Annotated in this window: 99 protein-coding genes and 1 pseudogene; 24 read left to right on the top strand and 76 right to left on the bottom strand. The window is 35.5% G+C overall.

Going from position 1 to position 93041, the window contains the following annotated elements; genetic code table 11:
* Window positions 1–213: 213 nt before the first annotated feature.
* The 17 genes from sigE to panE all read right to left on the bottom strand — a co-directional run bounded on the left by sigE (window position 214) and on the right by panE (window position 21738).
* The gene (gene sigE / locus U860_RS0106165) at window positions 214–933 is read right to left on the bottom strand and encodes an RNA polymerase sporulation sigma factor SigE (RefSeq protein ID WP_000976947.1); all 720 of its coding nucleotides are present in this window, start codon (window positions 931–933) and stop codon (window positions 214–216) included.
* A gap of 19 nt (window positions 934–952) precedes the next feature.
* Window positions 953–1870, bottom strand: a complete 918-nt coding sequence (spoIIGA, locus tag U860_RS0106160) for a sigma-E processing peptidase SpoIIGA (RefSeq protein WP_025147789.1) — start codon at window positions 1868–1870, stop codon at window positions 953–955.
* 295 nt (window positions 1871–2165) lie between these two features.
* The gene (gene ftsZ, locus U860_RS0106155; RefSeq protein WP_025147788.1) at window positions 2166–3320 is read right to left on the bottom strand and encodes a cell division protein FtsZ; all 1155 of its coding nucleotides are present in this window, start codon (window positions 3318–3320) and stop codon (window positions 2166–2168) included.
* Between the two features lie 39 nt (window positions 3321–3359).
* Window positions 3360–4661, bottom strand: a complete 1302-nt coding sequence (gene ftsA, locus U860_RS0106150) for a cell division protein FtsA (protein ID WP_025147787.1) — start codon at window positions 4659–4661, stop codon at window positions 3360–3362.
* Window positions 4662–5062: 401 nt separating this feature from the next.
* Entirely contained in the window at window positions 5063–5833 is a 771-nt protein-coding gene (gene divIB, locus U860_RS0106140; protein WP_002173155.1) for a cell division protein DivIB, read from the bottom strand.
* A 98-nt stretch (window positions 5834–5931) separates the two neighbouring features.
* On the bottom strand, window positions 5932–6837 hold the full coding sequence (gene murB / locus U860_RS0106135; protein ID WP_025147786.1) for a UDP-N-acetylmuramate dehydrogenase: 906 nt from the start codon (window positions 6835–6837) through the stop codon (window positions 5932–5934).
* 60 nt (window positions 6838–6897) lie between these two features.
* Window positions 6898–7992 (bottom strand): undecaprenyldiphospho-muramoylpentapeptide beta-N-acetylglucosaminyltransferase, encoded by a 1095-nt coding sequence (gene murG / locus U860_RS0106130; protein ID WP_025147785.1) that lies wholly within the window; start codon window positions 7990–7992, stop codon window positions 6898–6900.
* A gap of 102 nt (window positions 7993–8094) precedes the next feature.
* Window positions 8095–9186 (bottom strand): stage V sporulation protein E, encoded by a 1092-nt coding sequence (gene spoVE, locus U860_RS0106125; protein WP_025147784.1) that lies wholly within the window; start codon window positions 9184–9186, stop codon window positions 8095–8097.
* A gap of 90 nt (window positions 9187–9276) precedes the next feature.
* Window positions 9277–10629 carry a UDP-N-acetylmuramoyl-L-alanine--D-glutamate ligase gene (gene murD, locus U860_RS0106120; protein ID WP_025147783.1) on the bottom strand — a complete coding sequence of 451 codons (1353 nt, stop codon included), beginning with the start codon at window positions 10627–10629 and terminating at the stop codon, window positions 9277–9279.
* On the bottom strand, window positions 10630–11604 hold the full coding sequence (gene mraY / locus U860_RS0106115) for a phospho-N-acetylmuramoyl-pentapeptide-transferase (protein ID WP_025147782.1): 975 nt from the start codon (window positions 11602–11604) through the stop codon (window positions 10630–10632).
* Between the two features lie 22 nt (window positions 11605–11626).
* The gene (locus U860_RS0106110) at window positions 11627–13102 is read right to left on the bottom strand and encodes a UDP-N-acetylmuramoyl-L-alanyl-D-glutamate--2,6-diaminopimelate ligase (protein ID WP_025147781.1); all 1476 of its coding nucleotides are present in this window, start codon (window positions 13100–13102) and stop codon (window positions 11627–11629) included.
* A 211-nt stretch (window positions 13103–13313) separates the two neighbouring features.
* Window positions 13314–15230, bottom strand: coding sequence for a stage V sporulation protein D (locus U860_RS0106105; RefSeq protein WP_025147780.1), 1917 nt, complete (start codon window positions 15228–15230; stop codon window positions 13314–13316).
* A gap of 81 nt (window positions 15231–15311) precedes the next feature.
* On the bottom strand, window positions 15312–17408 hold the full coding sequence (locus tag U860_RS0106100) for a PASTA domain-containing penicillin-binding protein (protein WP_025147779.1): 2097 nt from the start codon (window positions 17406–17408) through the stop codon (window positions 15312–15314).
* 73 nt (window positions 17409–17481) lie between these two features.
* On the bottom strand, window positions 17482–17844 hold the full coding sequence (ftsL, locus tag U860_RS0106095) for a cell division protein FtsL (RefSeq protein WP_002173164.1): 363 nt from the start codon (window positions 17842–17844) through the stop codon (window positions 17482–17484).
* 15 nt (window positions 17845–17859) lie between these two features.
* The gene (gene rsmH / locus U860_RS0106090) at window positions 17860–18792 is read right to left on the bottom strand and encodes a 16S rRNA (cytosine(1402)-N(4))-methyltransferase RsmH (RefSeq protein WP_002173165.1); all 933 of its coding nucleotides are present in this window, start codon (window positions 18790–18792) and stop codon (window positions 17860–17862) included.
* Between the two features lie 368 nt (window positions 18793–19160).
* Window positions 19161–20777, bottom strand: a complete 1617-nt coding sequence (bshC, locus tag U860_RS0106085) for a bacillithiol biosynthesis cysteine-adding enzyme BshC (RefSeq protein WP_025147778.1) — start codon at window positions 20775–20777, stop codon at window positions 19161–19163.
* A gap of 79 nt (window positions 20778–20856) precedes the next feature.
* Window positions 20857–21738 carry a 2-dehydropantoate 2-reductase gene (panE, locus tag U860_RS0106080; RefSeq protein WP_025147777.1) on the bottom strand — a complete coding sequence of 294 codons (882 nt, stop codon included), beginning with the start codon at window positions 21736–21738 and terminating at the stop codon, window positions 20857–20859.
* A gap of 301 nt (window positions 21739–22039) precedes the next feature.
* Here panE and U860_RS0106075 point away from each other — a divergent pair, with 301 nt between their 5' ends.
* On the top strand, window positions 22040–22513 hold the full coding sequence (locus tag U860_RS0106075; RefSeq protein WP_025147776.1) for an N-acetyltransferase: 474 nt from the start codon (window positions 22040–22042) through the stop codon (window positions 22511–22513).
* A gap of 34 nt (window positions 22514–22547) precedes the next feature.
* Here the strand turns inward: U860_RS0106075 and U860_RS0106070 are convergent, their stop codons facing one another.
* From U860_RS0106070 to U860_RS0106060, 3 genes are all read right to left on the bottom strand, one after another.
* Complete coding sequence (locus U860_RS0106070) at window positions 22548–23066, bottom strand: RsfA family transcriptional regulator (RefSeq protein ID WP_025147775.1); 519 nt, start codon at window positions 23064–23066, stop codon at window positions 22548–22550.
* Window positions 23067–23194: 128 nt separating this feature from the next.
* The gene (gene rpmF / locus U860_RS0106065; RefSeq protein WP_001984764.1) at window positions 23195–23368 is read right to left on the bottom strand and encodes a 50S ribosomal protein L32; all 174 of its coding nucleotides are present in this window, start codon (window positions 23366–23368) and stop codon (window positions 23195–23197) included.
* Window positions 23369–23429: 61 nt separating this feature from the next.
* A complete protein-coding gene (locus U860_RS0106060) occupies window positions 23430–23930 on the bottom strand; it encodes a DUF177 domain-containing protein (RefSeq protein ID WP_025147774.1) in 501 nt (166 codons plus the stop codon).
* Window positions 23931–24143: 213 nt separating this feature from the next.
* Here U860_RS0106060 and U860_RS0106055 point away from each other — a divergent pair, with 213 nt between their 5' ends.
* On the top strand, window positions 24144–25325 hold the full coding sequence (locus U860_RS0106055) for a nucleotidyltransferase (RefSeq protein ID WP_025147773.1): 1182 nt from the start codon (window positions 24144–24146) through the stop codon (window positions 25323–25325).
* Window positions 25326–25350: 25 nt separating this feature from the next.
* Here U860_RS0106055 and U860_RS0106050 read toward each other — a convergent pair whose 3' ends face one another.
* Both U860_RS0106050 and U860_RS0106045 read right to left on the bottom strand, forming a co-directional pair.
* Entirely contained in the window at window positions 25351–26376 is a 1026-nt protein-coding gene (locus tag U860_RS0106050) for a SepM family pheromone-processing serine protease (RefSeq protein ID WP_025147772.1), read from the bottom strand.
* Window positions 26369–27160: a patatin-like phospholipase family protein gene (locus U860_RS0106045; RefSeq protein ID WP_025147771.1), complete on the bottom strand. Its 792-nt coding sequence runs from the start codon at window positions 27158–27160 to the stop codon at window positions 26369–26371. The genes U860_RS0106050 and U860_RS0106045 overlap by 8 nt, the downstream gene beginning before the upstream one ends.
* 112 nt (window positions 27161–27272) lie before the next feature.
* On the opposite strand from U860_RS0106045, the gene ylbJ reads away from it, so the two are divergent.
* The gene (gene ylbJ / locus U860_RS0106040) at window positions 27273–28493 is read left to right on the top strand and encodes a sporulation integral membrane protein YlbJ (RefSeq protein ID WP_025147770.1); all 1221 of its coding nucleotides are present in this window, start codon (window positions 27273–27275) and stop codon (window positions 28491–28493) included.
* Between the two features lie 156 nt (window positions 28494–28649).
* Here the strand turns inward: ylbJ and coaD are convergent, their stop codons facing one another.
* Together coaD and rsmD are read right to left on the bottom strand one after the other, a co-directional pair.
* Window positions 28650–29141, bottom strand: a complete 492-nt coding sequence (coaD, locus tag U860_RS0106035; RefSeq protein WP_025147769.1) for a pantetheine-phosphate adenylyltransferase — start codon at window positions 29139–29141, stop codon at window positions 28650–28652.
* Window positions 29138–29704: a 16S rRNA (guanine(966)-N(2))-methyltransferase RsmD gene (gene rsmD, locus U860_RS0106030; protein ID WP_025147768.1), complete on the bottom strand. Its 567-nt coding sequence runs from the start codon at window positions 29702–29704 to the stop codon at window positions 29138–29140. Before rsmD ends, coaD begins: the two co-directional genes overlap by 4 nt.
* A gap of 515 nt (window positions 29705–30219) precedes the next feature.
* On the opposite strand from rsmD, the gene U860_RS0106020 reads away from it, so the two are divergent.
* A complete protein-coding gene (locus tag U860_RS0106020) occupies window positions 30220–30609 on the top strand; it encodes a hypothetical protein (protein WP_025147767.1) in 390 nt (129 codons plus the stop codon).
* 55 nt (window positions 30610–30664) lie between these two features.
* Here U860_RS0106020 and U860_RS0106015 read toward each other — a convergent pair whose 3' ends face one another.
* The 6 genes from U860_RS0106015 to U860_RS0105990 form a co-directional block, all read right to left on the bottom strand.
* Window positions 30665–30931, bottom strand: coding sequence for a YlbG family protein (locus tag U860_RS0106015; protein WP_002088292.1), 267 nt, complete (start codon window positions 30929–30931; stop codon window positions 30665–30667).
* A 128-nt stretch (window positions 30932–31059) separates the two neighbouring features.
* The gene (locus U860_RS0106010) at window positions 31060–31512 is read right to left on the bottom strand and encodes a YlbF family regulator (protein WP_025147766.1); all 453 of its coding nucleotides are present in this window, start codon (window positions 31510–31512) and stop codon (window positions 31060–31062) included.
* A gap of 116 nt (window positions 31513–31628) precedes the next feature.
* Window positions 31629–32201 carry a histidine phosphatase family protein gene (locus U860_RS0106005; protein WP_025147765.1) on the bottom strand — a complete coding sequence of 191 codons (573 nt, stop codon included), beginning with the start codon at window positions 32199–32201 and terminating at the stop codon, window positions 31629–31631.
* 78 nt (window positions 32202–32279) lie between these two features.
* Window positions 32280–32525, bottom strand: coding sequence for a YlbE-like family protein (locus U860_RS0106000; protein WP_002173180.1), 246 nt, complete (start codon window positions 32523–32525; stop codon window positions 32280–32282).
* Between the two features lie 11 nt (window positions 32526–32536).
* Window positions 32537–32983, bottom strand: a complete 447-nt coding sequence (locus U860_RS0105995; protein WP_025147764.1) for a YlbD family protein — start codon at window positions 32981–32983, stop codon at window positions 32537–32539.
* 87 nt (window positions 32984–33070) lie between these two features.
* On the bottom strand, window positions 33071–34105 hold the full coding sequence (locus tag U860_RS0105990; RefSeq protein ID WP_025147763.1) for a CAP domain-containing protein: 1035 nt from the start codon (window positions 34103–34105) through the stop codon (window positions 33071–33073).
* A gap of 209 nt (window positions 34106–34314) precedes the next feature.
* Here U860_RS0105990 and U860_RS0105985 point away from each other — a divergent pair, with 209 nt between their 5' ends.
* Complete coding sequence (locus tag U860_RS0105985; RefSeq protein WP_025147762.1) at window positions 34315–34680, top strand: YugN family protein; 366 nt, start codon at window positions 34315–34317, stop codon at window positions 34678–34680.
* A 46-nt stretch (window positions 34681–34726) separates the two neighbouring features.
* Here the strand turns inward: U860_RS0105985 and U860_RS0105980 are convergent, their stop codons facing one another.
* From U860_RS0105980 to ctaB, 7 genes are all read right to left on the bottom strand, one after another.
* The gene (locus U860_RS0105980; protein ID WP_025147761.1) at window positions 34727–35725 is read right to left on the bottom strand and encodes a formamidase; all 999 of its coding nucleotides are present in this window, start codon (window positions 35723–35725) and stop codon (window positions 34727–34729) included.
* Window positions 35726–35958: 233 nt separating this feature from the next.
* Complete coding sequence (ctaG, locus tag U860_RS0105975) at window positions 35959–36864, bottom strand: cytochrome c oxidase assembly factor CtaG (protein WP_002173184.1); 906 nt, start codon at window positions 36862–36864, stop codon at window positions 35959–35961.
* Between the two features lie 82 nt (window positions 36865–36946).
* Complete coding sequence (gene ctaF, locus U860_RS0105970; RefSeq protein ID WP_002173185.1) at window positions 36947–37279, bottom strand: cytochrome c oxidase subunit IVB; 333 nt, start codon at window positions 37277–37279, stop codon at window positions 36947–36949.
* Window positions 37280–37282: 3 nt separating this feature from the next.
* Entirely contained in the window at window positions 37283–37906 is a 624-nt protein-coding gene (gene ctaE / locus U860_RS0105965; protein ID WP_025147760.1) for a cytochrome c oxidase subunit III, read from the bottom strand.
* Window positions 37906–39741, bottom strand: coding sequence for a cytochrome c oxidase subunit I (gene ctaD, locus U860_RS0105960; protein WP_176547739.1), 1836 nt, complete (start codon window positions 39739–39741; stop codon window positions 37906–37908). The genes ctaE and ctaD overlap by 1 nt, the downstream gene beginning before the upstream one ends.
* Before the next feature lie 60 nt (window positions 39742–39801).
* Window positions 39802–40851 carry a cytochrome c oxidase subunit II gene (gene coxB, locus U860_RS0105955; RefSeq protein WP_025147758.1) on the bottom strand — a complete coding sequence of 350 codons (1050 nt, stop codon included), beginning with the start codon at window positions 40849–40851 and terminating at the stop codon, window positions 39802–39804.
* A gap of 93 nt (window positions 40852–40944) precedes the next feature.
* Window positions 40945–41868, bottom strand: coding sequence for a protoheme IX farnesyltransferase (gene ctaB, locus U860_RS0105950; protein WP_002173189.1), 924 nt, complete (start codon window positions 41866–41868; stop codon window positions 40945–40947).
* Window positions 41869–42352: 484 nt separating this feature from the next.
* Here ctaB and ctaA point away from each other — a divergent pair, with 484 nt between their 5' ends.
* Entirely contained in the window at window positions 42353–43294 is a 942-nt protein-coding gene (gene ctaA, locus U860_RS0105945; RefSeq protein ID WP_025147757.1) for a heme A synthase, read from the top strand.
* Between the two features lie 116 nt (window positions 43295–43410).
* On the opposite strand, the gene pyc is transcribed toward ctaA, so the two are convergent.
* From pyc to U860_RS0105930, 3 genes are all read right to left on the bottom strand, one after another.
* A complete protein-coding gene (pyc, locus tag U860_RS0105940; protein ID WP_025147756.1) occupies window positions 43411–46857 on the bottom strand; it encodes a pyruvate carboxylase in 3447 nt (1148 codons plus the stop codon).
* A 330-nt stretch (window positions 46858–47187) separates the two neighbouring features.
* Window positions 47188–48366 (bottom strand): FtsW/RodA/SpoVE family cell cycle protein, encoded by a 1179-nt coding sequence (locus U860_RS0105935; protein ID WP_025147755.1) that lies wholly within the window; start codon window positions 48364–48366, stop codon window positions 47188–47190.
* Window positions 48367–48491: 125 nt separating this feature from the next.
* Complete coding sequence (locus U860_RS0105930; RefSeq protein ID WP_000135695.1) at window positions 48492–48779, bottom strand: YlaN family protein; 288 nt, start codon at window positions 48777–48779, stop codon at window positions 48492–48494.
* 150 nt (window positions 48780–48929) lie between these two features.
* Between U860_RS0105930 and U860_RS0105925 the strand changes: the two genes are divergently transcribed.
* On the top strand, window positions 48930–49427 hold the full coding sequence (locus U860_RS0105925) for a hypothetical protein (RefSeq protein ID WP_025147754.1): 498 nt from the start codon (window positions 48930–48932) through the stop codon (window positions 49425–49427).
* Between the two features lie 48 nt (window positions 49428–49475).
* On the opposite strand, the gene U860_RS0105920 is transcribed toward U860_RS0105925, so the two are convergent.
* Together U860_RS0105920 and U860_RS0105915 are read right to left on the bottom strand one after the other, a co-directional pair.
* Window positions 49476–50804 carry a PhoH family protein gene (locus U860_RS0105920; RefSeq protein WP_002173195.1) on the bottom strand — a complete coding sequence of 443 codons (1329 nt, stop codon included), beginning with the start codon at window positions 50802–50804 and terminating at the stop codon, window positions 49476–49478.
* Window positions 50805–51050: 246 nt separating this feature from the next.
* On the bottom strand, window positions 51051–51506 hold the full coding sequence (locus U860_RS0105915) for a pyridoxamine 5'-phosphate oxidase family protein (protein ID WP_025147753.1): 456 nt from the start codon (window positions 51504–51506) through the stop codon (window positions 51051–51053).
* 145 nt (window positions 51507–51651) lie between these two features.
* Here U860_RS0105915 and U860_RS0105910 point away from each other — a divergent pair, with 145 nt between their 5' ends.
* Complete coding sequence (locus U860_RS0105910) at window positions 51652–51852, top strand: YlaI family protein (protein ID WP_025147752.1); 201 nt, start codon at window positions 51652–51654, stop codon at window positions 51850–51852.
* Window positions 51853–51887: 35 nt separating this feature from the next.
* Here the strand turns inward: U860_RS0105910 and U860_RS0105905 are convergent, their stop codons facing one another.
* The 3 genes from U860_RS0105905 to typA form a co-directional block, all read right to left on the bottom strand.
* Entirely contained in the window at window positions 51888–52163 is a 276-nt protein-coding gene (locus U860_RS0105905; protein WP_025147751.1) for a hypothetical protein, read from the bottom strand.
* A gap of 14 nt (window positions 52164–52177) precedes the next feature.
* On the bottom strand, window positions 52178–52480 hold the full coding sequence (locus tag U860_RS0105900; protein ID WP_025147750.1) for a YlaH-like family protein: 303 nt from the start codon (window positions 52478–52480) through the stop codon (window positions 52178–52180).
* A 156-nt stretch (window positions 52481–52636) separates the two neighbouring features.
* Window positions 52637–54481, bottom strand: a complete 1845-nt coding sequence (typA, locus tag U860_RS0105895; protein ID WP_025147749.1) for a translational GTPase TypA — start codon at window positions 54479–54481, stop codon at window positions 52637–52639.
* 140 nt (window positions 54482–54621) lie between these two features.
* Here typA and U860_RS0105890 point away from each other — a divergent pair, with 140 nt between their 5' ends.
* Window positions 54622–54801 (top strand): DUF5325 family protein, encoded by a 180-nt coding sequence (locus U860_RS0105890; RefSeq protein WP_000400127.1) that lies wholly within the window; start codon window positions 54622–54624, stop codon window positions 54799–54801.
* Between the two features lie 43 nt (window positions 54802–54844).
* On the opposite strand, the gene U860_RS0105885 is transcribed toward U860_RS0105890, so the two are convergent.
* Both U860_RS0105885 and U860_RS0105880 read right to left on the bottom strand, forming a co-directional pair.
* Window positions 54845–55636, bottom strand: a complete 792-nt coding sequence (locus tag U860_RS0105885; protein ID WP_025147748.1) for an inositol monophosphatase family protein — start codon at window positions 55634–55636, stop codon at window positions 54845–54847.
* 88 nt (window positions 55637–55724) lie between these two features.
* On the bottom strand, window positions 55725–55913 hold the full coding sequence (locus U860_RS0105880) for a hypothetical protein (protein ID WP_001250168.1): 189 nt from the start codon (window positions 55911–55913) through the stop codon (window positions 55725–55727).
* A gap of 205 nt (window positions 55914–56118) precedes the next feature.
* On the opposite strand from U860_RS0105880, the gene U860_RS0105875 reads away from it, so the two are divergent.
* Window positions 56119–56745 carry a DUF1054 domain-containing protein gene (locus U860_RS0105875; RefSeq protein WP_002173202.1) on the top strand — a complete coding sequence of 209 codons (627 nt, stop codon included), beginning with the start codon at window positions 56119–56121 and terminating at the stop codon, window positions 56743–56745.
* Window positions 56746–56825: 80 nt separating this feature from the next.
* Here U860_RS0105875 and U860_RS0105870 read toward each other — a convergent pair whose 3' ends face one another.
* A complete protein-coding gene (locus U860_RS0105870) occupies window positions 56826–57095 on the bottom strand; it encodes a UPF0223 family protein (RefSeq protein ID WP_025147747.1) in 270 nt (89 codons plus the stop codon).
* Window positions 57096–57478: 383 nt separating this feature from the next.
* On the opposite strand from U860_RS0105870, the gene speA reads away from it, so the two are divergent.
* Both speA and U860_RS0105860 read left to right on the top strand, forming a co-directional pair.
* Window positions 57479–58951, top strand: a complete 1473-nt coding sequence (speA, locus tag U860_RS0105865) for an arginine decarboxylase (RefSeq protein ID WP_025147746.1) — start codon at window positions 57479–57481, stop codon at window positions 58949–58951.
* A 75-nt stretch (window positions 58952–59026) separates the two neighbouring features.
* On the top strand, window positions 59027–59857 hold the full coding sequence (locus U860_RS0105860; protein ID WP_025147745.1) for a protein-glutamine gamma-glutamyltransferase: 831 nt from the start codon (window positions 59027–59029) through the stop codon (window positions 59855–59857).
* A gap of 36 nt (window positions 59858–59893) precedes the next feature.
* Here the strand turns inward: U860_RS0105860 and U860_RS0105855 are convergent, their stop codons facing one another.
* From U860_RS0105855 to U860_RS0105840, 4 genes are all read right to left on the bottom strand, one after another.
* Complete coding sequence (locus U860_RS0105855; RefSeq protein WP_000536785.1) at window positions 59894–60022, bottom strand: GapA-binding peptide SR1P; 129 nt, start codon at window positions 60020–60022, stop codon at window positions 59894–59896.
* Window positions 60023–60066: 44 nt separating this feature from the next.
* Window positions 60067–60195 carry a GapA-binding peptide SR1P gene (locus U860_RS0105850; RefSeq protein WP_002173207.1) on the bottom strand — a complete coding sequence of 43 codons (129 nt, stop codon included), beginning with the start codon at window positions 60193–60195 and terminating at the stop codon, window positions 60067–60069.
* A gap of 59 nt (window positions 60196–60254) precedes the next feature.
* Complete coding sequence (locus U860_RS0105845) at window positions 60255–60383, bottom strand: GapA-binding peptide SR1P (protein ID WP_000536778.1); 129 nt, start codon at window positions 60381–60383, stop codon at window positions 60255–60257.
* A gap of 194 nt (window positions 60384–60577) precedes the next feature.
* Complete coding sequence (locus U860_RS0105840) at window positions 60578–60874, bottom strand: DUF3055 domain-containing protein (protein ID WP_025147744.1); 297 nt, start codon at window positions 60872–60874, stop codon at window positions 60578–60580.
* Window positions 60875–61007: 133 nt separating this feature from the next.
* Here U860_RS0105840 and U860_RS0105835 point away from each other — a divergent pair, with 133 nt between their 5' ends.
* Entirely contained in the window at window positions 61008–61400 is a 393-nt protein-coding gene (locus U860_RS0105835) for a DUF1885 family protein (protein WP_025147743.1), read from the top strand.
* A 1-nt stretch (window position 61401) separates the two neighbouring features.
* Here U860_RS0105835 and U860_RS32830 read toward each other — a convergent pair whose 3' ends face one another.
* The 5 genes from U860_RS32830 to pdhA all read right to left on the bottom strand — a co-directional run bounded on the left by U860_RS32830 (window position 61402) and on the right by pdhA (window position 66764).
* Window positions 61402–61629 (bottom strand): hypothetical protein, encoded by a 228-nt coding sequence (locus U860_RS32830; protein WP_081806621.1) that lies wholly within the window; start codon window positions 61627–61629, stop codon window positions 61402–61404.
* A 234-nt stretch (window positions 61630–61863) separates the two neighbouring features.
* Entirely contained in the window at window positions 61864–63276 is a 1413-nt protein-coding gene (gene lpdA, locus U860_RS0105830) for a dihydrolipoyl dehydrogenase (protein ID WP_025147742.1), read from the bottom strand.
* 5 nt (window positions 63277–63281) lie between these two features.
* Window positions 63282–64574 carry a pyruvate dehydrogenase complex dihydrolipoyllysine-residue acetyltransferase gene (gene pdhC, locus U860_RS0105825; protein ID WP_025147741.1) on the bottom strand — a complete coding sequence of 431 codons (1293 nt, stop codon included), beginning with the start codon at window positions 64572–64574 and terminating at the stop codon, window positions 63282–63284.
* A gap of 93 nt (window positions 64575–64667) precedes the next feature.
* Complete coding sequence (pdhB, locus tag U860_RS0105820) at window positions 64668–65645, bottom strand: pyruvate dehydrogenase complex E1 component subunit beta (protein WP_025147740.1); 978 nt, start codon at window positions 65643–65645, stop codon at window positions 64668–64670.
* 3 nt (window positions 65646–65648) lie between these two features.
* Entirely contained in the window at window positions 65649–66764 is a 1116-nt protein-coding gene (gene pdhA / locus U860_RS0105815; RefSeq protein ID WP_000536893.1) for a pyruvate dehydrogenase E1 component subunit alpha, read from the bottom strand.
* Window positions 66765–67277: 513 nt separating this feature from the next.
* Between pdhA and U860_RS0105810 the strand changes: the two genes are divergently transcribed.
* A complete protein-coding gene (locus tag U860_RS0105810) occupies window positions 67278–67427 on the top strand; it encodes a YjcZ family sporulation protein (RefSeq protein ID WP_025147739.1) in 150 nt (49 codons plus the stop codon).
* A gap of 167 nt (window positions 67428–67594) precedes the next feature.
* A complete protein-coding gene (gene def, locus U860_RS0105805) occupies window positions 67595–68149 on the top strand; it encodes a peptide deformylase (RefSeq protein WP_025147738.1) in 555 nt (184 codons plus the stop codon).
* 62 nt (window positions 68150–68211) lie between these two features.
* Here def and U860_RS0105800 read toward each other — a convergent pair whose 3' ends face one another.
* A complete protein-coding gene (locus tag U860_RS0105800; protein ID WP_025147737.1) occupies window positions 68212–68985 on the bottom strand; it encodes a Cof-type HAD-IIB family hydrolase in 774 nt (257 codons plus the stop codon).
* Window positions 68986–69532: 547 nt separating this feature from the next.
* On the opposite strand from U860_RS0105800, the gene U860_RS0105795 reads away from it, so the two are divergent.
* Both U860_RS0105795 and rnjA read left to right on the top strand, forming a co-directional pair.
* Window positions 69533–69745, top strand: coding sequence for a DNA-dependent RNA polymerase subunit epsilon (locus U860_RS0105795; RefSeq protein ID WP_025147736.1), 213 nt, complete (start codon window positions 69533–69535; stop codon window positions 69743–69745).
* 4 nt (window positions 69746–69749) lie between these two features.
* On the top strand, window positions 69750–71417 hold the full coding sequence (rnjA, locus tag U860_RS0105790; RefSeq protein WP_025147735.1) for a ribonuclease J1: 1668 nt from the start codon (window positions 69750–69752) through the stop codon (window positions 71415–71417).
* Window positions 71418–71455: 38 nt separating this feature from the next.
* Here rnjA and U860_RS0105785 read toward each other — a convergent pair whose 3' ends face one another.
* From U860_RS0105785 to U860_RS0105740, 10 genes are all read right to left on the bottom strand, one after another.
* Window positions 71456–72121, bottom strand: coding sequence for a TrkA family potassium uptake protein (locus U860_RS0105785; RefSeq protein ID WP_001290442.1), 666 nt, complete (start codon window positions 72119–72121; stop codon window positions 71456–71458).
* 83 nt (window positions 72122–72204) lie between these two features.
* Window positions 72205–73071 carry a hypothetical protein gene (locus U860_RS0105780; RefSeq protein WP_025147734.1) on the bottom strand — a complete coding sequence of 289 codons (867 nt, stop codon included), beginning with the start codon at window positions 73069–73071 and terminating at the stop codon, window positions 72205–72207.
* A gap of 269 nt (window positions 73072–73340) precedes the next feature.
* Window positions 73341–74471 carry an N-acetyldiaminopimelate deacetylase gene (locus tag U860_RS0105775; RefSeq protein WP_025147733.1) on the bottom strand — a complete coding sequence of 377 codons (1131 nt, stop codon included), beginning with the start codon at window positions 74469–74471 and terminating at the stop codon, window positions 73341–73343.
* A 61-nt stretch (window positions 74472–74532) separates the two neighbouring features.
* Window positions 74533–75255 (bottom strand): 2,3,4,5-tetrahydropyridine-2,6-dicarboxylate N-acetyltransferase, encoded by a 723-nt coding sequence (dapD, locus tag U860_RS0105770; protein WP_025147732.1) that lies wholly within the window; start codon window positions 75253–75255, stop codon window positions 74533–74535.
* Between the two features lie 71 nt (window positions 75256–75326).
* Window positions 75327–76211, bottom strand: a complete 885-nt coding sequence (locus tag U860_RS0105765) for a LysR family transcriptional regulator (RefSeq protein WP_025147731.1) — start codon at window positions 76209–76211, stop codon at window positions 75327–75329.
* Window positions 76212–76388: 177 nt separating this feature from the next.
* On the bottom strand, window positions 76389–76832 hold the full coding sequence (gene cbpB / locus U860_RS0105760) for a cyclic-di-AMP-binding protein CbpB (RefSeq protein WP_002173221.1): 444 nt from the start codon (window positions 76830–76832) through the stop codon (window positions 76389–76391).
* Window positions 76833–77000: 168 nt separating this feature from the next.
* The gene (gene abbA / locus U860_RS0105755) at window positions 77001–77192 is read right to left on the bottom strand and encodes an antirepressor AbbA (protein ID WP_002173222.1); all 192 of its coding nucleotides are present in this window, start codon (window positions 77190–77192) and stop codon (window positions 77001–77003) included.
* A gap of 127 nt (window positions 77193–77319) precedes the next feature.
* Window positions 77320–77838, bottom strand: coding sequence for a ribonuclease H-like YkuK family protein (locus tag U860_RS0105750; RefSeq protein WP_025147730.1), 519 nt, complete (start codon window positions 77836–77838; stop codon window positions 77320–77322).
* 73 nt (window positions 77839–77911) lie between these two features.
* A complete protein-coding gene (locus U860_RS35775; protein WP_033795377.1) occupies window positions 77912–78061 on the bottom strand; it encodes a hypothetical protein in 150 nt (49 codons plus the stop codon).
* A gap of 186 nt (window positions 78062–78247) precedes the next feature.
* Window positions 78248–78484, bottom strand: coding sequence for a YkuJ family protein (locus U860_RS0105740; protein WP_000055151.1), 237 nt, complete (start codon window positions 78482–78484; stop codon window positions 78248–78250).
* A 232-nt stretch (window positions 78485–78716) separates the two neighbouring features.
* Between U860_RS0105740 and U860_RS0105735 the strand changes: the two genes are divergently transcribed.
* A complete protein-coding gene (locus U860_RS0105735) occupies window positions 78717–78953 on the top strand; it encodes a glutaredoxin family protein (protein WP_025147729.1) in 237 nt (78 codons plus the stop codon).
* Window positions 78954–78979: 26 nt separating this feature from the next.
* Here the strand turns inward: U860_RS0105735 and U860_RS0105730 are convergent, their stop codons facing one another.
* The 3 genes from U860_RS0105730 to fadH all read right to left on the bottom strand — a co-directional run bounded on the left by U860_RS0105730 (window position 78980) and on the right by fadH (window position 81886).
* Entirely contained in the window at window positions 78980–79468 is a 489-nt protein-coding gene (locus tag U860_RS0105730) for a DUF3993 domain-containing protein (RefSeq protein WP_002173226.1), read from the bottom strand.
* 182 nt (window positions 79469–79650) lie between these two features.
* Window positions 79651–80868, bottom strand: coding sequence for an EAL-associated domain-containing protein (locus tag U860_RS0105725; RefSeq protein WP_025147728.1), 1218 nt, complete (start codon window positions 80866–80868; stop codon window positions 79651–79653).
* A gap of 253 nt (window positions 80869–81121) precedes the next feature.
* Window positions 81122–81886, bottom strand: a complete 765-nt coding sequence (gene fadH, locus U860_RS0105720) for a 2,4-dienoyl-CoA reductase (protein ID WP_025147727.1) — start codon at window positions 81884–81886, stop codon at window positions 81122–81124.
* A gap of 246 nt (window positions 81887–82132) precedes the next feature.
* Here fadH and U860_RS0105715 point away from each other — a divergent pair, with 246 nt between their 5' ends.
* Window positions 82133–82990 carry a metallophosphoesterase gene (locus U860_RS0105715; protein WP_025147726.1) on the top strand — a complete coding sequence of 286 codons (858 nt, stop codon included), beginning with the start codon at window positions 82133–82135 and terminating at the stop codon, window positions 82988–82990.
* A gap of 100 nt (window positions 82991–83090) precedes the next feature.
* A complete protein-coding gene (locus U860_RS0105710; RefSeq protein ID WP_002173230.1) occupies window positions 83091–83327 on the top strand; it encodes a hypothetical protein in 237 nt (78 codons plus the stop codon).
* A 138-nt stretch (window positions 83328–83465) separates the two neighbouring features.
* Here U860_RS0105710 and U860_RS0105705 read toward each other — a convergent pair whose 3' ends face one another.
* Window positions 83466–85574: a polyphosphate kinase gene (locus U860_RS0105705; RefSeq protein WP_025147725.1), complete on the bottom strand. Its 2109-nt coding sequence runs from the start codon at window positions 85572–85574 to the stop codon at window positions 83466–83468.
* Window positions 85575–85682: 108 nt separating this feature from the next.
* Complete coding sequence (locus U860_RS0105700) at window positions 85683–87221, bottom strand: Ppx/GppA family phosphatase (protein WP_025147724.1); 1539 nt, start codon at window positions 87219–87221, stop codon at window positions 85683–85685.
* A 177-nt stretch (window positions 87222–87398) separates the two neighbouring features.
* Here U860_RS0105700 and U860_RS0105695 point away from each other — a divergent pair, with 177 nt between their 5' ends.
* Complete coding sequence (locus tag U860_RS0105695; protein ID WP_025147723.1) at window positions 87399–87857, top strand: YkyB family protein; 459 nt, start codon at window positions 87399–87401, stop codon at window positions 87855–87857.
* A 31-nt stretch (window positions 87858–87888) separates the two neighbouring features.
* Here the strand turns inward: U860_RS0105695 and U860_RS0105690 are convergent, their stop codons facing one another.
* Complete coding sequence (locus tag U860_RS0105690) at window positions 87889–88551, bottom strand: YkyA family protein (protein WP_025147722.1); 663 nt, start codon at window positions 88549–88551, stop codon at window positions 87889–87891.
* A 637-nt stretch (window positions 88552–89188) separates the two neighbouring features.
* A pseudogene (locus U860_RS32820) lies at window positions 89189–89445 on the bottom strand (hypothetical protein).
* Window positions 89446–89609: 164 nt separating this feature from the next.
* Between U860_RS32820 and U860_RS0105670 the strand changes: the two are divergent.
* On the top strand, window positions 89610–89843 hold the full coding sequence (locus tag U860_RS0105670; protein ID WP_025147721.1) for a phage holin: 234 nt from the start codon (window positions 89610–89612) through the stop codon (window positions 89841–89843).
* Window positions 89844–89874: 31 nt separating this feature from the next.
* On the opposite strand, the gene U860_RS0105665 is transcribed toward U860_RS0105670, so the two are convergent.
* Complete coding sequence (locus tag U860_RS0105665) at window positions 89875–90375, bottom strand: hypothetical protein (RefSeq protein WP_025147720.1); 501 nt, start codon at window positions 90373–90375, stop codon at window positions 89875–89877.
* Window positions 90376–90835: 460 nt separating this feature from the next.
* Here U860_RS0105665 and U860_RS0105660 point away from each other — a divergent pair, with 460 nt between their 5' ends.
* Both U860_RS0105660 and U860_RS0105655 read left to right on the top strand, forming a co-directional pair.
* Window positions 90836–92377 (top strand): MDR family MFS transporter, encoded by a 1542-nt coding sequence (locus tag U860_RS0105660; RefSeq protein WP_025147719.1) that lies wholly within the window; start codon window positions 90836–90838, stop codon window positions 92375–92377.
* A gap of 91 nt (window positions 92378–92468) precedes the next feature.
* A complete protein-coding gene (locus tag U860_RS0105655) occupies window positions 92469–93026 on the top strand; it encodes a PadR family transcriptional regulator (protein ID WP_025147718.1) in 558 nt (185 codons plus the stop codon).
* The last annotated feature ends 15 nt before the right edge of the window (window positions 93027–93041 follow it).

The raw sequence follows: 93041 nt of genomic DNA, 5'->3' as shown, positions 1-93041 counted from the left end.
CCATTTTAAATCGGAGATGTTGTATTTGAATCATTTTAAAACAGAAGAAGATTTAATACAAGCAATTGAAGAATATATTTACTTTTATAACTATAAACGGTTCCAAAAACGACTCAACCATCGAGCTCCGATAGAATATCGAATCTCGATGGCTGCTTAGTCTTTTTCATACTGTCTACTTGACAGGGATAAGACCAAAGCTGGTCTTATTCTTTACACCATTTTATTAAATTCTTTTCGTAATCTTTTTATAATTCTTTTTTCCAAACGAGAAATATAAGACTGCGAAATTCCGAGCATATCCGCCACGTCTTTTTGTGTCTTTTCTTCTTCACCAGCGAGCCCAAATCGAAGCTCCATAATTTGTTTTTCACGATCATTTAATTGATGCAATGCTTTCATCAAAAGATGACGATCTACAGTAGCTTCTAAATCTTTTGTAATAATGTCATCATCTGTACCTAAAACATCTGATAACAACAATTCATTGCCATCCCAATCTATGTTAAGTGGTTCATCAAAAGAAACTTCCGAACGATTTTTATTATTTCGACGCAAATGCATTAAAATCTCATTTTCTATACAACGAGATGCATATGTTGCTAATTTTATTTTCTTTTCTGGATTAAATGTATTCACTGCTTTAATAAGGCCGATTGTTCCTATACTTATCAAATCCTCAATATTTATCCCTGTATTTTCAAACTTTCTCGCTATATATACAACAAGACGTAAATTACGTTCAATAAGCAGTGACCTCGCCGCTTGATCTCCTTTTGGCAATTTATTCAAAAGAACTTCCTCTTCTTCTTTCGTTAAAGGAGGTGGCAGTGCTTCACTTCCACCTATGTAATAAATTTCATCGGTCTTAATTCCTAGTTTCAATAATACTTTATACCAAAGGTATACTAAATAAAATTTCAATTTCATCATATTATCCCGCCTCTCATAATTAAGCGATTACCACTTTTTGTGAAATCAACATTTTCGGATGTACAATACATTGATACTCTCCATTCGTGGACAGTTGCTGTGTGTTTAGCCCAATCAGAACCTTATTTACAACCACAGCATTTCCTTCGTGATAAACTTGAACACTATCTGGCTTAATCGCCCATAAAAATTGATGTTCTATCCCTACTGCCCGAAAAGGAACTAAACGCAACCTTGTCGCCCATCCAGAATCATTTTCTGGTATTTGAGGGATTTCTGTTTTGGAATAGATCTGCGCTGTCAACCAAGTTGGTAAACAATGCTCTAATGATGAAATATGCATAATCATAACAGGTGTTTTGGTTAAAGGATCGTGAAGTTGGTTCCCACTATCAATTAGACCGTCTAATTCCAATTCATACTCTGCTAATTGGATCTTTACCTTTACAATTTGATCATAATGTATTTTTGTAACTTCTACACTTTCAATACGTTTCTTGGAGAAATAATAAATAATCGGAAAACCAAGAAAAACGAATAACCAACTGACAGGATCTCCATAAGAAATCGATTTCACTTGAACTAATCCATTTACCATTTCATTTGTTTGCAAAAAGAAATGAGTTCCAATTAATCCTCCGCCAACCATAAAAGTTACAAAGTAAAAAGTAAGAACAGTTTGTGCATAATTTCTAAACGTTGAAAACCCAAATGCTGTATACACAATAAGTAACGAGTACAGTAGTTTCATAATTGGATGTGTCATCATAGAAGCAAAGGGAGTAAAGGCGAAAATAACAATGGTCGAACCTATAAATGCCCCTAACACTAGCCTCCATCTTTTGATCCTCTTTTTCAACACGGTAGCTGTTAATAAAAGTAAAAGAAAATCAATGCAGGCGTTTAACAACCAAACAACGTCGGCGTAAACAACCAAACAATTCACCTCTTTTTTTAAGTTGAGACTAGTATAATGCATATCCACTAGGAAAGTGTGTCAATTTGCGGAGGGGTTTTTTTGTTATTTTGTGATTTCTAGACATAATCTGTCGGTAATAAATAAAAATATTTTTTTCATAGAATAATATAGATTTCTTACTTGTATACATATGAAGTGAACTATATGTACACAAAAATATAAAGGTCTCCATTGACAAGTAATAAAAAAAGACCTGCTTAGCAGGTCTTTTGCATTTAGACAACAAAAAAAGGAGCATGAAAGCTCCTTTTCTTTATCGTCTACGACGGTTACGTAAAAATGCTGGAATATCGATATCATCTGAATCTGTATGACGCTCATGTACAATCGGCTCTTCACGTTTCATTTCACGTTTTACTTCACGCTGTTTTGAAGGTTGAGCTACTGGTTGTTGCTGTTGTTGTGCATGATTCACATTCGGACGGATAATTGGTTTTGGTGGTTGAGTCGCAATGCTATCATCAAAACCAGTTGCAATTACAGTTACAACGATATCATCTTTTAACCCTTCATTAATTACAGAACCGAAGATCATATTTACTTCTGGATCCGAAGCTGAAGCTACAATATCTGCCGCTTCTTGCACTTCATATAAACTTAAGTTTGCTCCACCCGTAATGTTCATAATAACACCTTGAGCTCCATCAATAGATGTTTCTAGTAATGGACTAGAGATTGCTTTTTTCGCAGCTTCAGCAGCACGATTTTCACCATTACCAGAACCGATACCCATTAAAGCAGAACCTCTATTAGACATAATTGTCTTTACGTCTGCAAAGTCTAAGTTAATAAGACCTGGTGTAGCAATTAAATCAGAAATACCTTGAACACCTTGGCGTAACACGTTATCTGCTTCACGGAACGCTTCTAACATTGGCGTATTTTTATCAACAATTTCTAATAGGCGGTCGTTTGGAATTACAATAAGTGTATCTACATTTTCTTTAAATGCTGCAATACCAGATGCCGCTTGCGTTGCACGCTTACGTCCTTCAAAAGTAAATGGACGTGTTACAACACCAACTGTTAACGCACCTAGTTCTTTTGCAACTTGAGCAACAACTGGAGCTGCACCAGTTCCAGTTCCACCGCCCATACCAGCAGTTACGAATACCATATCTGCACCACGAAGTGCTTCTTGGATCTGTTCTTTACTTTCTTCCGCAGCTTTTTTCCCTACTTCAGGGTTCGCGCCTGCACCAAGTCCACGCGTTAATTTTCCACCAATTTGCATTTTCGTTTCAGCTTTTGATAGATTTAATGCTTGTGCATCAGTATTCACAGCGATAAAGTCTACACCTTGTACACCGTGTTCAATCATACGGTTTACAGCGTTGTTTCCGCCACCGCCGACACCGATAACTTTTATATTCGCTAATTGATCTTGAGTAGTATCAAACTCTAACATGTCGAAATCCCCCTAGAACCTCATTTTTCGTGTCCAATTTTAATCCCATAAATAACGGAATACACGTTTTACTTTTGACATCATACGGTCATCATTTTGATTATTATTGTTTTGATTACGAGTTTTTTGCTTTGCAGGTTGCTGTTGTACCGGCGTTGGCGCTGGTACTGGTTCAAAATGCTCTTGCTTTTCCTGCACATTTTTCCCACGTAATTTAGCTTTTTGATAAGAGTGTTTAATTAATCCAACTCCAATTGTATATTGAGGCTCACGAACACCAATATAATCAGGAGTTGCTATACGAACATTTTCATGTAAAATATCATACGCAAGATCAAGAACACCTGGCATAGAAGCAATTCCACCAGTTAGTACATATCCAGAAGCTACTTGTTTCACTCCTAACTTACGCACTTCATCTTGAACAAACATTAAAATCTCCTCTACACGAGCCTCGATGATATCCGATAATTCCAATTGAGAATATTGTTCTGTTTGATCGCTTCCCATAATAGGAACCGTAAACATCTCTTCTTCAGATGCTGTATCATAAAAAGCATGTCCATATTTCAGCTTAATTTGATCTGCATTTTCTGTCGAAGTTTTCAGCCCAATCGCTATATCCTTCGTTATATGATCTCCACCTAATGGCAATACGCTCGTTGCTTGCAGCTCTCCATCTTTAAAAATAGATAACGTAGTAGATCCTCCACCAATATCAACAAGGGCTACTCCTCTATTTCTTTCATCCGAAGATAAGGCAACTGTCGCAGCAGCTAAAGGTTGCAGACAAATATCAACAATTTCAAGACCTGCTTTTTCTACACAACGAAGTAGGTTATGTAGTAAAGTTCTCGAGCCTGTAATAAGTGTACCTTCCATTTCTAATCTTACACCGATCATCCCGCGTGGATCGTTAATCTCGTCAAGACCGTCTACAATGAACTGTCGAGGTACCACATCAATAAATTCACGTTCAGGAGCAATCGACACAACTTGTGCTGCATCTAGAACGCGTAAGACATCTTCATTCCCGATTTCACGATCTTCATTTGATACGGCGACTACTCCGTGACAAGGGAGCAACTGTACCTGGTTTGCATTGACACCTACTACAACTTGCTCAATGTGGATCCCCACCATGCGCTCAGCTTGTTCAATTGCTTTTTTAATTGATCGAACAGTCTCGTCTATATCAACTATCGATCCCTTCTTCAAACCATTTGATTTTACGTTTCCAACACCAATAATGTTTAAGCTGTCATTAACCATTTCACCAATGATGACTTTAACATTGGATGTACCGATGTCAAGACTAACATATATTTCATTGCTGTTCATTCTTTGGCACCTCCTTCTTTATTTATACCATACAACTCAATATATGGAACAACAATCGCAACTTTGCTATTTATAAGAAAAATATTCAACGTCTTTATACGTTTCCCTTTTTTAACCCTATATTTTTCTTATTTTTATTTAACATTCATTTAAGAATATCGCAGTAAACTGTGGATAACTGCTTTATCTTGAAATAATTCCATTTCAAGCGTAAAGTTTACCGCCAAGTATAAGTCTACACTAAGATGTACTTGTAGAAAAGTGAAACTTGTACCAATCCTAGTAGGAATCTAAGAAAATTTACATATTTTTCATCAAATGAAGCATTCTCGTAAATTAGTATGCATATAAAAGAACATTCGTTTCATTTCATCCGTAATAACGTCGTGAAAACGACCATTCTATTCTTTTTTTTCTCCAGCACCTAAATCCTTCGTATATGCGCCTACTTCTAAGTCAATTAAAACCTTCTTACCAGGTTCAATTGTTTTTATAATAAGTGGATAGGCTTCCATTCGCTTTGCGAAATTTTGAATAGTGGTGCTTACTTCATATCCTTCATTCATATATAAAGTAAGATGGTCTTCATTTGCACTCGTTGGTGTATAACGAATTTCAGAAATAGACCTTAAAATAGCCGGCGTTAATTTTTCTAGTTCTGCAATTAACTCCTTCATTTTCTCCTCTTTAAAAGGTTCAAAAATTGGTGCTGCAACAGGAAGTTTGCCATTCGGAAGTACATCGAGTGTTTTCCCATTTTCTAACAACGGTTGTAATTTTCCATCTTTATTTATATAACCAATCGTTAAATATTCTTCAATATGAACATCAATCTTGTTAGGAAAACGTTTTTTTACATTTACCGCTTTAATTTCTTTTCGTTTCGTTAAGTTTTCTTCTGCTTTATGTGCTGTTACTCGGAAATAACTTGTATCATAGGTCACACCAGATTCCTTCATAACTTGTTCATCTGTCATATAATGATTTCCAAACACACTTATCTTTTTTATATTACTAAGCGGAGACCGAAAATAAATTAAAAAGAGTACTAATAAAAATAAAATTGATATGTATAAAATTAAACGATGATTAACAGGTTTTTTATTCTTTTTCTTTTGATTCTTTAATTTTGGTACACGATCTTGTAGTTTAATCACTTTACTATTTTTCATGTGCGATCCCCCTACGTAACATAAAGAACGGCATGTTCTTCATGCCGTTCTTATCTTCTTATTATAACATAAATGATAATGAGCGGAACGAATAACCGTTATCTTCCAATGATTTCTACTTCTGTATGCATATCTACACCAAATTTATCTTTAATTGTATGCTTTATCAATGTAATCAAATCTAATACATCTTGCGCTGATGCAGCCCCAGTATTAATAATAAAATTTCCATGCATTTCAGAAATTTGAGCCCCACCTATTTTATAACCACGAAGCCCTGCTTTTTCTATTAAATTTCCTGCAAAATACGGGATTGGGTTTCGAAATATACTTCCTGCACAAGGATGATTCCACGGCTGCGTTTCACGGCGGTAATCTTTATTCTTTTGCATGCTACTTATAATTTCCTCACGCTCTCCTGCCTGTAATTGAAACTCAGCTTCCAAAACAATACCAGGACGTTTCCTTTGTAATACTGATGTACGATAGGAAAATTCCATTTCATTATTCGTCAGCCAGTCAATTGTACCATTTTCAAACAAAATACGAGTCTTCGTTAATATATTCGATATCTCTGAGTTATGAGCCCCTGCATTCATATACACTGCACCACCAACACTTCCTGGAATACCACTTGCAAATTCCAATCCAGCTAATCCTTGGCGACTAAGTAAAGTTGACAATTTAATAAGGGGATATCCGCCACCAACTCTTACTCTATTTTTTTCGACCTCTAAGTGGTCTAATCCTTCTCCTAAACGAATAACGACACCTTCTATACCTTGATCAGATATGAGAAGGTTTGAACCGCGACCAATTGCAGTCCACTCTTTCTTATATTTCTTTACTAACTCTAGCGTTTTCTCAATACCGGCAACATGCTTTGGCACAATTAAAATATCAGCTGGTCCACCTATTTTCATAGTCGTGTAACGCGCTAACGGTTCGTTAACTAACACGCGACCAACATTTGCTTCTAAAAGCTCTTTTACTAATTGTTCCATAACAATCTCCCCCATATTAAGTCTCCTTATTACAGTAATATGCAGGGCGTTCACCTAATGTTATTTTTTAATAAGCTTGTTCATTACTTCATACAGCTTATTTGCTGCATCTGGAATACCTAGTTGCTTAGCAGCCAGTTTCATGTTTTGTAATGTTTGTGCATCTAATAAAATTTCATCAATATCACGAATAAGCGTTTCAGATGTTAAATCTTTTTCAAGTAGCATTTTAGCTGCTCCTTTATCAACAACTGAACGTGCATTTTTTTCTTGATGGTTATTTGTTACGTACGGACTTGGAATTAATACACTCGGCTTTCCTAACGCTGTTAATTCCGCAAGCGTTGTAGCTCCTGCTCTTGAAACAACAAGATCTACACCAGTCAGTACCTCCGGCATATTATGAATGAAAGGTTTAATAATAACATTATTCGGATTCCCTTTTTGTTTCACGGCTTCCATAACTTTATCATAATGTACTTCACCGGTTACATATAATACTTCGTAACTTTTATTCCCAAATTGTTCAATCGCTTCTACAAAAGCATCATTAATCGGTCTAGCTCCGCGACTCCCACCAAAAATAAGTACGGATTTTTTAGGAAGAGATAGTCCTACTGAACGTTTCCCTTTCATTCCATTTTGATCCATTACTTCTGATGCACGTGGATTACCTGTCATAACCACTTTTGACTCAGGAAAATGCTCTGCAGCTGCTTCAAAACAAACAGCAACTTTATCAACATAACGACTTAAAAATTTATTCGTTACACCAGGTACACTATTTTGTTCGTGTACAATAGTTGGAATACCTAATTTGGCCGCAGCATAAACAACTGGACCACATACATATCCACCAGTGCCAATAACAATATCAGGATTAAAACGACGAATATATCGTTTACTATCTTGAACACCTTTTAAGAAACGCATCACTGTTTTTACATTATCGAGAGATATTTTTCGTTTAAATCCACTGATAACAATAGATTGAAACGGTATACCTGCTTTCGGTACGATAGTACTCTCTAACCCATTTTCCGTACCAATGTATAAAAACCTTGCTTCCGGATTTAATTTTTTTATTTCTCTAATTAAAGCAAGAGCTGGATAAATATGTCCTCCAGTTCCCCCACCACTAACTAATACTCGCACTACAAATTCCTCCACTTCCCTGTTCTTATTCAATCGTATTTATTTCTATATACATATTGTATTTTCACAAACATACGAAAAACCCTGTCTTATAAACAGGGTTTAATAGCGAGAATGGCGACTTATATTCAATAATACACCTACTGCCATTAACATTAAGGTCAAACTTGATCCACCATAACTTAAAAACGGCAAAGTAATACCCGTAACAGGCATTAGTCCTGTTACAACACCAACATTAATCATTACTTGAATCGCAATCATCGCCACAATACCTACTGCTAAAAACGTACCATATAAATCTGGCGCTCCTAATGCTATACGAATCCCGCGCCATAGTAATAGACTAAATAATAATAACACAAATGAACCGCCAATAAAACCTAATTCCTCGGATAAGATTGCAAATATAAAATCTGTTTGTGGTTCAGGCAAATAAAGAAATTTTTGTCTACTTTGTCCAAGTCCAAGCCCAAATAAACCACCAGGTCCAATTGCGAGTAACGATTGGATAATTTGAAATCCGCTTCCAAGCGGATCTGACCATGGATCTAAATAAGATGTAATCCGCTTCATTCGATATGGTGCCGATGCAATTAACCCTACAAATCCTGCTACACCAAGCAAACCAAACATTGCAAAGTGAAAGACCCTCGCTCCCGAAACAAAAATCATAATAATACATGTCCCAACCATTACTGTTCCCGTACCAAGGTCTGGTTGTAACATAATCATCCCGAAAGCAAGAAATACAAAACTAAGAGCTGGTAGTAAACCACGTTTAAAAGATGTAATTAATTTTTGTCGTTCCGCTAAAAATTTTGCTAGGAAAATAATCATCGCGAACTTCATAAATTCTGACGGCTGAATGGAAAATGCCCCGATTCCAATCCAACTTCGCGCCCCACCACGAACAAGACCTACTCCAGGAATAAGAACGAGAATAAGTAGAATGAAGCAAACTAGCAAAATTACTTTTGAATAAGTACGCCACACCCAATAATCAATTTTCATGATAAAAAACATAGCCACTACACCAAGACCTGCAAACAGCAATTGTCTTTTTGCAAAAAAGAATGAATCCCCCATTTTATAAGAGGCCCAAACCGCACTCGCACTATAAACCATAATCATTCCGATTGTTAACAACGCAAGTGTAACGATGATGAGAATAAAATCAGGCGTTTTCTTCATTACCCATGAACACCACCTCTTTGGGCAGAAACTTTTGCCCTATGTAACAAAACATCAGTAGGTGTTAGCCTACTGATGTTTTGATTTACTTTATATAAGTTTATGCACAGCTTGTATAAAAATGTCTCCTCTTTCTTCAAATGTTTTAAATTGATCCCAGCTTGCACATGCTGGAGAAAGAAGAATTACATCGCCATCTGTAGAATGAGCATAAGCTTTCACTACTGCTTCAACTAAAGTATCGACACTTTCAATTACATCTAATCCCGCTTTTTCTGCCGCTCTTACTAATTTAGGTGCAGTTTGTCCAAATGTTACAATCGCCTTTACATTTTTGAAATACGGAATTAAATCATCAAATTCATTTCCACGATCAAGCCCGCCTGCTAATAACACAATCGGTTGTGTAAACGCAGATAAAGCTTTCTCAGTCGCTAACATATTCGTTGCTTTTGAGTCATTATAAAACTTACGGTTGTTAATAGTTGTTACATATTCTAAACGATGTTTTACGCCTGTAAAACGTTTTAATACAGCAATAATTGCTTCATTAGAAACACCTAGTAATTTAGCAATACTCATTGCCGCTAAAATATTTTCTAAATTATGCTTACCAGGTAAAACGATATCACTTACTTCAACAACTTTTTCACCTTTAAAATAAAGAGCGTTATATTTTATACACGCACCATCTTCAATTTCTTTCGTTGTCGAGAATAGTATTTTTTGACCCTTACTATAAGCAGATAAAGCCATCACATCTGCATCATCTGCATTAATTACACTATAATCTGTTTCAGTTTGGTTTTTGAAAATATTTGCTTTCGCTAAACCATACTCTTTCTTCGTCCCATGATAATCTAAGTGAGCCTCAAATAAATTTAAAAAGGCTGCAATTTTTGGTTGGAACGATTCTACTCCCATCAATTGGAACGATGAAAGTTCTGTAACGACAACTTCATTTTCTATCGCGGATTGCGCAACTTCACAAGCTACAGTACCAATATTCCCCGCAATAACAGGATGCTTTTGTCCTTCTTTCAACATTTCAAACGTTAACATAGTCGTTGTTGTTTTACCGTTAGATCCTGTAATCCCAACAAACGGTGCTGCTGAAATACGATATGCTAATTCAACCTCAGTTACAATCGGAATTTGTTTTTCTTTCGCTGCCACTAATAGTGGATTAGAATACGGAATTCCTGGATTTTTTACGACAAGTGCAATGTTTCTCTCCAACAATTCTAACGGATGTCCACCACACACAACATCCATTCCTTTCGCTTGTAACTCAGCTGCAAGCACATTACCCGCTAATGGTTTCCCATCATTTACAATAACGTTCGCTCCTAATTTTTGTAATAAAGTAGCTGCTGCATAACCACTTTTAGCAATACCTAATACAAGAACATTTTTATTTTGATATTCAGTTACAGTTTTCAATTACATCCACACCCCGATATAAATTCCTAGCACAGCTAATAAAAATCCTACAGACCAAAACGTCACAACAACACGCCACTCTGACCAACCACATAATTCATAATGGTGATGTAATGGACTCATTTTAAAGACACGCTTTCCTGTTGTTTTGAATGAAATAACTTGGATAATAACCGATAAAGTTTCCATTACGAATACGCCGCCAATAATAACAAGTAGCAATTCTTGTTTTAACAAAATCGCTACAGCTGCAATTGCACCACCTAAAGCTAGAGAACCCGTATCCCCCATAAATACTTTCGCTGGATTCGCATTGAATACTAAAAAGCCAAGTACAGCTCCTACAACTGCCATACAGAAAATCGCTACCCCAAATTGTTCTTGAGCTACAGCAATAATACTAAATGCTCCGAATGCAATAGCAGCTGTCCCTGATAATAAACCATCTAAACCATCTGTTAAGTTAACCGCATTCGATCCACCAATAAGCATAAATAATACAAGAACAAAATATGCCCAGCCCAGTTCGAATTTAACATCAGTTCCAGGAATCATGATATATGTGTGAAATGCTTGCCCTTTTCCAATTAAAAAGAATGCAATAGCAATTACAAGTTGACCAATCAATTTTTGTTTTGATGTTAAACCAAGATTTCTTTTCTTAACTACTTTTATGTAGTCATCTAAAAATCCGATTAATCCGTACCCGAATGTAACTAATAATAACAATGATACTTCTGCACCTAAATGATTAAATTTAATCGCCATAATAAGCGTAGTCACCATCATAGATACATATATGACAATACCACCCATCGTTGGTGTTCCTGATTTCTTTTGGTGTGACTTCGGTCCTTCGTCACGAATACTCTGTCCGAACTTTAACTTTCTTAAAAATGGAATAAATAATGGCGAAAGGGCAACAGAAATTAAGAATGCTACCCCAGCCGTTACTAATAAACCTTGTTCAAGCACATGTAGTCCTCCTCTCATGCTGTTACTCTTCGTTGTTTAAACGCTCCGTGATTGCTTCTTTAGCGACTTCACGATCGTCAAAATGATGAACTTCTTTACCAATAATTTGATACGTTTCATGCCCTTTACCAGCAATAATAATAATATCTTCTGCTTTCACTTTCGAAATCGCATAGCGTATCGCTTCTTTCCGATCAACAATTACTTCATAATTATTCCCTTTTGCACCGTTTATCATATCATCTAAAATAGCCACTGGATCTTCACTTCTTGGATTGTCTGATGTGTAGATTGCGTGAGTTGCATATTTTGTTGCGACACTTGCCATCACCGGTCTTTTCGTCCGATCTCTATCACCACCGCAACCAACAATACAATATACATCACCTTTTGCGAACTGTTTCGCAGTTTTCAGTACGTTCTCCAGGCTATCCGGTGTATGTGCATAATCAACAATAACTGTATAATTCTGTCCGCCATCAACAACTTCAAAACGCCCAGGAACTCCAGCTAGCTTTTTAATTACATCAATAATTGTTTGTAAGTTCACGCCTGAAACAAGCCCCGCTGCTGTAGCAGCTAATACATTGTATACATTGAACTTACCAATTAATTTCATCGTAACATTTACACTCTCATACGGTGTTACAAGTGTAAATGTCGTGCCACCGCTCGTCATAACGATATCTTTTGCCATAATATCACTCGAAACCTCTATACCGTATGTAACGACCGTAGCTGCTGTACTTCTCATATACTCTTCCGCGACTGGATCATCGCTGTTTAATATAGCGTACTTTTCACGATTATGATTATAACTATTGCCAAGCTGCGCAAAAAGCAATCCCTTCGCATGTTTATATTCTTCCATCGTATTATGATAGTCTAAATGATCTTGTGTTAAATTCGTAAATACCGCAACATCATAATCACATCCGTGTACACGACCAAGATCTAAAGCATGAGACGAAACTTCCATTACTGTGCTATCCACACCTTGTTCAACCATTTTTGAAAACGTCTGTTGAAGTGTTAGTGCATCTGGTGTTGTATTTTTCACCTCAAATGTTTCATCACCGATTTTCATATTAATCGTTCCAATTAGCCCTGTTTTATGACCATGTGCGCGCATAATTTCATCCATAATATGCGATGTTGTTGTCTTTCCATTTGTACCTGTAATACCGATTAAATGTAACTTGTGTGTTGGTTGGCCATAAAAGTAATCAGCTAAAACCGCTAACGAACGAAAAGTATTTTTCACAAGTACAACTGGAACGTCAACATCAATTGGTCTTTCCGCAACAATAGCAGCCGCTCCTTGTGCGGCTGCTTGCTTAGCAAAGTCATGGCTATCAACCGTATATCCTTTCATACATACAAATAAGCTTCCCTCTCTCACTTTACGTGAATCAGCTTCAATAGATGTTATTTCTGGATTTTCTTTTGGAACAACTGGAAAATCATGCAAACATGATACAAGTGTATGCAACTTCATTTCACTAAACCCTCTCTACATTGTTTATTTATCTCTTATTTTAAGTAAGTAACACGTTACCTCCTAGTTATATAAAAACTGGAGGTAAGTGCTACTACAGTCTAATAAATAGACTTGTTTATTAACGAGACACTTGTAGTCTCAAATAAAGCAACTCTTCTAAAAAGAACTCACTTCCACCAATTGTACCATAAAACACAATCGGTTACCTTTAATTCCCGAAGTAAATTCTAATTTTCGAACCTTCTTTAACTTTCGCTCCAGCTTCTGGTGATTGTTTAATTACTTTCTCTCCATCACCACTTATATCAAGCTTCAAATCGACAAGTTGTGTTTGTAAATCTTTCTTCTTCATACCAATTAAATTTGGAACTTCCACAGTTGGTGTATCGCCCCATTTATATTCTTTCTCAACTTGCTCTTTTCTCGGCTCCACTCCCATAACAGGAAGTGCATCTCGAAGAATATTCCCAACAATTGGAGCCGCAACAACTCCACCAAATTGAGTGACTCCTTTCGGATTATCAACAGCAACGTAAACAACAATTTGCGGATCATCTGCTGGAGCAAAACCGATAAAAGATACAATATAGTTATTATCTAAATATTTTCCATCTTTCACCTTTTGAGCAGTTCCGGTTTTTCCACCTACACGATATCCATCAATATAAGCACCTTTACCGGACCCTTTCGCTACAACATTCTCTAATGCATAACGAACTTTCTCTGAAGTTTCCTTGGAAATAACTTTTCTTTTCGCAACAGGCGTTTTTTTGCTGACAACTTGATTATTCTTCGGGTCAATAAATTCCTTCGCTATATATGGTTGATACAAAGTTCCACCATTTACAGCAGCCGCTACTGCCGCTACTTGTTGAATTGGTGTAACCGAAACACCTTGCCCGAATGAAGTCGTTGCTTGCTCGACTGGACCAACTTTATCTAAGTTAAATAAAATCCCGCTACCTTCACCTTGCAAGTCAATTCCGGTCTTTTGTCCAAATCCGAAATTGCGAATGTATTTAAACAATCGGTCTTTACCAAGACGATCACCGAGTTCAATAAATCCCGGGTTACAAGAGTTTTGAACTACCTCTAAAAACGTTTGGCTACCATGACCTCCAGCTTTCCAACATCGCAACCTAGCTCCACCAACTTCAGCTGCTCCATCATCATAAAACGTATCTTTCTCTAAGTCTACTAAATTTTCATTCAAGGCTGCGGCTAATGTAATAATCTTAAATGTTGACCCAGGCTCATACGTACTCCATACAGGTAAGTTTCTGTTATATACTTCCGGAGAAACACTTTGAAAGTCTGCTGGATCAAAACTTGGTCGACTGGACATACCTAAAATTTCACCATTTTTCGGATTCATCGCAATTGCTATCATACCGTCTGGATTATACGTAGATTCCGCAATATTCATTTCTCTTTCCATAATCCTTGTAATACGTGAATCAATTGTTAATCCTAAATTCAATCCGGCTTCTGGTTTTTTAAAATCATCACCAACGTTAGGCATTCTCTGCCCTTTCGCATCTGCAAAAAATCGCACATGACCTTTATCACCATTTAGCTCTTTGTCATAATATTTCTCTAGTCCCATAAGCCCTTGATTATCACTGCCCGCAAATCCTAATACGTGTGATAAAAAGTTACCAAATGGATAGTACCGGATGGAATCCTCTGCGATATAAACACCCTTTAAGCTTAACCCTCGTACTTCTTTCGCTTTTTCATGCGATATTTTCCTTCCGCCTTTATCAAGCCTTACAATCGACTCTTTTTTTGTAATCCGCTTATAAATATCATCTTTTTCCACACCTAATACTGCAGCTAACTTCTCTGCAGTCTCTGCTGGTTTTTCAATTTGCCTCGGCACAACAAAGACGGTCGGTGCACTTTTATTCGTAGCAAGTTCCACACCATTTCGATCTAAAATTTTCCCTCGCTCTGGTTCAAAAGTAATATTACGACTCCATGAATCTTTCGCACGATCCGTTAACATATTCCCAAGAAAAAATTGCACATATCCAAGTCGAATATCGATGATGGTGAAAATGAGTATACCCGATATAAGTATAAAAATAAGTCGTTTTCTAACCGTTACATTTGATACACGCATATTGGAACAAGCCTCCCTTACGCCTAGCTTGTTCCAATATATGCTTGTACCTATTTAATTAGAACTTCTTCCCTATTACCATTATGGCTTTTCTGCTTCTTGCTGCGGCTCAAGTGGTGGTACGAGTGTTACATCTAATTCTGTACCAGGTTGCAACAATGTTCCTTCCGGCACACTTTGTTCCGTTACATATCCTGTACCAGAAGGTTTTAAGTTAAGCTTTAATGTTTTTGCTAAATTCATAACATCACGCAGTGCCCATCCCTGTATATTTGGCATTGTAGGCTTATCTCCTACTAAGAAGACTCGATCACCCTTCAATGTTTGTTCAGTCGCTTTTGGCACTTGTTGCTGCACTTTCCCTTCACCTAATACGATTGGACGAAGTTTTGCTTTATCAATTGCTTTTTTCGCTTCTTCCATCGTTTTTCCGGTTACATCTGGAACGACAGTTTGTTGCTCTTTCACATATTTTTTCGGATCTTTTACTTCATTTGGCTTAATCTTTAAGTACTCTAAACTATTTTTCGTTACATATTTAAAGATATCCGCTAAAGGTTGAGCCCCGTTTTCATCATCTTTTAATTTCGGCTGTTTAACGGCCACATACACAACAAGTTGCGGATCGTCCATCGGTGCCATACCTAGGAATGAGAATATATAATTCTCTCTTCCTGTCATATAGCCACCTTTTCCGTCAGGAATTTGTGCTGTACCTGTTTTACCACCGACTGAATACCCATCAACTTTATATGCAGTTCCTGTTCCTTTCGGTGATGTAACAACACGTTCTAGTAATTGCCTTACTTGCGCTGCGGTTTCTTTGGTAACAGGTTTTCCTACTTCTTCTGGTTTGTGCTCTAGCTGTACTTTACCTGTTATTGGATCCACAATTTTATCAATTGTATAAGGTTTCATCATTTTTCCATCATTCGCAATCGCTGTTGCAGCTTGCACGAGTTGGATTGGTGTAACTGTAGAACCTTGTCCAAACGCTGTTGTTACTTGCTGTATTTGTTGATCAAATAAAATTGTATTTGACCCTTCACCAGGTAAATCAATATTCGTTTTTTCGTCTAATCCAAAACTATGAATATATTTTCGGAAACGTTCTGGACCAAGTTTTTGATCACCTAAAATCGCAAACGCTACGTTTGAAGAGCGTTCTACCCCTTCATCAAAAGTAATAGAACCCCATCCAGCGCCGCCATTATGATCTTTTATTTTGCGATTACCCACTTGATATGTACCAGACTGATAAAAGTCTTGTCCCTTATACACACCTTCATTAATGGCCGCAGCTAATGTGAAAATCTTCATTGTTGATCCAGGTTCAAATGCATTTGAAATAGCATCATTATAAAAGTAATCCATTTGTCCCTGGTTCGGATCATAACTAGGTTTACTAGACATCGCTAATATTTTCCCTGTTTTTGGATCTGCAACAATTCCTATTAAATTTGCTGGGTCATAATGTTTACTAGCTTCTTTCATTGCGTCTTCTAAATAACTTTGAATACGTTGGTCAAGCGTTAAATATACGTTATCTCCATTTTTAGGTGCCTTTACATTCACTTTTCCACCGTCAAGAGATACTCCTTTACGATCACCTGTATAAGCTACCTCTCCATTAGAAGCACCTAAATATTTATCCAAACTCTTTTCTAAACCAAATTGACCTACTGCGATTCCATTTTCATCAGGTTTCGCATGACCTATGACGTAAGATGCGAAATCACCATTTGGATACACTCTCGCATTTTCGGTAATAAAAGAAATCCCCGGCAATTTCAATGCTTCTATTTGTTCTTTCTGTTCTTTCGTCAAGCCCTTACCTAATTTACCAAATTCCACCTGACTTCTATCTTTATTTAAAGTAGCTAAAATCTGTTCTTCGCCTTTTCCGAGTACTCCTGCAATTTTCTTTGCAGTATCCTCTTTATTCTCGACAGGTTTAGCACCTTTTAATTCCGCTACAATTTTATAGGAATTTGCGTCTTGCGCTAACACATGACCATTTTGATCATAAATTGTTCCTCGATTCGCTTCGAGAACTCCTTTTTTACTATGTTTTTGCTCAGCAATTTTCTTTAAATCTTGATTATCCACTGTTCCTGTTACTTGTATGTAAAAAAATCGGGCTAATAACAGCAAAAAGAGCAGGAGGAAAAATATCATAAAATAACCTGCTCCTTTATTGGTATGAAATTTGGTCATATTTCTCTTCATCTTTTCTTCACACCTATTTGCCTTACTTCAGGCCCTTCACGTTATTCGCATTAATTTCTAGCCCGTGTTTTTTTGCAACTTCAGCGATACGTTCATAACGACTTAACTTCTCTACTTCAGCCTGCAATTCTTGATTTTCTTTTTGTTGCTTCACAATCTGTTCTTCTATCGTTGCTGCTTCTACATTAACTTGATATAAGCCCGCTTTATTTCCAATAAAAGCTACACAGGCATATATTAAAAAGCCAATAAACGCTACATACAACAGCTTTTCGATTCTTGTAATTTTCGCTTTTACTTTCGGCTTAACCATCTGCTGTGGTGGCGTTTGAATTTGTACCTCTTCTTGCGCTTGTTGTTTGTACTTAACAGCTAAATTAGTCATACCTCTCTCTCCTTTTTATCTTTTTTCAGCGATTCTCAACTTCGCAGAACGTGCCCGATTATTTTCTTCTAATTCGATATCAGAAGGTAAAATCGGTTTTCTTGTAATAAGCTTTAATTTCGGCTTAAATTCATCCGGGATTATCGGTAGTCCTGGTGGTAATTGTGGCGTTGTACTATTTCGCTTAAACGTCGTTTTACAAATACGATCTTCTAAAGAATGGAATGTTATAACACTAACTCTTCCGCCCGGCTTGACCATCTCAATTGCAGATTCCAACGCTTCTTCAAATACTTTTAATTCATCATTTACAGCAATACGAATCGCCTGGAATACTCGCTTCGCAGGATGTCCACCTGTTCTACGGGCCGGAGCTGGAATACCTTCTTTAATTAATTCCACTAACTCTCCTGTCGTTTCAATCGCTTTATTCTCGCGATACGCTTCAATCTTCCTTGCAATTTGCTTTGAAAATTTCTCTTCACCGTACTGGAAGAAAATTCTTACGAGTTGTTCATATGACCAGCTGTTCACAACATCATATGCTGTTAATGGGGCATCTTGATCCATCCGCATATCTAACGGTGCATCATGATGGTAACTAAAACCACGCTCTGGTGTATCTAATTGTGGGGATGAAACACCTAAATCGAATAAAATCCCGTCTACTTCTGTGATACCTAATTCATGTAGTTTTTCAGATAAATAACGAAAATTACTCTTCACTGTTACAAATTGTTCACCATAAGAAGAAAACTTTTCCTTCGCATTTTGAATCGCTATTTCATCCTGATCAAATGCTATTAATTTTCCGCCATCAGTTAGCTGGGATAATAAATAAGAACTATGTCCTCCTCCACCCAGTGTACAATCTACATATGTACCACCCGGCTTTATATCTAAGCCATCTACTGTTTCTTTCAAAAGTACTGTTACGTGTTTAAACATTGTTGCACCTACTCTTTTTCCAATTAATTATGTTGAATGCATCTCTTCCTCTAAACGCATATTTTACTACTAGAGAACGAAATGCTACGAAAGAACGACTCATTTAACTTACCAACAAAGGCAGCATACTATACAAATCGCTATTTTATTTTATTATATACTAAATTTTATCATCTTTTGCGGGAATTTAAATAAAAACCTGTCGAAAAAGATAATAATCCGTTTACATTTTGTGCTATTTTGTCATATATATATATCTGCTGCATAGCGATTCCGTCCATTAATATAAGAATGATAATTCAGAAAAATTTCACTTCACAGTTAATTCGATGCAATAAAAATAAAATCCTGCTCTAAAGAGCAAGATTCTATAGTTTTATTACATGATGTTTTCCACCCCACGAAAAGGATTGTTTCATTACTCGGTCAACAAAATCAAGACCGAACTGATTTAAATAATAGCATACATTCCACACACGTTCTTGCGGTGCTCCTAACGGACGAAGCGCAAATTGTATACGACGGAATTTATTTAGCTGAACCGCATGCTTCTTCTCAACATTTCTTTTCAACATTCTTTCTAATAGTTCAATTTGTTCATTAATTTTCAGTTCATTTTTCCCTGCAAACTCACTTAATCCTGGATCTATTTTTTTCACAAATCGTTGTAATGATGTATGAATATCAATTATTTCTTTTTTCGCTTCTACAAATCGATCGTCTATTGGTTCCTCTATTTGATTAGAAAGCCAATTGTCACGCAAATTATCTATGTTATTTAGAAACGGATCCATTTCTTGCAAATCTAAATCGTATAAATCTGTCGCAATATCTCTCTCCATATAAGTAATTGTAAGACGCGGAACGACAGGTGGCATTTGGAAACCGACTGTATGGAACACTTGTTGCAATTCACTCCAATAAGCTAGCTCCCCTGGCCCGCCAATAAACGCTAACGTAGGAAACATATACTCTTGCATAAGAGGGCGCGTTACAACATTATTACTAAAACGCTCTGGACTTCTTTCCATCTCTTCCATCAATTCTTCATACGAAAATGAATGTACTCCATCTTTTCCAACAAACTTCCCTTGATCCTCTTCAAGCAATACTCGCTCATTATCAATTTCCATAAATATATGCACCGCGTTAGACTTCGTTTCAATAATCGGTTTAAATCCTAGTTCCTTAATTACTTCCTGTTGATTATGTAGTCCTACTTGAATTTCTTTATATTTACTTATAATTTTTTGTAAGAACGGCACTTCTAATTTTCTTAATGCAGGATGATGTGAATCTACAAGAATTAAACCAGAATTCGCGAACAATTTCGTAATAAGATGTGCAAAGAAATCTACATATGTATGCGATTTATCCAAAGCATCATCAATAAATCGTAATACATCCTTTGTAAAATTAGTTTCCGGATATGTTTTAAAAATCTCTTCGATCCATTTTCTACAGTCTTCAATAGAAAGCTCAGACTCAGAAGCACTCGCCTTTTTCGGATGACGATCATGAAAAATAGTCTTTTTTATTTTTTTATTTTTCGTTACAAAAGTGTGATTAATCTCATCCATATCATGGTCTTCACCAGCAATCCAAAAGACAGGAACAACTCGAACCCCTAGGCTCTCTTCTTTTTCTTTCGCAAGCTGTAAAATCGAAATAATTTTATGCACTGTATAAAGCGGTCCAGTTAATAACCCAGCTTGTTGTCCAGCTATAACAGCATATGTATTTTTATCTTCAAGCGCTTTTATATTTTGAATTGTAAATTCTCCAGCTTGCAATTGTGTATTATATTCTAATAAATGCGTTACTAAATCTTGACGGAAAAACTTTCTCTCACGCAAATCATGTAAACGCTGTTTAAAAGCATCTTCTGTTAACATATAATCAAAACATGACTGTATCTCTTTTTTACCGTTCATATAGTCCACTACAACACCTTGTAGTGGAACAGAGATTTCTTTTATCTCCATATAATTCTTCCTTTCGTATCCTGTTCTCTCACCAACCCACATTGTAGTCAATGTTTCACGTAAAAGCAAAGAATAACACTTATACTTCCATTCCTTTTATTGCATTGAACAAAAATTGAAGTGTCGGAACTGGTTGTTGTTGTTCCTTAGCTTCTTCTAATACATATCCAACAATCGCATTAACTTCCGTTTGTCTATTCGCTCTTACATCCGCTAGCATAGATGATGTATTACGAGATGTTCTTTCACATACCCGGCGTACCAGTTGCCATACCATTTCTTTCTCTTCTTCTTTAAGAAGAAATGCAACTTCCTGAAATACTTGCTCCATCATTTGATAAAAAAAAGGATTTGAAATTAACTCTCCATTCTGAACCTGCAATAATGCCGTCAATGGATTAATACACACATTGACTACTAATTTATTGCACATAATCCCCTTCCAATCATCTTCTATCTGAATCAGAAAATAATCAAAAGGGAAACAATTAAATACCTTTTTAAAACAACTAGATTGACCGCGCACTACACCAAATTTTGTAACACCTATTCCAGTATGATGAACTGTATTTCCATCCTCTTTTTTTGCACCATGCTCCACAATCCCGACCGCTATACGTTCATTCCTTAATTTTTCCATAACATGAAGGTGGGACATTCCATTTTGTAAAAAGATTAATGACGATTCTCTCTGTACAAAAGGTAATATGTCAGTTATGTGATATTGCTTTACAGCAATAAATGTATAATCTAACTTTTTATTCAGCATACATTCTATCGGTAAAATAGATGGAAACACTGTTTCACGTTCTCCATTCCTAATACACGTTACACCCGTTAAGTTTAATTCCTCCGCTTGCTTAGCGGTCCTTGTAAACAACGTAACATCTTGATTGCTTTTTTGTAAATAAAATGCATATAGGAGACCAATAGCCCCCGGTCCAACAATTCCAATTTTCATCTTTACACAAGGAACTCATAATAATAATTTACATAAGTCTCCTTGTCCTCCCTCCTTTACATCTTACTAAATTACAATAGCATAGTTGAGGACTCAATTATCTTGTAACTAATGCAACCTCTTCTTTCACTATGTATATACTACTTATATACATAGTTCTACTCTTAGTTTAGCAAATCCTCAAAAAAATAATGAAAGAAATATTCTATCTTCTTCATAAAAATTAAAAAATGAGTTATAATATTATTATAAATATTTATACTTTTCTGCATTCAACAAGATAAGAAAGGGATGTGATGTAATGATATTCCCAAAAGTTGAGCGTTTGCTCATCAATTATAAAACGTTAGATGAATTTAAAAAGTTTAAAGGTTGCGGAGCTTTAGAGTTATCCATGCTTGAAGAATTACAGGCAAATATTATTGAAAATGATAGCGAATCTCCATTTTATGGTATTTACTATGGCGGATCACTAATCGCGCGTATGAGTCTATATATGAAAAGGAACGGTGGAGAAAATTTCGAAATCGCTGGTCCTTATATAGAACTCTATAAACTTGAGGTGTTACCAACTTTTCAAAAACAAGGATTTGGACAAATGCTCGTTAATTACGCGAAGCAACTACAATTCCCGATTAAAACGATAGCACGTGTCCAATCAGCAGGTTTTTGGGATAAATTAAATTTCCAAAAAGTATCAGTAACCGATGGTGAATTTTACATTTGGCAACCAGAAATAAATTTGAATGCGGTTACAAACGAAGAATCTGCTTAAGAAATAAAAAAACAGCTGCATAACAGCTGTTTTTTTATTTCTTTAACTTCTCCAATTTTTCATTCGCACGAACAACATCTCTTTCTTTTCCCTCTAATACCATTACACTTCTTTTTTGATCAATATAATCAAGTAATGTTCTATACTCTTCCTCATATACTGATAACCGCTCCAGAAGACGCGCTCTCTCTGTTTGTAATGATTCAATTTGTTGCTGCAACACAGTTGAATCTTTTTCATCTTTATAATTTTGTAAGAAATCAATGACATCATTTAATGTAAGAGACGTAGGTGCCTCCACTATCTTTGTCTCTTTCACTTCATAATTTTCCGCTTTACGGAGTTGCTTCGCTTCTTCAATACGTCCTCTATGCTGCTTCCTAACGTAAGAATTCCACCTAAATCCACATGCTGCAGGTGTACGAGACAAATGTCTTCCCACCTCTTTAAAAGCGGAAAGTTGCGTTCCACCTTCACGAATATGCCGGAGTACTACTTCTGCCAGAAGCAAATCTTCATCATCAGTCCAAGCATCTTGTCTTGTTGTCGCCATCTCTCTAGTCCTCCCTATGCATTTTTTATTAAGCATATGCAGTTACTAGAAAAGATAGAATACAACAAATAAAGAATAAGACAAAAAAAATAAACGTAGAAGATATCTTCTACGTTTATTTTTTGCAATTACTTGCTGATTACTTCTTTACCTTTGTAAGTACCGCATGCTTTACATACACGGTGAGCTAATTTCGCTTCACCACAGCTTGGGCACTCTACCATACCAGGTACTGATAATTTGAAATGCGTACGACGCTTTCTTTTTACTGTTTTAGAAGTTCTTCTAAAAGGTACAGCCATTCTTCCCACCTCCTTAAAAGAAATAGTTATTTTCATATGAAGGCCTGAACCAGTCTTCCGATTATTTGTCAAAAAACTTTGCAAGTCCTGCCAATCTTGGATCAACAGGCTTTTCTTTGTTTTCTTCCGAAATCACTTGCCAGTCTTGACCTTGCGTCGGTGCTCCACCAGAAACATCATCACTGAAAATTTGCATTGGAATCTCCAAAAGTATATTTTCCTTGATTACGGGCAGTAAGTCAAGTACTTCTCCTTCTAAACAATGAATTTCAGTTTCTGTTTCAAACTCCCCTTCAGAAGTTTGGAACACCTCAGTTGTTTTAATGTCAAATGGTAATGTCACATCTACTAAAGAGCGAGAACATGGTAAAACCATGCTTCCAGTTATATGTAGATGAAACGTAAACTTACCGGAGCCAAAATCAACTCTTCCTGTTACATGAACAGGATTAATTTCACGAATATCTTTCTCGACCTCTTTTAGCTCACTTACATCTACCATCTCATCCAATGTCAATCCTTTATTTCTCAATTTATTCAATTGATGGATGGACCATTTCATATCATATCACCTCAAGGCAACAAACAAAATTATAGCTAGCCATTTTATATTTGTCAATGTTTTTTCTTTACACTATAATGAAGTCATCATAGGAAATAATATATAGATTATCACGTTTTCCAAAAAGATGCTACATCGAAAGGAGAGATTACCATAAAAGCCAGTGGTATTGTCGTTGAATATAACCCTTTTCATAACGGTCATGCTTATCATGTGCAACAAACAAAAAAGTTAACACAGTCTGATATTATTATTGCCGTTATGAGCGGTCCTTTTTTACAGCGTGGTGAGCCTGCACTCATCTCCAAATGGTATCGTACCAAAATGGCCTTAGCAAGCGGCGTAGACCTTGTTGTAGAGCTTCCTTATGCATTTGCAACACAAAAGGCTGAAACATTCGCAAATGGCGCAATTTCCATTTTAAACGCTCTTCGTGTTTCTGAAATTTGTTTCGGTAGTGAAGATGGGCAAACTGAAAATTTTTATAATACCATTTCTGTACAAAAAAATGAAGAAGAGACTTTTAATCGTCTTGTAAAACAATTTATGAACGAGGGGAATAGTTACGCAAAAGCAACATCTGAAGCCTTTCAACACATCTTACCACCCGAAAAGAACATAGATATGTCACAACCAAATAACATTTTAGGCTTACAATACATCAAGGCAATTCTCTCACAAAATAGTGCCATGCAAGTACAAACTATAAAAAGATTCGCCTCTCATTATCATGATGAAACATTTCATGATAAACATATTGCAAGCGCAACAAGTATTCGTAAGCAACTATTTAGCGAAAACAGTTCATTTTCAACTATTGAGCCTTTTATCCCGAAAATGTCTGCTTCTCTTTTAGAAAATTACAAGCAAAACTACGGTATATTACATAACTGGGAAAATTACTTTTCGTTTTTCAAATACAAACTCATGACCATGTCTTCTCAAGACCTACAACATATATACGAAATGGAAGAAGGTTTAGAGCATCGTATTTTATCAAAAATACAGGACAGTTCATCGTTCCATTCATTCATGGAAGCATTAAAAACAAAACGTTATACATGGACTAGATTACAAAGAGCTTGTACACATATTTTAACAAATACAACAAAGGAAGAAATATACAATGCAAATATAGAGCAATACGCGCCGTATATCCGTCTACTCGGTATGTCACAAAAAGGACAAACTTACCTTTCTAAAAATAAGAAAAAAATAGATCTCCCAATCCTTACCCATACAAAAACATTCAAACACCCTACTTTAGACATAGAACGAAAAGCAAATTCTGTATATTTCTCCATAATGAAAGAACCGATACGGACACAATCGCTAAAGCAAAACGCAACGCATCATCCAATTCGTTACGACGAAACAACAACAAGATTCTTATAAAAAAACCTCTCTTTCTCAGAGAGGTTTACTTTTTTTCGCCCATTTTTTCCAAATACTTCAACGCATCATCCAATGTATCCACTGGTACAATTTTCATCTTTGTTTTAATATCTTTTGCAGCCTCAAGCGCATCTTTATAATTTGATTTCTCCGCACCTTTTTCATTCGGCGCAAAGAATACCTCAGCACCCGCATCACTAGCAGCTACCACTTTTTGCTGAATACCACCAATTGGACCAACTTCTCCTTGTTCATTGATTGTACCTGTTCCAGCTATTTCATGTCCTTTTGTTAAATCCTCTTCAATAAGCTGATTATAAATTTCTAATGTGAACATTAAACCTGCTGATGGCCCCCCTATTTCATGGGAATCAATTTTCACTTTCGGATCCACTACTAATTCTCTTTCCGTAACGATAGAGACCCCTATACCAACGCGTCCATTTCCGTTAGGAATTGTCTTTACATTTAAATTTTCTTTAAACTGTTTTCCCCCTCGCTTATATTCAATATTTACTATATCCCCTTCTTTTTTCCCTGTCATATACTCAATAAATTGTTCCGTCTTATCAAATGTTTTTCCATCGACAGCTATAATAACATCCCCAAGCTTCAGCTTTCCTTCTGACGGCATACCCTTTGCTACACCTGCAACCAGTACACCTTTATTTTCAAAAGAAACAGAACGATTTGCACGTTTATAAGCATTATAGATTGCTGCATTTTGCGAATCTTTCATTGCATAATTTTGGCGAAATTGATATTCTTCATCACTCTCGCCTCTTTGTAATATTTCTTCCGCTTTCGAAATATGTGTATATTTATTAAACTGCGCGGCTATTAAATTCACCACATTGGCAGGTCCCATCGAGACAGTGACAAGCATGAAATCACCAGACTCTTTCGTTCCACCATCTACTTGAACGTATGGCGCTAATTTCGCCGCCATACCTGGTTTTGTCACATAATATGGCAAACGCACATAAACAAGTAGCATCGCCAATATAACACCTATTAAAATTGCATATATAAACCGAAAACGCTTAAACATTATGTTTCTCCTTCCACTGCTCAATTAGTAAATAAATGTTTGAAATGTGTTTTTCTGCTTCCACTTCTCCGACCCTTATAATGTCTTCAATATGTGTAAAAGCACGCGAACTAAATTGTTCAACAGCTGGTCGCATCATTAAATCTGATGCTATTTGCCGGTTCATTACAAGTTCATGTTGCATAATTTCAATACTTTGCATAATCACATCATAAATAGATGTAACCTCTCCATTCACCTTAATCGGAGATACATCAACAGCAATAACAATATCAGCACCTAAATCTTTTACAACTGATACTGGAATACGATCGATTACTCCTCCATCCACTAATAAACGGCCATCTATTTTTTCTGGAACAAACACCCCCGGTACAGATATACTAGCTCGAACCGCCTCTGCTATCGGGCCACTTGTAAAGACAACTTTTTCCCCCTTCAAAATGTCAGTAGCCACAACAGCCGTTGGGATATCTAACTCTTCTAAATTTTTATTATATGTAAACATTTTAATCATATCTTTGATACGTTTTCCAGCAATAAATCCCATTTTAGGAACTGTAAAATCTAAATAATATTTCCTTTTAAAAACAGCTGCCAATTTATACAGCCTTTCAACGTTACAACTCGCTGCATAAAATGTGCCTATTAATGCTCCTATACTACTACCTGCTATCATATGAATAGGAATACCAGCGTCCCTTAACACTTTTATTACCCCAATGTGAGCAAAACCTTTCGCACCTCCAGATCCAAGCGCTAAACCGATTTTTGGTTCTTTCATTTTTCTCACCCTTTAATTTTTTTCATTCCTTTTTCATACTTATGGTCTAAATTCACCACATATCCACGTATACTGAAATGAACGTTTTTGGGACAAAGGGGGATTTTCTTACATGTACGAAAAATGGAAAACTGCTTTTCTTACCATATCAATGTTATTTTTAACCTTCTCTCTTGTACTCCACCCCCAGGCTGCCTTGCAAGCTTCAATTCGCGGGTTAAATATATGGTGGGAAGTTGTATTTCCTTCACTACTACCGTTTTTCATCATTGCGGAACTTCTAATCAGTATTGGTGTTGTAAAATTTATCGGCGTTATATTAGAACCGCTAATGCGGCCACTTTTTCGTGTTCCAGGGGTAGGCGGGTTTGTTTGGGCAATGGGAATGGCTTCAGGATTCCCTGCTGGCGCCAAATTAAGCGCTAGACTACGCAAAAGCAATCAACTAACACAAATTGAAGCAGAGCGACTCGTATCTTTCACAAATTCTTCTAATCCACTTTTTATTTTCGGAGCTGTTTCTATTGGTTTTTTCAATAATCCGAAATTAGGGTTTGTATTAGCAGCTGCACATTATATGAGTAACTTTGCCGTCGGATTAATTATGCGTTTTTACGGCAATAACGATACCTACATAAAAGACAAACATACTATCCAAAAACGTCCCTTTCAAAACCCTTTCTCAGTCCTCCACCAAACGCGTATGCAAGAAAAAAGACCAATCGGAAAACTACTCGGAGACGCTATCGTTTCTTCTATTCAAACATTACTCATGATTGGTGGGTTTATTATTTTATTCTCTGTTTTAAATAAAATGATTACTGTTTTCCAAATTACAGAAGCGCTTTCTTTTATTATGCAACATATTTTATCATTCTTCCAACTAACATCCGAATTTAGCATTCCGATACTATCTGGTATTTTTGAAATGACACTTGGAAGCCAAATGATTAGTCAAATAAATGAAACCACACTTCTTCAACAAGCGATGGTAACAAGCTTCATATTAGCATTTAGCGGGCTTTCTATTCAGGCTCAAGTAGCAAGCATATTAGCGGAGACAGACATCCGCTTTAAACCATATTTTTTAGCGCGAATTATCCAAAGTATTTTCGCTCCTATTCTCACTTTTATATTTTGGGGACCATTTTATGAGAAAGTTCATTCTTTCTCACCTACACAAGAAGATATTCCCGTATTTTTATTGAATCATTCTTCTGCACTTAATGATGTTTGGACATCGTTTATACACTACGGACCTATCTTCACTTTATTTTGTTTATATTTATATGTTATCTTACTGTTTTTACGCATTAATAAAGTGAAACTTTAATCCGTGGAGGTTTTGTTCATCCCCTACAGATTTTATTAGACTTCACCAATCGGACTTTTACGGGCAGCCCGACTCCCACCTAAATTCATTGCTTCAGCCGAATTTTGAGGTGCGAGTCTTACTGTCCGCAAATAGAGGGATAAAGAAAAACCCCGTTCACTTTAACGGGGTTTGAAACTTTTCTTTTAAAGCACGCTCTACAACTGGAGGAACAAGGTCCACTACACTTCCACCATATCTTGCAACTTCTTTCACAATACTCGAGCTTAAAAATGAGTATTGATTGTTTGTCATAATAAAAAAGGTTTCGATATTTTCATCTAATTTTCGATTCATAGAAGTAATTTGCATCTCATATTCAAAATCAGAAACCGCTCGTAACCCGCGTAAAATCGCATTTGCATTACGCATTTTTGCATATTCCACTAATAATCCACTATGTGAATCAACTTTTACATTCGGGATGTCCTTTGTTGCCTCTTTAATTAACTCTAGGCGCTCTTCTACTGAAAAAAATGGTTTTTTTGATGAATTATTTAATACAACTACATACACTTCATCAAATACTTTTGCTCCCCTTTTAATAATATCCAAATGTCCAAGGGTAATTGGATCAAAACTTCCTGAAGAAATAGCTATACTTGTCATTCTGTCCCCTCGCCTTCATACTTATAAATCGAAATTGCTGTAATCCCATAATTTTCTGCTCGCACTTTTACAAGTTCTCCTATAGAATCAGGTAAAACTACGTCATCGCCATGTTCTGCCATAATTAATCCATCTTCATTTAACAATCCATGTTGATCTATCACACTAATTAAAGATACAATTCTTTGATCTTTATATGGAGGGTCTATTAGTATAAGATCGAATGATATTTCACGCTTTATAAGCGCCTTTATCGCACGCTCTGCATCATTTCGATACACTTCAGCTTGTTCATGTATTCTACAGCTTTCTAAATTTTGATAAATTACTTTTATCGCTTTACTATCTCGGTCAACAAAAATCGCTTTATCAATCCCTCTACTTATGGCCTCAATTCCAAGGCCACCGCTACCACCAAATAAATCAAGAGCGATACCACCATCATAATAAGGACCTATCATATTAAAAATAGATTCTTTCACTTTATCTGTCGTTGGCCGTGTTGTATTACCAGGTACCGCTTTAAGTGGGTGCCCTTTACATTTTCCTGAAACTACTCTCATCTGTTGTCACTACCTTTATTTCAATCTATCGAGCGATTACAGCAAATCCATCTGAATTCAGTAACCGCTACCAAACCATATAATTCTTCACTAATTCGTTACTTAACCAATAGAGAACTTTAGTTAAAATAACCGTTCGCTATTTCTTACATATTCATCTCACTATTTGCGAACAAGAACCCTTTATGTACATCAGCTCTACTTTACCTTTTTTATCCTATCATAAAATAAAAAAAAGAAAAATAAAAAGCCAAACATAAATTTTAATTTCATTATGTATATCTTCATTTAGATTGGACATAAATAAATATAACAACATCACCTTCGATGTTGTTGCCAACCGCGGAGAAGACTTACGTTTCCCCATAAGTTCTTCCTCCGGTTTCTCCTCTCCCTTTGCCTTCTTACTAGTACATACTAGTATTAGAAGGGCCCTGCTTTGCAGGGTTTTTTTCTTTGTCTACTTTTCATTTAAAAAGTGAGATGGTACAGTAAAAGAAAGAGGAGGAAAAAATATGATTCAACGCTTTATAGAACTTGGAGAAGGCTACTCTGACTTATATGAATTACTTGAAATTGCCAAAACAAACCAAGAACGTGTAACACATATGTTACAATTTGAAACTGTAAAAAACGAAAAAAAAGTGTGTTCACTTGTTGTAATACTAAAACCGACAACTACTGGCGATTTCCAGCCATTATACATATGTCGTGAAGGCATTCCTATACTTGAAAATAAAAAAAGCAAACGTGTCATTTTATTTGAAGAAATGGCAGAACAAATAGGAAAAAAAGTTACACCCTTTACTGTAAAACCATCAACAACTTTCCCTGAAAAAGAACTATTTTTTAATCATCTGATTGGTATTTTACGAATGAACAATTTCATTCCTCCAATGAGATAACACGTTATTTCAAGTAAAAAAATCCCCCACTGAATTTAGCGGGGGATTTTTTTACTTAGCTATAATCGTATTCTTTTGCCCGGTCAGGACGCGAATTTTCGAATTCCGTTTTTAAAAACGGGCGATACGACTGTTCTACTTTTTTTACAAAAGGAAGTTTATTCAATTTTTGCATCATATGCTCAATTTGTTCCATATCACAATATACAACGGCATATTTCAATCGTTTTGATATGTAATGAATGTTACCATATTTCCTTAAAATCTTGGCATGTTTCAATGAATGTAAATAAACAATCATACTTTGTCGTTGCCCGAACATAATCTTCTCCATCTTCTCCTTTTTAAAAACTTATATTCTTATATTTTATGAAAACCAATCAGAAATTTATGACATTATAGGACAAACTCTGTATACGTTTTCTTCTATATTCTAAAAAACAGGGTAAATTACCCCGTTTTTTTACAACCACAACCGCCTCCGGTACCACAGCCACCGCCACAGCCACCCACATCAAAAAATGGATTTCCTGTTGGAACTTTAATGGAAGATGACACCTCAGAACCAATTGCTACACTAACTTCATCTAATAACTTTTGTAAATCAGTTTCTGCTCTTTTAAAGGCTGCAACCTTATCATGCAAATCTACAGAACGCTTTAATTCCCTCATTTTCGTCGAAACGAAAGTATAGTCAGGATGATATTTACCAAAACGTTGCACTTCTTCATATCGCTCTTTCATCGCTGTAAATTGCTGAATTAATGTCTGGACTTCCATATCTTCTTGCAAATCCTTATAATACTTACGATAATCTTCTGCTATATCTGAACAGATAATCGCTTTTGCAAGCTGCTCTGCCTTATCTAAAATCAATACGCTTTCCAGCGTCGCTACAATCATGAGAGACACCTCCGAGTATTCATCATAACACATTTGGAACAGAACTACTAATTGAAGTGTCTCACCTAAAAGAAAGATATGATTCTAACTCATTTCCATACAATTCCCTTGTACTTTTATACAATAATATGCTCCGCAATATTATATTTAAGAACATCCCATTTCCCACCATTTTCTTTCACGTAGCTAATACATGCATTTTTTAATGGCGTTTTAAATGTAATTTCATCTGGCGCAATTGCGTGTAAAATCGCTTTTATTGCATGTGAATGCGCAACAATGATAATACGTTTCTCTCCATGTGTTGCTGCAACCTCTTGTAATGCGGTAAAACAGCGCTCTACAATCTCTTCATCCTGCTCCATTCCTTCTACATTACCTTCTGCAATTAACTCCCTAACGGCCGCAACTGGTTTCCCAGAAGCTTCCCCAAAATTACGTTCCATAAATCGTTCATCTAATAAAATAGATTGTAATCCAATAGCCCCAGCAATTTCCTTAGCCGTTTCTTGCGCTCTAATTAACGGGCTACTTATAATTATATCCCACGATTCCGCTTGCAAGGCAGCTGCACTTTGACTCGCTTGCTTTTTCCCAACTTCGTTGAGCGGAATATCTTCGCGCCCTTGAATAATCTCTTGAAAATTCCAATCAGTTTGTCCATGTCGTACTAAACAAATTTCCGTCATGCTGCAACTCCTTTTTTAATAATCCGATTCTATTGTAACAAAAGTTTTGCATAACGGACATAGTTTTCCCTTCCAATTTTACGTCGCATTTTGCTGCTTCATATACTGGAACATATCAATCATAATTGAAGCAACCGCCAATTGATTTTGAAATTTTTCTACTTTATCTGGTATCGTTTTTTTGAAATGTTGCATGGCAGCTAACTCAAAAGCCTCTTTTTCTTCTGGATTACGTGTTAATTTCCGGTACCAGTATGGCTGTTCCCGAATATAACGAGCTAAATCCTCATCAGCCTTTATAAACTCCATAAGCTCTGCTCTCATCCTCTTTCCCCCTAATCCTTTTGAAAGAAAAATGGATTATTTTCAGAAGTATTTTGTTCTTGCTGCGTGCGGTTCCCTTGAAATTGTTGGATAACTTGCTGCACACTACCAATCGCACTCGTTACATTTGCTAAATGGTGTTGCATTTGTTCTACGTCTAGCTTTTTAAAGAAAGAAAGCATTTGCCCCATCACATCAGCAGTTTTTTCCTCCTCAGTTCGATTTTCTTTTTCTTCTTTTTCTTCTTTATTTTCTTTTACTGAAGAAAAAGCAGGTGCTCCATCAGGTCTATACGCTGCCCATATTTGATCTTCTTCACCAAGTAAGTACCATTCTTCATAAAATTGCTGCCAAGTTTTTTGACCACTTCTAACCTCATGAACCATTTTAGGGTGATGGTTTACAAACTCTTTAAACTGTTGAACCGATGGATGTAACGGTCCTTTTGTTGTTGGCATACTACTCACCTCTTCATGTATATCTACTATATTGTAAGAAAAAAAAGGCACATGGTTCGCCTATTTTCAGACGATTCATGCACCTTTTTATTTTCGGATAAAGTTTTGAGTATAAAATTTATCATATACCCCAACACCTAATCCAGTAAATTGTTCATTTAATAAATTCTTTCTGTGACCCTCACTATTTAACCAGCCTTGTACAGCTGCAATTCCATCACTATGTTGCGCGGCTATATTCTCACCAGCAAGTTGAAAAGCCACTTGCCCACGTTGCAAACGATCTCCTAACGTACCAAAGGTGGGAGAATCGTGTGAAAAATAATTATTATCCTTCATATCTTTACTATGGCCAAATGCAACATCTGCAGTTTGTTGATCCCATGTTAACAACGGTAATTGATGACGACTTCGAATAATATTTGTTAAGTCGAGAATTTGTTGCATATTTCCATTTTCTACTTGCTTCATTTTTTCTGGCGTCAACGGCTGTTCTGCTATTAATTCACCTGAATAAACAAGCTGATATGGCCTTTGGCGTAATAACGTTTCATCATCCATATAACGAACACCAACAAGTTCATGTGTAAAGTGATCAAAATATAATTGTGCCCACCCATCTTCTACAGGGATTAGTGGTTGTTCTATTACTTCCGTATCAGATAACTCAAATTGATAACTATTCTTTCCTCTTTTTAATGAAATCTCATGTGAAAGCGGATTCTTTTTATATACCTCTTCATACTTCTCATTTATATAATAGGGAGCTACCTTGACTTGATCACCAGCAACATACGCCGTTACAACTTTACGTTCAGCAACTCCAAATTGAACATACTGAGTTAAATCTTGATTATACACCCACCATTCATATCCATAAGCAGACGGCTCTATTCGAGACGGTTCGCCCCACTTTGCTAATAAATTCTCAGAATCCCCACCAATCATATTTAAAACAGTGTCTGTAGTTTCTTCCTTCACTTGCTTTTTCTTTTTCACAATTTTATTTTCTTGCTTAGAGTGAGATGGGGTTAATATATATTGTGAAACGAGTAACTTCCCGTATAAATCAACAGCTAAAATTAAAAATGTAATCATTACGATACGCAATAATTTCTTCAAACGATATACCTCCTGAACAAAACATAAAATTGAGATATACACAAAGCCTTTTCTTTCCTTTTTTTGTGTGTACCGTACTCTTTTCACTATATCATATTTTCATGAAAAAAGTCTGGATTATCCCTTTTCTCTCAATATGAATTGCACTTTCTTATTATTCATACTATTATAAAAATAATAAAACACCATAAAAAAGAAGGAGGTATTCTATGCAATTTACAAATACGAAGTTTAATGGTGCAGTCATTGATTTAACTCTTTTAACTGAGATTATGGAAAACAATCATTTTGTACTTGCTGGACAATGGGATTACGAACGCGTTACATATGATTATAAATTTGAAATATTAAAGGATGTTTATTATTTACGCGTACAAGGTTTTGCTGTTGAAGGTGACATCGGTGGCAGACACGCTCAAGTAAAACTATTGCCACCCTTATTAGGAAAACATTATTATCCTCATGGCGTTGAATATGGTGATGATGAGATTTTTCCAACGAATGTACTTCAAAAAAGTGAACAGCTCCTACAAAATATTGAAAAAGAGTTGAAAGAATTTCAAATTATTAAGTAAATAGAACAAGCGCATCAATAGGATGCGCTTGTTCTATTTATCTTTCCTAAGAATGAATCGTTTTTTTGACTGGATACCCATAAATGGATCCATCTTTTACTTTAATCTCATCTTCCCAAGGGACTTTATATTTACCTTCAGCTAAATCTTTAACAAACGTATACGGGTTTTCTTTCACCCCACCAGGAGTCGCTACATACCCCCTTGAACCTAAATTATATATATTATTTTCTAGACCCCATCCTAATCTAGCCTGATCTGCTAGCTCTGGATATACTTCAGCAGTAACAATCTCCCAAGGGTTTCGGTGTCCCTGCACTAAAGTAGTCCCATCAAAATTACATACTTGGCCCTCACCAAAGTAATAAAATACACCATCATAACCCGCTAAGTTCACTGACAATGTATACATTAAATTTTGCCATGCATTTGAACGATTGGTTAACATCCATTGTTCACTAACTTGTGTGCTATATCCAGAAATACGAATCAAGACATTTGCACCTTTATAGGCCGCTTCACGGGCTACTTCAGGGAACATGCCATCATGACAAATACAAACAGCTAATTTACTTCCTCCAGGTCCATCACAAACAGGTAAGCCTAAATCTCCAGCTTTCCAAGGTTCGACTGGCACCCAAGGATTTAACTTACGATACTTCAAAATCATTTCACCTTGTGGATTAATAATAATTGCTGTATTATACGGTTCTCCACCATCAGGATTTCTTTCCATTATAGAAAAAACACCATATACTTCAGATTCTTTACATGCCTCAGCAAATAAGTCCGTTTCTGGCCCAGGCACAGTACATAAAAACTCTTCTGTAGTCCATTTTTTTGTATTGAGCCCTTGTGTACTATATTCAGGAAATACTATCAATTCTAATCCAGGATAGCCTGATTTAGTCGAATGAATTGTTTTTATGATCTGTTTAATTTGTTTATCAATGTCTGCACGCGACTCCACTACCGGTACTGGATATTGAATTAGCGCTGTTAAAAAACCACTAATCGGCTTTACCATACTTCCACTACTACCCATTTAAAATCCCCCTTAAAATAGTTTGTGTTTATTAAAGAAAACAATATAAATTTGTAACTCTCTAAAAAACTAGCACTACATCTGGAAATATTACATATTAAAGCTAGTAGTAAATTTTATATCCACTTTTAGTACATGCCTACACTAGATTAACATAAAAAGATTGAAAATTCAATTTTCTAATTCACTACAACTAAAAAAGAAAAAAGCGTATGGGATCCCATACGCTTTTTCTACTTAGTCTGTAAATACGGTGGTAGCTCCTGTAATTGCTCCTTATCCTTTTCACGCTCTCTACGTGCCCATCTAAAGAACACATAGCCGATAATCGTGCCGTACACTATTTCCTGGACAATTTTCATAATGATACCGCCTGTTTGTTGGTCTTGCACTACCGGTATCCAATGTAAAAATTCTGGTCCAGTAATATTTAAATCTGATAAAGTACCAGCCGGTACACAAAGCTCCATCGCCTTCATCCAAGCAGCCGGATCTGTATATGTTGCAAATAATGGTTCAGTCGCAAAAATTATTAACGCACAAGCTGGGGTTAATAAAATACCATTAGCAAACATGTAACCAAGTTTCTTTATATCACTTAATGTTTGATATTCCGGCAGTGGATTTAACATCGGCCACCACATCATCATTGCTGTAAAAAACAATATAGCGAGGCAAATGGGGTGTGCTATTTGACTTTGTTTTACTGTATCAAAAACAATTGGCAAATGATAAAAGGAAAACAGACCATTAAATACAAATAATGCAATAAGCGGTTTAGCAAAAGCCTTTAGTACAATTTGAACAAACTTAAAAGAAGTAATATAACGATATAACCAAACAGGTATACCAAGCAATAATAATGGAGGAACTGCAATGTACATTACTGCCATCTCAAACATATGTGCACTAAATATAATATGACCAATTAAATCAATAGGTCCTCCCTTTACAAAATACAAAAGAACAATCCCGGTCGTAAAATAAAAAATCTGCTTTTTACTTACCTTCGTCGCATTTTCAAATCGCGTTCTATACGGTCCAATAATTAAGAAATAACTAATAAGAATCGAGGCCATAAATAACAGAAAAATCGGACTCCATAAAGCCTGAAAACCAAATATCCATAAATTTTCCATTTTCACACCTACCTTTTCAAAATTCTTATCTTTCATATGAAAAGAGGGCTATGATAAATCAGAGCCCTCCAACTACTACTGTTTAAATCCACACAATTGTCATAAAGGCTAAAATCGTTAATAAACCTATTAACAATCCAGAGTATAAGAAGAAACTCGCCGCTTCATGTCCTTTATGACTCATATGCATGAAATAATATAATTGAAATACAACTTGAACAACTGCCAACAATAAAATAAATGGTACCGAAAAAATCGGACTAAATGTTTTCGGATATGCTACCGCTGCAAATGCAACAAATGTTAAAAAGATCATTAGTGCAAACGTAATAACTTGGTGCTTCATTTCCTCTGCACTTTTTCTTTTCCGATAAACAAGATCAACCTTAGGATTATTCGTTTGCTTAATTGCCATTGTTTATCCCACCATTCCCATCAAATATACTACAGTGAAAATAAACACCCAAACTACGTCTATAAAGTGCCAATAAATCGATGCAACGTAAAACTTTGGTGCATTGTATAAATTTAAGCCTCGCTTCGCATTTCTAAAGATTAATGTCAAAATCCAACACAATCCAAACAATACGTGGAGCCCATGCGTACCAACAAGAGCATAAAATGCAGAACCAAATGCACTACTTCTCATAGTATGCTTAAATTCATGTGTATAATGATAAAACTCATAGATTTCAAACCCCAAAAATCCTAAGCCAAGCAACACTGTTATAAATAGCCACAGTTGCATTTTCTTAAAATTGAAATTTTTCATATGATACATTGCATATACACTCGTTAAACTACTTGTCAACAACAACATCGTCATGATGAAAACGAGCGGCATTTGAAACATTTCTTGAGATGTTGGTCCACCATTTGTAGAATTCTTTAACGCTAAATATGTGCCAAATAAGGAAGCGAACAACACTGTTTCGCCTCCAAGAAATAACCAAAAACCGACAAACTTATTTTTCCCCTCAAGGGTTGCTTTTTCAGGCTCTGCTGGAAATGTTTCATTCGTTAATTTTTCATCTACATGCATTATGCCTTGCCCCCCTTATCTTCTAAATCTTCCTTATGAATATGATATCCATGATCATCGATTACTGAGCGAAGGAACATTGTACCGAATGTAATGATCAAACCTATAATTGCTACTAATAACCAAAATTTATCTTTGCCACCTTGCATATACATCGCACCAAAAGCGGCTATAAATAGACCTAGAGAAATGATAAACGGTGAAAATGAAGCATTCGGCATATGAATATCACCGACTGGTTCCGCCGCTGTCATCTCTTTATTACCTTCGCGTTTTTCAATCCAAAACGGATCTAACCCACGAACAAATGGTAATTGTTTGAAATTGTATTCTGGTGTAGGCGCTGGCATTGTCCACTCTAATGTACGTGCATCCCATGGATCACGACCAGCTTTTTCTTTTGATACTGTTGTTTTTATAACATTGAACAAAAGAACAATCGTTCCAAGGGCCATGAATACTGCTCCAATTGAACTAATCATATTTCCAACCTCTAATCCTTGCCCCTCTAAATATGTGTAGTAACGACGCGGCATACCGATTAAACCAAGGAAATGTTGGATAAAGAACGTTAAATGGAAACCAATAAAGAATAACCAAAATGTTATCTTTCCTAACGTTTCATTTAATACTTTATTAAACATAAGCGGCCAATAATAGTGTGCACCTGCAAGTAAACCAAATACAACACCGCCGACAATTACATAATGGAAGTGTGCTACTACGAAATAATTATCATGGAATTGATAATCAGCTGGTGCCGATGCAAGCATAACTCCTGTAACTCCACCCATAACGAATGATGGAATAAAAGCTACTGCCCACATCATAGGTGTTGTAAACCGAATACTTCCACCCCACATTGTAAAGAGCCAGTTAAAGATTTTAATACCTGTCGGAACTGCAATCGCCATTGTTGCAACTGAGAAGATAGCATTTGCAACAGGACCAAGACCAACGGTAAACATATGATGCGCCCATACCATAAAGCCTAAAAATCCAATTAATACAGTCGCGAACACCATCGATGAATAACCGAATAATCGTTTTTTCGAAAATGTGGCGAAGATTTCTGAGAATATTCCGAAAGCTGGGAGTATAAGAATGTATACTTCTGGATGACCGAAGATCCAGAATAAATGCTCCCATATAATTGTGTTCCCACCTAATGCTGGATTAAAGAAACTTGTGCCAAATAAACGATCTAACATTAGAAGCCCTAATCCTACAGTTAACGGTGGAAATGCAAATAATATAAGTGAAGATGTTACAAATGTTGTCCATGTAAACATCGGCATGCGCATATATGTCATTCCTGGCGCACGCATATTAATAATTGTAACAAGGAAGTTAATACCTCCAATCAATGTACCAATACCTGATATTTGCAAGCCGAGTACATAAAAATCAACACCATGTCCTTTGGAGGCTAAAGCTAAAGATGCATACGATGTCCAACCTGCATCAGGTGCTCCCCCTAAAAACCAACTTAAATTTAAAAATACTCCACCAAAGAAAAATAACCAAAATCCGAGTGAATTCAAAAACGGGAACGCCACATCACGTGCTCCAATTTGAAGTGGTACAGCGGCGTTCATAAATGCAAACACGAGTGGCATAGCTGCGAGGAAAATCATTGTTGTACCGTGCATCGTTAATACTTGGTTATAAGCATCCCCAACTAGAAAAGCATTGTTAGGAATCGCTAACTGAAGGCGAATAAATAGCGCTTCTATTCCGCCTATTACAAAAAACAATCCACCTGCAATTAAATAGAGAATGGCAATCTTTTTATGGTCTACTGTCGTTAAATAATCCCATATGACAGCACCCATCCCCTGTTTTTTTGCTACAGAACTCACGTTTTCAACCTCCCCTTCGCAAATGATCCCTCTTTACTTTTCAATCTTTAACGTTTGTAAATATGCATTTAATGCATCAATTTGATCATCCGTTAAGTTACCATATTTACCAGTCATTTTATTACCTGGCTTCATATTTTCAGGATCTTTGAGCCATTTTTTTAAGTTCTCTTCATTATTTTCGGCAATACCGGCAACCATATCGCGATCAGCAAAGTTTGCTAAGTTTGGTGCGATACGAGCAGAAGGTGGTCTACTATCATTTGATCCAACTGCATGACAACCAATACAGCTTTTATTAAATACTTCTTGACCTTCTTGCGCCTTTGTAGAGGCTACTTCTTTCTTCCCATCAATCTTCTTCATGTCAGCAAGCCATTTTTTGTACTCGCTTTCATCCAGAGCTTTCACTTTGAATTGCATTAAAGAATGTGATGGGCCACAAAATTCTGTACAAAAACCATTATAAGTGCCCGATTTATCTGCCTTTAACCACATTTTGTTCACATTATCTGTATTTGTATCCATTTTACCAGCTAAAGATGGAACCCAAAACGAATGTTTAATATCGGCACCCTTCAAATTCAAATACACTTTCTTGCCTGTGGGGATAACTAAATCTTGAGAAGTTACTATTTTTTCTGATTTATAAGAAAATTCCCACCAATAAAGATTCGCTGTTACATCAACAACGATAGTATCTTTATCAATATTCTTTTTCTCCATCGCACTTACATCAGCAAGTTTGAATGTATATGTAACAGTCGGAACAGCCAAGATTAATAAAAGAATAATCGGAATAACTGTCCATATAATTTCTAGTTTGTGATTCCCTTCAACTTGCTCTGGAATATAATCTTCCTGACCCTTTTTTTGTCGGAAACGCACAATTACATATAAGAAAATAATAGTAACTACAAGTACTACTCCTACCATGATTGCACTCGCTAGCAAGAGCAAATCATATTGCATTTTTGCTACTTCCCCTTGCGGAATTAAAGTAGATTGAAAGGCTTTACCGCATCCCCCTAACAGTAAAGCCAGCAGTGAAACGAACGAAAGCAGTCGCCACTGTTTCTTCATACAAACAACCCCCACTTTCTTTGTGAATTAGATTGTACTTTATAGTTAAGTAAAGTAAATCTCAACGTAAAGAAATCCAATCATGTCGTTGTCTTAGAAGAATGTAACTACAATCATTGACACAAATAAGATTGTTAAGTAATTCAGGGAGTAAACAAACATTTTTACGGACCATTTGATGTCATCTTGCTTACGGAAGCCATAAAACCCTAGTACGATCCATCCGATGTTAAGCAATGTTGCAATTACCATGAAGGTTACTCCAAGCCCACTCATATAAAATGGTAGTGGTAATAAACATACTGTCCAGATCATAATCTGACGTTTCGTAATATTAAATCCCTGTACAACAGGAAGCATTGGGATTCCTGCATTGCGATATTCATCAACACGTTTCATCGCTAACGCGAGGAAATGTGGGATTTGCCAAATAAACATAATTAAAAATAACATCCAAGCTATTGGATGATCTAAAGATGGATCAATTGCCGCCCATCCAATTAAAGGTGGAACAGCTCCTGATATACTACCTACAACAGTATTTAACGTATATTTTCTCTTCGTCCATAATGTATATAAAACTACATATGTGAAGGCACCAATAAATGCGATTAATACTGCCATTGGTGTCGTAAGTAATAAAAATACGAAGCCAAGAAGTAAAATTACAAGTCCAAATGCAAGTGCAAATCCAGGTTTATATTTACCTGTTACCGTTGGACGGTTTTTTGTTCTCTCCATTAATGGATCGATATCTCGGTCAATGTAGTTATTTAAACAACATACCCCTGCCATAATTAATGCAGAACCAACGATTGTGAAAAATAGCTTATCCAGATGGTCCATAACACTCAATCCATTAAAATGTAAAGCCAACCAAAATCCTGTAAATACAGTAAGTGTATTTGAGTTTACAATCCCCATTTTAACGAGCGCTGATAAATCTTGTAACCGAGTTGTTTCCGGTACACTTGAAACAGCTGACTCATCATGCAGCTCACTTGTTGCATGGTTCATCACTTTAACCCCCTCTTAAACCTATCATCTTTCTAAGCGAAATATTTCGCTTCTATATAGCAATATTATTACAGTAGAAATATTGTTAACCCATTCTACTACTAATCTACGCCCATACTCCAATATATTAAATCATATTTCCCGAACAATTTGTGAAGAAAACATGAACTTTTTGTGTCGAATAATAAAAAACTTTATTCTAACCTATCCTTATCATAACATGATGTTATCTTCTATAATAAACTATTTTGTCATATTTAGCATGTATTCTCCCCATTTCTTTTCAAAATAGCCTCATTTTCGCCTAAAATATGTATTTAAAATCCCATTTTTTTCTTTATTCTGTATACGTTGTCCTTACCCTTCATTTCTTTGCTATTTTATTATTTTTTATATATCATAGGACTGTAGCACGTTTTATTCTATACATAATGGAATGAAAATATTTCGCAATAACTTCATAGCAGAAAGATGGTGAAAGAGATTGCAACGCTTTATTAAATGGTTAGCAGTCATTACAAGTCTCGATTTATTAGTAGTTTTACTAGGAGGCGCTTTAGTTACAAAAACAGGTTCAGGCCAAGGGTGTGGTAAATCATGGCCACTTTGTAACGGTGAATTTGTTCCATCTAATTTATCAATGGAAACTATTATTGAGCTGAGTCACCGCTTAACATCGGGATCAGCAGGTATCCTTGTTACTCTTCTTTGTATCTTGTCCTGGAAATATTATAAACATGTGCGTGAAACAAAGACGTTAGCAATTTTATCCTTCGTATTTTTAGTTGCACAAGCATTAATGGGGGCAGCTGCAGTTGTTTGGGGACAAATGCCTGCTGTACTAGCTATTCATTTTGGTATTTCCTTAATTTCATTTGCTTCTGTCATCTTGTTAACGTGTCTTATTTTTGAAATTGATCAGAAATTCGATGCACGTTCACTTATTATGGACAAAAAAATGAAATTTCATATTTATGGTGTAACAATTTACAGTTATATCGTTGTCTACACAGGAGCTTTAGTACGTCACGAACGAGCTAGCTTAGCCTGTCCAGACTTCCCTTTATGCAGTAAAAACAGACCTATGCCAACTCAACTACATGAGTGGGTTCAAATGGGACATAGAGTTGCAGCGATGTTAATATTCTTTTGGATACTATATGTGATGATTATTGCTATTCGTCATTACAAACAGCAGCGTGTAGTATATTGGGGATGGATTATTTCATTTATCCTTGTAACACTTCAAGCTATTGTAGGAGTTTTAGTCGTATATACAAATGCTAGTTTATCAATGGCATTATTACACTCACTCTTCATTTCTTGCTTGTTTGCAGTACTATGCTATTTAGTTATGTTGGGTACAAGAAGTACAGTCAATGCAAAAGAAGCCGTATCGACTTCTAAGCAAAATAAAATAAAATAAAATAAAATAAAATAAAATAAAATAAAGTAAAGTAACACTTTAATACCTTGCCAATTCGGCAAGGTATTATTTGCAACAAAAAAAGAGCTGCTTTCGCACAGCTCTTTTTCTTTATTTTAATGATCTAATTCAATGAGTAAATCTCCCGTTTGAATTGCATCACCATCATTTACATATACTTTCTTCACTTTACCATTGAATGGTGCTTGAACCGTCGTTTCCATTTTCATCGCTTCTGTAATTGCCATAGAATCGCCTTTTTTCACTTCATCGCCTTCTTTTACAACTACTTTAACAACAGTTCCTGGCATCGTTGCGCTAATGTGATTTGGATTTTCACGGTTTCCTTTCACACGTTGGGCAACTGTTGCTTTCACACTTTCATCTTTCACAACAATCTCACGTGGTTGACCGTTAAATTCCAAGTAAAGAATACGATTTCCATCTGGCTGCGGCTCTCCAATTGATACTAGTTTAACCATCAATGTTTTACCTTGTTCGATTTCCACATCAATTTCTTCACCAAGTCTCATACCATAGAAGAATGTCGGTGTATCAAGCACAGATACGTTTCCATAAAGTTCGGCAACTTTTTCGTAGTCCATAAATACTTTCGGATACAATGCATATGCGACTACATCAAAAATCGTTACTTCTCGCCCAAGTTTATGGTATAACTCTTCTTTTAAAGCGTCGAAATCTACTGGCTCTAATAATTCACCTGGTCTTACTGTTAATGGCTCTTTCCCTTTTAAAATAATTTTTTGTAATTCTTTCGGGAAACCACCATATGGTTGACCTAAATCTCCAGAGAACATTTCAACAACAGATCCCGGGAAGTCCATAGAATGTCCACGCTCTAAAATATCTTGTTCTGTCAGATGATTTTGAACCATAAATAATGCCATATCACCAACAACTTTAGATGACGGTGTTACTTTTACAATATCTCCAAACATGTCATTAACACGACGGTACATTACTTTAACTTCATCAAAACGATCTCCTAAACCAACTGCCTTCGCTTGTTGTTGAAGATTACTATACTGTCCACCTGGCATTTCGTGCATATACACCTCTGTGTGAGGAGCGTTCATACCACTTTCAAATGGCGCATAGTATTTACGTACATCTTCCCAATAATGAGATAGTTTTTCTAATGAGTCTATATTAACATCTGGTTGTCTTTCATTTCCACCTAACGCATAGTATAGAGTATTCGCACTCGGTTGTGACGTTTGACCAGCCATAGAACTCACCGCTACATCAACAATGTCAACGCCTGCTTCAATCGCTTTCGTATACGTTAAAATACCATTTCCGCTAGTATCGTGTGTATGCAAATGAATTGGAATCGACACCGTCTCTTTTAATGCTGAAACTAAATCATATGCTGCATTCGGCTTTAATAAGCCCGCCATATCTTTAATTCCTAAAATGTGAGCTCCTGATGCTTCCAACTCTTTCGCTAAGTTTTTATAATAATTTAAATCATATTTGCTGCGTAATGGATCGTGAATGTCTCCTGTGTAACACATTGTCGCTTCTGCAATTTTACCAGTATCTCGTACAGCATCAATTGCAACTCTCATACCTTCTACCCAGTTTAAGCTATCAAAAATACGGAACACATCAATTCCAGCTTGAGCGGAACATTCTACAAATTTTTGAATTAAATTATCTGGATAGTTTTTGTATCCAACTGCGTTTGAAGAACGAAGTAACATTTGGAATAAAACGTTCGGCATTTTTTCACGAAGATCTAGTAATCGTTCCCATGGATCTTCTTTTAGGAAACGATACGCAACATCAAACGTTGCACCGCCCCACATTTCTGCGGAGAATAAGTTTGGCAACATTCTCGCTGTTGGCTCTGCGATTTGATGTAAATCTTTAGTACGAATACGCGTTGCAAGTAAAGATTGATGTGCATCACGGAATGTTGTATCCGTTAAAAGCACACGTTTTTGATCTTGAACCCACTTTACTAATCCATCCGCTCCGCGCTCATCTAAAATTTGTTTCGTTCCGTTTTGAATTGGTTCTGAGTGTTTTACACTTGGTATACGAGCATCTGGAAAAATTGGCTTCTCTTTTTTCCCTACTCCTGGGAAGCCATTTACCGTTACTGTACCAATGTAATTTAACATTTTTGTTCCGCGGTCTTTACGTTTTGGGAACAAGAACAGTTCAGGTGACGCGTCAATAAACGAAGTATCATATTCTCCTGATAAGAAGTTTCTATGTTTTACTACATTCTCTAAGAATGGAATATTTGTTTTAATACCACGAATACGGAATTCTTTTAAGTTACGTTCCATTTTTGCAGCAGCTTGTTCAAAAGTAAGCGCCCAAGTTGTAACTTTTACAAGTAAAGAATCATAGTACGGTGTAATAACTGCACCTTGGAAACTATTACCTGTATCAAGACGAACACCAAAACCACCGCCTGATCGATATGCCATAATCTTCCCTGTATCAGGCATAAAGTTATTAAGCGGGTCTTCTGTCGTTACACGAGATTGAATGGCATAACCATGTACAATAATCTCATCTTGTTTCGGCACACTTACAATCTTACTATGTAAAGCATGTCCATCTGCTATTAAAATTTGTGATTGAACAATATCAATTCCTGTAATCATTTCTGTAATTGTATGTTCTACTTGAACACGTGGATTTACTTCAATAAAGTAAAACTCATCACCTTTTACTAGGAATTCAACTGTTCCAGCATTTAAATAATTTACATTTTTCGTTAACTTTACTGCAGCATCACAAATTCGCTGACGCAAATCATCTGAAAGCGACACGCTCGGTGCAATTTCAACTACTTTTTGATGACGTCGTTGTACAGAGCAATCACGCTCATATAAATGCACAACATTACCTTCTTCATCTGCCAAAATTTGTACTTCTATATGTTTAGGTTTTTCAACGAATTTTTCAACGTAAACTTCATCATTACCAAAAGCTGCTTTTGCTTCTGATTTCGCACGATTATACGATTCTCTTAATTCTTCACTGGTACGCACGATACGCATACCACGACCACCGCCACCAAGCGATGCTTTAATAATAATCGGGTAATCATACTTTTCAGCAAATTCTGCGACTTCTTCTAATGAATTTACTGGACCATCACTACCAGGAATAACTGGAATTTGTGCTAGCTGCGCTTGTGTTCTTGCTTTAACTTTATCTCCAAACATATCTAAATGCTTACTTTTTGGACCGATAAAGATAATCCCTTCTTCTTCACAACGTTTTGCGAATTGAATATTTTCTGACAAGAAACCATATCCAGGGTGGATTGCATCTACATGATTACTTTTCGCAATCTCAATAATGCCTTCAATATCTAGATAAGCATCAATTGGCTTTTTCCCTTCCCCAACTAAATAGGACTCATCGGCTTTATAGCGATGATAAGAACCGCTATCCTCTTTCGAATAGATTGCAACTGTGTTTAATCCAAGTTCTGAACATGCTCGAAATACACGAATTGCAATCTCTCCACGGTTAGCTACCAATACTTTTTGAATACGTTGCAGCTTTGTCATGATTTTCCCCCTCTACTTTCCTACCACTCTAGAGATAAAATACATACACACTCTAAAGAGCGTGAAGTTCTTCACTTTCCACAATATATTATACTTAGAAAGCTTCACTTTATTTTTATCCATCATACCTTATTTTTCAACAAATGATAAGTTTTCTGATCAATTTGTTTCACAAAAATAGTATAGCATACCTCTTCCTTTTCTAACAACCTTATTGTATATCACATTAATTTATATGTGATATATTTTTAACCACAATAACAAAGTAGTATATCACATTAAAGGTTATCGAAATAAAAAGCACACTGAGCTTTTTAGCCCAGTGTGCTTTTATTTTACAAGAACAAGATGCGGTCCACCTTGTTCTCTTTCTTTAGTCATTTCGTTTTGTTGCTTCTCTTGTCGTTTTACATGACTAGCAATATTCAATAGTATACCCATTGCAAGTAGATTTGCTAATAAGGAACTACCGCCATAACTTATAAATGGCAAAGGCACACCTGTAAGTGGTATTAATCCAGACATGCCACCTACGTTAACAAACGTTTGAATCCCAAATAAACTAGCAATACCAATTGCTATTAAGCTTCCAAATGGATCTTTACACTTTTGAGCAATCCTGAATGAACGAATGATAATAAGTAGCAAACAAATTAAAATAACAGCTACACCAATAAAACCAAGCTCTTCAGATATAATTGCCATAATAAAATCCGTTTGCGGTTCTGGTAAGTATCCATATTTTTGTACACTGTTTCCTAGTCCTCGACCGTTTAGTCCTCCTGAAGCAATTCCAATAAAAGAATTTATTAGCTGGAATCCATCATTTTGAGGATCATTAAATGGATCAAGAAAGACTGAAAAGCGAGCTTTTTGGTACGCACTTAACTTAAAGTTAGCTAGCAAATAAAGAGATGGAGCCCATATTATAGAAGTTAAAACAATTCGTTTTATCCACAAATTGATCCGCACTCCCGAGCAAAGAAACATAATTCCAACCGTTCCCCCAATTAACAAATCGGTACCTAAATCATTTTGCTTTAAAATTAAAAGCATTGCCAATCCAACAAAAGCAAGCGTAACTCCCGATCCTTTAAAAACAGGCGTATCTGTCTCTTGTCTTCTTGCAAAAAAACGAGCTAAAATAATAATAATCGATATTTTAACAAATTCAGCGGGCTGTATACCTAATATCCACCCTTTTGCACCATTTATTTCCCGACCGAAAGCCAATGCTGCTGCTAATAAACCAAGACTACCTATTCCCATTGCCAATAGAACTATTCGCTTTCTCCAAAGTTTATAAGGAATAGAAATGATGATCGCTAACATTATTGTTCCAACAGCCAGAGCTACTAATTGCCTTTTAAAAAAGTAATTTGCCGGCCAATTATGCCTCGAAATCGCAACAATGGAACTAGAACTATATACCATTATTACTCCCAGCACACATAAAATAATAAGAGGAAGTAATAATGAATAATCCATCGATTTCCATACTTTTTTCATTTCATTTCCTCTTTCTGTTTCAATTTAATTATTGTTGTATTCCATATGTATATAGGTTCTTCCTGCTTTATTATACAAATAAAAAGCCCAAACTATTTCAGTTTGAGCCCCCTTATTTGAACCCGTTATTGTTGTTTGTTTGTAAATGCTTCATGAAGTGCAGATAACTCACGTTCGAGCTCTCCTAACATTGCTTTCCCTTGTTCTTCTGCAATAAGACCAAGACGAACCGCAAAATCGACCTCTCGGGATAGTCCAAACATTTGTGTGTCTAACACTTCTTCATATAATGGACATTGCGGCATTGTAAGATGGTCCATTTGCACCTTAATAAGTCTTAAGATCTTCTCCGCATCCGCTTGTAGAAGGGCAAGTGCCTTTTCCTGATGATTTGATACTGTCTCAGACGCCAAATTGATTCCCTCCATTTCCGTCCTACTCTCTCCTATCTATTAATATTAGCGATAGTTTTAATAAATTGCAATAGAAACATTTTTTGTGACAACAGTGTCTAATACTATTATACTGAAAAGTGGGAGTATAACACAAATGGGGGAACAACAATGAGCGAAATTTTATTTATTAATGGAAAAGTTCGTTTTCCGATCACTATCGATCCAACTGTTTGGATTTTTGATGACCGGAAAGTAGATTTAACAACTTACTTTGATGAAACTAGAGAAGAAATATCCGAATTAGAAACATACTTAAAGCATACTTCAGAACATTGGGATCGTGAAATCCGTGATGGTGCTGCCTTCCCACCAATCCAAAAAAGTGTAAAGAAATATAAAAAAGAACAGCTTATTACCGGTACATTCGGTATACCATTTCATCCATTTCTTACGAACGCTGAACTTTCAGACGATGCTACTCAAGTCGTAATTGAAACAGTAGACAATATAGTTACACTTCCATTAGAAACAGTCGAAAAAGCTATTCTTGGTTTTTCAAAAGAAGGAAAACCGTTAAGAGAAGACGGACCTGTTCATCTATATTTCCATGATGGATCTAATAGACAAAATCCAATCCGTAACATCCGTAAATTTACAATTATTTAATTGTATAGTTAAACTGTAAAAAAGGAGTGAGCTTATGCCCACTCCTTTTTATAATAAATCCGCTGCTAGTTGAGCTAAATTAGAACGCTCTCCTTTAACAAACTTTACATGACCACTAATACGTTGTTCTTTAAACTTCTCTACAACATACGTTAAACCATTATTATATTCATCTAAATATGGGTGATCAATTTGCTGAGGATCTCCCATTAATACAATCTTACTTTTTTCTCCTACCCTTGTTAATATCGTCTTTACTTCATGTTTCGTTAAGTTTTGTGCCTCGTCAATTATAATGAACTGATCTGGAATACTTCTCCCGCGTATATAAGTAAGTGCTTCTACTTCAATCGAACCCATCCCAGCTAAAATAGCATCTAGCTCTCCAGGCTTTTTCGTATTAAATAAATACTCTAGATTATCAAAAATCGGCTGCATCCACGGTCTTAACTTTTCTTCTTTTTCTCCTGGTAAATAACCTATATCTTTTCCTACCGGAACAATTGGTCTCGCAACAAGTAGTTTTTTATATAACCCTAAATCTTCCGTTTGCATTAGTCCCGAAGCTAATGCAAGTAACGTTTTCCCTGTACCTGCTTTCCCTGTTAACGTTACAAGTGGAATATCTTCCCGAAGTAACAATTCTAATCCCATAATTTGCTGTACGTTTCGCGGACGTATCCCCCACACTTGCTCATTGTGAAAAATAAGTTTCTTTACCTTCTTACCTAAGTGATCGACAATCCCTAGTGCTGAGCTAGAGCCACCTAGCGCATCTTTCATTACAACAAATTGATTTGGATAAAAAGGATGGTTTGCAATTTCAGATAAAGGTAGTTCACCTTTTTCATAAAAATAATCTAATTTTTCTTTTGATATATACCCTTCTAAAAATCCTGAATATATATTTTCCACTTCAATTACTCGATCACTTAAATAATCTTCAGCCTGCAATCCGATTGCATCGGCTTTTACCCTTACGAGCACATCTTTACTTACTAAAATAACTGATTTCCCATCCTCTTTTTCTTGTTCTTCTAAAGAGAGGTTTTTCGCTACAGCTAAAATTCGATTATCATTTGTTTTTTCTACAAAGATATCTTGCAGTTGAACAAATGAGCGATGATTTAATTCAATACGAAATGTACCGCCGTTTTCTAGCGGAATACTTTCATGCAGCTTTCCTATTTCACGAAATTTGTCTATTAACTTAGATACATAGCGAGCATTTCGTCCTACTTCATCCATATAACGTTTTTTCGAATCCACCTCTTCTAATACAACTGCTGGAATCACTACTTCATTTGTTTCAAATGAAAAAATAGATAAAGGATCCTGCAAAAGTACATTCGTATCTAACACATAAATTTTATCCAACCTGTTACCCCCTGACTCCACTTTTAAATTTGTAGAACAAGGGTTTCATCCATAAAATATGGACGAACCATTGTTATAATTATATGTACCGTATAAACGAGGTAGAATCGAAATTCATAGAAATTAAACCTTTTCTTTATTTTTTATTCATTTCTATTCAATATATTACTTTTAATTATAATTTTTCACATTAAATCACAATACTCAATTACAAAAGTTAATGAACTAATTTCCTATTAACTCCATTTATAATTCTTTCATGCCTACTAACACTTGACTATCAAGCTTTTTCGCAGCTCGAAGATCATATGTTTTTTCATATGCTGGTTCTGTAGCAAGTTTCGCTCCATAAAACATAACATCACGAACTTCTTGCACATTTACTTCTATTACAGTTAATTTCAGAGGAATCCCTTCCATTCTATCTGTTAAAATTTCACCTTCACCACTTATGGAAAATACGGATTCATTCGCCATTATAGTCAAAACCACCCCTGCATTATGCCGCATATTTTCCACAATACGTGAGCGTTGATCTACCGCAAATCGAATACTAGTTTCACTCACTGCATATACCCAAGAAATAGCACTTACGTTAGGCATTTGTTTTTCGAAATCTGTCGTTGCTATCATAACGATACATTCTTTACGTAACGATTGTACTAAATCATCTGTCAATGTAGGCTCTACTACATTCGCCATATTTCCACCTCCAAATATTCTTTCTATATCCTTATCATAACTTATTTTTCGAATTGCGAAAATATTATTTTTTCCGGCTATTATTCAAAAACATTATGCTTCCATGATATACTTATACTGATAGAATTCGTATTGAGGTGACGAAATGAGAGTCAAATGTATGATTTGTGATAAAAAAGATATGTTAGATGACGAAAATCCTATGGCAAAAAAACTGCGTAATCGCCCTATTCATACATATATGTGCATGGAATGTACGAAACGAATTGCAGATCGTACTATGGAGCGCCATGCAAGTGGTAATTTCCGATTATATCGTGATAAAAAAGTAGAAGACGATTGGTAAATCGTAAATAAGTCCTTAATCATATAGATAAGGACTTATTTGTATTTTTCTGGTTCACGATTCATCTGATCCAAAAAACAATCAATTGCTTCTACTGGAAATCTTGCACACCTCATTTCCCCATCAATTTCATATGTAATCAAATACATTTCCTCGTTCTTTTCAACTTCTACATTTCTTAATTTATGCTCTTCATATATCATATTTTGAAATAATAAATACGTTTCTTGTGCGGCATTATCATCTGGGCGCGCTTCCGCAACCGTTTTAATTGTTAACCAATTATATAGTGCATCTTGTACTGAGCGCATGGAAGTCCCCCTTTTCACCCTGCTTTTTGTTGTCTAGCTTGACGTAAACGCAGTTTATAAATTCCAAGTACAATTGCCGCCACAACGAGCCCTTCTCCAACAGGTAAAAAAACTGCAAAGAAAGTTAATACCGTGCATCCAATTGCTAAAGATGTATATATCACTATATTTTTCAGTACCGATAGTTTCCTTGCGAATCCTAAATTATATACAAGTGCACTTAATATAATAATTGTTCCATAAAGCAACCACATCCCTAGTTCTGGATTTTCATCGACTTTGCACAATTTCGCGAAAAATGACATTCTTTCTAACACTACCTTTCACCCCTTCTCATGAAAACAAATTCTCTTTATGTACTTAATACTAGATTAACCCGCAAAAAAATTACTGTCTACAAAAAGAGTAAATATTCTAAAAAAATAAACAAAATAAAAACAGCTACCTTTATAAAAGGTAGCTGTTCTATTATTTTACGCTTCAACAGATTTCTTTTTCTTAGCAGCTCTTTCGCGCTCGCTCTTATCAAGAATCTTTTTACGTAAACGAATTGATTCTGGAGTTACTTCACAGAACTCGTCATCGTTTAAGTACTCTAATGACTCTTCTAAAGTCATTAAGCGTGGTTTTTTCATTGTTGAAGTTTGATCTTTCGTTGCAGAACGAATGTTAGTTTGTTGTTTCATTTTTACAACGTTAACTGTTAAATCATTCTCACGTGTATGTTCTCCAACGATCATACCAGCATATACTTCTGTACCTGGTTCAACGAAGATTACACCGCGATCTTCAACTTGCATAATACCGTATTGTGATGCTTTTCCTGTTTCAAGTGAAACTAGAACACCTTGACGACGTCCACCAACTTGTCCAGCATGTACTGGTTGGTAACAATCGAATGTATGGTTTAAAATACCGTAACCACGAGTTAATGTTAAGAATTCTGTTGTGTAACCAATTAAACCACGTGCTGGAACCATGAAAGTAAGGCGAACTTGACCGTTTCCGTTATTCACCATATCTAACATTTCACCTTTACGTGCACCCATAGATTCCATAATAGAACCTGTGTATTCTTCAGGTACATCGATTTGTACGCGCTCTACAGGCTCACATCTCACGCCATCAACATCTTTAATAATTACTTCAGGCTTAGATACTTGTAGTTCATAACCTTCACGACGCATATTTTCAATTAAGATAGATAGATGTAATTCCCCACGTCCAGATACGATCCATGCATCAGGAGAATCTGTATTATCTACACGTAAACTTACATCTGTTTCTAATTGTGAACGAAGACGCTCTTCAATTTTACGAGATGTAATGTATTTACCTTCACGACCTGCAAATGGACTGTTATTTACAAGGAATGTCATTTGTAGTGTTGGCTCATCAATACGTAATAATGGTAAAGCCTCTTCATGCTCAACCGGACATACCGTTTCACCTACGTTAATGTCTTCCATACCTGAAACAGCTACTAAATCTCCAGCTTTTGCTTCTTCAATTTCTTGACGTTTTAATCCAATGTAACCAAATAATTTAGTTACACGGAATTGTTTTACACTTCCGTCAACCTTCATTAATGCAACTTGTTGTCCTACTTTCATTGTACCACGGAATACGCGTCCAACCCCGATACGACCAACATAGTCGTTGTAATCAAGAAGTGCTACTTGGAATTGAAGTGGCTCTTCGCTATTATCAATTGGTGCTGGAATATGTTCAACGATTGTGTCAAATAATGATTTCATATTCTCTTCTTGGTTTGCTGGATTTGAATCTAAGCTTGCTGTTCCGTTCATTGCTGATGCAAATACAACTGGGAACTCTAATTGATCTTCGTTTGCACCAAGTTCGATGAATAAGTCGACTACTTCATCAACTACTTCATCAGGGCGAGCGAAGTCACGGTCAATTTTGTTTACAACAACGATTGGCGTTAAATTTTGCTCAAGAGCTTTCTTTAAAACAAATCGTGTTTGTGGCATACAACCTTCATATGCATCAACAACAAGTAGAACACCATCAACCATTTTCATGATACGTTCTACTTCTCCACCGAAGTCAGCGTGACCAGGTGTATCTAAAATGTTAATTCTTTTATCTTCATAGTGAATCGCAGTATTCTTCGCTAAAATTGTAATACCACGTTCTCTTTCTAGATCATTTGAGTCCATTGCGCGTTCTTCAATGTGTTCATTCGCACGGAACGTCCCCGCTTGACGTAATAACTGGTCAACAAGTGTTGTTTTACCATGGTCAACGTGGGCAATAATTGCTATATTTCGTAAATCTTGTCGTTTTTTCAACATGTCCAACTCCTAATGTCTTTTTAATCCTTCTCTATTATAAGAGCGAAGGGGATACAATGGCAATCAAAATAAAATCAAGAATGAAAATATAGTTGTATTCTTACTTTTGTGAAAGTAAAATGAGATTGGAGGGTGAAGAAATGGAACACATTCAATATCGCTTTTTATTAACAGCAATTATCGGTGTTATCTTCTTAATTGGTATCGGAATTATGATTGCTGAAAATAGTCCCATCGGCATTATTATTTGCATTATCGGCACATTTGTTACAGTTGGATACGGTTTTGTAACAAAAAGAAAAATGCGTAAATCGCAATAACATTAAAAAGTAAGAAGCTCCTTTATGCCTCTTACTTTTTTTGTTACTGAGATACAAGTGGGAATAATTCTTCGTATACCCCTGGTTTTGCAACTAACACGCTGCTTTTCTCTACAATGGAAAGAGGCGTTCCTAAAAACGTTGTCACTTTACCGCCAACTTCTTCTACAATAATCTGTCCCCCGCCAAAATCCCACGGCGATAAGCGCGGTGTTACATATGCATCTAATCTTCCCGTTGCAACATATACCATTTCTAACGCTGCACAACCATAAGACCTCGTACCTCTCGCTTTCTTAACGAGCCTCATCATTTTTTCCATATTAAGTAATGGGTTTTCGGTAAGCCATACCGCATTTAGAGCTATAATTCCCTGTTCTACTGTTCCTTCTTCCAGCGGAGGAATAGATAAATCATTACAAAAAGCGCCATTTCCCTTTACCGCATGATACAATTCGTCATGAACTGGATCATAAATAAGACCAATCTTTCCAATACCGTTCTCATAAATCCCAATTGAGATTGCGAAATTCCTTTTTTGATGAACAAAGTTCATCGTGCCGTCAATTGGATCAATTAACCAAACAACCCCATTAGAAGAAGTAATCTCATCTCCGTAGCCCTCTTCTCCTAAAATATTATGAGCCGGGAATGTTTCTTTAATTTTCCCAATTAAAAACTGCTCCGTTTCTCGATCCATGTTCGTTACTAAATCAGCTGCATTGGATTTTGTTTCTATAATAAGTGCTTTTTTCAGTGAAGCCATTAAACGTTCTCCCGCTTCTCGAATCCACTGTTTCGCGTGTGTATCGATGTCTTTCCATACCTCTTGCATGTTTAAACACTCCGATCTATACTGTTCACAGAAAAAACGAACCCTTTATAAGGTTCGCACCAACTAATTTTTTATACATATACTATTATTACGCTTCTAAACGAATCATTTCAAGTCTTAACACTTCTAATTTTTGTACGCACTCTTCTTTTTTCTGTTTGTCGTTCTCCATCATCGCATCATATAAAGTTGCTAATTCATAATCTAGCTCCAAACGTAGCACCGGAATTCTTTTTTCAGCATCTGTTCTCTTTAACGCATTAATCACCTGTCTCATTTTTTTGCCTCCTCCCAATATTCGTCTGCCCTCGGACTAGAATTGATTCAATTTTCTGATTTTTTGTTTTATACTATACTATGTTGGATAAATCATCTATGCAACAAAATTATATTTTTTTATTTAAATTTTTTTGTGCTGTTTTTTTTATGAATAGTACAAGCTATGCTAAAATTAAAACAAAATAGGAGTTGGAGGAACAATCATGACACTACAAACATTCACATCAACTGATTTTGAAGTCTTTACTGTTGATGGTCTTGAAGAACGAATGAGCGCAATTAAAACGAATATTCATCCTAAGCTAGAAGCTTTAGGGGAACAGTTTGCAGAATATTTATCACAACAAACTGATGAAAACTTTTTCTACCATGTAGCAAAACATGCACGCCGCAAAGTCAATCCACCAAACGATACTTGGGTTGCTTTTTCAACAAATAAACGTGGATATAAAATGTTACCACACTTTCAAATTGGTTTATGGGGTACTCATGCCTTCATATACTTTGGTTTAATCTATGAGTGTCCACAAAAAGTGGAGACGGCTCACGCCTTCTTAGAACATTTAAATGATTTAAAAACAAATATTCCAAATGACTTCGTTTGGTCCATTGACCATACTAAACCAGGTGTAAAATTACATGAAACGCTTGAAACGGAAGACTTACAAAAGATGATTGAACGTTTAGCTACTGTGAAAAAAGCAGAATTATTAGTCGGTATTCATATATCACCAGAGGAGTTTTCAGCAATGACCAACGAACAATTCCTTGCTAAGATTGAATCTACGATGCAATCACTCCTTCCTTTATATGCACTTTGTAATCGATAGCAGAAAACGGACAATTTATATTGTCCGTTTTTAGTTGTTATCACATTATAGCACTTTGTATTTTATTTTTCAAAATTTTTTTACATTTTTACAATCTTTTGTTCCGCTACTTCTTTTGCTTTTTGAATCGCACGATATATAGAATATCCACTTACTTCTTGAAATTCTTTATCTATTTTTTTCTCCGCTGCCTTCGATGGCACAATCTCTTTAAAACGACGATATAATTCCATCAAATCTTCTCTCAAAACTCCTTTTTCATATACCTTTTCAATCGCTTCATAAAACTTTACAACTGCTACCATTTCTTCATTTGACCAATCGTAGTCAAGTGGATATTGATATTCCATTTTTGCACCTCATTCAGTATTCTTTCTTTTTCCATTATGCTACCTTTAAGAGAAACTTTTATTCTTCACTATAGCCACTCTGCATTATACACCATTTATCCATTTCAATGGAATTGTCTTCCTCTTTGCGGTATTTTAAATATAACTATTAAACATACTCACCTTGAAAATGAATTTTTTCTATACATCTATAATTATTGGTGATATAATGCTTTTGTTTTATAGAAAATAAAGTGAGACTACCATCCCCAAAAAGGCTTTTGTGAATGGCAGAAAAACAAGTCACGTTCTAAAAGTATGTCATCTTAATTTCCTTTTAGAATGAGATGAAATCATATAAAACAAACTCTAATAAATATTACAAAGAAGAAGGGGTGTATAGATTGTCCCAATACGAAACACCATTGTTTACCGCTTTAGTTGAGCACAGTAAGCGAAATCCAATTCAATTCCATATTCCTGGTCATAAAAAAGGACAAGGCATGGATCCTACATTTCGCGAATTTATTGGGCATAATGCATTAGCAATTGATTTAATTAATATTGCGCCGCTCGATGATTTACATCATCCAAAGGGTATGATTAAAGAAGCACAGGATTTAGCAGCCGCTGCTTTCGGTGCAGATCATACATTCTTTTCTATTCAAGGTACAAGTGGTGCAATTATGACAATGGTGATGAGCGTTTGCGGTCCTGGGGATAAAATCCTCGTGCCACGAAATGTGCATAAATCAGTAATGTCAGCTATTATTTTCTCAGGTGCAAAACCAATTTTCATGCATCCTGAGATTGATCCGAAGCTCGGTATTTCACATGGGATTACAATTCAATCTGTCAAAAAGGCTCTTGAAGAGCACTCAGATGCGAAAGGTTTACTTGTTATAAATCCAACATATTTTGGGTTTGCTGCAGACTTAGAGCAGATTGTAGAATTAGCTCATTCTTACGATATTCCTGTACTTGTTGATGAAGCTCACGGTGTTCATATCCATTTTCATGATGAACTGCCGATGTCTGCTATGCAAGCGGGTGCAGATATGGCAGCAACAAGTGTTCACAAATTAGGAGGGTCTTTAACCCAAAGCTCTATTCTTAATGTAAAAGAGGGTCTTGTTAACGTAAAACATGTTCAATCCATTATTAGCATGCTTACGACTACATCAACTTCTTACATTTTGTTAGCATCACTTGATGTTGCTAGAAAACGTCTTGCTACAGAAGGAAAAGCTCTCATAGAACAAACAATACAATTAGCTGAACATGTTCGTGATGCTATAAATGTTATTGAGCATCTTTATTGTCCTGGAAAAGAGATGCTAGGCACAGATGCTACTTTTAACTATGATCCTACAAAGATAATTGTATCTGTAAAAGATTTAGGTATTACAGGCCATCAGGCTGAAGTATGGCTTAGAGAACATTTCAACATTGAAGTCGAACTCTCTGATTTATATAATATACTTTGTCTTGTCACTTTTGGTGATACAGAAAGTGAAACAAATATACTTATTAGAGCATTACAAGATTTAGCAGCAACATTTAGAAATAGAGCGGATAAAGGTGTTCAAGTACAAGTAGAAATACCCGAAATACCTGTGCTAGCACTTTCTCCTAGAGATGCTTTTTATTCAGAAACGGAAGTCATTCCATTTGAAAACGCAGCAGGTCGTATTATAGCTGATTTTGTTATGGTTTATCCGCCAGGGATTCCAATCTTTACTCCGGGGGAAATTATTACACAAGAAAACTTAGAGTATATTCGTAAAAATTTAGAAGCTGGGTTACCTGTACAAGGCCCAGAAGATATGACATTACAAACATTACGTGTTATTAAAGAATACAAGCCTATCAGTTGATAGGCTTTTCTTTCACCTTTTTTTCTTTTCCTCATACGATACTAAAGAATGTAACGTATAGGTGGGGATACCATTATGATTGTGATAGGCCGTTCTATTGTACACCCTTATATCACAAATGAATATGAGCCATTTGCAGCTGAGAAACAACAAATTTTATCCATAATGGCGGGAAATCAAGAAGTTTATTCCTTCCGAACAGCTGATGAACTCAGCTTTGATCTTAATTTACGAGTTAATATCATTACTTCCGCGCTAGAACTTTTTCAAAGTGGCTTTCAGTTTCGTACATTTCAACAATCTTTTTGCAACCCTCAGTTTTGGGAAAGAACATCACTTGGAGGGTTTCAACTACTTCCAAACGTACCACCCTCTATTGCCATCCAAGATATTTTTAAAAATGGAAAACTATATGGAACTGAATGCGCCACCGCAATGATTATCATTTTTTACAAAGCATTACTAGCATTATATGAGGAAGAAACTTTCAACCGTCTATTCGCGAACCTTTTACTTTATACATGGGACTACGATCGCGACTTAAAGCTCATAACAAAAACAAGTGGCGATATCGTTCCAGGTGACCTCGTTTACTTTAAAAACCCACAAGTGAATCCAGCTACGATTGAGTGGCAAGGAGAAAACACAATTTATCTAGGAAATTCCTTTTTTTACGGACATGGTGTAGGCGTAAAAACGAAAGAGGAAATTATTTATTCATTAAATGAACGAAGGATTCCTTACGCTTTTATTTCAGCTTATTTGACCGATTTTATTACTCGTATTGATAGTCGTATTATGAGTCACTACACTTCTCCTAACACGCCACAAACAGCAATAGGATTTATCCCTATTAGAGATGATGCAATCGTTGCAACAGTTGGACATACAACTACAATCTATTAAAAAAACGCCTACACAAGTAGGCGTTTTCTCTTATCATTAAGCTTTTGTATGTTCTTTATGGTCACATTCGCAATGAGATCCACACTTCCCATAAAGTACTGTTGATTTTTCATCTTCAAAATGTGCGATTGTTCCTTCACAAACTTGGCATACGATTGTTCCCATTTTCATGTCCCCCTGAGTTTTAAGAATAATCTACTTATATATGATTAAGCTTTCGCATTGTCTCTACTAGCACAGTCACAATTTGATCCACACTTCCCATAAAGTACTGTCGTTTTCTCATCCTCAAAATGTGCGATTGTTCCTTCGCAAACTTGACATACGATTGTTCCCATTTTTCATTTCCCCCTAAGTTTATGGTCCTAAAAACTTTTAGCTGTCCATTTCCTATCAATTATTGGGCTTTTGTATGCTCTGTGTGATCACATCCGCAAGATCCACATTTTCCGTAAAGTACCGTTACTTTCTCATCCTCGAAGTGTGCAATTGTACCTTCACAATCTTGACATACGATTGTTCCCATTTTTCATTTCCCCCTAAGTTTATAATCCCAAAAACTTTTGTAACCGCTTAACTTTCTGTCTTTATTTTAATATGTTATACTTTTTACGTCAATAGGTTTTTAGTATAACACATTAAATATTTTTAATTTTAATTAGTATGCGATATTAACATGAAAAAACAGCCATATCCATACGTACGACTGTTTCTCATTAATTATTCTTCATACTCCGCATGTAAAGATGTAGACGGAACAAGAAATTTAAAAAACTGAGCTACCTCCTCGGCTTCCTCTTCCGATCCTAACTTAAAAGTTTCTTGTATATATTGAACATTCTCCACATCATCTTGTCCAAGCAAAGTCGATCTTCCTGTTTGCATGCAAACAATGAGTGGCTTTCCAAAAAACATATTTGTATAAATAACTCCAAAATCATAGCGTGTATCATGCGTCATAAACCCTAAAAATCGTACCTTCACACTTTCATGCTCATCATACAATTTTTCAAACATTAGTTTCCACCTTTCTAAGTAACACTTCCTACTCATAAATATATTAAACAAAAAAAGTAATACTCCTTTTAATTGTCAAAAAATTCAGTAGGATGTAGAATTATATTATTCTACTAAGCTAGGGGGAATTTATATGCAACATGCCTTTATCACACTTGTACCTAAATCCAATAAACAATCTGTTTCAATAGAAGATGTAAAACACCTTTTTCATTACTATAAAACCATCACCTCCAAGACTGGTGATCAAATTAATTATACTTATACAAATACAGCTTTTCCTTATGAAATATTAGATACATCAGCAACAACATTAAAACTTCAATCTAGTCACGATCGATATGATTCAATTTATGTTGGAATCGGGATAGAAAATGAACAATCTTTCATTCAGATTTCTTTACCCACTACAGCAACATTCGGTGATAAAGGAAAAGCAAACGAATTTAGCCGTTTTCTAGCGAAGAAATTAGAAGGAGAGTTACAATTATTTAATGGAAGAACAATGTATTTCTATAAACGCTAACTTAAAAAATCGATAATATGATAAAAAAAAGTATACAATTTGAACACGTAAGAAATAGAGCCCGTTTCCTGACGTGTAATACAAAACATGCTATCACATACGCTAAATAAAGAAATACGAAAAAGAGAATTACTTTGTAATGGAATTTATCTCCATTTGATAATGATAATACAATGAAAAAACCACTCCATAGTAGAAAATGATAAAATATAACATGTAATATTTTCATGGAACCTTCTCCTTTGACATGCTCTATTTTATTAATATATGGGGTTAAATTTGAATCAATTACATATTATACGAGGGCATATATACCACTTTTAAAGTAACATATGTTTTAACAGTTCATTAAAGTATTATATATTCATTCGACAAGTACATATAAAGACCTTGCAACTCATTTTATGGAAATAAAAATAACCCATCTCTTAAAATAAGAGATGGGTTATTTACATTACTTAAATTATTTTACAATGTGAATTGGCATTCCAAGAGCAACTTCAGCTGCTTCCATTGTGATTTCACCTAATGTTGGGTGAGCATGGATTGTTTGAGCGATATCTTCCGCTGTCATTCCAGCTTCGATAGCTAAACCAATCTCAGAGATAATATCAGAAGCGCCTGCACCTGCAACTTGTGCACCTACAAGAAGACCATCTTCTTTACGTGTTACAAGTTGTAAGAAACCGTCAGTGCTGTTTAATGATAACGCACGACCGTTTGCAGCGAATGGGAACTTAGATACAGTTACTGCCATTCCTGCTTCTTCAGCTTGTTTCTTAGTGTAACCAACAGATGCTAATTCTGGATCAGTGAAGCATACTGCAGGAATTCCGATGTAATCGATTGCTGATGCATGGCCACTAATTGCTTCAACAGCTACTTTACCTTCGTAAGAAGCTTTGTGAGCTAATGGTGGTCCAGGAACGATATCACCGATTGCATAGATGTTTGAAATATTTGTACGGCATTGCTCATCGATTTCGATGATACCGCGGTCAGTCATTTTAACTCCAACTTGCTCAAGACCGATTTCTTGAGTATTTGGACGACGACCTACAGTTACTAATACGTAATCTGCTTCTACAGTTTTTACTTCACCGTTAACTTCGAAGCTAACTGTTACGCCAGTTTCTGTTTCTTCAACGCCTTTAGCCATAGCTTTTGTATGGATATTTACGTTGCCTTTTTTCTGAAGGGCACGCTTAACAACAGAGCTCATTGCTTTTTCAAAACCAGCTAAGATTTCGTCGCCAGCTTCTACTACAGTAACTTCTGTACCGAAGTTAGCATATGCAGTTCCTAATTCCATACCGATATAACCGCCGCCGATTACAACAAGTTTTTTAGGAATTTCAGGTAAGCTTAATGCACCCGTAGAGTTGATAACACGTTTAGAGTATTTGAATCCAGGAATTTCGATTGGTGTAGAACCAGTTGCAAGAACAGCATTTTTAAACGTATAAGTTTGAGCTGCATCTTCAGTCATTACGCGTAATGTGTTAGCATCTACGAAGTAAGCTTCACCGCGAATGATTTCAACTTTGTTACCTTTAAGAAGGCCTTCAACACCGCCAGTTAATTTCTTAACTACGCCGTTTTTCCATTCTTGAACTTTTGTAAAGTCAACTTTTACGTTCTCTGCAGTGATACCCATGTCATCAGAATGCATTGCATTCTCATAACGATGACCTGCATTGATTAACGCTTTTGAAGGAATACATCCAACGTTTAAGCATACGCCACCAAGGTTAGCTTTTTCAATAATTGCTACCTTTTGACCTAATTGTGCTGCACGAATTGCCGCAACGTATCCACCAGGACCTGCACCAACAACGACTGTATCTAATTCAATTGGGAAATCTCCTACTACCATTGTTATTACGCCTCCATTACTAATAATTGTGGGTCATTCAATAAACGTTTAATTTGGTTTAATGCTTTTTGAGCAGTTGCGCCGTCAATTAAACGATGGTCAAAGCTTAGAGATAATGCTAATACTGGAGCTGCAACGATTTCACCGTTTTTCACAACTGGTTTCTCAGCGATACGGCCGATACCAAGGATTGCTACTTCTGGGTGATTGATAACTGGAGTGAACCATTGTCCACCTGCAGAACCAATGTTTGTAATTGTGCAAGAAGCACCTTTCATTTCAGTTGGAGCTAAACGACCTTCACGTGCTTTACCAGCAAGTTCATTGATCTCGTTAGAGATAGTGAAGATAGATTTACGATCTGTATCTTTAACAACTGGTACTAATAGACCTTTGTCTGTATCAGCTGCGATACCGATGTTGAAGTAATGTTTATGAACGATTTCTTGAGAAGCATCGTCTAAAGCAGTATTCAACATTGGGAATTCACGTAATGCAGATGTTAAAGCTTTTACAACGTATGGAAGGTAAGTTAATTTAATACCTTTGTCAGCTGCAACAGCTTTGAACTTCTTACGGTGAGCAACAAGTTCTGTTACATCTACTTCATCCATTAATGTTACGTGAGGAGCTGTATGCTTAGAGTTAACCATTGCTTTCGCAATTGCTTTACGGATACCACTCATTTTCTCACGAGTTTCTGGATATTCACCAGCTGGGATTGGTTGTGCTTTTGGTGCTTCTTCTTTCGCTGCTGCTGCTGGAGTAGCTTCTACTGCTGCTGGAGCCTCAGTTGCTGCTACAGTTTGTCCACCATTTGCAAATGCATCGATGTCAGCTTTCACAACGCGGCCGTTCTTACCAGAACCAGCTACTTTATGAATGTCTACACCTTTTTCACGAGCATATTTACGAACAGATGGCATAGCGATTACGCGCTCATTTACTACTTCTGCAGTTGCTGCTGGAGTAGCTTCCGCTGCTGGAGCTTCTACTGCTGCTTCTTCAGCTTTTGGAGCTGCATCATGATCGTCACCTTTAAATTTAAGGTTTTCGTATCCAGGAGCATCAAATTTAATTAATGTATCTCCTACAATTGCAACTGTTCCTTCTTCTACAAGTACTTCAAGTACTTTACCTTTAACAGGAGAAGGGATTTCTACTACTGCTTTATCATTTTGCACTTCAAGAAGTACATCGTCTTCATTTACTTCATCGCCTGGTTTAATAAACCATTTTACGATTTCACCTTCGTGGATACCTTCACCGATATCTGGTAGTTTAAATTCAAATGCCACGGAATTCAGCCCCCTGATTCATTTCATTATTATAGAATATGTACAAAAGAAACCAGCATGTGCTGATTTCTCTTGCACATGAAAAGCTAAAAATTAGAAGTTCATTACTTTGTTAACAGCTTCAACAATATCTTTATGGTTTGGTAACCATACGCTCTCAGCTTGAGAGAATGGGAATACTGTATCAGCAGCTGCAACACGTACAACTGGAGCTTCTAAGTTTAAGATTGCACGGTCATTAATTTCCGCTACAATGTTAGCTGCAATACCAGCTTGTTTTTGAGCTTCTTGAACTACAACTACGCGGCCTGTTTTTTCAACAGAAGCGATAATTGTTTCGATATCTAATGGTTGAACTGTACGTAAGTCAACAACCTCTAAAGAGATACCTTCTTTTTCAAGTTCTTCAGCAGCTTTTAATGCAGCGTGAACCATAGCACCATAAGCGATAACAGATACATCTGTACCTTCACGTTTGATATCAGCTTTACCTAAATCAATTGTGTATTCGCCTTCTGGTACATCTTGACGGAATGAACGGTACAATTTCATATGCTCTAAGTAGATAACTGGATCGTTGTCACGAATCGCAGAGATTAAAAGACCTTTTGCATCGTATGGAGTAGATGGAATAACAACTTTTAGACCAGGTTGTTGAGCCACTAATCCTTCTAAGCTATCAGCATGTAGTTCAGGAGTATGAACACCACCACCGAATGGAGAGCGAACTGTTACTGGAGCAGTCCAACGTCCACCAGAACGGTAACGCATACGAGCTAATTGACCAGAAATTGAATCCATTACTTCATAAACGAAACCGAAGAATTGGATTTCTGGAACTGGACGGAATCCTTCAAGTGCAAGTCCAACTGCAAGTCCACCAATACCAGACTCTGCAAGTGGAGTATCCATTACACGATCTTCACCGAATTCAGCTTGTAAACCTTCAGTAGCACGGAATACACCGCCGTTTACACCAACGTCTTCACCAAACACAAGTACGTTAGGGTCATTTTTCATTTCAACGCGTAAAGCATCAGTGATTGCTTGAATCATTGTCATTTGAGCCATGGCTTACTTCGACTCCTTTTCTTTGTAAATTTCATATTGTTCAGCTAAGTTGTAAGGCATTTTTTCGTACATGATTTCCATTAGATCAGTAACTTTTTGTTTTGGAGCTTGGTCAGCCTTAGCAATTGCTTGTTTGATATCTTCTTTTGCTTCTTCGATTACTTTCTCTTCTACTTCTTGAGACCATAGGCCTTTGTTTTCTAAGAAAGCACGGAAACGTACGATTGGATCTTTTTGTTCCCATTCGTTTTCGATGTCTTTTGTACGGTAACGAGTTGGGTCATCACCAGCCATTGTATGTGGACCGTAACGGAATGTTAAAGTCTCGATTAAAGTAGGACCTTCACCATTTACTGCGCGCTCACGAGCGAAAGCAGTTGCTGCGTATACAGCTAGTGGATCCATACCGTCTACTTGAATTCCGTAAATACCTGCTGCTACTGCTTTTTGTGCTACAGTTTTAGCTGCAGATTGCTTTTCTACTGGAGTAGAGATTGCATAACGGTTGTTTTGAACAACGAAGATTGCTGGAGCTTTGAATGCGCCCGCAAAGTTCATACCTTCGTAGAAGTCACCTTGTGAAGCACCACCGTCACCAGTGTAAGTAATTGCAACAGATTTTTTACCACGTAATTTCATACCTAACGCAACACCAGCAGTTTGGATGATTTGCGCACCGATGATAATTTGCGGAGCAAGTGCATTTACATTCTCAGGCATTTGGTTACCCATGAAATGTCCACGAGAGAATAAGAATGCTTGGTATAATGGTAAACCATGCCATACTAATTGTGGAACATCACGATATCCTGGTAAGATGAAATCTTCTGCTTCAAGTGCGAAATGACTTGCTAATTGAGAAGCCTCTTGTCCAGCTGTTGGTGCGTAGAAACCTAAACGTCCTTGACGGTTTAAAGAAATAGAACGTTGATCTAGTACGCGAGTATACACCATACGGCGCATTAATTCTTTTAATTGATCATCAGATAATTCAGGCATAGCTGCTTCATTCACAACTTCGCCTTTTTCATTTAAAATTTGTAATGTTTCAAATTGAGCTGCGATAGCTTTCATTTGCTCATCAACATTAAATAGGGTCTTTTTTGTTTTAGTACCCATTCCGTTCACCTCTTCCTCTCTTGAACCATATTCTGAAACGCTTTCACTATCTATTAGCTAGACTGAAAACGCAACAATGTAAACCAACAAATTTGTCTGTCGGTTGAGAATAATTTTGTGTACCTAACAATCTGTACTAATGTTTTTTCAGAAACATATTAATACAATCTTGATCACGTTTTTTAGTTTACAACTATTCTAATTACGATGTCAATTACTTTGAATACGTTTTTTTATAAATAATATGCAGGTTTCCTCTACACAAACGTGTTTTTATTTTTCACATCTGTATTAGTAAGCATTAACCTACTGTTATATTATTCCCTTTTTAGCTTGTTTTTGCTCTTAGAATAATATGTAAACGATTTAATTCTTCTTAGTTTTTCTCTCTTCCCAATAAAAATATGCAAACTCTTCTCCCTTTTCTAGGTGAACACCCATACATTCCTTACTGCTACTCCATACATTAAAGTAACCGCAGTATTAGCGGGAAATGATAAAGGAGGTCATCTCATGTACGGATACTCATATTGCTATCCAACGACTTGTTCATATCCTTCCTACGGTTATGGCGGTTCTTGCGGCGGATCTGGGTGCGGCTTCGCATTAATCGTTGTGTTGTTTATCCTTTTAATTATCGTTGGTGCTGCTTGCATTCGCTAATGTAAAATGAAACAACTATGGAAAGAAACAGACGGCTTTGCCGTCTTTTCTTTTTATTATGTACATAACTTATCTATAGAAGATTTGTTTCCAAGTAGCCCTACCTTACTTGCCAATGACTTTTTTTATCTCCTTTGGTAGACTAAAGAAGAAAGGAGAGATTACATATGCTTACAATGAATGATGTAATTCGCGAAGGAAATCCTATTTTGCGAGAAGTCGCAGAAGAAGTTTCATTACCAGCAAGCGAAGAAGATACAAATACCCTTAAAGAAATGATCGAATTTGTAATAAATAGCCAAGACCCTGAAATGGCTGAAAAATATAATTTACGCCCTGGAATAGGATTAGCAGCTCCGCAAATCGGTGTTTCAAAGAAAATGATCGCTGTTCATGTGACCGATACAAATGATACGTTATATAGTTACGCATTATTTAATCCAAAAATTATTAGTCATTCTGTTGAACGTACACATTTACCAAGTGGTGAAGGGTGTCTATCTGTAGACCGTGAAGTACCTGGTTATGTTCCTCGTTACACAAGGATTACGGTGAGAGCCACAACTATTAACGGTGAAGACGTAAAACTACGATTAAAAGGGTTACCGGCAATTGTATTCCAACATGAAATCGACCATTTAAATGGTGTTATGTTCTATGACCATATTAATAAAGACAATCCATTTGCAGCTCCTGATGATTCAAAACCTCTAGAGCGATAAGTAAAAAGGCGGAAGATTTAACTTCCGCCTTTTTACTTATATGAAATGGGTTCCATATCCACTTACAACAACCCAGCCCATTTCAACCCATGATAAATACCGTCTTCACTAACATCTTTTGTCACATAATTAGCTAGTTTTTTCAAGTCCTCATGACCATTCCCCATCACAATTCCTGTTCCTACTGCTTCAATCATTTCTAAATCATTTAATCCGTCCCCAAATGCATATACTTGTTCACGGTTAAACCCTAATTTCTCAATAAATTTCTCAATTCCTTTTGCCTTAGAGCCACCATTAGGAATAATATCCATTGAATATGCATGCCAACGTATAAAATGAAAATCCGGATACTGATGAATAAACTTTTCTTCTTCATTTACTTCACAAAAAAGAAGCGTTTGATATATATCGCGTTCCTCATAAAACTCAGGCTCATATGCTGGATGCTTAAAGTGTAAGCTCCCAAACCCCTCTTTCACATAATCATGATATTCTACTGTCGCTTTCAGTTCTTGATGATCAAGATATACAAGGGGATATCCTTCTTGTTTTGCAAACTCAGTAAACTTATGTAGAGCAGCTGGATGTAATGGATTGTTAAATATCACCTCATCTTCAAACACAACGTACTGTCCATTAAAACTGACATAGTTATGAATATTAAGTTCCTTCCGAATATCTTCAAACATAAATGGAGCACGTCCTGTCGCAATCGCTACATGCACTCCTTTTTCTTGTAAATGTCGTACTGCATCTCGTGTAGATTGCGGAATTTTTTTATCATGATCTAATAATGTTCCATCAATATCAAAAAAGACAATTTTATCATTCATTTGTCAAAATCCTTTCTGGCACTCTATATTCCTATTTTGGTTATCACTTTTCAAATTCCAAAAAAAAGTATAACATATTAAACATCTGTGAAGAAAGCGTTCACTTTCTGACCTTATTTATGGAATACGCATATAATATTAGTAAAAAATGTGGATACTTGTTCGGATGAATTTTCTCTTCCATTCTTTCTCATACTATAGCTATAACTAACGGCTACTAATCGTTACTACAAGATAACTTACACTGTACTTGAAAGGACAAGATTCATAATTCACTTCTACTCTTCTTTCTTGTACGGAGGGCGAAGTTATCACTAGTAATATGCATGTTTCAAATAAGGAAAGGAAGGAGTAATCATGCTGAAGAAGCTGAAGAAAAAGCTCAAGCGTTATTTAAATGATCTAGTCCGTAAAAAGACAATCGCTTAAATTGTGCCCATTTCGGGCTTTTTCTTCATTCTCATTCGAAAAAACATGAAAATCGTGACTGTTTGCTTTATAATAAGTAACAGATAATGCAAAACATAGACAAGGAGAGGTTTTCCAAATGATTTTTAAAGTATTTTATCAAGAAAAATTAACTGAGGTCCCAGTACGTGAAAATACAAAAGTTTTATATTTAGAGGCTACGTCTGAAAAGGATGTTCGTACAAAATTACAGAAGTTCGCATATAATATCGAGTTTGTTCAGTCTGTTACTGGCGCTCATCTTGAATATGAAAAACAAAACGCTGATTTAACATTAGCGGAGATTGTATAGTCATATGAAATTTCTAAAAAACGATCAAGTTGCCGTTTTTGCTCTAGGTGGACTTGGTGAAATCGGTAAAAATACATATGCTGTTCAATTTCAAGATGAAATTATTATAATTGATGCTGGAATTAAGTTTCCAGAAGACGAACTTCTCGGAATCGATTATGTAATACCAGATTACACTTATTTTGTGCAAAACGAAGATAAAATTAAAGGATTATTCATTACACATGGTCACGAAGATCATATCGGTGGAATCCCTTACCTATTACGTCAAGTGAACATTCCAATTTACGGCGGTAAATTAGCAATTGCGCTAATAAAAAACAAATTAGAAGAGCACGGATTACTTCGTAAAGCGAAACTTTATGAAATTCAAGAAGATGATGTTATTAAATTTAAAAAGACATCTGTTTCCTTCTTCCGTACAACTCACAGTATTCCAGATTCATACGGAGTTGTTGTAAAAACACCTCAAGGACAAGTCGTTCATACTGGTGATTTCAAGTTCGATTTCACACCAGTCGGTGAGCCAGCAGATTTAACTAAAATGGCCGAAATCGGAAAAGACGGTGTACTTTGTCTCCTATCTGATAGTACAAACAGTGAAGTTCCGAACTTTACGATGTCTGAACGCCGCGTTGGTGATAGTATTCAAGATATATTCCGCAAAGTAGAAGGTCGTATTATATTCGCAACCTTTGCATCGAATATACATCGCTTACAACAAGTTGTTGAGGCTGCTGTTGAAAACAATCGTAAAGTGGCTGTTTTCGGTCGAAGTATGGAAGCTGCTATTGAAATCGGACAAAACCTTGGTTATATACGATGTCCAAAGGATACATTCATAGATACATCTCAGCTAAACCGCCTACCAGCTAATAAAGTTGTTATTTTATGTACAGGTAGTCAAGGTGAGCCGATGGCAGCACTTTCACGTATTGCTAATGGTACACATCGTCAAATTCAAATTATCCCTGGCGATACAGTTGTTTTCTCTTCTTCACCAATTCCAGGCAATACAATTAGCGTAAGTCGTACAATTAACATGTTGTACCGCGCTGGCGCTGATGTAATCCATGGTAAACTCTCAAATATTCATACGAGTGGACACGGTGGACAAGAAGAACAGAAGTTGATGCTACGTCTTATTAAGCCGAAATATTTCATGCCAATTCATGGTGAGTATCGTATGCAACGTATGCATATGAAATTAGCTAATGATTGTGGTATTCCAGAAGAAAATTGTTTCATTATGGATAATGGAGATGTTCTTGCTTTACGTTCTGACGAAGCAAGCGTAGCTGGAAAAATCCCATCTAGTTCTGTCTATATCGATGGAAACGGTATTGGAGATATCGGTAATATCGTATTACGTGATCGTCGCATTCTTTCTGAAGAAGGGCTTGTAATTGTAGTTGTAAGCATTGATATGAAAGAATTTAAAGTTGCAGCAGGACCTGATATCATCTCACGTGGTTTCGTTTATATGCGTGAAAGCAGCGATTTAATCAATGATGCACAAACATTAATTACAACACATTTAGAAAAAGTAATGGAGCGAAAAACAACACAATGGTCTGAAATTAAAAATGAGATTACAGACACATTAGCACCATTCCTATACGAAAAAACGAAACGTCGTCCAATGATTTTACCAATCATTATGGAAATATAAGAAAAAGGACAATGCCTTCTTGGCATTGTCCTTTTCTCTTATCTTAAAAAATGCTTAAAACGATCTACTTCATCGTCATGACCAATTACAATTAATATATCTCCTGCTTGAATATTTTCTGTAGCTCGAGGAGATACGATAACTTCTTTGCCACGTTTAATTGCTACAATATTCAAACCAAACTTCGCACGAATGTCTAATTCAATTAAAGAGTGCCCATCAATTTTCTTATTTGCAATAATCTCTACAATACTATGCTCATCTGAAAGCTCTAGGTAATCTAACACATTACTTGATGCAATATTATTAGCAATCCTTTTTCCCATATCTCGTTCTGGATGCACAATATGATCTGCCCCTATTTTACTTAACACTTTTTCATGGTAGTCATTTTGAGCTTTCACAGTAATATTTTTCACACCTAATTCTTTCAAAATTAACGTTGTTAAAATACTTGAATTTAAATTATCTCCAATAGCAACGACCACATGGTCAAAGTTACGGATACCAAGACTTTTTAATACCATCTCATCTGTTGAATCCGCAATTACAGCATGCGAAGCAATATTTGCAAACTCATTAATTTTATCTTCATCTGAATCAATTGCCATTACTTCCATACCTAATTGCGCTAGTTCACGGCAAATACTTCCACCAAAACGCCCAAGCCCAATGACAGCAAATTCTTTCTCTTTTTCACTCACAGGAATTCCTCCAATAACATCAAGTACTATGTGATTTTATTGTAACATACTTTATATTTGCTACAAAAACCTGTATATAATCCTTATTTTTGTTTTTGCATATAAAAATACTGTTGCAAATAAAATACGATACTGAAAATTAACATACCGAATACAAATATATTCCCAAACGAACTAAACGTTTCAAAAACGAACAATAATGTTTCTTGTCCAAAAAAAGCAAATAAAAGTTGTGTAAATGCAAATAACAGTGCCAATATGTAATGATGTTGATGGAATAAATAATGCGTTGCACCTAAAAAAGCTATAAACGAAACAATGAAGATCCACCAAGTTTCTAAAAACAGTTGCCAATTAGAAAATTGATATCCATTTACTAATATCGCAATAATCCCTATAACCGCCATTGTTGGCACACTCCATAATAATGCACGTCCTCTAAAGAAGCGTGTACCTTTTGTATCTCCTTTTTCATTTGCAATGTATGTTAGCACGACAGTACTTATATACAAAACAGAGAGGATTGTTAAAACAATGATAAGCCAAAAATGTAATTGATAATATTCATGTTCTATATTCGTCACGATCGCAGCGAGCATACATGGAATTAACATGCCTGTCCAACCATCTATTTTTCTTTCATTCCAAAACACCGTATTACCAATCCGAATTCCTAATAGCATAAAAATAATGATACCTAGTACAAATAATGTAGTCTTATTCCCTACTAAACTAGTTGAGAAAGCAATTAATCCAATAAATAAAAAAAGAACAAATCCATTCATAATTTCTAGTACAGGTGATAAATATCTTTTCACCCATTTATATGTTTCTTCATATTCACTATTATTCGCTAAACGATAGGCGTAAAAACTTATCCCAAAATAAACCGCCGCAATAATAACATATGCATATAAGACGAAACATAAAATCGCACTGCTAATTTGCACGTAATTCCCCACCCTTTTTTCTATGTATCACATTGATTTTACACACTTTTTATACTAAAAGTAAACATATATAAGGTAGTTAAACAATTATCTTCCCTATTAGCGAGAATTAATAATGAGCAGCGGCTTCCCCCTACTCATTATTAATACGCTAAATTTAACTTCATCCATTTGTATGAAGTTGTCTAACACTAACAAATATGAAAGGTGTTTTCGTCTCGGAACTAAGAGGCGCCTACTCTAAACTTTTGCAAAGTTAGCAAGTAAGTTTACTTTCTATTTCCTTTCCACTTCACATATTGATCTAAAAATGCAATTGCTTGCTCAATAGCTTCTTCGTCTGGTTTTAATTTCGCATGATGTAAACCATGTTCTGAATTTACTCCAAGCCAAAACATAAATCCAGGTATCTCTCGAAGCATATAGCCAAAATCTTCACCTGTCATTGCCTCAGTACATGTAATGACATCCATATCTGTTTGTTCACCTACAAATTGCATAAACTCTCTCGTTAACTCTTCATGGTTATACACCTGATGATACATTGCTCCATAGTCAATAACAGCTTCGCATTGGAAAGAAGCTTCTATACCCGCGACAATTGCCTCAATTCGACTTTTAACACGTCTCATTGACTCAACGGATAGTGTACGAATCGTTCCTTCTAAACGAGATTTTTCCGCGATGATGTTTTGAACTGTACCGCCTGTGATTTTCCCAATTGTAATTACAGCACTGTCAAGAGGATTCACATTACGACTAATAACTGATTGAAGTTGTGTAACAAGATGACTTGCTGCAACAATCATATCATTTGCTGTATGCGGATATGCAGCATGTCCACCTTTCCCTTTTAAATCAACATATAACTCTGATGTATTTGCAAATAATAACCCCTCTTTAGTTGCAATTGTCCCCACAGGGTATTCAGGCGCAATATGAAGACCAAGAATTATATTCGGCTTCCATTCTTTTAGTTCTTCGCTTTCTAACATAGGAAGAGCACCGCCTGGCCCTTCTTCTGCTGGTTGGAATATAAACACAATATCGTCATCTATTCTTTCGCTTACAGCTGCTGTTAGAAGTCCTAAACCGATTGTCGTATGCAAATCATGCCCACATGCATGCATCATTCCTTCATGAACGGAAGTAAACTCATACCCTGTTTCCTCTGTAATTGGTAAACCATCTATATCCGCGCGATAGCCTATTATTTTCTCTGGTTTTTTCCCATTTACTTTAACGATTACACCTGTCTTCCATGTCTTCACTTCCAAATATTCATTAGGGAGCGTTCCTATGTAATCTAAAATATATTGTTGTGTTTTCCACTCTTTAAACCCAATTTCCGGGATCTTATGTAAATCTCTACGAACTTTGACAAATTTACTTACTGTCATTTTTGCACCTCTATCTATAAAAAGCGTAAGAGCCCATTTATGCTCTTACGCTTTTTGTTTTTTATTTCTCTGGGTTTAATTGACGAAGCTCTTGTTTAATTTCAGTTTTTGCTTTTGTCTTCTCATCAATTTCTTTAATTACACGTGCTGGAGTTCCCGCAACAACTGTATATGGAGGCACATCTTCTGTTACAACAGCTCCTGCTGCTACAACTGCACCTTTACCTACTGTTACACCTTCTAAAACAACTACATTTGCACCAATTACAACATCATCTTCAACGATAACTGGTTTTGCAGAAGGCGGCTCAATAACACCTGCAAGTACAGCACCTGCACCTACGTGACAATTTTTACCAACCGTTGCGCGTCCACCAAGTACTGCATTCATGTCGATCATAGAACCTTCACCAATTACAGCACCGATGTTAATTGTTGCATTCATCATGATAACTGCATTGTCACCAATTTCAACATGATCACGAATAATCGCACCTGGCTCGATACGAGCTTTAATACCTTTTAAATCAAGCATCGGAATTGCAGAATTACGACGGTCGTTTTCTACAACATAATCAACAATGTGCTTTTCATTCGCATCAAGAATTGTCTTAATTTCAGACCATTCTCCGAATAATACACCAGATTTTTTATTTACAAATGCTTGTACTGTTTCAGGGAATGTTACTTCTTTTAAATCCCCTTTTATGTATACCTTTACAGGAGTTTTCTTTTCACTTTTTTGAATAAACGAAATAATTTCGTTAGCGTCCATCATTTTCATTCTTGTTGCCTCCTAAATCCATTTATAATGTTACTCTACCAAACGATAGGGCCAGTAGCAAGACAATAATCTTATTTTTCCATTTGAATTTCTTCTATAATTTCTAAAAATGCTTGCACTTGCTTCAATTGTCTTGCTGAGTCGCTCGTCAATAACCATGTTTCTCTCGTTAATTGAACAGGTGTTTTATACATATTTTCCTGCACTTCTTTTAAAACCGTCGAAGGTAAAAGAGCATAACCTATACCATTTAAAACGAGCTGTTTGCACGTTTCAATTTGGTCAACTACAATCGTCCGTTTAGGTGGATTGGAAAATAACCCATACCACCAATTTTGTATTTGTCCATAGTAGGTCGAGTCACTTTTAAATTGAATAAATGGTCTATTCGTCTCTTTTAACATCGAAATATCTTTTATTTCTTTATCAACTAAATATAATTCGTCTTCAAACAATTGTTGCTTTTGTCCTTTATATTCTTGTGATCCTCTTAATATAGCGACGTGAACGTCCCCTTCATAAAATTGCTTTTGAACTTCACTACTCCAGCCAGTGAACAGAGATATCTTCACAGAAGGATACTTATGCACAAATTTTTTCAAAACAGGCGGAAGCCAATATTGACCAATGACTGACGCAACAGCTATCTTTAGCGTCCCGTAAGTTTCTGTTCTAAAAACAGCCAGTTCACTTTTTATATCCTCTTCCTTTTGCAACATTTCTTTTGCATAATTTGCGACTTTTTCCCCTTCAGGTGTAATTGTCAATCCTTTTTGTGAACGGATAAAAAATTTCATTCCCCATTGTTTCTCCATAGATTGTAATCGTTGGCTAAGCGCAGGTTGGGAAACAAATAAACGTTCCGCCGCTTTTCTCATATTTGATTCCTGAGCTAACACAACCATCATTTGAAAATCATCAATTTGCAACTTTCTCCCTCTTTCCTTAGCTTCCATACACCTAATTTCAATAAGCTTTTCATCCTTAATTTAATTAAATACTTTTATACAGAAGAACGATTTTTCAGCTCAAACTTTTCTTATGTTTTATGTCTTTTTAAATATAATACATACACAACTGATATGCACGAAAAAAAGTGACTTCTTCTTTTCTATGAAGTCACTTTTTTCACGTTATCGATTATGCTGTCTCACTTTTTTATTCAACAATTTTAAAATAGCTCGACGTGTTAAAATCCCCTCGAAGTACCCTTCTTCATTGACAGCGCAAATAAAAGGATGATCAATTGTCATTTCTAAAGCTTTTGCAAAGGAATCTTCTAACATAAGAACTGGAATATCTTCCTTCATCACTTGTTCCACTTTCATATTCTCAAGTCTTTCAAACTCAATGCGCTCTAACCCTAAAATACCGTCTAAAATCATAGCAGTACTAATTAACCCATGTAATTTATACATAGGATCTAGAACAGGAATCGCCGAATATCCAGATTTCACAAGAACGAGTAAAGCATGTTCTAAACCATTCCCTATTTGGACATGTGCCACCTTCTCTGATGAAATCATTAAATCCTTCACAAGAATTTGTTGAAACTCGTCTTTCGGAATACTAATCATGTTACATCCCCCATCTTTCCTTTTTCCTGCTAATATTCTCGATCCTATTCACATTTTATGATAGCGTTTTCATATTATTATTTTGTCCTTACGTTATTCTAATAAAAATAAAGATACACAGCTATTTTAGCATACAACACAAAAAAAAGACTACCATTCCGGTAGCGCTTAATACCCTTTATTTTTTAATCGGTAAAATAATCTTGTTATTTTTTTATATTGTGTCACATCTGTCTTTTTTAAACCATTCTCAATATCTGTAAGCTCCACAGCTAAAATTTCGCTCGCGTAATTTTGCTGAAACAGAATATCTAGTAATAAACTTTCTTCTTCTTTTGTTAAAATTAATTCCTTTTCCATATACTCCTCTCCTTACACTCGCATCGTCACCCTTATTATATAAAATTTTCAACCTATTTAATAGATGTAATATTCAGTTTTTGGAAATTGTATTTAAAAGCCGCAAATATATAGAAATCGTTTCGTACTATTTAGTATATCGATTTGCATAACTAAACGCCGCATAAGCATCCGGTTTAATTTTTGCGGTTAATCCCATTGCTTGAATTTTCATCGTCATATCTAAAATAAATTCTTTTGTTAAACCATCATTCCCGATATCTAAATGAATTTCCATTATGAACCCTGCCCCTTCTTGAGCGTATGGGTGCAATAAATCCCATATTGTTTGTATACGATTGGGAGTAAATAGACAGGCGATTTCTTGACTAAATTGTGTTTCTAAATATATTTTCTCACGCAATGTTGCTGGCTTGTTTTTTACTGATTTATGGTGCAAACATCCCCATGCTCCTTTTCCAACCCGATGAATATGTATCGCTGTAATAAACCTCGTATCCTTTTGATGCGCTTGTGAGTCTGTCCCAATAGATAATCGATATAAATTTCGTGGATCCTTTTCAATGAAACTGCAAATGCGGTTAAAGACCATATCAAAATTCAAATGTCTCTCTGAAACATTATAAAATGTATGCTCACCGTCCACATAGTCACGTCCTTTCAATTAGACAGACTTTTCGTATTCTCATTGTATGGGACAAAAACAAAAATTATAACTACTATCCTTTATTCGTTTCAATATTTCGAATTACATAATGACAAAACCTACACGTATAAATTACATTTTGATTAGACTGGGCGGTTAATACATGAATAATTTCAGCGTGATTGTGGCAATTCGGACAAATAACAATCGGTAAGCGTTCCATTCTTCACACCTCCTATTTTATATTTACTACCATTGTAGGAAAAACAAAAAGTTCCTATACATGTACGTTTGTAAAAACTCCTTTATATGATCGGGACTAAAAATGCGATTTTCACTACCTGTATAGCTTTTTAAGTAATATAACTAAAAAAGGTACTACCATTTGGCAGTACCTTTTTTATATGTATCAAGAAATGATATCGTAAATCTCAATTGCAACCATGTCGATGTTATCGAATTGATACACTTGAGGTTTTTCACCTTGTTGATACACTTCTAACTCATACATTTCACTTTTATCGAAAAATTTCACGCTACATTTGCGCTCACCGTTCACTTCAAAATAGCGTTGTGCTACTTCACCGCTTTCAGCTTGTTCTTGTAGACTAACAAGTCGAGTTAAAATTCCTTGGAGTAGAGACATGAAATCTCTCCTTTCTCTAATCTTCCTACCAATAGGTTTTACAGCTATACTCATTCTATCCGTCATAACAGAAAAAATGTTCCACACTCTAGGATAAAGGTTCTTGGCCAGAAACTCAACTAAAATTTGTCGAAATACGAAGTAAAAAGAAGAAAGTTCATCTTTTCTCTTCTTTATTGCGATTTTTATACTGGCAGAATATAATAAAAAACAGAAAAAGGGAGGAATTACAATGAAAAAAATTGAGGTTTATACACAACCAGATTGTCCGCCATGTGTCATCGTGAAAGTATTTTTAAAACATAATAACGTTGCATATGCAGAATTTGACGTAAAAAAAGACGCTGCCGCTCGCAATCGCCTTTTATATGACTATGACTCCTATTCAACTCCAACAGTTGTAATTGACGGAGAAGTTGTCGCAGGTTTTCAAATCGAAAAATTACAGCAGTTATTAAATATAGAATAGGAATAGGAAGACACCTATTCCTATTTTTATAATTGTTGCAATCTTTTTATTTCAGTCAAAAGTTCCTGACTTTCATGATACCCTGCTAATTTCCATTTCCCGTTGTCCTTTTGCAATGTCACAATTTGATATTGTCCACTTTTCGCCCGCTCATATACATATAAATTTTTATGCTCTTCATCATAAGACATTTTTGTTTCTGAATTAAAGGAGAAAGGAGCTTCTTTTGCCGGAAGTAAATATTCGCCACTCTGCTTATCATTTCTACTGTTTTCATCTGTAAAAACTTGAAGGAAATTATCTGTAAAATACGGTGATAACGTCTCTATCATCCTATTCATTGGCAAATGCTTCCCACGGATTGAAAATTGTGTCTCATACCCTTTTTGTATCGTTGTAAATACTTCTTTCCGATCAACTTTTACTTCTTCTTTTCCTAAAACAGTTGTGACACTATAGCCAACTAGAAAGGCAACACATACAAATAGAACAAACCATATTCCATATTTCCTCATTTTTTCACCTTCCCTTTAAAGAGCTTGTCTTTGTAGTATTCATTGTAACAATGATTATGCAAAGAAAGGGATGATTTCGTTCGTAAAATCTTTACAACGATAGACAGCATTTTCATCATCATTTTCACTATTACCAATTTATGATAAAAACAAACAAAAAAATGCACGAATCTCTTCGTGCATTAAAATAAAACATCTTCTTCATATAAATATTCATAAGATAAATCTATAAATAAAAAGTTTTCATCATCAATTGGGAAAGAAAATGTTCGTACCATTTCACCAGTTTCGATATCAGCATATAAATCTGAAAGTCTTGCCTTATTCTCAAAACGCATTTTCATTATATTCTCTAAAAAATACGGGCGCCAACTCCAGTTCTTCATATAATACTCTGGCATAATGATCCATTCACCATCTTTTTTCATGATATTACCCGATTGCTGAAAACCATCTTCATTACAAATAAATATCCGAAAACTATATTGTGATACGCTTTGGCTAAATTGTAATAACCAATCATTTATATCTTCATTCTTTTTTTGTTTGGATAAAACATCTCCAATTTGATTACGTAACATCTCTGTTAAATTATAAATTTTTTGTAATTTCTTCTTTTCATGCTGAATAAATTGATGACATTCATTACCAAGTCGCTCTTTTAAAACATTTGTTTCAATAAAATCTGGTAAACATTCTTTCAAATAATTACCTTGATAATATCTACCACCGTTTTTCCAAGCATATTGCAGTTGATAAAAAGCATCTATTTCTTCATATAACAATGTTGCACCAATTCTTCTTGCAAGTAATGATAGGGAATATAAAATATCTTGATAAGATTGTAAAAGTGCAGTTTGCCTTAAATTTGTTAAATCTACTTTTAAAATATCTGGCGCTAATACGCTAATACGCTCTAAGTTACTTGTACCTGTTCCAACTTTATTAATCGAAATTTGAATACCGTATGTACGATAATACATAAGTAAATGATTAAATTGTTCTATATCTTCTTTACATTCATGTTCTGTTATCTCTAAAACAATGCATTTCAAGTTTAAACCTTGCTTTTCATACATCAACAAAAGTTGAAGTAAACTTTCGTCTTCATCATTCATTAATACATTAGCATTCCGATGTATAAATAATAATAATTTTTGATCGCTTTCTAAATACCTATGTAAAGCTTTTTCTACAATAATGTTATCTGCTTCAAGTTGGAACTCACTCGGAATAGAATCATCATGAAAGAAAGAGGCTAAACTTTGTATGCCCTCTTCTGTTTGAATACGTCCTACGACTTCATATCCAATTACTGTATGCTCATCAGCACTAAAAATAGCTTGATAATAAGGAAGGACTTTATCCAAGTTACTCATTACATCTAATGCATCTATCAACGTGCTTCCCTCCCTTTACTTTTCAAAATTATAACACGATATTTACGGAAAAATAATAAAAAATCCCTTCAGTGTTCCTGAAGGGATTAGAGGGGTAAAATGCTAAGGGGAATTAGCAATTCTACTATGAAGAAAAAAGAGGTCTTAAATATAACGTATATATCCCCTCTTGTAAACACTTTTCTTTCACATGTCACAATTTCGTCATATTTTACCGCGAAGAAATGAATAAATCATTCATTTTTCATCCCTTTTAAAATGGATATTGATGCAAATGTTGGCCACCATCCATTGTCATACAAGTTCCATTTATGTATGCAGCTTCATCTGAACATAAATAATAAGCTAGACCCGCAATTTCTTCTGGTGTACCCAGTCTACCAAGTGGAACACTTTGCAATGTACGCTTAGCCATTTCTTCTGAAATCCATAATTTATCGGCACCACCTGTGCGTTCAATTGGTCCTGGTGCGATAGCGTTAACTCGTATTCCATATTTACGTCCCCACTCAACAGCAAGCGTTTTCGTCATTGCTAATACTCCAGCCTTTGCTGCAGCTGAATGAATGACTCCTGGACCTGCATCCCATGCATATGTTGCCACCATGTTAATGATATTTCCTTTTATACCTTTCTCAATCCAATATTTCCCGACAGCTTGGCTACAATAGAACGTTCCATTTAATACAATATTAATGACCGCATTCCAGCCATTCACAGATAAATCCTCTGCTGGACAAATAAAATTTCCAGCTGCATTATTTATTAGAATATCAATTCGTCCAAACTTCTCATCAATATGTTCAATCATTCTTTGAATATCATCGGTATTGCGTACATCCATTTGTACAGGTAATACTTGCCCTGGGAACTGTTCAATCTCTAGCCTTGTTTCTTCTAGCTTTTCTTTCGTACGCCCTGTAATAACAACTCGTGCCCCTTCTTTTGCAAAGCGAGTCGCCATTCCTTTTCCCATTCCACTCGATCCACCTGTTATAATAACTACTTTTTCTTTCAATTACATCCCCTCCCAAAAATGAATACACATTCATTTTATCATTTAATTTGATAGAAATCTTTATATTTTTAAATTTTTCTGATATTTTAATGTAAAGAAATTTCTTTCTCTTCTATTTTCCTTAATCTATACTACTTTTCTCGAGTCTAAAATATATTTAAAAAAACAAACTGAAAGGAGATTCGAGTAACCTGTATATGGAATACATACATTTGCTGTAAACCTGATAGGTATACTCACATTATTATGAAGCAAATTACAAGAAGAAATTTTTTAAAAACCGGAATACGCACTTGTCTATATTCATTTATAACCGCTAGCATCGGCTATTATTATGCGAAATATATAGAACCACATTGCGTCTCTTTTACAAAACACACACTTAAATCACCTCTCATACCAAGAAGTTTTCACGGTATGAAGATCCTTCAATTTAGTGACTTACATCTTGGATACTATTTCTCACTCCAACACCTATCTCAAATCGTTTCCAAAATCAATGCCGAAAAGCCAGATATTGTCCTTTTTACTGGTGATCTCATTGACAATTACCAAACATATACTGAAGCTCCTTTTGTTGCATCCATTTTAAAAAATATAAAAGCACCATTCGGTAAATTTTCTATTTATGGAAATCACGACCACGGCGGATATGGAACCGAATACTATGATCACATCATGCGTGAATCTGGTTTTGAACTTTTACAAAATAAAGAAACACGAATTCGTTTATTGGATAATAGTGAAATTTCCATTTTTGGAATCGATGATATACTACTAGGCAAGCCAAAAATAGAGGAAACATTACAACATGCCCAGCAAAATATTTATACAATTGTTCTTGTTCACGAGCCAGATATCGCACCCAAAATCGCTACATATCCAATCAATCTTCAACTTTCTGGTCATAGCCACGGTGGACAAGTACAACTTCCTTTTTTAGGTGCTATTATTACCCCAGCCCTCGCGAAATACTACATTGAAGGTTTCTATAACCTTCGAAATTTGACTCTCTATGTCAATCGAGGTCTTGGAAGAACACGTGTCCCATTCCGCTTTATGGCTAAACCTGAAATTACGCTTTTTACCCTACAACATTCGTAACATATATTTGCCTATTTTCTTATACATCCTTTCTTGTACGCGCTCATCCACGCTTGGTTCACCATATGATAAAAGTGAGTCCAGTAAAGGAGGTTTGTTCATGTATCCATATTATCAACCAGTCCCAGTTCGTTCAGCACCTATTGGTCCAGTAGGCGACTCACGCTTCTTTCCATTTTTCGGCGTTCCATTTCTAGCTGGAATTGCTGGAGGATTGCTCGGTGGAGCATTAGCTTTCGGTCCTAGACCGTTTTATCCGCCATATCCACCGCCTTTCCCACCACCAGCACCTTTTCCTTGTTACGGAGGGCCTTGTCAACAACCATTCTATTATTAATTTAAACCACCGAACCGATTCATCACACGCCTATAATAAAAACTATTCTCTCTACTCATTCTTCCATTTATGGAACATATGATAGAGAAAAAAGTAAAAACCTCTTAATTGCATTAAGAGGTTCTTACTATATTTTCATTATTCAGCGTCTGTATTTTGATACGCCATCTTAAATAAGTTCACTTGGCTATCAATTTCTTCTATACTACTATTAATTATGTAGTAATAGTCACCATCTTTATTTTGTTCACGTGTTTTCACGTTATCAGCTAAAATAAGCTGTAAAATTGCCTTTATTCTCGCTTTCATTTCAATATCTAAAATTGGGAAGGATATTTCTACTCGTTTTTCCATATTTCGCGTCATCAAATCAGCTGAAGATAAATATATTTTTTCATCGCCATTATGATGGAAATAATAAATACGACTATGTTCTAAATATCTTCCAACAACACTAACTACACGAATATTTTCACTTACATTTGGAATCCCAGGCCTTAAACAACATGTCCCTCTAACGATGAGCTCTACCTTTACCCCAGCTTGTGATGCTTCATACATTTTTTTTATTAATGGTTTATCTGTTAACGAATTCATCTTAGCGATAATATATCCATTTCCATATTGTCTATGATAACGGATTTCCTCATCTATTAAGTCCATAAATTGCTCTCTTATATCAAACGGTGCAACAGATAGATGATGAAAATGCGGTTTCGTTGTATAACCACTCAAATAATTAAAGAAATTCGTTGCATCTACACCAAAGTCTTTTCGCGATGTAATATATCCAAAATCAGTATACAACTTCGCTGTTGCATCATTATAATTTCCTGTTCCAAGATGTACAAACCTTTCGATTTTCCCGTTTTTTCTCCTTACAACAAGTGTGATTTTACTATGCGTTTTCAAGTGACTTACTCCGTAAATAACATGACATCCAGCCTGTTCCAGTTCTTTAGCCCAATGAACATTATTCTCTTCATCAAACCTCGCCTTTAATTCAACCAATACCGTCACTTGTTTTCCTTTTTCAGCCGCCACCTTCAAAGCCTGAATTATTGGGGAGTCTCCACTTACACGATATAATGTTTGTTTAATCGCAAGTACATTCGAATCCTCTGCCGCATCACGGACAAAATCAACGACTGGCTGAAACGACTCAAAGGGATGGTGTAATAAAATATCATGTTCTATCGCTTTTTCAAATACATCTTCCTCATCACCTAAATCTTGAGGAGGTTGAGGAATAAGGGCCGGATATACAAGATGCTCATATAAAGGCGCTAATTTTTTATATAAGGAGAATAAACATGTTAAATCTAACGGTCCATCCATCATGTACACATCTTCATCTTTTACTTCCAACACCTCATATAGTAACGCCAATACTCTTTCATCAATGTGTTCTTTACCGACCTCTAAACGAACGGCAGCTCCCCACTTACGCTTTTTCAATTCTTTTTCAATTACTTTTAATAAATCACGTGCACCTTCTTCATGAATTGTTAAATCCGCGTTACGTGTAATACGAAAACGAGTAACTGATGATACTTTATATCCTGTGAATAATTTATGGGTAAAACCACTAATTACATCTTCTAATAAAATAAATTTATGCTTTTGTCCCTCACTCGGTAAAAATATGAAACGCTCAAGTAATGAAGGTACTTGCACAATTCCTAACTTAGTTCGATTTTCTTCCTCAGCTTGCTTCTCATCATATAAAATAGTAGCTAAATTCAAACTTTTATTTAATAACATCGGAAATGGACGATACGCATCAATAGCTACAGGGGTTAAAACTGGAAATATTTGTTCATCGAAATACTCCTCGATAAATTCCCTTTGCTCTTTCGTCAAATCACGGAATGTTAAACGCTCAATCCCCTCTAGTTCAAGCGCTGGTAATACATAATTTTTAAACGTGTTATACTGCACAGTCATTAACTCATGAGCTTTTATCGCAATCTTATTTAACTGTTTCTTCGGTGTTAAACCTGCCTTATTTTCTGGTTGATTAAATCCGGCACTTACTTGATCTTTCAAACCTGCTACACGCACCATAAAAAATTCATCTAAATTTGAACTGAAAATACTAATAAACTTTAATCTTTCTAAAAGTGGATTATTTTCATCTTGTGCTTCTTGTAGTACACGTTCATTAAACGCTAGCCAGCTTAATTCACGATTATTATAATAAGCTGTATCATTTAAATTTACTAAATTCCCCTTTAGCAATTCCATTCTCTTCACACTTCCCTTTGAAACTTTTTTAATATAATTTAGTTCCTTTTATTTTATCAAATTACAATATTCTAAAGTGTTAATTTTTTGTAAAGACATCCGTACCATTTATTGTTTTAATTCGAATACTAAGTTAATATTCGTTTTTAATACTCTTTCTAGCTGTTTTTTTTGTTTTTCCGCTTGGACTTTTTCCGCTAATGCCGATTGTTCACATAAAATCCTGAATGTTAAACCTTCTTTACTTTCCGTTATATATATCGTTTCAATAAGCGGCCTTTGTCTCACATTTAAAGCAGCCGAAAATTGTAATACAGCCCCTAATAATCGAATTTTCTTTTGTTCACTTTTATCAAACCACCCTTCAAACAGTGCCAAATGCTGTTTAAATAACATTTTTGATTTATAAGAAGCTATAAGTGCTAATCTAACTCGATCTTTATGCATCATACCATCAATTGTTTTGTTGGCTAGTAAGTAAAACGTATGTAAACGGCTCGCTTCTTCATCTATATATTTTCCAATATTAAATACTTTCGCTGCTTGATGGAATATTTCCCAGTCTTTCGCTGACATAGAAATGAGTCCAGCTCCTTCAAGTTGTTTGCAGATTAATGTTCCTAGTTTAATAAGTTGAATAACAAATTCCATATCTAATTCGTATTCATATGATAATAAATGTAAACTTTCTTCCACTACATTCGGATAGTATGAAATCCCCAAATCTTTCGTTAATTCTTCATAGAAAATACCTTCTCTTAATCCTTTTTTGCTTAATACAAAAGCCGGTGCCTGTACAACATTAACAAGCATATGAAATACTTCGACAGCTGGAATAATTGTATCTGCTCGATCTTTTGCTAATCCTTCTAATTTTTGAAGTTCTATGAATGATAATTGTTTTAATTCATCTTTCACATTTTTAATATCTTCTTCTTTCATTTTGTATAAATGTAGTCCAGCTATAGGATAACAAATTAAATTTTGATGGATTTTCACCATGTTCCTCGCACTACCCCCAATTGCGATAAGAGGCAATTTTTTATCGATTATCCATGGTAGCGTTCGGAATTGACTACATAAATACCTTCTAATCTCATCTAACTCCTCTGTAGTAGGAATATCACCTTGAATAAATTGTTGCTTTAAAGAAAGTGCTCCAAAAGGAAAGCTGTGGTATTCTAAAATTTCTCTATTACGGAAGTATGTAACTTCTGTACTTCCCCCACCGATATCCACTGTAATTCCTTCTGAAAATGAAGTAGAATTCATAACTGCTAAATAGCCATAACGTGCTTCTTCATATTCTGATAAAACTCTAAGAGTAAAGTCTGTTTGTCCTTCAACAAGTTTTTTAATTTCATCTTGATTCTCAGCCTGTCTAATTGTTGCCGTTGCAACACAAAGTACGTGATGTAACTTATAGAAGCGTGTACTTTCTTGAAATTGAAATAATGTTTGTAACAACACTGCTATCCCCTCTTCAATTAATACACCATTGACTAAATAATTTCTTAGCCTAGCGACCACTTTCGTATTTTCAATCTCTTTATAAAAACCACCGTTTTGTTTTTCATAAATAACTAAACGCATTGTATTGGAGCCTATGTCTATAATGGCATATTGTTGTTTTAATATTTCTTTCAAACTTCTCACTCTTTCATTATCAAATTTCTAAAACATATTCTATCACTATTATACAAAATAGTTGTTTTTTGTAACAATATTGCTTTAATATTGAAAATATATACAATCACTTTTTGCATATAATAAAAACCTATTTTATTTATGTTATAATAAGGAAAACTTGAAAGGAGATTCAATATGAAACCTTCACAACCACAATCTCAATTACATAACCAACATTCTATTAATAGACTAGCTCAATCTATTTTCGTTGTGAATCGACATGCTAAAGCTGCAACTAATCCTAAGTACTTATACTGGTTAAAAAAGACTGCTTTAGAACGTCTCATTGCTGAAAAAAAAGCTATCAAAGAAGGATTACATTTTTCTAGAAATCCGCGTTTTAGTCAACAACAATCTGATGTTCTCATACGTTTAGGTGATTATTTTTTCCATATCCCTCCTACGAAAGATGATTTTCGCACCCTACCACATCTTGGTCATCTTGAATCCTCCTATCGAAATCCGAAAACAACCTTATCTTTAACAATTGCAAAAAAAACACTTCAAGATTATATTGGTCCGGAAGCAGTAAAACAAGAAAAAAAATTAAGCGAACCAGTTCCATGGTATAGCCGTACCTATACAAAAAAATAAAACAGTTTGGCCTAATATGGGCCAAACTGTTTTATTTTTTATCTTCTTTAATTTTAATATTTGCTTGCTTATAGAATGCAACTTTTTCTGTATTATATGCTTTTGTATATTCATTAAACTTATCTTTTTCTGTCTCAATATCTTTATAGGATTGGTTTACTGTCTTTACTTTCTCACTAATATCTTTTAATTTTGTCCCTTTATCTTGTAGCATTGTATACAATTCTTTTTCTTGCTTTAAAGATTTATTATAACTATCATACATTTTTTTAAATGAATCATGTCGTTTCTCATAAGTACTCTTTACTTTATCCGCCTGGTCTTTTAATTTGTTATCTTCAATTTTCTTCACATACTTATCAGCCGACTTCACTTCTTCTTGCGCTTTATTTAAAGCATCTTTTTCTTTAATAAGAACTTTTTCTCGTTCATCTGTATTTTTCACTGCTTGATCAAGCTTTTCCTTAACAACCTGATTATTATCTTTTCCTTCTTGAACAATTTGATTATATAATGCTTGTCCTTCTTTCTCTAATGATTCAAGCTTTTTTGCATCTTCAAACATTGTTTTTTCTTGCTTGGCAGCATTCTCAAATGCAACATATAGTTCCTCTTCTGGTTTCGGACCGAAACAACCAGCTAGTAAAGTCATTGATAATGCAGTTACAATTGCTAATTTATTATATTTCAACATCTTTTCCTCCTATTAATAAACGATCATCGCGCCAAAAATCCCATGCAAAATGTATAAATTCTTCATCTATTTCACCCTCACATCTTTTTACGAAGATCATCAATAATTATTTATCATGCTTGTACAGCTTCTCTCTTTTCTTGCACAAATTTAGTACTTAAAATTACGTCTTTCGTTTCTACATTTGTATTATTTAGTAGTTTCAAATTATGTAATAGCTTCAAACACAAAGGAATTTACCTCAGTTTTAATAACTGCAAGAACAACTATAATAATTCACCTGATAAAAGATGATCGTTGGTCTCTCACGTCTATCATTCCATCATTCCCTTTCCGCTTTCTATCAAATAATCTCTTTGTCCATTTTACACAGTACAAAGGTTATCTCGCAACAACTTACAAATATTCTTTTAATTTCCTAAAAAGGAAAAGTGTAGAGCTTATTTTCCTCTACACTTTTAAAATAAAACGCATTGTGCAAAATGCATTGACACATCCAACATAATTATATGCTGATTACATATATTTTTAAAGGTTTTGTTACAAAAAAATGTTTTTTGTAACAAAAAAACGAAAAAATGTTACAGGGAAATTTCTTTATATCATACTTCTTCAAATCAAGCTTTCACTCATCACCTTACGAATTTCTATAATTATACAATTGATTTTGTGCCTTTCTTAACAACTCTTCAAAAGTTTTTCCTTCTCCCGGATAACTAGCAGCGCCAAATAGTAAAGTAACACTTAGTAAATCATTTGCAATATATAAATAATAAAGACTGTAAAAAACGATCGCGAATCCATCTTTGCAATTACATCCTGGAGCGCAATCCACTCTGTAACTGCAACTGTATTTCCAAGTAATAACCCACTAATTTTCCCTTTATGTTTCAAGCTATCCCTCCTTTTTATACCAATATATATTTCTATAAAAATAATGTTTTTCTACAAAATAAAAAATGTACATATTCAATGCACATTTTCGCCTAAGCTTGTATACCTTTTCTATTCTATTTCATATATATACTATATATCGTTTTTAGAAAGGAGTGACATATATGCCTCAAAAAGAAAATCTATCAGATATTATGCGCTTACTAGCTGGTTTTTTATTATCATTAAAGCTACTATTTAAATCTTTCGGAATAAACTTCATTACAAACGATCAAATTGACGCTATAGTAAATGTTAGTTCATTTCTATTCATTCTATATGTTGGGTACAAAAATAACTATGTAGGAAAAAAAGGAATAGAACAAAAGAAATTACTCAAGAAACACAATCTTCATTAAAAAAGGAACCTTTCACTCAGGTTCCTTTTTATCATTGCCTTACAACCACTTCATTTGTTTGCAGTGGGCCATATGATACTCCTTTATATTGACATGTGTATGTAGCTTGAAATACTGAATTTGGAGGAGCTTTATCTTTATTTGCTTTTATTTTACAAATTAATTCCACTTTTTCATTTGGTGATAAATTATCGATTCGCCATCTTACGAGCTGAAATAAAAATTCACTTATCCCCTTATCTGTCTTTAAAGAATTGGGGATATACGCAAAATAGTCACGAATCATATGACTTACGACAACTCGTGAAATCATTTCAACTCCTTTATTTTCAACTTCAAGACGAATAATAAGTATATCATTGACATCAAAGGCTAGTTCATATGAAAATTTTTCTTTATACATACTACGGATTTGCAATGTGACGGCTACATTAGGAATTTCCGTTTCTTTTTTTGAACCATCAATCCACAAAACAGGCTGCAACGGTATAGAATACCTTCCTTGATCCAAAATTCGTTTCCATATTTTCATAATGTAAATTCACCTCATTCCAGATGTATCATCTATACAACTTTATTCTGCCTATCTACACAATAAATCACACAAAAAAATATTGGAACTTGTTACAAACCACATTAATTATTTCTCTTCCTTTTATCCTATTCGACAATATAAAGAAAAAACCATTTTTAATAGGTGACAGGGGCTATTCTTTATTAAATATTTTTTTACATTTTCCTTCATTGACTATGTAATAACGTCAAGTCTTACTGCCCGTAAATAGCTGGATAAGAGAATAATTTGGTGAAAGAAAAAGTTTGCCTTTTAGTCAAATTTGACTATAATATAATTTATGATTTCTAATCTTTATATCATGTCAGTGCAATTTTTTATAAATAACGCGGGAACGAGACAAACTGTACATGAAGTTTTTTATGCACTGCACCCAAAAACTTAAGTTAGTTTAATTTTTATTAAAGGAGGGCTATATTTGGAAACACAACTATCAAAAAAAGACTCAAGCAAAACAAAATTTGTTGTTGCTGGTTTATTGCTTGGTATTCTAATGGCAGCAATGGATAATACAATAGTCGCAACCGCGATGGCAACTATCGTCGGAGACCTAGGAGGGTTCGACAAATTCGTTTGGGTCACATCTGCATACATGGTAGCAACAATGGCCGGAATGCCTATTTTCGGTAAGCTGTCTGATATGTACGGACGAAAACGTTTTTATATTGGTGGACTAATTCTTTTCTTATTCGGTTCTGCCCTTTGCGGGACAGCATCAAGTATTGAACAACTAAGTATTTATAGAGCCATTCAAGGAATTGGTGGCGGCGCTCTTATGCCTATCGCATTTACAATTATGTATGATATATTCCCACCTGAAAAACGAGGGAAAATGACAGGACTATTTGGTGCTGTTTTCGGGACATCTAGTGTTTTTGGACCTTTATTAGGTGCATATATTACAGATTATATAAGCTGGCACTGGGTCTTCTATATTAATATTCCATTAGGACTTATCTCCTTCTTCTTCATTACTAAATACTACAACGAGTCTCTAGAATATCGAAAACAAAAAATTGACTGGGCTGGCGCCATTACACTGGTCATTAGTATCGTTTGTTTAATGTTTGCCCTAGAACTTGGCGGTAAAGAATATGCATGGAATTCTAATGTAATTATTGGTTTATTTACAGCAGTTGTTATTATGCTTATTATTTTCTTCTTCGTAGAAAGAAACGCGATTGAGCCTATTATTTCTTTCCATTTATTTAAAAAGCCTTTATTTGCAGCCAGCCAAGGGGTTGCCTTTTTCTATGGTGCAGCTTTTATCATCTGCACAGTTTATATTCCAATCTTCGTTCAAGGTGTTCTCGGTGGTTCGGCCTCAAATGCTGGATTAATTTTAACACCAATGATGGTAGGATCTGTAATCGGGAGTCAAACTGGTGGACAGTTAGCTTCACGAACAAGCTATCGTAACATTATGATGGTATCTGGAGCTTTCTTCGTTCTTGGTATTTATTTACTAAGCACCTTAACAATGGAAACACCTCGTACACTCGTAACAATGTTTATGATTCTCGCTGGACTTGGAGTTGGATTCTCCTTCTCAGTTTTAAGTATGGCATCTATTCACAAACTAGAAATGAGAGATCGCGGTTCTGCTACATCAACAAATTCATTCTTCCGTTCACTAGGAATGACCCTTGGTGTCACTATTTTCGGTACGATTCAAAATCATATCTTCACTGATAAATTAAAAGCAGTCTTTCCTCCTGAATTAGCAAAAATGGCACCAAAAGGTGGAGACACCAGCTTCTTATTATCACCAAACGCTACTGAAAAGCTACCACCTGAGATACTAAGCGGAATTAAGGATGCCCTTGCAACATCTATTGCTAATACATTTTTTTGGGCACTTATCCCAGCTATACTAAGTATAATCTGTATTTTACTTATGGGAAAAGAACGTCTTTTAACAGGACCAAAAACGAAACAAAAACAAAAACAAGTAAGCTAATATGGAAAAATGAAACGGTATATCCCTTTATGAAAGAGGATATACCGTTTATAATATGTATAAAATTTCTATATACAGGAGTTGAGACAGCATGAGTATGAAATTAGTCATTCTCGGCTTGCTACTCGAAGGGGATAAGCATCCATATGAAGTACAGCACATAATGAAAGAAAGACAAATGGATTGTTATATTAAATATGCCAAGGGATCACTATACTATGCCTTCGAGCAATTAGAAAAGCAAGGTGCAATTCGTGTTACAAATATTGTTCGAGATACGAATAGACCAGATAAAACAATCTTCCATATAACCGAGGAAGGAAAAAACCTTTTCCACACTTTATTATTAAAACAATTTGAAGCAAAAAATCAAATATATAAACCAATTTATTCAGCACTCTCTTTCGCTCACTTTAGTGACGAACAAGCACTAGTTCCTATTTTAGAAAAAAAGAGAGATGATACGGTTCAATACTTACATACAATACAAACAATATACGATCATAACAAACAAATAGTTCCTCGTGCCCAACTATATATTTTACAGAGCGTCATTGAGCATATTAATGTTGAATTGCGCTGGCTAAACACACTCCTAAAAGATGCAACTGCAAGTCGCCTTTCAGAAATAGGAGTAGAGACTGATTAAGTTTTTCTAAAAGAG

The sequence above is a fragment of the Bacillus sp. H1a genome (genome assembly GCF_000633475.1).
Classification (GTDB): domain Bacteria; phylum Bacillota; class Bacilli; order Bacillales; family Bacillaceae_G; genus Bacillus_A; species Bacillus_A paramycoides.
This window is presented reverse-complemented; position numbering and strand designations above follow the sequence as displayed.

Bases quoted from the DNA above. Each gene is read 5' to 3' on its own strand.
- bshC (WP_025147778.1), bottom strand. From the start codon at position 20,777: ATGGAGATAAAAGAAATCTCTGTTCCACTACAAGGTGTTGTAGTGGAC.
- U860_RS0105925 (WP_025147754.1), top strand. From the start codon at position 48,930: ATGAGCGAAATTTTATTTATTAATGGAAAAGTTCGTTTTCCGATCACT.
- divIB (WP_002173155.1), bottom strand. From the start codon at position 5,833: ATGAAAAATAGTAAAGTGATTAAACTACAAGATCGTGTACCAAAATTA.
- U860_RS0106105 (WP_025147780.1), bottom strand. From the start codon at position 15,230: ATGCGTGTATCAAATGTAACGGTTAGAAAACGACTTATTTTTATACTT.
- U860_RS0105880 (WP_001250168.1), bottom strand. From the start codon at position 55,913: ATGAGACAGGTGATTAATGCGTTAAAGAGAACAGATGCTGAAAAAAGA.
- U860_RS0105890 (WP_000400127.1), top strand. From the start codon at position 54,622: ATGGAACACATTCAATATCGCTTTTTATTAACAGCAATTATCGGTGTT.
- U860_RS0105885 (WP_025147748.1), bottom strand. From the start codon at position 55,636: ATGCAAGAGGTATGGAAAGACATCGATACACACGCGAAACAGTGGATT.
- U860_RS0106020 (WP_025147767.1), top strand. From the start codon at position 30,220: ATGATTCAACGCTTTATAGAACTTGGAGAAGGCTACTCTGACTTATAT.
- U860_RS0106010 (WP_025147766.1), bottom strand. From the start codon at position 31,512: ATGATTGTAGCGACGCTGGAAAGCGTATTGATTTTAGATAAGGCAGAG.
- U860_RS0105800 (WP_025147737.1), bottom strand. From the start codon at position 68,985: ATGAATGATAAAATTGTCTTTTTTGATATTGATGGAACATTATTAGAT.
- U860_RS32830 (WP_081806621.1), bottom strand. From the start codon at position 61,629: ATGAAAATATTACATGTTATATTTTATCATTTTCTACTATGGAGTGGT.
- rpmF (WP_001984764.1), bottom strand. From the start codon at position 23,368: ATGGCTGTACCTTTTAGAAGAACTTCTAAAACAGTAAAAAGAAAGCGT.
- rsmH (WP_002173165.1), bottom strand. From the start codon at position 18,792: ATGTTTAAACACGTAACAGTACTTTTGAAAGAAACAGTAGATGGCTTA.
- ctaF (WP_002173185.1), bottom strand. From the start codon at position 37,279: ATGGCAATTAAGCAAACGAATAATCCTAAGGTTGATCTTGTTTATCGG.
- U860_RS0105840 (WP_025147744.1), bottom strand. From the start codon at position 60,874: ATGTTTGAAAAATTGTATGATGAGCATGAAAGTGTGAAGGTACGATTT.
- pyc (WP_025147756.1), bottom strand. From the start codon at position 46,857: ATGACAAAGCTGCAACGTATTCAAAAAGTATTGGTAGCTAACCGTGGA.
- ftsA (WP_025147787.1), bottom strand. From the start codon at position 4,661: ATGAACAGCAATGAAATATATGTTAGTCTTGACATCGGTACATCCAAT.
- U860_RS0105980 (WP_025147761.1), bottom strand. From the start codon at position 35,725: ATGGGTAGTAGTGGAAGTATGGTAAAGCCGATTAGTGGTTTTTTAACA.
- U860_RS0106045 (WP_025147771.1), bottom strand. From the start codon at position 27,160: ATGAAAGAACCAAAAATCGGTTTAGCGCTTGGATCTGGAGGTGCGAAA.
- U860_RS0105910 (WP_025147752.1), top strand. From the start codon at position 51,652: ATGAGAGTCAAATGTATGATTTGTGATAAAAAAGATATGTTAGATGAC.
- ctaE (WP_025147760.1), bottom strand. From the start codon at position 37,906: ATGCATGTAGATGAAAAATTAACGAATGAAACATTTCCAGCAGAGCCT.
- lpdA (WP_025147742.1), bottom strand. From the start codon at position 63,276: ATGGTAGTAGGAGATTTCCCAATTGAATTAGATACAGTCGTTGTTGGT.
- U860_RS0105985 (WP_025147762.1), top strand. From the start codon at position 34,315: ATGCAATTTACAAATACGAAGTTTAATGGTGCAGTCATTGATTTAACT.
- pdhA (WP_000536893.1), bottom strand. From the start codon at position 66,764: ATGGGTACTAAAACAAAAAAGACCCTATTTAATGTTGATGAGCAAATG.
- abbA (WP_002173222.1), bottom strand. From the start codon at position 77,192: ATGGAAAAGGAATTAATTTTAACAAAAGAAGAAGAAAGTTTATTACTA.
- U860_RS0106060 (WP_025147774.1), bottom strand. From the start codon at position 23,930: ATGAAATGGTCCATCCATCAATTGAATAAATTGAGAAATAAAGGATTG.
- U860_RS0105740 (WP_000055151.1), bottom strand. From the start codon at position 78,484: ATGTCTCTACTCCAAGGAATTTTAACTCGACTTGTTAGTCTACAAGAA.
- coaD (WP_025147769.1), bottom strand. From the start codon at position 29,141: ATGACAAGTATAGCTATTTCTTCAGGAAGTTTTGATCCAATTACCCTT.
- U860_RS0105845 (WP_000536778.1), bottom strand. From the start codon at position 60,383: ATGGGAACAATCGTATGTCAAGATTGTGAAGGTACAATTGCACACTTC.
- U860_RS0105810 (WP_025147739.1), top strand. From the start codon at position 67,278: ATGTACGGATACTCATATTGCTATCCAACGACTTGTTCATATCCTTCC.
- U860_RS0105835 (WP_025147743.1), top strand. From the start codon at position 61,008: ATGCAACATGCCTTTATCACACTTGTACCTAAATCCAATAAACAATCT.
- U860_RS0106100 (WP_025147779.1), bottom strand. From the start codon at position 17,408: ATGATATTTTTCCTCCTGCTCTTTTTGCTGTTATTAGCCCGATTTTTT.
- cbpB (WP_002173221.1), bottom strand. From the start codon at position 76,832: ATGATTAGTATTCCGAAAGACGAGTTTCAACAAATTCTTGTGAAGGAT.
- def (WP_025147738.1), top strand. From the start codon at position 67,595: ATGCTTACAATGAATGATGTAATTCGCGAAGGAAATCCTATTTTGCGA.
- ylbJ (WP_025147770.1), top strand. From the start codon at position 27,273: ATGTACGAAAAATGGAAAACTGCTTTTCTTACCATATCAATGTTATTT.
- U860_RS0105765 (WP_025147731.1), bottom strand. From the start codon at position 76,211: ATGGAAGCTAAGGAAAGAGGGAGAAAGTTGCAAATTGATGATTTTCAA.
- U860_RS0106075 (WP_025147776.1), top strand. From the start codon at position 22,040: ATGATATTCCCAAAAGTTGAGCGTTTGCTCATCAATTATAAAACGTTA.
- pdhB (WP_025147740.1), bottom strand. From the start codon at position 65,645: ATGGCTCAAATGACAATGATTCAAGCAATCACTGATGCTTTACGCGTT.
- U860_RS0105855 (WP_000536785.1), bottom strand. From the start codon at position 60,022: ATGGGAACAATCGTATGCCAAGTTTGTGAAGGAACAATCGCACATTTT.
- U860_RS0106005 (WP_025147765.1), bottom strand. From the start codon at position 32,201: ATGACGGAAATTTGTTTAGTACGACATGGACAAACTGATTGGAATTTT.
- rsmD (WP_025147768.1), bottom strand. From the start codon at position 29,704: ATGAGAGTAGTTTCAGGAAAATGTAAAGGGCACCCACTTAAAGCGGTA.
- coxB (WP_025147758.1), bottom strand. From the start codon at position 40,851: ATGAAGAAACAGTGGCGACTGCTTTCGTTCGTTTCACTGCTGGCTTTA.
- U860_RS0105995 (WP_025147764.1), bottom strand. From the start codon at position 32,983: ATGCCAACAACAAAAGGACCGTTACATCCATCGGTTCAACAGTTTAAA.
- U860_RS0105915 (WP_025147753.1), bottom strand. From the start codon at position 51,506: ATGGCGAATGTAGTAGAGCCTACATTGACAGATGATTTAGTACAATCG.
- ctaD (WP_176547739.1), bottom strand. From the start codon at position 39,741: ATGGGTGCTGTCATATGGGATTATTTAACGACAGTAGACCATAAAAAG.
- U860_RS0105905 (WP_025147751.1), bottom strand. From the start codon at position 52,163: ATGCGCTCAGTACAAGATGCACTATATAATTGGTTAACAATTAAAACG.
- U860_RS0105860 (WP_025147745.1), top strand. From the start codon at position 59,027: ATGATTGTGATAGGCCGTTCTATTGTACACCCTTATATCACAAATGAA.
- ctaB (WP_002173189.1), bottom strand. From the start codon at position 41,868: ATGAACCATGCAACAAGTGAGCTGCATGATGAGTCAGCTGTTTCAAGT.
- murB (WP_025147786.1), bottom strand. From the start codon at position 6,837: ATGGAACAATTAGTAAAAGAGCTTTTAGAAGCAAATGTTGGTCGCGTG.
- rnjA (WP_025147735.1), top strand. From the start codon at position 69,750: ATGAAATTTCTAAAAAACGATCAAGTTGCCGTTTTTGCTCTAGGTGGA.
- U860_RS0105870 (WP_025147747.1), bottom strand. From the start codon at position 57,095: ATGGAATATCAATATCCACTTGACTACGATTGGTCAAATGAAGAAATG.
- U860_RS0105695 (WP_025147723.1), top strand. From the start codon at position 87,399: ATGAAACCTTCACAACCACAATCTCAATTACATAACCAACATTCTATT.
- U860_RS0106070 (WP_025147775.1), bottom strand. From the start codon at position 23,066: ATGGCGACAACAAGACAAGATGCTTGGACTGATGATGAAGATTTGCTT.
- U860_RS0105710 (WP_002173230.1), top strand. From the start codon at position 83,091: ATGTATCCATATTATCAACCAGTCCCAGTTCGTTCAGCACCTATTGGT.
- U860_RS35775 (WP_033795377.1), bottom strand. From the start codon at position 78,061: ATGGAACGCTTACCGATTGTTATTTGTCCGAATTGCCACAATCACGCT.
- ctaG (WP_002173184.1), bottom strand. From the start codon at position 36,864: ATGGAAAATTTATGGATATTTGGTTTTCAGGCTTTATGGAGTCCGATT.
- U860_RS0105690 (WP_025147722.1), bottom strand. From the start codon at position 88,551: ATGTTGAAATATAATAAATTAGCAATTGTAACTGCATTATCAATGACT.
- U860_RS0106015 (WP_002088292.1), bottom strand. From the start codon at position 30,931: ATGTTCGGGCAACGACAAAGTATGATTGTTTATTTACATTCATTGAAA.
- U860_RS0106110 (WP_025147781.1), bottom strand. From the start codon at position 13,102: ATGAAGTTGCATACACTTGTATCATGTTTGCATGATTTTCCAGTTGTT.
- U860_RS0105705 (WP_025147725.1), bottom strand. From the start codon at position 85,574: ATGGAATTGCTAAAGGGGAATTTAGTAAATTTAAATGATACAGCTTAT.
- U860_RS0105795 (WP_025147736.1), top strand. From the start codon at position 69,533: ATGATTTTTAAAGTATTTTATCAAGAAAAATTAACTGAGGTCCCAGTA.
- U860_RS0105730 (WP_002173226.1), bottom strand. From the start codon at position 79,468: ATGAGGAAATATGGAATATGGTTTGTTCTATTTGTATGTGTTGCCTTT.
- typA (WP_025147749.1), bottom strand. From the start codon at position 54,481: ATGTTGAAAAAACGACAAGATTTACGAAATATAGCAATTATTGCCCAC.
- panE (WP_025147777.1), bottom strand. From the start codon at position 21,738: ATGAAAATTGGAATTGTTGGACCGGGGGCTATTGGTCTCCTATATGCA.
- U860_RS0105655 (WP_025147718.1), top strand. From the start codon at position 92,469: ATGAGTATGAAATTAGTCATTCTCGGCTTGCTACTCGAAGGGGATAAG.
- ftsZ (WP_025147788.1), bottom strand. From the start codon at position 3,320: ATGTTAGAGTTTGATACTACTCAAGATCAATTAGCGAATATAAAAGTT.
- dapD (WP_025147732.1), bottom strand. From the start codon at position 75,255: ATGAAAATGATGGACGCTAACGAAATTATTTCGTTTATTCAAAAAAGT.
- U860_RS0105715 (WP_025147726.1), top strand. From the start codon at position 82,133: ATGAAGCAAATTACAAGAAGAAATTTTTTAAAAACCGGAATACGCACT.
- U860_RS0105665 (WP_025147720.1), bottom strand. From the start codon at position 90,375: ATGAAAATATGGAAACGAATTTTGGATCAAGGAAGGTATTCTATACCG.
- U860_RS0105935 (WP_025147755.1), bottom strand. From the start codon at position 48,366: ATGAAAAAAGTATGGAAATCGATGGATTATTCATTATTACTTCCTCTT.
- spoVE (WP_025147784.1), bottom strand. From the start codon at position 9,186: ATGAAGAAAACGCCTGATTTTATTCTCATCATCGTTACACTTGCGTTG.
- U860_RS0106000 (WP_002173180.1), bottom strand. From the start codon at position 32,525: ATGAGAGCAGAGCTTATGGAGTTTATAAAGGCTGATGAGGATTTAGCT.
- ftsL (WP_002173164.1), bottom strand. From the start codon at position 17,844: ATGACTAATTTAGCTGTTAAGTACAAACAACAAGCGCAAGAAGAGGTA.
- U860_RS0106050 (WP_025147772.1), bottom strand. From the start codon at position 26,376: ATGTTTAAGCGTTTTCGGTTTATATATGCAATTTTAATAGGTGTTATA.
- U860_RS0105670 (WP_025147721.1), top strand. From the start codon at position 89,610: ATGCCTCAAAAAGAAAATCTATCAGATATTATGCGCTTACTAGCTGGT.
- sigE (WP_000976947.1), bottom strand. From the start codon at position 933: ATGATGAAATTGAAATTTTATTTAGTATACCTTTGGTATAAAGTATTA.
- U860_RS0105875 (WP_002173202.1), top strand. From the start codon at position 56,119: ATGACACTACAAACATTCACATCAACTGATTTTGAAGTCTTTACTGTT.
- U860_RS0105775 (WP_025147733.1), bottom strand. From the start codon at position 74,471: ATGACAGTAAGTAAATTTGTCAAAGTTCGTAGAGATTTACATAAGATC.
- U860_RS0105850 (WP_002173207.1), bottom strand. From the start codon at position 60,195: ATGGGAACAATCGTATGTCAAGTTTGCGAAGGAACAATCGCACATTTT.
- U860_RS0105735 (WP_025147729.1), top strand. From the start codon at position 78,717: ATGAAAAAAATTGAGGTTTATACACAACCAGATTGTCCGCCATGTGTC.